Origin of the sequence: Rhizobium cerradonense (assembly GCF_030182455.1) — a bacterium.
Taxonomy (GTDB): domain Bacteria; phylum Pseudomonadota; class Alphaproteobacteria; order Rhizobiales; family Rhizobiaceae; genus Rhizobium.
Genome location: NZ_JAQJCK010000007.1, coordinates 170371 through 282441, shown reverse-complemented (window position 1 = coordinate 282441; position 112071 = coordinate 170371). Strand labels below are relative to the sequence as shown.

General features: G+C 60.7%; 112 protein-coding genes, 1 tRNA gene and 1 pseudogene (2 of these 114 cut by a window edge). 60 read left to right on the top strand and 54 right to left on the bottom strand.

The annotated features are described in order from the left end of the window. Together otsA and otsB are read right to left on the bottom strand one after the other, a co-directional pair. A protein-coding gene (gene otsA / locus PH547_RS18115; RefSeq protein ID WP_285168997.1) for an alpha,alpha-trehalose-phosphate synthase (UDP-forming) crosses the window boundary here: on the bottom strand, positions 1-423 show its start. 954 nt of this gene lie to the left of the window's left edge; only the first 423 of its 1377 coding nucleotides appear in the window; it begins with the start codon at positions 421-423; the stop codon falls past the left edge of the window. Between the two features lie 54 nt (positions 424-477). Then, entirely contained in the window at positions 478-1272 is a 795-nt protein-coding gene (gene otsB / locus PH547_RS18110; protein ID WP_285168996.1) for a trehalose-phosphatase, read from the bottom strand. A gap of 905 nt (positions 1273-2177) precedes the next feature. On the opposite strand from otsB, the gene PH547_RS18105 reads away from it, so the two are divergent. Further along, positions 2178-2996, top strand: a complete 819-nt coding sequence (locus PH547_RS18105) for a class II glutamine amidotransferase (RefSeq protein WP_285168995.1) — start codon at positions 2178-2180, stop codon at positions 2994-2996. Here PH547_RS18105 and coaBC read toward each other — a convergent pair. From coaBC to PH547_RS18090, 3 genes are all read right to left on the bottom strand, one after another. After that, entirely contained in the window at positions 2980-4194 is a 1215-nt protein-coding gene (gene coaBC / locus PH547_RS18100; RefSeq protein WP_285168994.1) for a bifunctional phosphopantothenoylcysteine decarboxylase/phosphopantothenate--cysteine ligase CoaBC, read from the bottom strand. The genes PH547_RS18105 and coaBC overlap by 17 nt on opposite strands. 75 nt (positions 4195-4269) lie before the next feature. Further along, a complete protein-coding gene (locus PH547_RS18095; protein ID WP_285168992.1) occupies positions 4270-5166 on the bottom strand; it encodes a LysR family transcriptional regulator in 897 nt (298 codons plus the stop codon). A 150-nt stretch (positions 5167-5316) separates the two neighbouring features. After that, positions 5317-6081 (bottom strand): SDR family oxidoreductase, encoded by a 765-nt coding sequence (locus PH547_RS18090; protein WP_285168991.1) that lies wholly within the window; start codon positions 6079-6081, stop codon positions 5317-5319. Positions 6082-6200: 119 nt separating this feature from the next. On the opposite strand from PH547_RS18090, the gene PH547_RS18085 reads away from it, so the two are divergent. Then, a complete protein-coding gene (locus PH547_RS18085) occupies positions 6201-7106 on the top strand; it encodes a LysR family transcriptional regulator (protein WP_285168990.1) in 906 nt (301 codons plus the stop codon). Here PH547_RS18085 and PH547_RS18080 read toward each other — a convergent pair whose 3' ends face one another. Beyond that, entirely contained in the window at positions 7107-7982 is an 876-nt protein-coding gene (locus PH547_RS18080) for a LysR family transcriptional regulator (protein WP_285168989.1), read from the bottom strand. It lies immediately after the preceding gene. A 96-nt stretch (positions 7983-8078) separates the two neighbouring features. On the opposite strand from PH547_RS18080, the gene PH547_RS18075 reads away from it, so the two are divergent. The 5 genes and pseudogenes from PH547_RS18075 to PH547_RS18055 all read left to right on the top strand — a co-directional run bounded on the left by PH547_RS18075 (position 8079) and on the right by PH547_RS18055 (position 11106). After that, a complete protein-coding gene (locus PH547_RS18075) occupies positions 8079-9362 on the top strand; it encodes an MFS transporter (protein WP_285168988.1) in 1284 nt (427 codons plus the stop codon). 22 nt (positions 9363-9384) lie between these two features. After that, entirely contained in the window at positions 9385-9771 is a 387-nt protein-coding gene (locus PH547_RS18070) for a VOC family protein (protein ID WP_104821782.1), read from the top strand. A gap of 118 nt (positions 9772-9889) precedes the next feature. Then, positions 9890-10231: an ArsR/SmtB family transcription factor gene (locus tag PH547_RS18065; protein ID WP_104821783.1), complete on the top strand. Its 342-nt coding sequence runs from the start codon at positions 9890-9892 to the stop codon at positions 10229-10231. After that, positions 10215-10697: an SRPBCC family protein gene (locus PH547_RS18060; protein ID WP_104821784.1), complete on the top strand. Its 483-nt coding sequence runs from the start codon at positions 10215-10217 to the stop codon at positions 10695-10697. Before PH547_RS18065 ends, PH547_RS18060 begins: the two co-directional genes overlap by 17 nt. A 5-nt stretch (positions 10698-10702) precedes the next feature. Further along, positions 10703-11106, top strand: a pseudogene (locus tag PH547_RS18055) (GFA family protein). Here the strand turns inward: PH547_RS18055 and PH547_RS18050 are convergent. The 11 genes from PH547_RS18050 to ubiE form a co-directional block, all read right to left on the bottom strand. Continuing rightward, a complete protein-coding gene (locus PH547_RS18050; protein WP_104821786.1) occupies positions 11103-11507 on the bottom strand; it encodes a type II toxin-antitoxin system VapC family toxin in 405 nt (134 codons plus the stop codon). The pseudogene PH547_RS18055 and the gene PH547_RS18050 sit on opposite strands and share 4 nt — an antisense overlap. Continuing rightward, positions 11504-11746, bottom strand: coding sequence for an antitoxin (locus tag PH547_RS18045; protein WP_285168987.1), 243 nt, complete (start codon positions 11744-11746; stop codon positions 11504-11506). The genes PH547_RS18050 and PH547_RS18045 overlap by 4 nt, the downstream gene beginning before the upstream one ends. Before the next feature lie 65 nt (positions 11747-11811). Further along, positions 11812-12486: a spermidine synthase gene (locus tag PH547_RS18040; protein WP_285168986.1), complete on the bottom strand. Its 675-nt coding sequence runs from the start codon at positions 12484-12486 to the stop codon at positions 11812-11814. Positions 12487-12611: 125 nt separating this feature from the next. After that, positions 12612-14273 (bottom strand): thiourocanate hydratase, encoded by a 1662-nt coding sequence (locus PH547_RS18035; RefSeq protein ID WP_285168985.1) that lies wholly within the window; start codon positions 14271-14273, stop codon positions 12612-12614. A 42-nt stretch (positions 14274-14315) separates the two neighbouring features. Beyond that, a complete protein-coding gene (locus PH547_RS18030) occupies positions 14316-14645 on the bottom strand; it encodes a TfoX/Sxy family protein (protein ID WP_285168984.1) in 330 nt (109 codons plus the stop codon). Positions 14646-14663: 18 nt separating this feature from the next. Continuing rightward, positions 14664-15764, bottom strand: coding sequence for a thiohydantoin desulfurase (locus PH547_RS18025; RefSeq protein ID WP_285168983.1), 1101 nt, complete (start codon positions 15762-15764; stop codon positions 14664-14666). A gap of 3 nt (positions 15765-15767) precedes the next feature. Next, positions 15768-17042: a Zn-dependent hydrolase gene (locus tag PH547_RS18020; RefSeq protein ID WP_483315550.1), complete on the bottom strand. Its 1275-nt coding sequence runs from the start codon at positions 17040-17042 to the stop codon at positions 15768-15770. Continuing rightward, complete coding sequence (locus PH547_RS18015; protein WP_285168982.1) at positions 17042-18424, bottom strand: dihydroorotase; 1383 nt, start codon at positions 18422-18424, stop codon at positions 17042-17044. Before PH547_RS18015 ends, PH547_RS18020 begins: the two co-directional genes overlap by 1 nt. A gap of 27 nt (positions 18425-18451) precedes the next feature. After that, positions 18452-20035, bottom strand: coding sequence for an aromatic amino acid lyase (locus PH547_RS18010; protein WP_104821794.1), 1584 nt, complete (start codon positions 20033-20035; stop codon positions 18452-18454). 189 nt (positions 20036-20224) lie between these two features. Then, positions 20225-21799 carry a 2-polyprenylphenol 6-hydroxylase gene (ubiB, locus tag PH547_RS18005; RefSeq protein ID WP_104821795.1) on the bottom strand — a complete coding sequence of 525 codons (1575 nt, stop codon included), beginning with the start codon at positions 21797-21799 and terminating at the stop codon, positions 20225-20227. 62 nt (positions 21800-21861) lie between these two features. Beyond that, the gene (ubiE, locus tag PH547_RS18000; RefSeq protein WP_283048788.1) at positions 21862-22638 is read right to left on the bottom strand and encodes a bifunctional demethylmenaquinone methyltransferase/2-methoxy-6-polyprenyl-1,4-benzoquinol methylase UbiE; all 777 of its coding nucleotides are present in this window, start codon (positions 22636-22638) and stop codon (positions 21862-21864) included. Positions 22639-22884: 246 nt separating this feature from the next. On the opposite strand from ubiE, the gene mutM reads away from it, so the two are divergent. From mutM to PH547_RS17975, 5 genes are all read left to right on the top strand, one after another. Further along, a complete protein-coding gene (mutM, locus tag PH547_RS17995; RefSeq protein ID WP_285168981.1) occupies positions 22885-23775 on the top strand; it encodes a bifunctional DNA-formamidopyrimidine glycosylase/DNA-(apurinic or apyrimidinic site) lyase in 891 nt (296 codons plus the stop codon). A gap of 16 nt (positions 23776-23791) precedes the next feature. Beyond that, positions 23792-24565: an enoyl-CoA hydratase gene (locus PH547_RS17990; protein WP_104821798.1), complete on the top strand. Its 774-nt coding sequence runs from the start codon at positions 23792-23794 to the stop codon at positions 24563-24565. 192 nt (positions 24566-24757) lie between these two features. Beyond that, the gene (gene rpsT, locus PH547_RS17985) at positions 24758-25033 is read left to right on the top strand and encodes a 30S ribosomal protein S20 (RefSeq protein WP_028750996.1); all 276 of its coding nucleotides are present in this window, start codon (positions 24758-24760) and stop codon (positions 25031-25033) included. Between the two features lie 880 nt (positions 25034-25913). Continuing rightward, on the top strand, positions 25914-27467 hold the full coding sequence (gene dnaA, locus PH547_RS17980; protein WP_104821799.1) for a chromosomal replication initiator protein DnaA: 1554 nt from the start codon (positions 25914-25916) through the stop codon (positions 27465-27467). 139 nt (positions 27468-27606) lie between these two features. After that, positions 27607-28689 carry a saccharopine dehydrogenase family protein gene (locus PH547_RS17975; protein WP_104821800.1) on the top strand — a complete coding sequence of 361 codons (1083 nt, stop codon included), beginning with the start codon at positions 27607-27609 and terminating at the stop codon, positions 28687-28689. 9 nt (positions 28690-28698) lie between these two features. Here the strand turns inward: PH547_RS17975 and gcvA are convergent, their stop codons facing one another. Further along, a complete protein-coding gene (gene gcvA / locus PH547_RS17970; RefSeq protein ID WP_285168980.1) occupies positions 28699-29595 on the bottom strand; it encodes a transcriptional regulator GcvA in 897 nt (298 codons plus the stop codon). Positions 29596-29751: 156 nt separating this feature from the next. On the opposite strand from gcvA, the gene PH547_RS17965 reads away from it, so the two are divergent. Continuing rightward, positions 29752-30675 (top strand): DMT family transporter, encoded by a 924-nt coding sequence (locus PH547_RS17965; RefSeq protein WP_285168979.1) that lies wholly within the window; start codon positions 29752-29754, stop codon positions 30673-30675. A 17-nt stretch (positions 30676-30692) separates the two neighbouring features. Here PH547_RS17965 and hemW read toward each other — a convergent pair whose 3' ends face one another. Genes hemW through rph form a run of 4 tightly spaced genes read right to left on the bottom strand, consistent with a single transcriptional unit; the run spans position 30693 to position 33711 of the window. After that, positions 30693-31871 carry a radical SAM family heme chaperone HemW gene (hemW, locus tag PH547_RS17960; protein WP_104821803.1) on the bottom strand — a complete coding sequence of 393 codons (1179 nt, stop codon included), beginning with the start codon at positions 31869-31871 and terminating at the stop codon, positions 30693-30695. A gap of 34 nt (positions 31872-31905) precedes the next feature. After that, on the bottom strand, positions 31906-32550 hold the full coding sequence (gene rdgB, locus PH547_RS17955; RefSeq protein ID WP_104824965.1) for an RdgB/HAM1 family non-canonical purine NTP pyrophosphatase: 645 nt from the start codon (positions 32548-32550) through the stop codon (positions 31906-31908). An 11-nt stretch (positions 32551-32561) separates the two neighbouring features. Next, on the bottom strand, positions 32562-32975 hold the full coding sequence (locus PH547_RS17950) for a VOC family protein (RefSeq protein ID WP_104821804.1): 414 nt from the start codon (positions 32973-32975) through the stop codon (positions 32562-32564). 19 nt (positions 32976-32994) lie between these two features. After that, on the bottom strand, positions 32995-33711 hold the full coding sequence (rph, locus tag PH547_RS17945; protein ID WP_104821805.1) for a ribonuclease PH: 717 nt from the start codon (positions 33709-33711) through the stop codon (positions 32995-32997). A 171-nt stretch (positions 33712-33882) separates the two neighbouring features. Here rph and hrcA point away from each other — a divergent pair, with 171 nt between their 5' ends. Continuing rightward, positions 33883-34971: a heat-inducible transcriptional repressor HrcA gene (hrcA, locus tag PH547_RS17940; RefSeq protein WP_104821806.1), complete on the top strand. Its 1089-nt coding sequence runs from the start codon at positions 33883-33885 to the stop codon at positions 34969-34971. Positions 34972-35018: 47 nt separating this feature from the next. Here hrcA and PH547_RS17935 read toward each other — a convergent pair whose 3' ends face one another. Further along, positions 35019-35453 carry a GFA family protein gene (locus tag PH547_RS17935; protein WP_104821807.1) on the bottom strand — a complete coding sequence of 145 codons (435 nt, stop codon included), beginning with the start codon at positions 35451-35453 and terminating at the stop codon, positions 35019-35021. Between the two features lie 221 nt (positions 35454-35674). Between PH547_RS17935 and grpE the strand changes: the two genes are divergently transcribed. Continuing rightward, on the top strand, positions 35675-36316 hold the full coding sequence (gene grpE, locus PH547_RS17930; RefSeq protein WP_104824966.1) for a nucleotide exchange factor GrpE: 642 nt from the start codon (positions 35675-35677) through the stop codon (positions 36314-36316). 85 nt (positions 36317-36401) lie between these two features. Here grpE and ptsN read toward each other — a convergent pair whose 3' ends face one another. The 6 genes from ptsN to lptC all read right to left on the bottom strand — a co-directional run bounded on the left by ptsN (position 36402) and on the right by lptC (position 41705). Continuing rightward, positions 36402-36866 (bottom strand): PTS IIA-like nitrogen regulatory protein PtsN, encoded by a 465-nt coding sequence (gene ptsN / locus PH547_RS17925; RefSeq protein ID WP_104821808.1) that lies wholly within the window; start codon positions 36864-36866, stop codon positions 36402-36404. 88 nt (positions 36867-36954) lie between these two features. Further along, positions 36955-37530, bottom strand: a complete 576-nt coding sequence (gene hpf, locus PH547_RS17920; protein ID WP_104821809.1) for a ribosome hibernation-promoting factor, HPF/YfiA family — start codon at positions 37528-37530, stop codon at positions 36955-36957. 249 nt (positions 37531-37779) lie between these two features. Further along, positions 37780-39339 carry an RNA polymerase factor sigma-54 gene (gene rpoN / locus PH547_RS17915; RefSeq protein WP_104821810.1) on the bottom strand — a complete coding sequence of 520 codons (1560 nt, stop codon included), beginning with the start codon at positions 39337-39339 and terminating at the stop codon, positions 37780-37782. Between the two features lie 194 nt (positions 39340-39533). Beyond that, positions 39534-40322 carry an LPS export ABC transporter ATP-binding protein gene (gene lptB / locus PH547_RS17910; protein WP_104821811.1) on the bottom strand — a complete coding sequence of 263 codons (789 nt, stop codon included), beginning with the start codon at positions 40320-40322 and terminating at the stop codon, positions 39534-39536. Positions 40323-40359: 37 nt separating this feature from the next. After that, positions 40360-41022, bottom strand: coding sequence for an LptA/OstA family protein (locus tag PH547_RS17905; RefSeq protein ID WP_104821812.1), 663 nt, complete (start codon positions 41020-41022; stop codon positions 40360-40362). Then, positions 41019-41705, bottom strand: a complete 687-nt coding sequence (lptC, locus tag PH547_RS17900) for an LPS export ABC transporter periplasmic protein LptC (protein WP_260303316.1) — start codon at positions 41703-41705, stop codon at positions 41019-41021. Before lptC ends, PH547_RS17905 begins: the two co-directional genes overlap by 4 nt. Before the next feature lie 329 nt (positions 41706-42034). On the opposite strand from lptC, the gene sppA reads away from it, so the two are divergent. From sppA to PH547_RS17885, 3 genes are all read left to right on the top strand, one after another. After that, positions 42035-42991 carry a signal peptide peptidase SppA gene (gene sppA, locus PH547_RS17895; RefSeq protein WP_104821814.1) on the top strand — a complete coding sequence of 319 codons (957 nt, stop codon included), beginning with the start codon at positions 42035-42037 and terminating at the stop codon, positions 42989-42991. A 27-nt stretch (positions 42992-43018) separates the two neighbouring features. Continuing rightward, positions 43019-43324 (top strand): integration host factor subunit beta, encoded by a 306-nt coding sequence (locus tag PH547_RS17890; RefSeq protein WP_004120746.1) that lies wholly within the window; start codon positions 43019-43021, stop codon positions 43322-43324. A 155-nt stretch (positions 43325-43479) separates the two neighbouring features. Beyond that, complete coding sequence (locus PH547_RS17885) at positions 43480-43812, top strand: LapA family protein (protein ID WP_104824967.1); 333 nt, start codon at positions 43480-43482, stop codon at positions 43810-43812. Here the strand turns inward: PH547_RS17885 and PH547_RS17880 are convergent. Together PH547_RS17880 and PH547_RS17875 are read right to left on the bottom strand one after the other, a co-directional pair. After that, complete coding sequence (locus PH547_RS17880; RefSeq protein WP_285168978.1) at positions 43804-44262, bottom strand: GNAT family N-acetyltransferase; 459 nt, start codon at positions 44260-44262, stop codon at positions 43804-43806. The genes PH547_RS17885 and PH547_RS17880 overlap by 9 nt on opposite strands. 34 nt (positions 44263-44296) lie before the next feature. Continuing rightward, positions 44297-44749, bottom strand: a complete 453-nt coding sequence (locus PH547_RS17875) for an SRPBCC family protein (RefSeq protein ID WP_104821816.1) — start codon at positions 44747-44749, stop codon at positions 44297-44299. Positions 44750-44864: 115 nt separating this feature from the next. Between PH547_RS17875 and PH547_RS17870 the strand changes: the two genes are divergently transcribed. The 5 genes from PH547_RS17870 (at position 44865) to olsB (ending at position 50846) form a co-directional block, all read left to right on the top strand. After that, positions 44865-46019, top strand: a complete 1155-nt coding sequence (locus tag PH547_RS17870; protein ID WP_199773559.1) for a class I SAM-dependent methyltransferase — start codon at positions 44865-44867, stop codon at positions 46017-46019. Continuing rightward, positions 46016-46876 carry a TrmH family RNA methyltransferase gene (locus PH547_RS17865; RefSeq protein WP_104821818.1) on the top strand — a complete coding sequence of 287 codons (861 nt, stop codon included), beginning with the start codon at positions 46016-46018 and terminating at the stop codon, positions 46874-46876. Before PH547_RS17870 ends, PH547_RS17865 begins: the two co-directional genes overlap by 4 nt. Then, positions 46873-47391 carry a signal peptidase II gene (gene lspA, locus PH547_RS17860; RefSeq protein ID WP_104821819.1) on the top strand — a complete coding sequence of 173 codons (519 nt, stop codon included), beginning with the start codon at positions 46873-46875 and terminating at the stop codon, positions 47389-47391. The genes PH547_RS17865 and lspA overlap by 4 nt, the downstream gene beginning before the upstream one ends. 55 nt (positions 47392-47446) lie before the next feature. Continuing rightward, complete coding sequence (locus PH547_RS17855; RefSeq protein ID WP_104821820.1) at positions 47447-49735, top strand: hybrid sensor histidine kinase/response regulator; 2289 nt, start codon at positions 47447-47449, stop codon at positions 49733-49735. A 232-nt stretch (positions 49736-49967) separates the two neighbouring features. After that, positions 49968-50846 (top strand): l-ornithine N(alpha)-acyltransferase, encoded by an 879-nt coding sequence (olsB, locus tag PH547_RS17850; RefSeq protein ID WP_104821821.1) that lies wholly within the window; start codon positions 49968-49970, stop codon positions 50844-50846. 36 nt (positions 50847-50882) lie between these two features. On the opposite strand, the gene PH547_RS17845 is transcribed toward olsB, so the two are convergent. Both PH547_RS17845 and PH547_RS17840 read right to left on the bottom strand, forming a co-directional pair. Continuing rightward, positions 50883-52292 carry an adenylate/guanylate cyclase domain-containing protein gene (locus PH547_RS17845; RefSeq protein ID WP_104821822.1) on the bottom strand — a complete coding sequence of 470 codons (1410 nt, stop codon included), beginning with the start codon at positions 52290-52292 and terminating at the stop codon, positions 50883-50885. A 77-nt stretch (positions 52293-52369) separates the two neighbouring features. After that, on the bottom strand, positions 52370-54658 hold the full coding sequence (locus tag PH547_RS17840) for an NADP-dependent malic enzyme (RefSeq protein WP_104821823.1): 2289 nt from the start codon (positions 54656-54658) through the stop codon (positions 52370-52372). Between the two features lie 197 nt (positions 54659-54855). On the opposite strand from PH547_RS17840, the gene mutS reads away from it, so the two are divergent. The 21 genes from mutS to trmB all read left to right on the top strand — a co-directional run bounded on the left by mutS (position 54856) and on the right by trmB (position 77540). Next, on the top strand, positions 54856-57513 hold the full coding sequence (mutS, locus tag PH547_RS17835; RefSeq protein WP_245463963.1) for a DNA mismatch repair protein MutS: 2658 nt from the start codon (positions 54856-54858) through the stop codon (positions 57511-57513). A gap of 22 nt (positions 57514-57535) precedes the next feature. After that, complete coding sequence (locus PH547_RS17830; RefSeq protein ID WP_104821825.1) at positions 57536-57829, top strand: hypothetical protein; 294 nt, start codon at positions 57536-57538, stop codon at positions 57827-57829. Positions 57830-57985: 156 nt separating this feature from the next. Next, complete coding sequence (locus tag PH547_RS17825; RefSeq protein WP_285168977.1) at positions 57986-60901, top strand: [protein-PII] uridylyltransferase; 2916 nt, start codon at positions 57986-57988, stop codon at positions 60899-60901. Continuing rightward, on the top strand, positions 60898-62484 hold the full coding sequence (murJ, locus tag PH547_RS17820; protein WP_285168976.1) for a murein biosynthesis integral membrane protein MurJ: 1587 nt from the start codon (positions 60898-60900) through the stop codon (positions 62482-62484). Before PH547_RS17825 ends, murJ begins: the two co-directional genes overlap by 4 nt. An 83-nt stretch (positions 62485-62567) precedes the next feature. After that, complete coding sequence (locus PH547_RS17815) at positions 62568-62960, top strand: VOC family protein (RefSeq protein WP_285168975.1); 393 nt, start codon at positions 62568-62570, stop codon at positions 62958-62960. 111 nt (positions 62961-63071) lie between these two features. Continuing rightward, positions 63072-64136 carry a tryptophan--tRNA ligase gene (gene trpS, locus PH547_RS17810; RefSeq protein WP_104821829.1) on the top strand — a complete coding sequence of 355 codons (1065 nt, stop codon included), beginning with the start codon at positions 63072-63074 and terminating at the stop codon, positions 64134-64136. A 72-nt stretch (positions 64137-64208) separates the two neighbouring features. Further along, positions 64209-65051, top strand: coding sequence for a PhzF family phenazine biosynthesis protein (locus tag PH547_RS17805; RefSeq protein WP_285168974.1), 843 nt, complete (start codon positions 64209-64211; stop codon positions 65049-65051). Between the two features lie 67 nt (positions 65052-65118). Next, positions 65119-65610, top strand: coding sequence for a universal stress protein (locus PH547_RS17800; protein ID WP_104821831.1), 492 nt, complete (start codon positions 65119-65121; stop codon positions 65608-65610). A 133-nt stretch (positions 65611-65743) separates the two neighbouring features. Then, positions 65744-66310, top strand: a complete 567-nt coding sequence (locus tag PH547_RS17795) for a NifU family protein (protein ID WP_283048840.1) — start codon at positions 65744-65746, stop codon at positions 66308-66310. 124 nt (positions 66311-66434) lie between these two features. After that, positions 66435-67091: a tRNA (adenosine(37)-N6)-threonylcarbamoyltransferase complex dimerization subunit type 1 TsaB gene (gene tsaB, locus PH547_RS17790; protein WP_285168973.1), complete on the top strand. Its 657-nt coding sequence runs from the start codon at positions 66435-66437 to the stop codon at positions 67089-67091. 2 nt (positions 67092-67093) lie between these two features. Then, a complete protein-coding gene (locus PH547_RS17785; protein ID WP_283048844.1) occupies positions 67094-67588 on the top strand; it encodes a GNAT family N-acetyltransferase in 495 nt (164 codons plus the stop codon). 38 nt (positions 67589-67626) lie between these two features. After that, positions 67627-68055, top strand: coding sequence for a Fur family transcriptional regulator (locus tag PH547_RS17780; protein ID WP_104821835.1), 429 nt, complete (start codon positions 67627-67629; stop codon positions 68053-68055). Between the two features lie 30 nt (positions 68056-68085). Then, complete coding sequence (gene olsA, locus PH547_RS17775; protein ID WP_283048846.1) at positions 68086-68883, top strand: lyso-ornithine lipid O-acyltransferase; 798 nt, start codon at positions 68086-68088, stop codon at positions 68881-68883. Positions 68884-68943: 60 nt separating this feature from the next. Then, on the top strand, positions 68944-70356 hold the full coding sequence (miaB, locus tag PH547_RS17770) for a tRNA (N6-isopentenyl adenosine(37)-C2)-methylthiotransferase MiaB (protein WP_285168972.1): 1413 nt from the start codon (positions 68944-68946) through the stop codon (positions 70354-70356). A gap of 29 nt (positions 70357-70385) precedes the next feature. Further along, the gene (locus PH547_RS17765) at positions 70386-71444 is read left to right on the top strand and encodes a PhoH family protein (RefSeq protein ID WP_104821838.1); all 1059 of its coding nucleotides are present in this window, start codon (positions 70386-70388) and stop codon (positions 71442-71444) included. Further along, positions 71444-71950: an rRNA maturation RNase YbeY gene (ybeY, locus tag PH547_RS17760; protein ID WP_285168971.1), complete on the top strand. Its 507-nt coding sequence runs from the start codon at positions 71444-71446 to the stop codon at positions 71948-71950. The genes PH547_RS17765 and ybeY overlap by 1 nt, the downstream gene beginning before the upstream one ends. A gap of 24 nt (positions 71951-71974) precedes the next feature. Then, on the top strand, positions 71975-73147 hold the full coding sequence (locus tag PH547_RS17755; protein ID WP_285168970.1) for a hemolysin family protein: 1173 nt from the start codon (positions 71975-71977) through the stop codon (positions 73145-73147). A 78-nt stretch (positions 73148-73225) separates the two neighbouring features. Next, entirely contained in the window at positions 73226-74827 is a 1602-nt protein-coding gene (gene lnt, locus PH547_RS17750; RefSeq protein WP_285168969.1) for an apolipoprotein N-acyltransferase, read from the top strand. Positions 74828-74980: 153 nt separating this feature from the next. Continuing rightward, positions 74981-75400 (top strand): helix-turn-helix domain-containing protein, encoded by a 420-nt coding sequence (locus PH547_RS17745; protein ID WP_104821842.1) that lies wholly within the window; start codon positions 74981-74983, stop codon positions 75398-75400. Between the two features lie 188 nt (positions 75401-75588). Continuing rightward, the gene (metK, locus tag PH547_RS17740; protein ID WP_104821843.1) at positions 75589-76842 is read left to right on the top strand and encodes a methionine adenosyltransferase; all 1254 of its coding nucleotides are present in this window, start codon (positions 75589-75591) and stop codon (positions 76840-76842) included. After that, a complete protein-coding gene (trmB, locus tag PH547_RS17735; RefSeq protein ID WP_285168968.1) occupies positions 76839-77540 on the top strand; it encodes a tRNA (guanine(46)-N(7))-methyltransferase TrmB in 702 nt (233 codons plus the stop codon). Before metK ends, trmB begins: the two co-directional genes overlap by 4 nt. Positions 77541-77782: 242 nt before the next feature. On the opposite strand, the gene PH547_RS17730 is transcribed toward trmB, so the two are convergent. Both PH547_RS17730 and PH547_RS17725 read right to left on the bottom strand, forming a co-directional pair. Beyond that, on the bottom strand, positions 77783-78040 hold the full coding sequence (locus tag PH547_RS17730; protein ID WP_104821845.1) for a BQ00720 family protein: 258 nt from the start codon (positions 78038-78040) through the stop codon (positions 77783-77785). A 45-nt stretch (positions 78041-78085) separates the two neighbouring features. Further along, the gene (locus PH547_RS17725; RefSeq protein WP_104821846.1) at positions 78086-78517 is read right to left on the bottom strand and encodes an Hsp20 family protein; all 432 of its coding nucleotides are present in this window, start codon (positions 78515-78517) and stop codon (positions 78086-78088) included. 228 nt (positions 78518-78745) lie between these two features. Between PH547_RS17725 and PH547_RS17720 the strand changes: the two genes are divergently transcribed. Beyond that, a complete protein-coding gene (locus PH547_RS17720; RefSeq protein ID WP_104821847.1) occupies positions 78746-79690 on the top strand; it encodes a nucleoside hydrolase in 945 nt (314 codons plus the stop codon). 71 nt (positions 79691-79761) lie between these two features. On the opposite strand, the gene PH547_RS17715 is transcribed toward PH547_RS17720, so the two are convergent. The 3 genes from PH547_RS17715 to PH547_RS17705 all read right to left on the bottom strand — a co-directional run bounded on the left by PH547_RS17715 (position 79762) and on the right by PH547_RS17705 (position 84490). Then, positions 79762-82110, bottom strand: a complete 2349-nt coding sequence (locus PH547_RS17715) for a methyl-accepting chemotaxis protein (protein ID WP_104821848.1) — start codon at positions 82108-82110, stop codon at positions 79762-79764. A 182-nt stretch (positions 82111-82292) separates the two neighbouring features. Continuing rightward, positions 82293-83192 carry a ribokinase gene (locus tag PH547_RS17710; RefSeq protein WP_104821849.1) on the bottom strand — a complete coding sequence of 300 codons (900 nt, stop codon included), beginning with the start codon at positions 83190-83192 and terminating at the stop codon, positions 82293-82295. Between the two features lie 101 nt (positions 83193-83293). Then, the gene (locus tag PH547_RS17705; protein ID WP_104821850.1) at positions 83294-84490 is read right to left on the bottom strand and encodes a DNA recombination protein RmuC; all 1197 of its coding nucleotides are present in this window, start codon (positions 84488-84490) and stop codon (positions 83294-83296) included. Positions 84491-84673: 183 nt separating this feature from the next. Here PH547_RS17705 and def point away from each other — a divergent pair, with 183 nt between their 5' ends. From def to PH547_RS17680, 5 genes are all read left to right on the top strand, one after another. After that, positions 84674-85189: a peptide deformylase gene (gene def / locus PH547_RS17700; protein WP_104821851.1), complete on the top strand. Its 516-nt coding sequence runs from the start codon at positions 84674-84676 to the stop codon at positions 85187-85189. Between the two features lie 76 nt (positions 85190-85265). Next, on the top strand, positions 85266-85544 hold the full coding sequence (locus PH547_RS17695) for a FitA-like ribbon-helix-helix domain-containing protein (RefSeq protein WP_260303320.1): 279 nt from the start codon (positions 85266-85268) through the stop codon (positions 85542-85544). Beyond that, positions 85541-85960, top strand: a complete 420-nt coding sequence (locus PH547_RS17690) for a type II toxin-antitoxin system VapC family toxin (protein ID WP_104821853.1) — start codon at positions 85541-85543, stop codon at positions 85958-85960. The genes PH547_RS17695 and PH547_RS17690 overlap by 4 nt, the downstream gene beginning before the upstream one ends. 78 nt (positions 85961-86038) lie before the next feature. Then, positions 86039-86986 (top strand): methionyl-tRNA formyltransferase, encoded by a 948-nt coding sequence (gene fmt, locus PH547_RS17685; RefSeq protein ID WP_104821854.1) that lies wholly within the window; start codon positions 86039-86041, stop codon positions 86984-86986. After that, the gene (locus tag PH547_RS17680) at positions 86986-87627 is read left to right on the top strand and encodes a tRNA pseudouridine synthase A (RefSeq protein WP_285168967.1); all 642 of its coding nucleotides are present in this window, start codon (positions 86986-86988) and stop codon (positions 87625-87627) included. The genes fmt and PH547_RS17680 overlap by 1 nt, the downstream gene beginning before the upstream one ends. 682 nt (positions 87628-88309) lie before the next feature. Here PH547_RS17680 and PH547_RS17675 read toward each other — a convergent pair. The 3 genes from PH547_RS17675 to dapD form a co-directional block, all read right to left on the bottom strand. Next, positions 88310-88909, bottom strand: a complete 600-nt coding sequence (locus PH547_RS17675) for a hypothetical protein (protein WP_104821856.1) — start codon at positions 88907-88909, stop codon at positions 88310-88312. Beyond that, positions 88896-90089 (bottom strand): succinyl-diaminopimelate desuccinylase, encoded by a 1194-nt coding sequence (gene dapE, locus PH547_RS17670; RefSeq protein ID WP_104821857.1) that lies wholly within the window; start codon positions 90087-90089, stop codon positions 88896-88898. Before dapE ends, PH547_RS17675 begins: the two co-directional genes overlap by 14 nt. A 158-nt stretch (positions 90090-90247) precedes the next feature. Then, positions 90248-91105: a 2,3,4,5-tetrahydropyridine-2,6-dicarboxylate N-succinyltransferase gene (dapD, locus tag PH547_RS17665; RefSeq protein WP_104821858.1), complete on the bottom strand. Its 858-nt coding sequence runs from the start codon at positions 91103-91105 to the stop codon at positions 90248-90250. Between the two features lie 210 nt (positions 91106-91315). Here dapD and PH547_RS17660 point away from each other — a divergent pair, with 210 nt between their 5' ends. Beyond that, a complete protein-coding gene (locus PH547_RS17660; protein WP_285168966.1) occupies positions 91316-92188 on the top strand; it encodes an LOG family protein in 873 nt (290 codons plus the stop codon). A gap of 117 nt (positions 92189-92305) precedes the next feature. Here PH547_RS17660 and PH547_RS17655 read toward each other — a convergent pair whose 3' ends face one another. Continuing rightward, positions 92306-92962, bottom strand: coding sequence for an EF-hand domain-containing protein (locus PH547_RS17655; RefSeq protein WP_285168965.1), 657 nt, complete (start codon positions 92960-92962; stop codon positions 92306-92308). A 113-nt stretch (positions 92963-93075) separates the two neighbouring features. Then, positions 93076-93780: a pyrimidine 5'-nucleotidase gene (locus PH547_RS17650; protein ID WP_283048876.1), complete on the bottom strand. Its 705-nt coding sequence runs from the start codon at positions 93778-93780 to the stop codon at positions 93076-93078. Positions 93781-93995: 215 nt separating this feature from the next. On the opposite strand from PH547_RS17650, the gene PH547_RS17645 reads away from it, so the two are divergent. Next, the gene (locus tag PH547_RS17645; protein ID WP_285168964.1) at positions 93996-94766 is read left to right on the top strand and encodes an isocitrate lyase/PEP mutase family protein; all 771 of its coding nucleotides are present in this window, start codon (positions 93996-93998) and stop codon (positions 94764-94766) included. Positions 94767-94877: 111 nt separating this feature from the next. Here the strand turns inward: PH547_RS17645 and argB are convergent, their stop codons facing one another. Further along, complete coding sequence (gene argB, locus PH547_RS17640) at positions 94878-95765, bottom strand: acetylglutamate kinase (protein ID WP_104821863.1); 888 nt, start codon at positions 95763-95765, stop codon at positions 94878-94880. A gap of 182 nt (positions 95766-95947) precedes the next feature. On the opposite strand from argB, the gene PH547_RS17635 reads away from it, so the two are divergent. The 3 genes from PH547_RS17635 (at position 95948) to PH547_RS17625 (ending at position 97860) form a co-directional block, all read left to right on the top strand. Continuing rightward, complete coding sequence (locus tag PH547_RS17635) at positions 95948-96487, top strand: sigma-70 family RNA polymerase sigma factor (protein WP_285168962.1); 540 nt, start codon at positions 95948-95950, stop codon at positions 96485-96487. Beyond that, positions 96484-97194, top strand: coding sequence for an anti-sigma factor (locus tag PH547_RS17630; protein ID WP_104821865.1), 711 nt, complete (start codon positions 96484-96486; stop codon positions 97192-97194). Before PH547_RS17635 ends, PH547_RS17630 begins: the two co-directional genes overlap by 4 nt. A gap of 111 nt (positions 97195-97305) precedes the next feature. Beyond that, positions 97306-97860: a fasciclin domain-containing protein gene (locus PH547_RS17625; protein ID WP_483315554.1), complete on the top strand. Its 555-nt coding sequence runs from the start codon at positions 97306-97308 to the stop codon at positions 97858-97860. A gap of 58 nt (positions 97861-97918) precedes the next feature. Here the strand turns inward: PH547_RS17625 and yihA are convergent, their stop codons facing one another. Both yihA and PH547_RS17615 read right to left on the bottom strand, forming a co-directional pair. Beyond that, positions 97919-98578, bottom strand: a complete 660-nt coding sequence (yihA, locus tag PH547_RS17620) for a ribosome biogenesis GTP-binding protein YihA/YsxC (RefSeq protein ID WP_285168960.1) — start codon at positions 98576-98578, stop codon at positions 97919-97921. A gap of 110 nt (positions 98579-98688) precedes the next feature. Next, on the bottom strand, positions 98689-99591 hold the full coding sequence (locus tag PH547_RS17615; protein ID WP_104821868.1) for a LysR family transcriptional regulator ArgP: 903 nt from the start codon (positions 99589-99591) through the stop codon (positions 98689-98691). Between the two features lie 98 nt (positions 99592-99689). Here PH547_RS17615 and PH547_RS17610 point away from each other — a divergent pair, with 98 nt between their 5' ends. Next, positions 99690-100298 (top strand): LysE/ArgO family amino acid transporter, encoded by a 609-nt coding sequence (locus PH547_RS17610; RefSeq protein WP_104821869.1) that lies wholly within the window; start codon positions 99690-99692, stop codon positions 100296-100298. A gap of 178 nt (positions 100299-100476) precedes the next feature. Here PH547_RS17610 and yidC read toward each other — a convergent pair whose 3' ends face one another. The 3 genes from yidC to rpmH are packed head-to-tail and all read right to left on the bottom strand — an operon-like array spanning position 100477 to position 102841. After that, on the bottom strand, positions 100477-102285 hold the full coding sequence (yidC, locus tag PH547_RS17605; RefSeq protein ID WP_285168959.1) for a membrane protein insertase YidC: 1809 nt from the start codon (positions 102283-102285) through the stop codon (positions 100477-100479). Continuing rightward, entirely contained in the window at positions 102285-102686 is a 402-nt protein-coding gene (gene rnpA, locus PH547_RS17600) for a ribonuclease P protein component (protein ID WP_104821871.1), read from the bottom strand. Before rnpA ends, yidC begins: the two co-directional genes overlap by 1 nt. A 20-nt stretch (positions 102687-102706) precedes the next feature. Continuing rightward, positions 102707-102841, bottom strand: coding sequence for a 50S ribosomal protein L34 (rpmH, locus tag PH547_RS17595; protein WP_041677194.1), 135 nt, complete (start codon positions 102839-102841; stop codon positions 102707-102709). A gap of 430 nt (positions 102842-103271) precedes the next feature. Here rpmH and PH547_RS17590 point away from each other — a divergent pair, with 430 nt between their 5' ends. The 3 genes from PH547_RS17590 to PH547_RS17580 all read left to right on the top strand — a co-directional run bounded on the left by PH547_RS17590 (position 103272) and on the right by PH547_RS17580 (position 107173). Next, positions 103272-105281, top strand: a complete 2010-nt coding sequence (locus PH547_RS17590) for a HAMP domain-containing methyl-accepting chemotaxis protein (protein WP_104821872.1) — start codon at positions 103272-103274, stop codon at positions 105279-105281. Positions 105282-105450: 169 nt separating this feature from the next. Further along, positions 105451-106971: a sensor histidine kinase gene (locus tag PH547_RS17585; protein ID WP_104821873.1), complete on the top strand. Its 1521-nt coding sequence runs from the start codon at positions 105451-105453 to the stop codon at positions 106969-106971. A 125-nt stretch (positions 106972-107096) separates the two neighbouring features. Beyond that, positions 107097-107173, top strand: a tRNA-Arg gene (locus PH547_RS17580). A 154-nt stretch (positions 107174-107327) separates the two neighbouring features. Here PH547_RS17580 and PH547_RS17575 read toward each other — a convergent pair. Continuing rightward, on the bottom strand, positions 107328-107768 hold the full coding sequence (locus PH547_RS17575; RefSeq protein ID WP_260303324.1) for a MarR family winged helix-turn-helix transcriptional regulator: 441 nt from the start codon (positions 107766-107768) through the stop codon (positions 107328-107330). A gap of 61 nt (positions 107769-107829) precedes the next feature. Here PH547_RS17575 and PH547_RS17570 point away from each other — a divergent pair, with 61 nt between their 5' ends. Beyond that, positions 107830-108273 (top strand): SgcJ/EcaC family oxidoreductase, encoded by a 444-nt coding sequence (locus PH547_RS17570; protein ID WP_285168958.1) that lies wholly within the window; start codon positions 107830-107832, stop codon positions 108271-108273. A gap of 105 nt (positions 108274-108378) precedes the next feature. Here PH547_RS17570 and PH547_RS17565 read toward each other — a convergent pair whose 3' ends face one another. From PH547_RS17565 to PH547_RS17550, 4 genes are all read right to left on the bottom strand, one after another. Continuing rightward, on the bottom strand, positions 108379-109281 hold the full coding sequence (locus PH547_RS17565) for a GNAT family N-acetyltransferase (protein ID WP_260303326.1): 903 nt from the start codon (positions 109279-109281) through the stop codon (positions 108379-108381). Between the two features lie 54 nt (positions 109282-109335). After that, positions 109336-110148, bottom strand: a complete 813-nt coding sequence (locus PH547_RS17560; protein ID WP_104821877.1) for a class I SAM-dependent methyltransferase — start codon at positions 110146-110148, stop codon at positions 109336-109338. A 193-nt stretch (positions 110149-110341) separates the two neighbouring features. Then, positions 110342-111298, bottom strand: coding sequence for a transcription factor (locus PH547_RS17555; RefSeq protein WP_104821878.1), 957 nt, complete (start codon positions 111296-111298; stop codon positions 110342-110344). A 323-nt stretch (positions 111299-111621) separates the two neighbouring features. Further along, on the bottom strand, positions 111622-112071 hold the 3' portion of the coding sequence (locus tag PH547_RS17550) for a hypothetical protein (RefSeq protein ID WP_104821879.1). 228 nt of this gene lie beyond the right edge of the window; the window shows 450 of its 678 coding nt (coding positions 229-678); its start codon lies off the right edge, out of view; the stop codon is at positions 111622-111624.

Below are 112071 nucleotides of genomic sequence, written 5' to 3'. Positions count from 1 at the left end.
CGCCAGCGGGATGAGGTGGTAGTCATGCACCCAGATGATATCGTCGGGCTCAACCAGCGGCGCCAGCCGATGGGCGAAGAAACGATTGACGCGGAAATAGCTGGCCATTTCCTTGCGGCCATATTCGGCCAGGTCCAGCCGGTAGTGGCAGATCGGCCAGAGCACGCGATTTGCGAAGCCTTGGTAATATTCCTCGACATCGGTCTGGGTGAGATCGGTCAGCGCGTAGGTGATATTGCCGTCTTCAGTCAGCACCAGCGGTTCGGGTTCGACATCGCCGCTCGATTTGCCCGACCAGCCCATCCACACGCCGCCGCGTTCGGCAAGGGCAGCCTGCAACGCCACGGCAAGCCCGCCGGCCGCCGCCGCACCTTGGTTGTCAGGGACGGAAACGCGGTTGGAAACAATGATGAGACGACTCACGGAATGCTCCTTTCGAGAGGGCCGCGGCGGTAGGCCGAAATGACCAAAAAATGATTATTTGGCTAGCGCTGCGAGTATCTCTCTTAAACGCGCGGGTGAGGGAATGGATGCGCGTGCAAGCGTCTTGCCGCTGGGCGGGCCGACGCGCACAGATTGACCGCCGAGGCGGTTGGCGACGGCGAACATGGTCTCGTCGGTAACGTCGTCACCGATCGCGAGGGGCCGCCGCCCGTTGAAGGGAGGCTCGTTGAGAAAGGCTTCGACAGCATGCCCTTTGCTCGCATGCGCGGGGCAAATTTCGACCACGAGCTTGCCGTGCTGCAGGATCCAGTCCGGGCCGGCTTCCTGCAGATAGCGCTGCATCGCTTCGGCGACGTCGGCTTGGCGCTCGGGTGCCAGCCGGTAGTGAACGGCAACCGCAGCCCCTTTGTCTTCGACGAGAACGCCGGGCCAGGCCGCGACCTCCCGCGTGATCATGCGCTTCATCTCCTGGAAGGCGGGCGGGATCAGCGCGCGCCGCAAGCGTCCTGCCGCATCGCGCCGTTCGGCGCCGTGCAGGCCGGCGACGGAGAAGTGGAAGGGAGTAAACAGAGGATCGACAAAGGCAACCCCGCGCCCGGTCACCAGCGCCAGCGCACCACCGAGCTGGCGGGAGAGCGTCTGAAGCACAAAGGGCAGGGACGGAGGTACGACTATCGCGTCCGGGGTCTCCGCGAGATCGAGCAGCGTTCCGTCTATGTCGAGGAACAGCGCCCATTCGTCAGGATACAATGAGAGTGCGGTGAGCGCCGGCTCATTCGACGGCGCGGGTTCGGCTTCACCCTGTTCGGGCTGTTCCTTGTAAGTCATGGAAGCTTAGCTATGGCGCGCTTTCCGTTCGGCAAGAGAAAAACGACCACACGAAAACGTTTATTCCGGGAAAGAGAGCCCGAAGCGCCGCGATATCGGCAACCGATAGATGCAAAAAAGGGCCGCGCAAAGCGACCCTTCCATGAGTTTTGGCCCGTAACTGGCCTGAAGCGAAGACGCTTCCGGAAGGCTTGATCAGAGCGAGGGCTGCCTCGCAACGCTCACAACCATTTCCATGCCTGATACGCGGACCGAAATCTCACTAGACATTGGATCACCTTCCTTTCGCTACGTTGACGATATGCCTAACGTAACTCAAATTTTGCTGAATTCAAGAGTGCAGAGGGCGAGACGCTTCACTCTTCGTGTCGCATTGAAACGCAAGGCTTCGTTCAACTTTTGCGTGAATTGATCGCGGCAGTTGGCAGCGAAAGCAGCGCCTGTCCCTGCCAGCGGGCAGGATCGGGGAAGATGGGCAACCTCGACCGTGGCGATCGGCCTCGCCGTCAACAAGGAGGTGAGCTATGTGGTTTCCACTTAGCATCACGTTTCGCATAAGAAAAACCCGGACTAGCTGGCAGCTTGAAGTCCGGGTAGCTTTTTAACAGCGAAATAAAGAGGGGTGGGCTGCAACCCGCCCCTCGCTCCAGGAATATAGGCCAAGCCGACATTTTCATCAAGCTACGCAGCGAGAGGCCAAAAAGCCGATTCGAAGCAGGCAGGTCACAAAAGAATAATGCTGCGACGCCGAAATGTGATCGGACGGCGTGTCAAGAATCTGTCACCTTCACCCATCAATCCTTGGTAAATTAAGAGTTTATTACCTATTCCGCACAAACAATCGTCCTTGATTTTGACATTCTCCCGCCGGACAGGAAGCAAGCGGGAATTGGAGCGAAAGACGCATGTGTCGCTGGGCAGCCTATCGTGGAGACCCCCTCTATCTGGAGGAGCTGGTGTCTTCGCCTGCCCACTCCCTCATCGAACAATCCCATTGCGCAACGCGCGCCAAGACGGCGACCAACGGCGACGGATTTGGCATTGCCTGGTATGGCGATCGGCCGGAGCCGGGCCGTTATCGCGACATCCTTCCGGCTTGGTCCGATTGCAATCTCAAGAGCTTGGCGCGGCAGATCCGTTCCCCGCTCTTTCTCGCCCACGTCCGCGCCGCAACCGGCGGCGGCACGCGGCGCGACAATTGCCATCCCTTCGTCTACGAGAACTGGTCTTTCCAGCACAACGGGCAGATTTCCAATTTTGACCGTTTGCGCCGGCCGATGGAAACGATGCTCGATGATCAGCTTTTCCACGCCCGCGGCGGCACGACCGATTCCGAACTCATGTTCCTGCTGGCGCTGCAATTCGGCCTTGCAACCAATCCGTTCGCCGCAATCGCGGAAACCATCGGTTTTGTCGAGGGCCTGTCGGTTCATCTGACCGGCTCGGCGCTGGTGCGCTTCACGGCCGCTTTTTCCGATGGCAAGTCGCTGCATGCGGTGCGCTACGCCACCGATCGCAAGGCGCCGACGCTTTACGCCTCGCCCGTCGGCATCGGTTATTGCCTCGTCTCCGAGCCGCTGAACGACGATATCGATGCCTGGACGGAAATTCCGGATGGCAGCGCCGTATTGATCGACGATATGGGCGTTCACATCACGCCCTTCCAGCCGGAAAAGCGCGCATCCTCCGCCGGACCGCAGACGCCCGTCACGATCCCTGCTTGAACTGTTCGGCAATCAAAGCTGCCAGACGCGCCGCCACTTCGTCCTTGTCGAGATCGGGCCATCGCTCCACGCCGTCATGGCGGATGAGTTTCACGCTGTTGCGCGTGCCGCCCATGATACCGGTTGCCGGCGAGACATCGTTGGCGACGATCATATCGGCACCCTTACGTTCCAGCTTCGCCCTGGCATTCGCCTCCACATCCTGCGTTTCGGCCGCAAAGCCGATGACGAGTTTCGGCCGCTGCGTGTGATGGCCGACGGTTTTCAGGATGTCGGGATTTTCCGTGAGCGCCAGCGTCGGAATGGATTCGCCCGGATGTTTCTTGATCTTCTGATCGGCGGCAGAGGCGACGCGCCAGTCGGCAACAGCCGCGACCATCACGGCGATATCGGCCGGAAGAGCTGAAAGCACTGCATCGCGCATTTCTTCCGCCCGCTCGACATGAACAACATGCATGCCCATCGGATCGGGGATCGAGACAGGCCCGGAAACGAGCGTGACGTCGGCCCCGAGGGCCGCGAGTGCTGCTGCGATGGCATGGCCTTGCCGGCCGGAGGACCGGTTGGCGATATAGCGTACGGGGTCGATCGGCTCATGCGTCGGACCCGACGTGACGACGGCCTTTCTGCCGGCGAGTGGCCTTGCACCGTCGTCCAGTCGCATTTCGGCGGCAGCGACGATCTCCAATGGCTCGGCCATGCGACCGGTGCCGGCCTCCTTGCCCTCGGCCATTTCCCCGGACATCGGGCCAACGAAACGGATGCCGTCGCCCCTCAATATCTCGACATTGCGCTTCGTCGCCGGATGCGCCCACATCTTCGGATTCATAGCAGGCGCTGCGAGCACCGGCCGATCGGTCGCGAGCAGTACGGTCGACGCAAGGTCGTCGGCCAAGCCATTGGCCATCTTGGCCAAGAGATCGGCCGTTGCCGGCGCAATGAGCACCAGATCGCAGTCGCGCGCCAGCCTGATATGGCCGACATCCTGCTCGTCCTGTCGGGAAAACAGGTCGGTGAAGACATGGTCTGCCGCCAGTGCGCCGACGGCAAGCGGCGTGATGAATTCCTGTGCCCCCGATGTCATGATCGGACGGACGGTGGCGCCGCGTTCGCGCAGTCGCCGGATGAGGTCGAGGCTCTTATAGGCCGCGATGCCCCCGGAAATGATGAGAAGGATGCGTTTTCCCGCGAGAACCATGGCCCGAACCCGTCGCCTGTTTTTATGCTCATGAACCTAAGCCTTTGGCGCACAATAGGCAATCGGCTCTGATGGTCAGCCGAGAATGTCGACACAGAAGTCGATGAAGGCACGCACCTTTGCCGGCACGTGATGGCGGGACGGGTAGAAGGCATAAAGCGGATAAAGCTCGTCCTTCCAGTCGGGGAAAAGGTCGACAAGCTCTCCGCGCTCCAGAAAATCCGCAATGCCAAGCGTGAAGACTTGGGCGATGCCGAGGCCCGCAAGACAGGTTCCCAACGTCGTCCCGGCGTCATTGACCAGGATGCGGCCGCGCGTCTCGACGGGGATGACCTTGCGCCCGCGCCGGAATTCCCATTCGAATGCGCGCCCGGTGCGCGGATCCTGATAATGGATACAGAGATGGTTCGCGACGTCGGCCGGCGTTTTCGGCCTGCCATAGCGCTCGATATAGGCGGGTGCTGCGACCGTGATCACGCGCGTTTCCAGAAGCAACCGGGCAATAAGCGAGGTCTGCGGCGGCTCGCCGAAGCGCAGGGCGACATCTATGCCGTCGGCTACGAGATCGCCGATCTCGTTGCGGGTCAAAATCTCGATCTGCAGCTCGGGATAGCGATCGAGGAAGGCGCCGAGGCGCGGCGCCAAGATGAGGCGAGAGAAATAGGGATCGACATTGATACGCAGGCGGCCACGCACGGATTGGGCGACGCCGGCCACCGTCGTGGCGGCCTCCTCGATGCCGCCGAGCAGCGGCACCATCTGCTCGTAGAAACGAGCCCCATCATCCGTCAGCCGCAGCGCTCGCGTCGTGCGGTCCAGCAGGCGCACGCCGATGCGCGCCTCCAGCCGCGAAACTGCCCGGCTGACCCCGGAGGGCGTGAGGCCAAGCACTTCCGCCGCCCGCACGAAGCTGCCGCCTTCCACTACGGCTGCCAGCACGCTGACGCCATTCAGTAATCGTCCGTCGAACATCGTTCCATCCATGATTTTCCGTCAGCAATCATGGAGGGGCGGTACATTTCAGTCAAAGTCTTTCGAATGCGGAAGGCCGCGGAGAAGCTCCGCAGCCTCGCTTCAGTCACCCCGGGGTTCGGATCTCGGCGAGTGCTCGTTCCGCCTCGATTACGTGCGCGTGATCGAGGCGCCGCCATCGACCAGCGATGCAGTACCGGTGACGAAGCTCGCATCGTCGGAGGCGAGGTAGAGGACCGAGCGGGCAAGCTCGTCGGGGCCAGCGACACGCTTCAGCGCATGCAGATTGGTGACGAAGCCCTGCTTGTCGGGGGTATCGTTCATCTCGCGATACATGTCCGTATCGACCGCGCCCGGCAGCACGGCATTGACGCGGACATTCCGCGAGCCGAATTCGGCAGCGAGTGCCTGGGTCAGACCGATCAGGCCGGACTTGCTGGCGGCATAGGCGGCAACGCCGGGGAAGGCAAAGCTGTAGCCCACAAAGGTCGACGTGAAGATCACCGAACCACCGCCATGCTTGACCATTTCACCGATCTGGTGCTTTGCCGCAAGGAACGAAGCGGTGAGGTTGATTGCCAATGTGTCGGCAAAGCCTGCCTCCGAAACCTCGGTGCTCGGGCCGGCTTCGCCCAGCGTACCGGCATTGTTGAAGGCGATGTCGAGTTTGCCGTAGCGCTCGACGGCGAGGGCGACCAGCGCCTTGTGATAATCTTCAGAACGCACATCGCCGGCGAGTGCGGCAGCTTCGCCGCCCGCGGCTTTGATTTCCCCGACAAGGCTTTCCAATTCCGGCTGGCGACGGGCGCCGACGATAACCTTGGCGCCTTCGGCAGCAAAGAGTTTCGCTGTAGCGCGCCCGATGCCCGAGCTTGCACCGGTGACGATTGCGACTTTTCCATTCAAGCGGTTCATTGTTCCATCTCCTGTGTGAGGACGTGTCTGTTGTTCCGTCCGATGCAAAGAGAATGGTGTTTTTCGATCGTTCGGATTAGTCTTTAAATCATGGAATTCGAATTCGGGATTGCCGAACGATGCTCAAGATTGAAGGAATCGCTGCTTTTGTGGCCATAGCCGAAGCGGGATCGATCAGCGAAGCGGCGCGCCGGCTGCGTCTATCGAAATCCGTCGTGAGCGAGCGGTTGGCGGAGATGGAGAAGACGCTCGGCGCCACGCTGCTGCATCGCACGACCCGCAAGCTGACGTTGACGGAAGACGGTGCCGCCTTCCTTGAGCGCGCCTCGCGGATCGTGCACGAGGTGCGGGAGGCAGCGGCCGATCTCGCCGAACGGCGTGGCACATTGGCGGGCCCCTTGCGCATCGCCGCCCCCGTCACCTTCGGCCGCATGCATCTCGGTCCGGCGCTCTATCCTTTCCTGGGCGATCACCCCGAAATCGAACTGACACTCGATCTCGACGACCGTCGTGTCGATGCCTCCTCGGACGGTTATGACGCCATCATCCGTCACGGGCCGATTGCCGATTCACGCCTCGTTGCCTGGAAACTCGCCCCCAGCCGCCGGCTTCTCGTGGCATCGCCGGACTATCTCGCCCGCAATGGCTCACCGACTTCGCTGGCGGACCTCGGCGATCACCGGGGGATTTTCTACACCAACCGCGGTGTGGCCGATTGGCGCTTCCAGGGGCCGGAGGGTCCAGTGGTCATCAGGGGCAAGCTGGCGCTCGGCATCAACAATGGCGACGTGTCTCGCGATGCGGCGATCGCCGGTCTCGGCATCGCGCTGCTGCCGACCTTCATCGCCGGCCCGGCGATCAAGCAGGGGCTGCTCGTCGAAATCGATGTTGGCTACAGGCCGGAGGGCGAATTCATCTTCATGGCACATCCGGAGGGGCGCAATCCCTCGGCAAAGCTGCGCGCCATCGCCGATCATCTGAAGAAGACATTCGGCAATCCGCCCTATTGGGATCCTATTGGATAGTCAGCCGATCAGGCTCATCAGATTGGCCGCAACCGGCGAGCGCTGCGCCTTGAGGATGGTGAGCCCAAGGCGCGCCACCAGTGGCGGCCCGTCGATCGGGCGATAGGCGACGCCGTCGAGCTTGATCTGCGCGATCGAGGCGGGAACGATGGAGACCCCGAGATTGGCGGCGACGAGATTGACGACGGAAGGGATCTGCGGCGCTTCCTGCGTCACCACCAGTTCGAAACCGGCATCGCGGCAGGCGGCGACGATATCGTCATAGAGGCTCAGTCCCACCATGCGCGGGAAGAGGATGAAGGGCTCGTTTGCCAGCGCGGCGACCTGCACGCGGTCCTTGCCTGCAAGAGGATGATGGGCAGGCAGCGCGATCACCATCGGCTCGTCGGCGAAGCGCTTGAGCCGGACGTCGTGCGGATCTTCCAGGCCGGGTCGAATGAAGGCGGCGTCGATTTCGCCGCGCATCAGCCGGTCCATCAGCGCATTGGTGTTCATCTCTGTCAGCGACAGGCGCACCGCCGGCCAGCGGTTGCGGAATTCGCGAATAGTGGCACTGACGATCGTGTTGAAGGCCGAGGATGCGGTGAAGCCGAGCGACAGGCGGCCGATCTCGCCGCGATTGGCGCGCTGGGCGGCGAGCTTTGCCTTTTCCGCTGCATCCACGGCGGCCTTCGCTTCGGCAAGGAAGGCCTCGCCTGCCGCCGTCAGTTCCGCCCCGTGCGGAACACGATGGAAGAGCGCTGCGCCCACCTCGTTTTCGAGATCGCGGATCTGTTGGCTGAGCGGCGGCTGTCCAATGCCGAGTTTGGCGGCTGCGCGGGTGAAATTCCCTTCCTCCGCCAGCGCCAGAAAATAGCGGATATGACGTAGCTCCATCGCTATCTCCAAAACATATTGAAATCGTCTGTTCCATATATTGGACTAATGAAGTCGGCCTGACTAGATTTGCGGGCAAGAAAGGTTGTGTGCCTCATGTCCCGCGCCGTGCAACAGCAAGAACTCACCGTCTTAGAAGCCTCCTCTCGCCCCGAATTGACGCTCGTCGAAACCGAGCCGAAGCTCGAGATTCGCCAATTCCTGACGCGGGGTACGCCCGCGTTCAAGCGAGCGACCATTGGGCTGTTCCTCTCCGGTTTTGCGACCTTTTCGCTGCTTTATTGCGTGCAGCCGCTGATGCCGATCTTTTCCGAGGATTTTGGCGTGACGCCGGCTGCGAGTTCGCTGTCGCTGTCTCTCTCGACCGGCTTCCTCGCCTTCGCGATCTTCTGCGCCGCCGCCGTTTCCGAAAATCTCGGCCGACGCAGCCTGATGTTCTTTTCGCTGCTGGGTGCCGCCCTGTGCACGATCGCCTGCGCAATTGCGCCGAACTGGCAGATGCTGTTGATCTTTCGCGCACTGGAAGGTTTCCTGCTCGGCGGCGTGCCTGCGGTCGCCATGACCTATCTGGCGGAAGAGATCGATCCGCGCGGCCTTGGCGGCGCCATGGGACTCTATATCGCCGGCAACGCCTTCGGCGGCATGGCCGGCCGTGTCGTGACGGGCACGATCGCCGAATTCTTCACCTGGCGTCCGGCGCTTGCCGCCGTCGGCGTGCTCGGGCTGATGGCTGCCACCGGTTTCCTGCTTTTGCTGCCGCCGTCGCGCAATTTCACGCCGCGCAAGGGGTTTGACATCGCTTTCCATGTCAGGGCCTGGGCGGGGCATTTCCGCAATCCGGCGTTGCCATTGCTCTTTGCCATTGGTTTCCTGGTCATGGGCTCCTTCGTTACGGTCTATAACTATGCCGGATTCCGGCTGGTGGCCGATCCCTATGATCTCAGCCAGACCGAACTTGGCCTGATCTTCACCGCCTATCTCTTTGGTATCGTCGCCTCCTGGGTGGCGGGTCTCCTTGGCGACCGCATCGGTCATTTCGTCGTGCTGCCCGCCGGCGTGTTGGTTGCCGCCCTTGGCGCGGCGATTACGCTCGCTACGCCGCTGCCCTTGGTCATTCTCGGCATCGTCTTGGTGACGATCGGGTTCTTCGTCACCCATTCTGTCGCGAGCGCACTGGTCGGGCGCTTGGCCCGCGGAGCCAAGGGCCATGCCTCGTCGCTCTATCTGCTGGCCTATTATCTCGGCTCCAGCATCGCCGGTTCCGTCGGCGGTTATTTCTGGCATGCTGACGGCTGGTCCGCTGTGGTTGCCTTCATCCTCGCCATGCTGGCCATCTGCCTTGTGGCCGCGTTCGGAGTGGCTAGGCTGGCGCACCGCTGAGCAATAGGATTGGAGGCTTGCGATGATCTGCATCGACCATCTCGATCATCTGGTGCTGACGGTCGCGAGCATCGAGGAAAGCTGTGCGTTCTACGCCCGTGTCCTCGGTATGGGCATCGAAACCTTCGGGGAGGGCCGCAAAGCACTGACCTTCGGTAATCAGAAGATCAACCTGCATCGCGCCGGGCATGAATTCGAGCCGAAGGCCGATCGGCCGACACCGGGCTCGGCCGATCTTTGCTTCATCAGCAAGACGCCGCTGGAGGACATCATCGCTCATCTGGGAGCCGAGGGTGTCGCGATCGAGGAAGGCCCCGTCCGCAGGACCGGCGCGACGGGCCCCATTCTCTCGGTCTATTTCCGCGATCCGGATAGCAACCTGATCGAAGTGTCCAATACGCTCTTTTGAGATCGTCGGCTGACGGATCTCCCTCCCCAGGCTGTCTCCAAACGCAGCCGCTTGACTTCCAGATTGTCGACCTATACTAAACCAATAAGTTAATTAACTTTCTGGTTTAATATTTCATATGGATACCTTGAGCATGACCCTGTCAGCCCTTGCCGATCCGACCCGCCGGGCGATCCTGGCGCGGCTGGCAACTGGCGAGGCGTCCGTCTCCGAGCTGGCTGAACCTTTCGATATGTCGCTGGTCGCCGTGTCCAAGCACCTGAAGGTGCTGGAGAAAGCCGGTCTGATCTCGAAGGGCAGGGAGGCGCAGTGGCGGCCCTGCCGGCTGGAGCCCAGGCCGCTCCGGCAGGTGGATGACTGGCTGGAGAGTTACAGGCAGTTCTGGAACGATAATCTCGATCGTCTGGAAGCCTACGCGGCGCTGTTGCAAAGGGGAGGCGTGGATGACCCCAGCCAATGACGGCGGCAGCGGACGCCCGCTGCGCGAGATCGTGCTGACCCGCGACATTGCCGCGCCACGAACCTTGCTGTTTCGCCTCTGGACGGAGCCGGAACATTTGATGCGCTGGTGGGGGCCGCAGAACATGACGGCGCCATCCGTTTCCGTCGATCTAAGGGAAGGAGGCGCCTGGCGGCACTGCATTCTGACGCCGGAGGGCAGGGAATATTGGAGCCATGGGCGCTATCTGGAGATTGTCCCGCCCGAGCGTCTCGTCTTCACCTTCGCCTGGGAAAATCAGGACGGCAAGCCCGGCCATCCGATGCAGGTTAGCGTGGAATTCCATGAGCTTGGCGAGAAGACGCGTCTCGTTTTCCGCAAGGCCGAGCTGCCTGACGACACCGAACTGAAGCTGCAGACCGGCGGCTGGGAACAGGCGCTCGACAAATATGTCGCCTATGCAGAAGCCACCTCAGGGGAAGGATGAGAGTGATGAAGAAGACCTACCATGGAAGCTGCCATTGCGGCGCCGTCAGCTACGAAGCGGATCTCGACTTGCAGGGCGGCACGTTCAAATGCAACTGCTCGATCTGCAAGAAGAAGCGCAATTGGCTGGCAGTTGCCACGCCCGCCGATTTCCGCCTGACCTCCGGCGAAGACAGTATCGGCGAATACCAGTTGGCCCACGCATCCTGCATCACCTGTTCTGCAAGACTTGCGGCATCAGCTCTTTCAACTGGGGTGAAAACCCGGCACTCGGCGGTAAGTTCTATGCCATCAGCATAAGCTGCCTGGACGATACCACCGACGCGGAACTCGCCTCGCTTCCCGTCGGCTATTTCGACGGCCGCGACGATCGCTTCGATCGCGCGCCGGAGGAAACGCGCTATCTTTAGCTACTCGGCAAGGACTCCCAGTCTTCGAAACGTAGCTTGTGAACGCGCTCAAATTCCCTGACGTTGCGCGTTATCAGGATCAGATCGCGGGCGACTGCCTGACCCGCGATCAAAACGTCATAGGCACCGATTGGCGTGCCGAGCGAAGCCAAGTTGGCACGAATTTCGCCCGCCACGCGGGCATCTTCCCTATCGAAATCCAGTGTCTCGAATTGCAAAGCATCGACACGCACAAGATTGTCTGCAACACGCTGCCCCTTATAGGCACCATAAAACAATTCGTGCGCGACGATGGCCGAGATGGCGAAATCCTGCGGCTTGTGTCTGCGAAGCTCGCTCACGAAGCCGGTATGCCCTTTCATCAGAGCGATGACAGCATTGCTATCGAGCAAATACTTCACTTGAAGATATCCAGTTCGGGGCGCTGCTGCTCGGCAGGCTGTTCGGTCGCCGCCTCTTCAAAATCGTGGTCGACCGGCCCTGTAACGGATTCCAGCCAATCCCAATCTTCGGCGATCGGCTCCAGAATGATTGCTTTTCCCTGCCGCCGGATGCGCACTTCTTCGCCGTCGAGACGAAATTCCTTTGGCAAACGTACGGCCTGCGAGCGGCCGGACCAGAAGATTTTTGCGGTGTCCATGCCATAGCTCCGTTGAGATATGACATTGATATATAGCAATTGGAGCGCGATTTCAATTCGAAGCGTTACGATCCCGTCTTCGTCGCCAGCCAGATGACATGCCGCGCGCCGTTCTTGCCATTGGCGCGCGTATTGACCACCTCGGCAGCGAAACCGCTGTCGTTGAGCCGTCTCGTGAAATCTCGGTCTGGTCCCGATGACCAGACCGCCAGTACGCCGCCCGGGCGCAATGCGTCGCGCGCCGCCTTTAGGCCTCTATAATCATAGAGACCGTCATTGGCTTCGGACGTGATGCCATCCGGGCCATTGTCGACGTCGAGCAGAATGGCGTCATAAGTTGCCTTGCTGGCTCGGATGAGCGGACGCACATCGCCCTCGTGAATGGTGACGCGCGGGTCGTCGAGGCAGCCGTCAAAGACCGTTGTCATCGGCCCGCGGGCCCAGGTCACGACAGCCGGAACCAGTTCCGCAACCGTGACCTTGCCGTCCGCACCGAGTTCGCCGAGCGCTGCGCGCAAGGTAAAGCCCATGCCGAGCCCGCCGATCAGTATGTGCGGCGCCTTCCGGCCCTTGATCTTCTCGCAGGAAAGCGTGGCGAGCGCACGCTCCGAGCCGCTCAAGCGGCTGTTCATCAGCTCGTTGGTGCCGAGCATGATGGAAAATTCCTGGCCGCGCTGCTTCAAGCGCAGCTCGCCGCCACCGGGGATTTTCGCAGTGTCGAGCAAGGTCCAGGGGATCACGGGCAACTCTCCAAAGCAATTCCAGGAAAAATGCGTAGCGGCTTTCCGCCCGGAATTGCGGTAAAATAGGTCGTTTCGAATTGCGCGGGACCATAGTCTCTTGAAGCTGGTAAGAACAGATGTGCTTATCCGAGACGGATATAGGGCACATCCTTTTTCGCAACTTCGTCCAGCGCTTCCTCATAGCCGGCATCGGCATAGCGCATGACGCCAAGTGCGGTGTCGTTGGTCAGCGCGTGGTCGAGCCGTTCGTCGGCGGCAGGCGTGCCGTCGGCAACCACGGTGACGCCGCAGCTCGTCATATAACCGGCATAGCCGCCGCCGCCGGAATGGACGACGACGAGATCAGCCATCGACGAGCAGAGCATCATGGCGTCGATCAGCGGCCAGTCGGCAATGGCGTCGGAGCCGTCCTTCATGCGCTCGGTCATGATGTTCGGATGCGCCATGGCGCCGGCATCGAGGTGGTCGCGCGAAAACGCGATCGGCCCCTTAAGCTCGCCGCTTGCCACAAGCTCGTTGACGCGGCGGGCAAGCGCTGTGCGCTCGCCATGCCCAAGCCATGCGATACGCGCCGGCAGCCCTTCGAAAGGCACATGCTGGCGGGCGAGGCGGATCCAGTTGGTGATGATCTTGTTGTCCGGGAACATTTCCAAGAGCAGATCGTCGATGCGGGCGATATCGCTTTCCTCGCCGGAAAGCGCCATCCAGCGGAACGGGCCGATGGCGCGGCAGAAGAGCGGCCGCAGATAGGCTTCGGTGAAGATCGGGATATCGAAGGCATTGGCGACGCCGCCTTCCTTCGCCTGAGTCCGGATCAGGTTGCCGTTGTCGAAGACTTCGGAGCCTTGTCTCTGGAAGTCCAGCATGGCCTTCACATGCTCGACGATCGAAGCGCGGCTCGCTGCCATGAGCTGGCCCTGGCCGTCGTCGCGCAAATCCTTGACTTGGTTCAGGCTCATACCCTTCGGAACATAGCCGTAGACGAGATCGTGGGCCGAAGTCTGGTCGGTGACGATGTCGGGCACGATGCCGCGCCGGGCAATCTCGGGATAAATCTCGGCCGCATTGCCAACAAGGCCGACGGAAAGCGCGCGCTTCTCCTTGACGGCGGCGTCGATCATCGCCAGCGCGGAATCGAGATCGGGCGCGATTTCCTGCAGATAACCGATGTCCTGGCGCTTCCTAGCACGCTCCGCATCGATATCGACGCAGAGGATCGCGGCACCCGCCATGCGGCCGGCGAGCGGCTGCGCGCCGCCCATGCCGCCGAGGCCGGCGGTCAAGACGAAGCGGCCGAAGAGGTCGCCGCCGAACCGGCGCTCGGCGATGCGCATGAAGATTTCATAGGTGCCCTGGATGACGCCCTGGCTGCCGATATATTGCCAGGCGCCGGCTGTCAGACCTCCCCAGCAGATCAAGCCCTTGCGCTGCAGCTCATAGAACACCTCGGCCTTCGCCCATTGCCCGACGATATTGCAGTTCGCCATGATGACGAGCGGCGCCTTGTCATGCGTGCGGATGAGGCCGATCGGCTTGCCGGACTGAATGAGCAGGGTCTGGTTCTCATCCATTTGGGTCAGCGCCTTCACGATGCCCTTGTGCGCCGCCCAGTTGCGGGCTGCCTTGCCGAGGGCTGCGTAGACGACGAGATTATCCGGATCTTCGCCGACCGAGAGCACGTTTTCCAGCAAACGCAGCAGGGCCTCCTGCCGCCAGCCTTTGGCACGCAGCTCCGGGCCGCCCGGTATAGGGAATTTCGGGTGACGTGGATTGGCTTTTGGCATGGATTTCCCTTCCCTATTTTCGTTGTTGTTTCGGCGGCCCGGCTATTTCGGCGGCAGGCCTTCGACGAAATTCAGCGCGGCTAGAAGCAGCCGCTTGCGCAGCATGTCGTTGCCATAGGCCTCCGGCCCGGCGCGCACCCATCCCTGCATTTCGCGGCTGCCTGACAGCATGGGTTTGATATCAGGCTGCTCCAGCGCCCAGGCATCGTTGCCCTTGCCGAGGCGGATCAGCATCCCGTCTTCACGGGCGCCGCAAAGCAGGTGACCGTTGAGCAGAAAGGCCCAGCCGCCGAACATCCCTTTTTCGCTGAGCCCGGGCCGTTGTCCGAGCTCCTCTTTCAGCAATTCTTCGAGACCGGCGTCACGCGCCATCTGCGCCTCCCGCGCTTTTCAACCCCTCTTGCCGGCCAGAGCGTATTTCGCGATCTCGATCCCCATGGCCTTTTCGACAGGGGGATAGACGGTCGGATCGAGCACGCTGGCGGACAGCGGAATGATATCCATTGGCACATGCAGGATAAAAACCTTCATGCCCTCGTGTAACTGGCCGACGCTCAAGGGTTCGCCTTCCGGCGATAGCGTCGTGATGACGGAGGGGAAGGTCGCTAGGCGCTTACCATTGGCATCCTCGACGGCCATGTATTCGTTCATCACATGCATGATGACGGCCTTGTCGCCGCTACCGACCGTGACCGTGCCGATGTCGAAGGCTTCCTTCGTATAGACGACATCCTTCTTGGTGATCGTGCCTTCGGCCAGGATATGTCCGCCGGTGGTCTTGCAAATGGCATCGATGACGGCGCTGCCGCTCTTCTTTTCTGCCTCGATGATCGCTTCGCCGAGCGAGAGCGCCATGGAGATGCCGCCAAGGGCCGCATGCGTGCGGACATAGGAGGCCCGCAGCGGATTGCGGCAGGAGGCGATGAAGCCGCCGGACTGGTCGGACGCCGCGCGCAGGATCGGCGAGATCTTCGCCGTCGCGCCCTTCACCACCAGCTCGATATAGCGGTTCTCGGCGCGATTGCCGCCGACGGCTGTCTGGATCATCTGCTCGGGCGAACCCGCCATGCCGATCGAGCCCATGTCGCCGGTCGGATGGGCGCGGATGTCGCCGACCGCGTCCACGACCGTCGTTCCGAGAATGGCCGAGGGCAGCCAGCCGTTCAGCGTCGAGGATTTGCCGTTTTGGCCGATGATCAGGCCGGAAAGCTTCTCGCCAAGCTCGTCCTGCAGGAGCTGCACGGCCTTGACGTAATCGATACCCTGCATTTCCCAGGGGGTCGTGGAGGCCGGCGCGCCGATGGCGGCGGCTGTGGCGATCCAGTCGTCGTCATCAAGTTCGTCGATCGAGACCAGCTCGGGCTTGCCGACATTGACGGCCGCATAGCCGAGCATGCGACCGTGATCGGCCCAGCCGCCGCCGCCGGCTGCATAAACCGAACCGCCCTTGACGGCCGCTTCCACATCCTTGGCAACGAGTACGCGTCCCATCGGCTACTCCCGGTTCTGTTTGAGGTTCTTGTCCATGTCGCGCACCGCTTCGAAAAGAACGGCGGCGCCCATGGCGATATCGTCATTCTCGGCCCATTCCTCGGCGCAATGGCTGCGGCCTTCCTTGCAGGGCACGAAGATCATGGCGGCTGGGGCGACCTTGGCGATCCAGGCCGTGTCGTGGCCGGCGCCAGACGCCATGCGGCGATGCTTTGCGCCGACTGTGTCGCAGGCGCGCTCGAGCGTTTCGAGCAGAGCGGGAGCACCCGGCGTTGGAAAATTGTCGGAGACGCGGACGGGTGGCTTGATCGTCACTCCGTAAGCCGTAGCTATCTCTTGAACGGCACCATCGATCCAAGCCAGGAACTCTTCCATGTCGCTGCGAATTTCGGCGCGGCCGTCGATCAGCAGCACCACCTTGGAAGGCACCACATTGGCGGCATTCGGCTCGATGCGGAATTCGCCGACGGTCGCGGCGAAATGGCCCGGCGTCTTTGCCTGCTCGACCGCGCGCTGGCGGATATCGAGCACGAGCTGCGAGGCGGCCACCAGCGCATCCGCGCGGCGATCCATCGGCGTCGTGCCGGCATGGTCGGCGCGGCCTTCCACGGTGATTTCGATGCGGGTGATGCCGGCGATCGCGGTGACGATGCCGATATCCTTGTTCTCGGCCTCCAGCACGGGACCCTGCTCGATATGCAGCTCCAGGAAACCGGCGAGATCCGGGCGCTTCTGTGCGAGCAGCACGGAGGGATCGCCACCGACTTCAGCAATGCCCTGAGAAAGCGTGCGGTTACCGCTGGTACGTGTGAGCCATGCCTCGGGGATCTGCCCAGTCATGCCACGGCTGCCGATGCAGGAGACGCCGAAGATGCTGACTTCCTCAGCCAGGAAATCGACAATCTCCAGATCATGATCGAGCTCGATATCGCGATCCTTCAACGAGTGCGCGACCTCGAGCGCGGCAATCGTACCCGCGATGCCGTCGAAACGGCCGCCATCGGGAACGGTATCGGAATGCGAGCCGACGAGGATCGTGCCGAGACCGGGCTTTGTGCCTGCGCGCCTGCCGATCAGGTTGCCGCCGGCATCGATGCGGGTTTCCAGCCCGGCGGCTTTCATCCGCGCCTCAATGTAAGCACGACCTTCCAGAAACAGCGGCGAGAAGGCGCGGCGCGTCCAAGGGTGATCGGGTTCGGTGATCCCTGCCAGCGCATCGATATCTTCGGCGATGCGGTCGGCGTTGACGGGCAGGTTGTGGCGTTTCGGTTGGTTCATCAGGCAGTCTCTCCGGCGATAATCTGGCGAGGAAGCGGGCGGACAAATCTGCCGCTGCCGGGCTCAGCCAGCACTTTGTTTCCATCGGCAATTTGCTTGCCTCTGAGATAGGTGGCGGATACCGTCCAAGGCAGACGGATGCCGTTATAGGGGCTCCAGCCGACGACATTGTTGCCGCTCGAAGCGGCGTCGTAGACGGTTTCGCGCGGTTCCAGCACGACGATGTCGGCATCCTTGCCGGGCGTCAGCGCGCCCTTGATATGGTCGAGACGGAAATGCCTGGCGGGATTTTCCGCCATCAGCTTCGCCGCCCAAGTGAGTGGCACGCCACGCTCCAACGCGCCCTTGACGAAAAGCGGCACCATGACTTCAAGGCCTGGAACGCCTGACGCATTCGCCAGCATATCCGGATTGGTCTTGCGGTTCTCCGACCAGCTCACATGGTCCGTCGAGACGAGCCAGACATTGCCTTCTGCCACCTTGCGCCACAAGGTTTCCACCTCGGCGCGTGGGCGGATCGGCGGATTGATCTTCGCCTTGCCGCCAAGGCGCTTCACGTCGTTTTCCTCGTCCAGCGTCAGATAGTGGATGCAACATTCTACCGTCGCCTCGAAGCCGTCGCGGCGGTAAGCGCGGGCAATATCGTAGCCGCGGCCGAGCGAGCAATGCACCACATGCGCCGGGCAGCCGGTGTGGGCGCCTGTCTCGAAGATCGTATGCATGGCGAGCAATTCAGTGATCGGCGGCCGTGACAGGCCGTGGGCGCGGTAATCGGTGATGCCGCTTGCCTTGATCTGCTCCATATAGGTCCGAACCGCTTCATCGTCCTCGTTATGCACGCCGGCCGTCACTCCCGTCGGTGCAATCGCTGCAAAGCAGGCGTCGAGCAGGGCGGGCGGAATGCGCGGGAAGCGCTTGGGGTCCGTGCCGAATGTCGAGAATTTGAAGGCGGCGACACCGGCCTCCACCATTTCGCGGATGCGTGCGGCACCTTCCTCCGGGTCGACCGTGCCGTAAAGCGCGAAGTCGACGCGGGCCTGCGGAGAGGCATAGTCGATCTTCTTCTTCACCGCCGTCGCCGAACAGACCAGATTGCCTTCATCATAGGGCATGTCGACGATGGTGGTGACGCCGCCAGCCGCGGCCGAGCGCGTCGACCAGATGAAATCCTCCTGATCCTTCTGGGAGAGCGAATGCACCTGCGCGTCGATCGCGCCGGGCAGGATCAGTGCTTTTCCGAGCAGATGCCTTTCACGCGCCGCGGGTGGGACGCCTATGCCGATCTCAGCGATCTTGCCGTCGCGCACGGCGACATAACCCTCTTCCACGATACGCTCGGGCAGAACCACGGTGCCTTGCAGAACGAGATCGAAGTCAGCCATATCCAGTCTCCCCGTTCACCGGTTTGTTCAGATCACGACGGTGTCGCGATAAAGCCTCTCTTCGACCCGCTCCAGCGAGCCAAGGGCAAAGAAGTCATCATAGGCGAGGATCGGCGCCTGGGCGATCATTTCGGACACGAAGGCCTCTGAACCCAATTCCTCTTCGATCGCTTCCACTTCAGCCGACAGCGGCCGGTCGACGACATAGAAGTCGGCATGTTTGCGTACGACGTCGTAAAGCATGCGGGCCACGCCTTCCGGCTTGTCGCCGAGAATGTCGATCGCCTGCGCCGAGAGCAGGGCTTCCAGTGCTGCAAGGCGCTTCAACGCCCGCATCTGCCGCTCAAAACGTTCGATGACCAGCGGCAGGAAAGCGGCTTCGTCCTCCATGCCGGCGGCAACCACCAGCGACTGCGCCGATACCGGATTGGACATGGACAGCACCCGCGAAAAGATCTCGCCGGCAAGCTTGATGATCGGGCCGAAGCCGGTAGCGATTTTGCCTTCCGGCACCAGATTGACCGGCAGGCCGCGCCGCTGGCCATTGCCGAGCAGGACGCAGCGGTTGAAGGCATTGCGCGCCGCATGCGCCATGCAGATGACCGCAGCTTCGAGCAGGATCGTTACATCAAGGGGCAAGGAACCACCCGACGTCATGACGCGACCGTCGACGATGACGGGATTGTCGTCAGAGCGGCCGGTCGCGGCTAGGATCTTGTGACCGGCGGACAGGAGATTTTCGATCACCGCGCCGAAGACCTGACCGATCATGCGCAGGCTCAAGGGGTCCTGCACATGCGTTGCGACGGGCCAAGGCCATTCTTCGGAGGCGTTGCAGAGCCAGGAGCCGATCAGCGCTTCGCGCGCCGTGCCGACATGGCGCACCGAATGCCAGGGATCACGCGAGGCACCAAGCGCGCCGGCCGCCATCATGCCGGTTGCGAGCAGCACGCGGATCGAGGAGGCGGCATTGCGGGTCGTCTCGGCCGCCGCCGCGAAACTGACGGCGTTGACGCTGAGCGAGGCCAGGCTGTCGCGCGGCAGCATTCTCACCGGCCTGATGCCGGCCGCGGCAAAGGCGTCGGCTGCCTGCATGCGCCGGCCGTGATAGACGGCTTCGCCGACCCCGGTCAGCACCGCGCCGATCTGGCCCATGAGGCCGATATCGGCGCAGCCGATCGAGCCGGTGCGCCGCACGACGGGAATGACATCCGCGTTCAGAAGCTGGAGATAGGCGTCGATCAGTTCCGGCGAGCAGCCAACCCGGCCGGTCAGCGCGGTATTGACCCGGATCGCCATGGCATTGCGCACGACGGACATGGAAAAAGGCGCGCCGGTGCCGAAATGATGGGCGCGCACGAGGCCGAGGTTGAAGGTGTCGAGGTCTTCCGGAGACCACTCCACATCCTTCATCGCTCCGACGCCGGTGGTCGAGCCATAAACGGGCATGCCTGACTCGATCGTGCTTTCGAGGACTTCGCGCGCCGCGCGCACGCGCACCAGGCCGCTTTCCGATGCCGTGGGCATCACGACGCCTGCGCCGATCCGCACCAGATCGCTGAAGCCCAAGGGCTGTCCGGTGAGTTCGATGCTGGCTTTCTGACGCTCCATCTCTGCTGTTCTCCTTTCCTGCAAGGCTATGCGAGCATCATCGATAATGGGATATCCCAAATGGCGAACACCTGTTGCGCCGTGCATACAAAAGCCCGCGCAAGACCTGCCGCAGCACCTTCAATGACCCATCACGACCGAAAGGGGGAGGCATCCATTTCTATGAAACGGCGTGGCCTTAGAAATAGGTCAGCTCAAATGCCATGCAATGTAAAGCAGCGTGAGCGCGATGATCCAGAGCGCCAGGCGCCCGTAACGGCTGTGCTTCGCTTCGGCCTTGCCGATCGCCTCCGCCGTCTGCGGGTCGAAGCGCAGACCGTTTTCGCTCATGGCGAGGAGTTCATGGTGGAATTTCTCGGTCTTGGCGGCGATTTCGGGGGCCGCTTCAGCGAGTTTCACGGCCGCTTTCAAACCGTCCTTCAAGTCGGTTACGATACGCTTGGGTCCGAGATTGGTACGGATCCAGTCACCGACAACCGGTTCCGAAGCCTTCCACATGTTGAAGCGCGGATTGAGCATGCGCGACACGCCCTCGACCACGACCATGGTCTTCTGCAGCATGACCAGTTCCGGCCGCGTCTCCATATCGAAAAGTTCAGTCACTTCGAAGAGCAGCGTCAGCAGTTTGCCCATGGAGATCGTTTCGGCCGGCTGGCCGTGGATCGGCTCGCCGATGGCGCGGATTGCCTGCGCAAAACTTTCGGTATTGTGATGCCCCGGCACGTAACCGGCCTCGAAATGCACCTCGGCGACGCGGATATAATCGCGCGTGATGAAGCCATAGAGGATTTCGGCAAGGAAGCGGCGCTCCTTTTTGCCGAGCCGTCCGACGATGCCCATGTCGACGGCAACGATCTGCCCCTGGGCGTCGACGAAGAGATTGCCGGGATGCATGTCGGCATGGAAGAAGCCGTCGCGCAGCGTATGCCGCAGGAAGGATTGGATCAGCGTGTCGGCGAGCAGATTGAGGTTGTGGCCGGCGGCCTTCAGCCCCTCGACATCGGACATCTTGACGCCGTCGATCCATTCCATAGTGATGACGTCGCGGCCGGTGCGTTCCCAATCGACCTTGGGGACGCGGAAGCCTGGATCCTTCTCGGTGTTTTCGGCGATCTCGGAAAGTGCCGCCGCCTCGAGCCGCAGATCCATCTCGACCTTGGTTGTCTGCTCCAGCGTTCGCGTCACTTCGACGGGCCTCAAGCGGCGGCTCGACGGCATAAAGCGTTCTTGCAGACCGGCTACAAGATACATCGCCTTGATGTCATTGACGAAACGCTGGCGCACGCCGGGCCGGACCACCTTGACGGCAACGCGCTTGCGGCCTTCCGCCGTCTGCACTTCCGCTGGATGTACCTGGGCAATCGACGCGGCGGCAATCGGTTCGTCAAAGCTTACATAGAGGTCATCGATCGGACGGCCGAGTGAACCCTCGATCGCGGCCCTTGCCGCCGCATTCGGGAAGAAAGCCATGCGGTCCTGCAATTGCGACAGGTCGTTGGCCATGTCGACGCCGACGACATCGGGGCGCGTCGCCAGGAACTGGCCGATCTTCACATAGGAAGGCCCGAGACGCTCGACGGCCTTGGCCAGGCGGTCGCTGCGCGCCTGGGTCTTGGCGCGTTTGCGGGCAAAAATGCTGACGAAGGATTTCGCGAGGCTGACGGAGGGCGGCAATCCCTCGGACGGCAGCGCGATGACCACGCCTTCGCGCACCATCACCCAGCCGACCCTGATGAGGCCGAAATATGCGTTGAAAGCACTCATCGGGTCTCAAGGTCTCGCTTGATGCTGGCCGAAACCCGCGTCACATTTTTCGGAACCATGCGTCAGAGCTTCCAGCCGGAGTGCAGGGCGGCGATGCCGCCGGTATAATTGGTAAAGCTCACGCGCGAAAAGCCGGCCTCGCGGATCATCGTCGCGAAATCCTGCTGGTTCGGAAATTTGCGGATTGATTCCACCAGGTACTGATAGGGTTCGGCATCGCCGGTGATCGCCTTGCCGAACTGCGGAATGGCGTTGAAGGACCAAGCATCGTAGACACGGTCGAGCAGCGGCAGGTCGACTTCGGAAAATTCCAGCACCAGCAGCCGGCCGCCCCGCTTCAGCACGCGATAGGCTTCCTTCAGCGCCACATCGATACGCGGCACGTTGCGGATGCCGAAGGCGATCGTATAGGCGTCGAAGGAATTGGCCTCGAATGGCAGTTCCTCGGCATTGGCCTCGACAAAGGTGAGATTATCGGTGAGCTTCTTCTTCGCAGCGCGTTCCGCGCCGACACCCAGCATCGAGCCGTTGATGTCGAGCACGGTCGCATGCGCCAGCCGGTTCGAGGCCTCGACGATACGGAAGGCGATGTCGCCCGTACCGCCGGCGACGTCGAGGACCTTGTAGCCAGCGTCCTTGCGCGGATTGAGCGCGGCGATCATCGCATCCTTCCAAGCCCGGTGCAGGCCCATGGACATGACGTCATTCATGATGTCGTAGCGCTTGGCGACCTTGTGGAACACGTCATTGACGAGACCCTGCTTCTCGCCATCGGCGACTTCGCGGAAGCCATAGGATGTTTCCATACCGCCATCGGCGGAGGTGCGGCTTTCTGCCATCAGCTCAACTCCGTTACACCACAGCACCGCGGGTCACATGTGACGCGCTAAGGTCGCTGTAACACTATAAATCTGCTGCATAATTTTATCCTTAAATCGATACCGACCTAAGGAATTATGCAGTAATCAGCGACGGACCATAGCGAAATTGCGTTTGCCACGCTATCTCATCAGCTAGGACACCAGCCGCAATGCCTTGGGCTATAGCTCAGATCATAAGCGGTTGAAACATAAAGATGGATAGCGATGCCGGAATTACCAGAGGTCGAAACCGTCAGGCGCGGGCTTGCTCCCTCCATGGAAGGCGCGCTGCTCGCTGAACTGGAGTTGCGCCGCAACGATCTGCGCTTTCCCTTTCCGGCCGAGTTTTCACGCCTTGCCTCCGGCCGCGGCATCACGTCGCTGTCGCGGCGCGCGAAATATCTGCTGATTGATCTCGACGACGGCATGACGATCGTATCGCATCTCGGCATGTCCGGTTCCTTTCGGGTCGAAAGCGATGCCGCCGCCGAGGCGCCCGGCACATTTCACCATCCGCGCTCCAAGGACGAGAAGCATGATCACGTCGTCTTCCATCTGAAGGGCGCCAACGGCAGCGCGCGCGTCATCTACAATGATCCCCGCCGCTTCGGCTTCATGGACATCGTCCGGCGTGCAGATCTCGCCAGCCATCCCTCCTTCCTCGATCTTGGCCCGGAGCCGACCGGCAATGAATTGAGCGCCGATTATCTGGCCGAACGCTTCTCGGGCAAGGCGCAGCCGCTGAAGAGCGCGCTGCTCGACCAGAAGAATATCGCCGGACTCGGCAATATATATGTGTGCGAGGCATTGTGGCGTTCGCATCTGTCGCCGCTGCGGGCCGCTGGGACATTGGTGAGCGAAGCCGGCATGCCGAAAGAGGAATTGCTTCGGCTGGTCGTCGCGATCCGCGAGGTCATCGCCGATGCCATAGCCGCCGGCGGCTCGTCATTGCGTGATCATATCCAGACGGATGGTTCGCTCGGTTATTTCCAGCATTCCTTTTCCGTCTACGACCGCGAGGCTGAGCCTTGCAGCACGCCCGGTTGCGGCGGTACGGTCGCCCGCATCGTCCAGGCGGGGCGCTCTTCTTTCTATTGCGCCTCCTGCCAGAGCTAATGTGAAGGAGAGACACATGGCCTATGAAACCTTGATCATCGAAACGCACGGGCCTGTCGGTCTCATCAGGCTCAATCGGCCGCAGGCGCTGAATGCGCTGAATTCGACGGTGCTCGCCGAACTGAAGCAGGCCTACGGCGCTTTTCACGCCGATGAGACGATCGGCGCAATCGTGCTGACGGGCTCGGAAAAGGCTTTTGCCGCCGGCGCCGATATCAAGGAAATGCAGCCGCTCGAATTCGCCGATGTCTATAAGGGCGATTTCATCAGCGGTTGGGACGAGATCGCCAAGGCGCGCAAGCCCGTCATCGCTGCCGTCGGCGGCTTTGCGCTCGGCGGCGGCTGCGAGCTCGCCATGATGTGCGACTTCATCATTGCCGCCGATACGGCAAAGTTCGGCCAGCCGGAGATCACGCTCGGCATCATCCCCGGCATGGGCGGCTCGCAGCGCCTGACGCGCGCCGTCGGCAAGGCGAAGGCGATGGATATGATCCTGACCGGCCGGATGATGGATGCGGCCGAAGCGGAGCGTTCGGGTCTGGTGTCCCGCGTCGTGCCGGCCGACAAGCTCCTCGATGAGGCGCTTGCCGCCGCCGCCAAGATCGCCTCGCTGTCGCGCCCCTCGGTGCTGATGGCCAAGGAGGCGGTCAACCGGGCGCTGGAGACGACGCTGGAAGAGGGCCTGCGCTTCGAGCGCCGGCTTTTCCATAGCCTGTTTGCCACGGAGGATCAGAAGGAAGGCATGGCGGCCTTCATCGAGAAGCGCAAACCTGTCTTCAAAAACAGGTGAGAACGAGATTCCGGAATTGCGCGGGTTCCGTGAGAATCCGCGTTGACGCCGCCGCTCATTCCGGTTATATGCCCGCCACAGTTTGGAAAGCCGATCTGGTTTTCCGCAATTGCTCCCGCATTGCTGGATGAAGTGGCCGCAGGGCCCGCGCTGCACTGACGGAGTTATGTTCGAATTCTAAGAGAGGCATACATGGCCAATACCAGCTCGGCGAAAAAAGCGACCCGCAAGATCGCCCGCCGCACCGAAGTCAACAAGGCTCGTCGCTCGCGCGTTCGCACTTTCGTCCGCCAGGTCGAAGAAGCCATCGCATCGGGTGATGCGGATCGTGCGAAGGAAGCCTTCCTCGTAGCGCAGCCGGAACTGGCTCGCGCTGCCACCAAGGGCGTCCTGCATGCCAACACCGCTTCCCGCAAGGTCTCGCGTCTTGCCAAGCGCGTGAAGGCACTTTCGGCTCCGACCGCGTAATTTTTCCTTAACGATTTAATCGTTAGACTTGAGCCCGGCCCTTGTGCCGGGCTTTTTGGATTCAGCCAAAATTGGCTCGTATCGTTAAAATGTAGCCGGCTGACCATGTCACTGAGGTGACAGAAAAAACCGTTTAAAAACAAGCGGTTATAGCAGGATGTCTTGACGTTGGGTGATCTGCATGACGGCCTGCGGGCTCCCGAGTGAGTCAAGGATTTTTTTATTTTTTTTGTTTTGAAAGCTGTGGGAATCGCGCTGAACGCGAATCTCCTTGATTCAAAAGCGATTCTTTTTTGACGGGGTTGTGACACTCAAAAACGGCCTCCAGAGTCAAGGACCGCCTCTTAATTTTGTGTAAAATTCATCGTTGATCTCCGCCTACGATCCTGCCTAAATGGCTTTCAACAAGGGGCGCGGAACATCATCTGAAACGGCTTCGGCGAACACTGCCAGTCATGGCAGCGGGGGTGGTTTTTGTTCCTTGTGACGGAGCGGTTCAGTTCCGTTTTTTCAAACAGTTGACGAGTTAAGGCCGTAAGCGGTAACGCCTGCGGAACGAGGACACTTGTCTGCTCTTTGCAGCCTAAGTCCCAAGCGTGGCTGTGGGGAGGGGAGAAAAATTGACAGCCGTTTGGCGCAGTCGGTCGGAGTACGAGGACCGAGCGACTGCTCCAGATGCAGATACCAAGACGAAGGCCGCTCGGGGAGCAGTTTTCGCCAGGGTGTTTTGCGTAAGGTCCGTTTGGCTGGACCCGGCTGATGAACCGGTATGCGGCGAAGCTCCGACAACGAGCGCGACCGCTATGCCATGGCGTAGACCTAAGGGCGGCGGTATCATCCAATTTCCGCCCTATAAAAAGAGACTGTGGAAGGCGGCATTATGCAAATGATTACGAGAACGACGGGTGCGTTGGAGAATGGGGACAATGCACAGCAGGCGTTCAGTGCGGTTTGCCTTGAAGCGGCGGGGGAAAAAGGAGACATGAAGCATAACGTATTGTTCGAGCGTGTCAGTGCACGCTTGAAGGCTCAGGTCGGTCCGGATGTTTATGCTAGCTGGTTTGCACGGCTGAAGCTGCACTCGGTATCGAAGAGCGTCGTACGGCTGACTGTTCCGACAACGTTTCTGAAGTCCTGGATCAACAATCGTTATCTCGATCTGATCACCAACCTGTTCCAGGCAGAAGATGCTGAAATCCTGAAGGTTGAGATTCTTGTGCGCACGGCGACCCGTCATGGTGCGAAGCCCTGTGCGGACGAACATGTCGCGGCTCCAGAGGCGGCTTCGGTGGCGCCGATCCGCCGCCCGGTTGCCCAGCCTGCCGGTCAGGTCGTTGCCCAGACGGTTAGTGCTGCAGCCGCCGCCCGCCCGGCGACCGTGGGCGCGCCGCTGTTCGGCTCGCCGCTCGATTCCCGCTTTACCTTCGATACCTTTGTCGAGGGCAGCTCGAACCGCGTCGGCCTTGCCGCCGCCAAGACGATTGCCGAAGCCGGCTCCGGCGCCGTGCGGTTCAATCCGCTCTTCGTCCACGCGACGGTCGGCCTCGGCAAGACCCACCTTTTGCAGGCGATCGCCAATGCCGCCGTGCAGAACCCGCGCGGGCTGCGTGTCGTCTATTTGACGGCGGAATATTTCATGTGGCGCTTCGCCACCGCCATCCGCGATAATGATGCGCTGACCCTGAAGGACTCGCTGCGCAACATCGATCTCCTGATCATCGACGACATGCAGTTCCTGCAGGGCAAGATGATCCAGCACGAGTTCTGCCATCTGCTCAATATGCTGCTCGACAGCGCCAAGCAGGTCGTCGTTGCCGCCGACCGCGCGCCTTGGGAGCTGGAATCGCTTGATCCGCGCGTGCGTTCGCGTCTGCAGGGCGGTGTCGCCATCGAGGTCGAGGCGCCGGACTACGAGATGCGTCTCGAAATCCTCAAGCGCCGCCTGGATGCCGCCCGTCAGGACGATCCGTCGCTGGAAATTCCGGCCGAACTTCTCTCGCATGTCGCCCGCAATGTGACGGCAAGCGGCCGTGAGCTGGAAGGCGCTTTCAACCAACTGATCTTCCGCCGTTCTTTCGAGCCGAATTTGACGGTCGAGCGCGTCGACGAGCTGTTGGCCCATCTGGTCGGCTCCGGCGAGCCGCGCCGGGTGCGCATCGAGGACATCCAGCGTATCGTGGCGCGTCACTACAATGTCTCTCGCCAGGAGCTGGTGTCCAATCGCCGCACCCGCGTCATCGTCAAGCCGCGCCAGATCGCCATGTATCTGTCGAAGACGCTGACGCCGCGCTCCTTCCCGGAGATCGGCCGCCGCTTTGGTGGTCGTGACCATACGACCGTGCTGCATGCGGTGCGCAAGATCGAGGAGCTGATTTCCGGTGACAGCAAGCTGTCGCATGAAATCGAGCTGTTGAAGCGTCTGATCAACGAATAATCGGCGATATTATTCGCATTTATCCACGGCCGGCTTCATTGCCGGCCGTTTTCATTTATGCGGCTTTTATTCTATAGATGTCTGAAATACGGAATCGGACACCGGCCGGAGGAGGCCGGAGCCGACTGGGAGGATGCCTATGAGTTTTAACAGGATTGCCGTTCTCGGCCTCGGTAAGGTCGGGCGGCTCGCCGCTACATTGCTGCATGAAAGCGGTTTTGCCGTCACCGGTATCGACGCGCGTTTGCCTGCCGAGGCACTGCCTTTCGCCTGCGAGGCGGGCAATGTCTCCGATCCGGCCTTGATCGGCAATCTCTTTTCCCGCGTCGATGCCGTGCTCTCCTGCCTGCCGTTTCACCTGAACGCCGAACTGGCGCGCCTAGCCCATGGCGCCGGCATTCATTACTTCGACCTGACCGAGGATGTGCCGACCACGAACGGCATCATTGCGCTTGCGGAGAGCGCGCGTGGCCTGATGGCGCCGCAATGCGGCTTGGCGCCCGGTTTCGTCGGCATCGTCGGCGCAAGCCTTGCCGACGTCTTTGATCGCTGCCGCTCGATCCGCATGCGTGTCGGTGCCTTGCCGCAGAATCCGACCGGACTGTTGGGTTATGCCTTCAACTGGTCGCCGGAAGGTGTGGTCAACGAATATCTGAATGATTGCGAAGTCATCGAGGGCGGGGTGCGCAAGCTGGTCTCGCCGATGGAATGGCACGAGACGCTCTATGTCAACGGCGTCAAGCTCGAAGCCTTCACCACCTCGGGCGGCCTCGGGACCATGTGCAGCACCATGCTCGGTCGGGTGGAAAATCTCGATTATAAAACAATGCGATATCCCGGCCATATGGAGCTGATGAACTTCTTCTTCCATGAGTTGCTGATGCGCGACCGCCGCCAGCTTGCCGGCGAGATCCTGACCGAGGCCAAGCCGCCGGTCGATGACGACGTCGTCTATGTCCATGTCTCGGCCGAAGGAACGATCAACGGCAATCTGCGCCGGCGGGAATTCGTGCGCGCCTATTATCCGATCGAAGTCGCCGGGGAGAGCCGCACCGCCATTTCCTGGACCACGTCGGCCTCCGTCGTCGCCGTTATCGAGCTGGTGCGCGCCGGCCGCCTGCCTTCGACAGGCTTCCTGCATCAGGAGCATATTCCGCTCGACACTTTCCTGGAAACGCGGACCGGCCGCCTGTTCAAGGGTGGCATCACCCATCACGGATGATGCGCGCGCCTATGCCGGCGCCGTCGTGTGCGGGACCTCGGTAAGCAGCCAAGCACGAAAGGAGGCGACGGCCGGCCGCTCCAGCGCGGTTGGCGGATAGACCAGATGGTAGGCTAGCGTGCTGGCAAGCCCCATCGGGAAGGGCGCGACAACAGAGCCCTCAGCCAATTCCCTTTCGATGAAAGAGCGCCGCATCAGCGCGACGCCGAGCCCCGCCTTCATGGCATGGTAGGCGCCGGTGCCGTCGGTGAAGATCGGCCCCCGCATAGCGTCAACCTTGGTTGCGCCCGCCGCCTGCAGCCAGAGCTGCCAATCGCGCCGATAGACATCATGGATCAGGGTCAGGGCGGCCAGCGCGTCGGCCGTGGGTGAGGGGCCGAGGGAGGCAGCGATCTCGGGCGTGCAGACCGGCACATATTCGTCATCGAGCAGCCGCTCGCTCGCCAGCCCTTCATAGCCGCCGAGCCCATGGCGGATGGCGATGTCGATGCCGTCGCGCTGGAAATCCATCATCCTATGTGAGGCGCTGATCCGTAGATCGATCTCGGGATGCGCCTGCTCGAAGCGCATCAGCCGCGGCACCAGCCAGTGTGTGGCAAAGCCGGCAGTGCAGGTGACGGTGAGCACCGTGTCCCGCGCCCGCATTGTCAGCGCCGCCGTCGCTTCTCGCACCAGGCGGAAGGCGGTGCGCAGCGTCGCGAAATAATCCGCACCGTCAGCCGTCAAGGTGAGGCCCCGCGCACGGCGGTCGAAAAGCCGCACACCGAGCGCGGTTTCGAGATCGCGTACCTGCAGGCTGACCGCACCGGGGGTCACATGCAGCTCCCTGGCTGCAATCGTCATGCTCAGATGCCGCGCCGAGGCTTCGAAGGCGCGCAGCGCCGAAAGGGAAGGCAATTGATCCATGACGATTGAGTTCAGCTAAACAATTTTGCGAAAAAGACTCGTTTGCAAGAGCCCTATAATCGCGAGATTATTCCATCAATATCGATGGTTGACAAGAAAGTGCATCCCCGCCGCCATCGAGCCAAACTAATAGACTGGAAAACAGGAGATATCGCCATGGCGCAGAAATCAATGGGCGCGGCGGAATGGGCCATGCTGTTCGGATTGTCGATCCTCTGGGGTGGCTCGTTTCTGTTCAACGGCATCCTGGTACACGAACTGCCGCTCTTCACCATCGTCGCTGCGCGCGTCGCCCTGGCGGCGATCGCCTTGCATGTCATCGTCCGGATGACCGGGCAGGTGATGCCGCACGACCGTCGGGCCTGGGCCGCCTTCTTCGGCATGGGCGTCCTCAACAATGCCATTCCCTTTCTGCTGATCGTCTGGGGCCAGACGCATATTGCCAGTGGCCTGGCCTCCATCCTCAATGCGACGACCCCGCTTTTCGCCGTCGTGGTGGCGCATTTTCTGACGACGGATGAGAAGATGACCGGCAATCGCCTGATCGGCGTTATCGTCGGTTTTGCCGGCGTGGCGCTGATGATCGGCCCGTCGGTGCTGAGCAGCCTCGGTTCGAACGTGCTGGCACAGCTCTCCGTGCTGGGCGCCGCCTTCTCCTATTCTCTCGCCGGCATTTTCGGCCGCCGCTTCCGCCGCATGGGGCTTGCTCCCATTATCCCCACCGCCGGGCAGGTGACGGCCTCCACGATCCTCCTGCTGCCGCTTGCCCTTCTCGTCGACCACCCCTGGACGCTCGGCATGCCTTCGGCGGAAACCTGGATGGCGCTGGCCGGCCTCGCGATCCTCTCGACCGCGATCGCCTATGTCCTGTTCTTCCGCATCCTGGCGACGGCAGGCGCCACCAACCTGATGCTGGTCACCTTCCTCATTCCCGTCAGCGCCATCCTGCTCGGTGCGCTGATCCTCGGCGAGCAATTGCAGCCGAAGCACTTTATCGGCATGGCGATGATCGCCGCCGGCCTTACGGCGATCGATGGACGGTTATTCGCTTTCACGAGGAAAAACGTGGCGGCGGAGTAGGAAAGACGATTACCGTCTCAGCACGCCAGATCCGCAACCACGGAATCGAGAATCAGCATGCCCGCCGGCGTGCAGCGCAGGCGGGAATTGCCGAGGCGTTCGATGAAGCCGTGCTCCAGCAAGAGCTGCTCGCGTTTCGCATCGGGCTCCCTGCCGGAGAGCTGCTGCCAGCGCACGAGGTCGATGCCTTCTTTCAGACGCAGGCCCATCAGCAGCAGCTCGTCGGCCTGTTCGTCGAAGCCGAGCATTTCCTGTTCGACCATGCCGTGGCCGTCGCGCTCGACCAGCTCCAGCCAGCTTTCCGGCTTCCGCTCGGTGGACGTTGCCAATTTCTTGGGGCCGTGGGACAGCCGGCCGTGGGCGCCGGGGCCGATGCCAGCATAGTCGCCATAACGCCAGTAGGTGAGATTGTGGCGGCTCTCCGCGCCGGGACGTGCGTGGTTGGAGACCTCATAGGCCGGCATGCCCTCGCGCTCGGTGATCTCCTGCGTCGCCTCGTAGAGCAGCGCCGATTGGTCGCCATCCGGCACGATCAATTTGCCCGCCTTGTGCAGCCCAAAAAAGGGCGTGCCTTCCTCGATGGTCAATTGATAGAGCGAGAGGTGATCGACGGCATAGGAGATCGCCTCCTTCAGCTCGCGCTCCCATTCCTCGACGGTCTGGTTCGGGCGGGCATAGATGAGGTCGAAGGACATGCGCGGGAAGATCTCGCGTGCCAGCTTGATCGCCTTCAACGCATCGGCGACGTCATGCAGTCGCCCTAAGAATTTCAGATCGCGATCGTTCAGCGCTTGCACGCCCATCGACACGCGGTTGACGCCGGCGGCGCGATAGCCGCGGAAACGCTCGGCTTCGACACTGGACGGATTGGCCTCCATGGTGATCTCGATCCCTGCAGGCATGTGCCAATATCTGGAAATGCCATCGAGAATCGTGGCAACCGTCTCCGGCTTCATCAGCGAAGGCGTGCCGCCGCCGAGGAAGACGCTGGTCACCGTCTTCGGGCCGCTGATCGCCCGCATCGACGCCATCTCCTTCAAGAAGGCGGCGGCGAAACGCTCCTGGTCGACCGGCTGGTGGCGGACATGGCTGTTGAAATCGCAATAGGGGCATTTAGCGGCGCAGAAGGGCCAATGCACATAAACGCCGAAACCGGGTTCGCCGGTATCGGGCAGCAACGGCGCCTCACGCGTCATATTTTGCGCTTCCAGGGTGTCCACGGGCTTGAGCTTACGCCTCCAGGCAGGTTTCAACAAAGATTTTGAAGGCACGGGCCCGATGCGAAAGGGCCTGGGGTTCACCTGGCTTCCAGCCATGCTTCTGTTCGGCGCTCATCTCGCCGAAGGTCACGTCGTAACCCTCGGGCTGGAACACCGGATCGTAGCCGAAGCCCTGCGTGCCGCGCGGCGGCCAGACGACACGGCCTTCGACTTCGCCGCGGAAGAGTTCGGTGTGCCCGTCCGGCCAGGCAAGGCACAGCACGCTAACGAAGCGCGCCGTACGGCTCTCCGGCGAAGCGGCACCGGCCTCTTCGAGCGCGCTCTCGACCTTCCGCATCGCCATGGCGAAATCGCGGGTACCATCCGGTGTTTCCGCCCAGTTGGCGGTATAGACGCCGGGATTGCCGTCAAGCGCATCGATGACCAGGCCGGAATCGTCCGATAGCGCCGGCAGACCGGAAGCTTGCGCCGAGGCCAGCGCCTTGATCGTCGCGTTTTCCTCGAAGGTCGTGCCCGTCTCGTCCGGCTCGATGAAATTGAGATCGGCGGCCGACTTGGCTGTAAAGCCGAACGGGCCGATCAAATCCTGGATTTCACGGATCTTGCCGGCATTGTGGCTGGCGACGACGATAGTCTTGGTATCGAGCTTGCGCATATCCTGTCCTGTCATAGCCCCCAGATGCGGGGTTCGGCGCATTCCAGGCTGTTGCCGGCCGGATCGCGGAAATAGATCGAGCGGCCGCCATTCGGCCAGTTAAAATCGGCTTCGATGGCGACGCCGGCAGCCTTCAGTTTCTGCGCCATCGCTTCGATATCGTTGCCGCTGACCCGGAAGCAGGCGTGGCCGTGGCCCTTCGTGCCATGCGGCGGCACCGGCAAGGAACTCGATTCCGGCGGCTTCACTGTCTCATGACTGTTGAAGATGAGCAGCACGCCCGGCCCGCAGCGATAAAAGACATGACGGTTGCCGCCGCGCGAAATCTTCTGCAGTCCGAGAACGCCGCCATAGAAGGCCTCGGCTGCATCGAGATCGTCCGCATAAAGAGCGGTTTCCAGAACGCCTTCCATCAACGGGTTCATCGGTTGACCGCCTCTTCGGTCAGGCTATCGCCTGCTTCTGCAGCTCCACCAGTTCGGCGATGCCGTTCTTGGCGAGATGCATCAGGGATGTGAATTCTTCTTCGCTGAAGGGCGTGCCTTCGGCCGTACCCTGGATCTCGACGATGCCGCCGGCGCCAGTCATGACGAAATTGGCATCGGTCTCGGCGGATGAATCCTCGAGGTAGTCGAGGTCGATCACCGGCTGGCCGGCAAAGATGCCGCAGGAAACCGCAGCGATATGATCCTTCAGGACACGGTCGGTCTTGATCATATTGCGGCTTTCCATCCACTTCAGGCAATCGTAGAGCGCGATCCAGGCACCGGTGATCGAGGCCGTGCGGGTGCCGCCATCGGCCTGGATGACGTCGCAGTCGATCGTGATCTGGCGCTCGCCAAGCGCCTGCAGGTCGACGATGGCGCGCAGCGACCGGCCGATCAGACGCTGGATCTCCTGCGTGCGGCCGCCCTGCTTGCCGGCAGCGGCTTCGCGCTTCATGCGTTCGCCCGTGGCGCGCGGCAGCATGCCGTATTCGGCCGTGATCCAGCCCTTGCCGCTGTTGCGCAGCCATGGCGGCGTCTTTTCTTCCAGGCTCGCCGTGCAGAGCACATGCGTGTCGCCGAATTTGACCAGGCACGAGCCTTCCGCATGCTTGGAAAAATTGCGCTCGAACGACACCTTGCGCATCTGGTCGGTTTTTCTGCCTGAAGGCCGCATTCTACTCTCCTGAACGTTATTGACCGCTTCTACGATCCACAGGCGGCTTTTGCAAAGGAAAAGCAGGCGCAAGGGCCTTGTTGTGATGGCCTTGACATTTTTCCCTTTTGCCATTGCTAACTGAATGATTATATTTTGACTAAGGCTCAACAGAACGGGTTTGACAGCGAAATGGGGTTCACGACATCGTCGGTTTCGGATGCCATTGCAGCGCTGGACGAACGCTCGAAGGAAATCTTCCGCCGTATCGTCGAAGGTTATCTTGAGAATGGCGAACCGCTCGGCTCGCGCAATCTTTCGCGCTTGCTGCCCATGTCCCTGTCGCCGGCCTCCGTGCGCAATGTCATGAGCGATCTGGAAGAGCTGGGGCTGATCTATTCGCCGCATATCAGCGCCGGTCGCCTGCCGACGCAGCTCGGCCTGCGCTTCTTCGTCGATGCCTTCATGCAGGTCGGCGATCTCTCCGCGGAAGACCGCGCTACCATCGAACGCCAAGTGCGCGGCAGCAATCGCGATCAGCCGATGGAATCGGTCATGACCGAGGCGAGCCGCATGCTTTCTGGTATTTCGCGCGGCGCCGGACTGGTGATCACCTCGAAGAGCGATCCGGTGCTGAAGCATGTCGAATTCATCCGCCTGGAGCCGACCAAGGCGCTCGCCGTGCTCGTCGGCGACCACGATCAGGTGGAGAACCGCATCATCGAATTGCCGGCCGGCGTTACGTCCTCGCAGCTCACGGAAGCGGCGAATTTCCTCAACGCCCACATGACCGGCCAGACTTTGCCGGAGCTGCGCCGTCAATTGCAGACGTTGAAGGAGAGTGTGCGCCAGGAACTCGATATTCTGTCGCACGAGCTCGTCGAACGCGGGATCGCCGTCTGGTCCGGCGACGGGGATGACGGCAAGCCGACGCAGCTCATCGTGCGCGGCCGCGCCAATCTCTTGGCCGAAGTGGGCGGGGCTGAAGATCTGGACCGGCTACGCCTGCTGTTCGACGATCTCGAAAAGAAGGACAGCCTGATCGAGATTCTGAATCTTGCCGAAAGCGGGCCGGGCGTGCGCATCTTCATCGGCTCGGAAAACAAGCTCTTCTCGCTCTCCGGCTCCTCGCTGATCGTCGCGCCCTATCGCGATGACGACGACCGCATCGTCGGCGCCGTCGGCGTCATCGGCCCGACACGGCTGAACTATGCCCGCATCGTGCCGATGGTGGACTATACCGCCCAATTGATTTCCAGGCTGTCGCGGCCAGGAATTTGACGAAAGCCTCTGGAGAGCGGGCGCCCATTCGAACGCGCAAAGAGCGTTTAATCGGGTAGCAGGGTTCCCGATCCGCCCATCTCCGCCGGCATGTCCTTCTGCTTCGGCAGGCCGTCCCTCAGGTGCAGCACGGTGTTTTCATAATTGACATGAAGCATCGGCTGAAAATCGAGGGTTGGAATGATGGCGGCGTAGACATCGGTCACGCCCCATAAAGGATGTTCGGTCAACAGATGCCCGCCGCAAATCTTGCACCATTTGCGCACGCTCTTTTCGCTTCGCTGGTAGCTGCCGATGTGGTCGGCGCCCTTGGTGACATGCACGGCTTCCGGCGGCCAGAGCGAAAAGGCGTTGACCGGCCCCGCCGACCACTCCCGGCAGGAGTCGCAATGGCAATAACCCATTGCCGCCGGCTCACCACTGACCGTGATTTCCACTGCGCCGCAGAAACATTTACCCGAATGGGACTTGCTGCTGGACATGGACGATACCTCATGTCGTGTTGAAACGGCCCAGACTATACCGGGAAAGGGTCTTCGATAGTAGAAGCCCCAACGGGGGAGGCTCTCTCACCCGATTGGTATCCGGGCAAATATGACCGGATTGCCGGGAAATGCCTGTTCTTCACGACAAAGCCTTGATTTTTTCCGGCCAAACCTCGATATCGGGCACATCAAAAAGACAAAGCAATTCGGAGACCGTCATGACCGACGAAACAACGAAAACCGGACCTGACGCCACGGCGACTGATAATCCCGCGGGCTTTGCGCAGGAGGCTGCGGAAGCCGCGGATGCGGCCCAGCCTTCGCAGCCGGATCCGGTCGAGCTGCTTAGGGCCGAAAATAGCGATCTGCGCGACCGCTATCTGCGCCTTGCCGCCGAGATGGACAATTTGCGCCGTCGCACCGAGCGTGACGTCAAGGACGCCAAGTCCTATTCCGTCGCCAGCTTCGCCCGCGACATGCTTGCCGTGTCGGATAATCTGCGCCGCACGCTGGAAGCCATTCCGGCGGAAGCCCTCGCCGAAGCCGATGCTGGCCTGAAGACGCTGATCGAAGGCGTGGAGATGACCGAGCGCTCTATGCTGTCGGCCTTGGAGCGCCACGGTGTCCGCCAGATCGAGCCGGTCGGCCAGAAGTTCGATCCCAACTTCCATCAGGCGATGTTCGAGGTGCCGAACACCGAAGTGCCGAACAATACGGTCGTTCAGGTGGTGCAGGCCGGCTTCGTCATCGGCGAGCGCGTTCTGCGCCCAGCTATGGTCGGCGTCGCCAAGGGCGGCCCGAAGGTTGCCGAGATTTCCGAGCCGGGCGCCAACAGCCCGTTCGATGAAAAAGACGCTTGATCTTTAAGTCGTCTGTAAAGAAGAAGAGCCGGATGACGAGGTCATCCGGCTCTTCTTTTTTCCGCGTTAAAATTCGAGTCGCTCCTCAGGCAGCGTTGGACGCCTGCTCCTCGTTGAGGAAGGCGTAGATCGCCGAGGCGGATTCGGTGGCGCGCAGCTTGGCGACGAGATCCTGGTCGCGCAGCACGCGGGCAATGCGCGACAGCGCTTTCAGATGGTCGGCGCCGGCACCCTCGGGGGCAAGCAGTAGGAAGACGAGGTCGACGGGCTGGTCGTCCAGCGCCTCAAAATCGACGGGCGCTTCCAGGCGCGCAAAAATACCGATGATGGATTTGATGCTGATGAGCTTGCCGTGCGGAATGGCGATGCCGTTGCCGACGCCGGTGGAGCCCAGACGCTCCCGCTGCAGCACGACGTCGAAAATCTCGCGCTCGGGCAGTCCGGTTATTTTGGAGGCTTTGGCTGCCAGCTCCTGAAGCAGTTGTTTTTTGGAATTTGCCCTCAAGGCGGGGATGATCGCATCTTGGTGCAGCAAATCTGCCAATGCCATTCTCTTTATCCTTCGTGTGGCAGAGATCCGATGACGGAGGAGCGGCGGCCGGCAGACACTGCGCGGGGCCGTCGCTCATCTTCTTTTCTCAGCCCTTGATATTGGCTGCGTCGATCCAGCCAATGTTGCCGTCCTGACGACGGTAAACGATATTCAGATGTTCCTTGCCGGGGCTGCGGAAAAGCAGCAACGGCTCGTCGGTCATGTCGAGCGCCATCACGGCGGTCGCGACGGACATGGTCTTCAGTTGTTTCGTGCTTTCGGCGACGATCGCCGGCGCGAAATCTGCAGGGATTTCATCCTCGTCGTCCGGAACACCGTCCATGACGGTATAGGCGACTTCGGCGAGGCCATTCGTGTGGTTGCCGGCCTGGTGATCCTTGAGCTTGCGTTTGTAGCGGCGCAGGCGCTTTTCGATGCGCTCGGATGCCGCGTCGAAGGCCAATTGCGGGTCCATCGCCTCTCCGGCGGCGTGCAGGACGACGCCACTGTCGAGATGAAGCTTGCAATCGGCTGCGAAGCGGGAACTGGATTTCTGTACCGTCACTTGGCCCGAATACCCCCCGTCGAAGTATTTCGTAACGGCCATACCGATCTGGTCTTCAATCCGTTGGCGGAAGGAGTCACCAATTTCCATATGTTTCCCGGAGACACGCACACTCATGGAGTTTCCCTTCTTGTAGCGGTTATTGGGCGCGCCAGTTTACGCCAAGCCTCAAGCTCATCCAAGCACTTCACGCAGTCAAAGACAAATTGCGTTTGTCAGGCGCCCTGGGGATGGTGGGGATAAGTTCATGGCAGTGATGTCCTGCAACGATTGCGGCGGGCTTCTAGCTCCGCCACATCGGAAAGTCAACTGAATCTTAAGGATCCGTTAGCGGATTCGCAGTCTGCGGTTGAACCTGGGCAATTGCTAGAAGCTGGCGACTTTTGCCAGTGCACGCTTCTCCCGGCGGCGCTGTACCGAGGAGGGGATGTTCATCGCCTCGCGGTATTTTGCAACCGTACGGCGAGCAAGCTCGATGCCGCCCTTCTTTAGCGTATCGACGATATCGTCATCGGAGAGCACCGCGTCCGGGCTCTCATGCGAGATCAGCAGACGGATCTTGTGACGCACGGCTTCGGCCGAATGGCTGTCGCCGCCCTCGACGGCACTGATCGAGACGGTGAAGAAATATTTTAGCTCGAACAGGCCGCGCGGCGTCAGCATGTATTTGTTCGAGGTCACGCGGCTGACGGTCGACTCATGCATCTTGATGGCATCCGCCACGGTCTTCAGATTGAGCGGCCGCAAATGGTCGACGCCGTGCACGAGGAAAGCATCCTGCTGCCGGACGATCTCGCTCGCGACCTTCATGATCGTCTTGGCACGCTGATCGAGGCTGCGCGTCAGCCAATTGGCATTCTGCAGGCATTCCGAAAGGAAGGCGTGATCCTGGCTCGTCTTGGAGACGGAGGCGAAATAGGACTGGCTGACCAGGACGCGCGGCAGCGTATCGGGATTGAGCTCCACCAGCCAGCTTCCGTCGGAGGCCGGGCGCACCACGATATCGGGCATGATGGCCTCGGATATGCCGGTCTCGAAGCCGCTGCCAGGTTTCGGGTTCAACTGGCGGATCTCTGCCATCATGTCGAGCAGATCTTCCTCATCGACGCCGCAGAGCCGTTTCAACGTCGCGAAATCGCGCCGGGCGAGAAGCTCGAGGTTCTGGATCAGCCGTTCCATGGCCGGATCGAAACGATCCTTCTGGCGAAGCTGGATCGCCAGGCATTCGCTGAGAGAACGGGCAAAGACGCCGGGAGGGTCGAGCAACTGCAATGTGCCGAGCACGCGCTCGACGTCCGCAACGGTGGCGCCGAGGCGCTCCGCTGCTTCGCTCAAATCGGCCTGCAGATAGCCGGCATCGTCGAGCTGATCGACGAGGTACTGCGCGATCAGCCGGTCGGCCATGCTGGGCAGGGAAAAGGGGATCTGTTCGTTCAGGTGGTCGCGCAGGGAAACTTGGCCGGCGACGAAATCGTCGAGATCGTAGCTTTCACCGGCTTCGCCGCCGGGCATCGACTTCCACTGGCTGAGCAGTTCCGGCGCATCCGCACGCTGCGGGCTGCCGTCGTCGGGAAAGACATTGCTGAAATTGGTATCGAGCTCGTCGCTCAGCCGGTCGGCATGGCCGGTATTTTCGCTCTCGTACCAGTCGCTGGCGAGATCGCCGCTGTTGCGCTCGAAACCGTCATCGCCCTGGCTTTCCTCCGCCGCGTCGAACCTGTCGTCCTTCGCCTCGCGATCACCGCTGCTGCCTATATCCTCGTCATTTGACGTAAATTCGAGCAGCGGATTCTTCTCGACTTCCTGGGCGATGAATTGGGTGAGTTCAAAATGCGTCATCTGCAGCAACTGGATGGATTGCATCAGTTGCGGTGTCATCACCAGGCTTTGGCTTTGGCGCAGGAAAAGATTGGCCGATAATGCCATGGCGGACGCGAGACTCCCCTTGATCTCTTCGGGAATCTGCGTTCTTCGCTCAAAAAAATCCGCAAAATTCCAACTGGCCCAAAAATTGCTTTTTTATTGGGTTTGGTCAAGCGGAACCGTGATGGGATGGTGAATTTCCGGAGCGCTACGCCCTGTGGTAAGGCATAGAAGCGCCCCGGTTCAACCTAAGCTGTTTAAAGGCTGAAATTGTCGCCGAGATAGAGTTTGCGCACTTCCGGATTGCTGACGATGTCATTGGCCCTGCCATGGGTCAGCACTTCGCCGGCATGGATGATATAGGCGCGATCGATCAGGCCGAGCGTCTCACGGACGTTGTGGTCGGTGATCAGCACGCCGATGCCGCGCGCCGTCAGGTGGTGCACGAGATTCTGAATGTCGGCGACCGAGATCGGGTCGACGCCGGCAAAGGGCTCGTCGAGCAGCATGAAGGTCGGGTCGGTTGCCAGTGCGCGGGCAATTTCCAGGCGCCGCCGCTCACCGCCGGAGAGGGCGATCGCCGGCACCGTGCGCAGATTGCGGATGTGGAATTCCTCCAGCAACTCGTCGATCTTGCGCTCCCGCTTCTTCTTGTCCTTTTCATGGACTTCGAGAACGGCGCGGATGTTTTCTTCCACCGTCAGGCCACGAAAGATCGAGGCTTCCTGCGGCAGATAGCCGACGCCCAGGCGAGCGCGACGATACATCGGCATCGAGGTGACATTGTTGCCATCGATCTCGATCGTGCCTTCATCGACCGGCACCAGGCCGGTGATCATGTAGAAGCATGTCGTCTTGCCGGCACCGTTCGGTCCAAGCAGGCCGACGGCCTCGCCGCGCCGCACGACCAGCGAGACGCCGTTGACGACGCGCCGCGTGCGGTAGGTTTTGGTGAGGCCGCGCGCGATCAGGGTGCCCTGATAACGCGCTTTGTCTCCGGCCGCCGTGCTGGATGCCGCAGTGCTCGATCCGGACGCGCCGGGCAAGGTGGGTGTGGTCGATATCGTCACGAGAAGACCGGGATCAGTTCTTTTTTTGCTGTTGCTGCTGCACTTGCTGCGATTTCGGATCGAGCTGAATCTGGACGCGACCCCCGCAGGCATCCAGTTGCGCTTCACCCGTGGCCATATGCACGGTGAGCTGACAGCCGGTGAACACGTTCGGCCCGTCGGTCAGCACGACCTTCTGGCCCTTGAGAATGGCAAGCTGGTTGGCCATGTCGAAAGAGCCGTCATCCGCCGTCGCCGTCTGCGTGCCGGACACGAGATAGACCTTGTCGGTGACCAGAATGTGGTCGATGTCGGCGTCGCCCGAGACCAGCGACTGGTTTTGCTGCTTGGCGGCGTTTGCGACCGGATTTTCCGTTGCCGGCTTGGCATTGGCGTCGGCAGGCTGCTTCTTCTTGTAGAAGACCGTCATCTTGCCGGCCTGCATCGTCGTGGTGCCCTGGACGACCTTGACGTTGCCGGTGAACACTGCCTGGCTTTCCGCGTCGTGGATTTCCAGCTTGTCGCTTTCGATCTGGATCGGCTGATCCTTGGAAAGCTTCAGGCCGGGCATGTTGCTTGTCGTTGCCTGGGCGCCGACTTCCGTCGCCGCAAAAATCGCAAGTGCGCTGAAGGCGCAGAAGAGGCCGGCCTTGCGCAGGCCAGAGTTGAAAAGAGAATGACGCCAATCGTTTGTCATGAACCGCCCGGCTGTTGGTCGCTAGCTGAATTATGGAGTGTGGCTGGTTCGATATGCATCTGAACCTGCCCGTCGAATACGATTACGCTCCCCTTATCCGTCATCTTGAGCGACTGTGCAACAACCGACATGCCTCCTCTGTAGATTGCAACCTGGTCCTGGCTGGAGAGGTCACCCTTCTTCACGTCGAGGAAAGCTGTTTTGAATTCGGCGCGCAAACCGTTGTCCATCAGAATGGTAAAGGGTGCGGTGAGCTGCAGCGTGTCGGCCTGGCGGTCGAAATCCGCGCTTTGAGCCGTCACATGCGCGATCACCTGGTTGTTGACCGGCATGGAGGCCTTGATGGTCTTGAGGGTGATCATATTGGGATTCTTAATGTCCTGCAGCGCCTTCTCGGCGAGCATGGAGTAGTTGATACCGTCCTTGTTGCGGCCGGCAATGGCAGGGCGCTCCATCACGACCTTGCCATCTTCGATCCTCGCGCCTTCGATCTGAATACTCTCCGGCAGATATGCGCGCACGACCGAAACCGCGATGAAGATCAGCGAGACGATGAACGCAGCCAAGGGAAGCAGGATTTTCAGTCTTCTCACGCGCGCGGAATGAAAGATCGCGTCCTTATACGCGTTTCTTTCTAGCTCGGAGCCGATCGCCTGGCCGGAGGTCTCGATAGTATTGAGCATGCAACAGGTCCGTCTTCTCTGATCCGGAAAAACACGTTCGAGTCATGCACAGACTGTGCCAACAAGCCTGGCAGATCGTTTCGCATTATTGCATTGGCTTGCCAATATGGATTTTTTTCTGCAACAAGCAATTTTAGCAAAAAAATATAATACGCAGCGGTTTCGTCCGATCGGTCATCGCCCTATCTGACGAAACGCCGCATGGAAAGCCTGGAGCACAATCTCGAAAATCGAGATGGATTTTCGCGAAGGATTATGCCCGTTTCATGGTGTTGGTCTATCCGGTTCGTTGTGTATCCAATTTATGACAAGGGGAGAGATAAGGCGTCATGGACAGTTCTGCAATCGCAGATCGGCGGCAATTGCGCCGCAAGCTCGGCTTCTGGCGCGTCGTCGCCGTCCTTCTCCTGGTGGCGCTCGGCTTTGCGCTTTATAGTTTCGCTGCGGGCGATTTGCCCGCCATACGCGGGCCGCAGATCGCCCGGGTCAAGATTTCCGGGCTTATCCAGGATGACACCGAGCTTTTGGAGCGGCTGAAGAAGATCCAGGACAGTGATCAGGTCAAGGCGCTGATCGTCTCGATTTCTTCGACCGGCGGCACGACCTATGGCGGCGAACGCATCTTCAAGGCCATTCGTGCCGTTGCCGCGAAGAAGCCTGTGGTTTCCGATATCCGCACCGTTGCGGCGTCTGCAGGCTATATGATCGCCACGGCGGGTGATGATATTGTCGCCGGCGACACCTCGATCACCGGTTCGATCGGCGTCATCTTTCAGTATCCGCAGGCGAAAGACCTGCTCGACAAGCTCGGCCTTTCGCTGGACGAGATCAAGTCGGCGCCGCTGAAGGCCGAGCCGTCGCCATTCCATCCGGCGAGCGAAGAGGCCAAGGCTATGATCCGCAGCATGGTCATGGACAGCTATGGCTGGTTCGTCGATCTCGTCGCCGACCGCCGCAAATTGCCGCGCGAGGACGTGTTGAAGCTTGCGGACGGCAGCATCTTCACCGGCCGGCAGGCATTGCAGAACAAGCTGGTCGACACCCTCGGCGGCGAGGACGAAATCCGCGCCTATCTCGACACGCGCAAGGTCAAAAAGGACTTGCCGATCATCGATTGGAAGGCACAGGACAAAACCTCATCCTTCTTTTGGCCGAGCGCCGCTTCCTGGTTGCTAAATCGTCTCGGTTATGATGATTTTGTGAAGGGAGAGGATCTCCAGAAAATTATGACAGAGAAGTTGTTTCTTGACGGCCTGCTTTCTGTTTGGCAGGGTGCAGCCAATTGATAAATCAATGATTTAAGGGGGCCAACCGTGATCAAGTCGGAATTGGTGCAGATTGTTGCGGCACGTAACCCACATCTTTACCACCGGGACGTCGAAAATATCGTCAATGCTGTCCTCGACGAGATCACCGATGCGCTCGCTGCGGGAAACCGCGTTGAGCTTCGCGGCTTCGGCGCTTTCTCCGTCAAGAACCGGCCCTCGCGCTCCGGTCGTAACCCGCGCACGGGCGATACGGTGTTCGTCGAGGAAAAATGGGTTCCCTTTTTCAAGACGGGTAAGGAGCTACGCGAGCGCCTGAATCCTGGCGCCGGTGACGAAGAAGACGACAATTAATCGTCGTTTTGACCAGTACTCTTCGCGAATGTTCCTGGTGGACATGATTGTGCCGTGCCGGGTGGCACTTGAACTCGGCCCGGTCTTTCTTATTCTGCGGCTATAGGCGATAGGAGTGCATGGCACGGATGCGCCTGGACAAAGGAGCGTTCGCAATGGCCAAGAAGATCATCAACCTGCTGATATTGCTGCCGCTCGGCATCATCCTCATCATCTTCTGCGTCGCCAACCGGCAGTCCGTCACGCTTGCGCTCAATCCGTTCAGGCCTGAGGATCAGGTGCTGTCGCTGAGCGCGCCGCTGTTCGTGCTGCTGTTTGTGGCCCTGATTATCGGCATGTTGGTCGGCGCGGCTGTCACCTGGTTCAATCAGGGCAAACACCGCAAGCTTGCCCGGAGTCAGTCGCGCGAAGCCGTGCGCTGGCAGGCGGAAGCCGACAAGCACCGCAACCGCGCCGAACAGATCGCCGGCCAACTTCCGTCAAAGTGACTGGTCGCCACCGAACTGCATATCCTTGTAATCACCCTCCGGCGATGAGCCGTCGCCAATGATCGCAAAACCAAGGCCGCGATAAAAGGCGATGGCGCGCGTGTTTTTCACCAGGCATTTCAGCCGGTAGTGCCGCTTCGGCCATTCCGGCAGGGCGGCAAGCAGCGCCTTGCCGGCGCCCCGGCCCTGGAATGCGGGCAGGATGTAGAGCATATGGATAAAATCATCCGGTTCCCATACCGCCATGAAGCCGGCGATGGTGCCGTTCCGATCCTCGCAGACGAAGACGCGCTCACCTTTCGTGTGAATGGCGAAGTCCTCGCTATGGAATTTGCCGGGGTCGACCCAGAGAAACGTCATGCGACGGACGCGCAGATAGATATCGGCGAGAATGTCCGTATCCCGCTCGCGTGCCGGCCGGATGGTCCAAAGATCTGATTTTGACGTCATGAGCAGTCTATGGCGGGTCGGATGACGATCGCAATCAGGCGCTGGCCTGGCCGTTGAGGGCCGCCGTGAAATCGGCGAAGAATTGCTGCGCCAGTTTCTTCGCACTGGAATCGACCAGCCGCGAGCCGAGCTGGGCGATCTTGCCGCCGACCTGGGCCTTGGCCTCATAATGCAGGATCGTCTCGCCGCTTTCCTCCTTCAGAGTGACATCGGCCCCACCCTTGGCAAAGCCGGCAATGCCGCCCTTTCCTTCGCCGAAGATCGTATAGCTCTCCGGCGCATTGATGTTGGAGAGCGTCACTTCACCGTTGAACGTGGCGGAGACCGGGCCGATCTTCAATTTCACCGTTGCCGTCAGTTCTGTCGGCGAAATCTTCTCCAGGCTTTGGCAGCCGGGAATGCACTGCTTGAGAATATCGGGGTCGTTCAGCGCGGCCCACACGACGTCCCGCGGCGCGGCAATCCGTTCTTCACCGGTCATATCCATGCGCAACCCTCCCGATCTGGCATTTCATCCGGGGATAATCGCAGATCGGAAAGCGCTTTGCCAAGTGGCGGCCAGATGCTATTTGCACGCACATATCAATTTTGAGACAAGCATGGTGAAACAGAAGGAACGCCGGCCCGGTTCGAAAGCCGCGGGCGGCCCCGGCGCAAAGCCCCAAAGGGATGCCAGGCGCGACGCGCCCCTCAAGACCGGCAAGCCACCGGCAAAGCCCGCACGCGATAACGGCCCGCGGTCTGCTCCGGCCGCGCGCGACAGCGGTGAGCGAGTGTCGGAATCCCGCGGCGCGGCGCCTGTCGCGGTCGCGTCCGAACGCCCGTTGATCGTGCGAAACGGTGAGCGTCCCGTGGAGCGCGTGCCCGTTATCCTTGAATCGCTGGGCGCCGGGGATTTCCACCTGATCGACAGCGGCAACGGGCTGAAGCTCGAGCAATACGGTCCCTATCGCATCGTCCGGCCGGAGGCGCAGGCACTGTGGCAGCCGTCGCTTGCCGCCCATCTCTGGGACAATGCCGATGCGATCTTCACTGGCGACACTGATGAGGACGGCATGGGTCGCTGGCGGTTTCCGCGCGAAGCGCTCGGCGAGACCTGGCCGCTGCAATTGCTCGGCATCGATTTTCTCGGCCGCTTCACCGCCTTTCGCCATGTCGGCGTCTTCCCGGAGCAGATCGTGCACTGGGCCTGGATGAAGGAGCAGGTCGAAGCCGCAAAGCGGCCGCTGAAGGTGCTGAACCTCTTCGGCTATACCGGTGTCGCCTCCCTGGTCGCCGCCGCTGCCGGCGCGGAAGTCACCCATGTCGACGCCTCGAAGAAGGCGATCGGCTGGGCGCGGGAAAACCAGGCGCTCGGCCGCATGGAAAAGCTGCCGATCCGCTGGATCTGCGAAGACGCCATGAAATTCATCCTGCGCGAGGAACGGCGCGGCAATAAATACGACATCATCCTGACGGACCCGCCGAAATTCGGCCGCGGCCCGAATGGCGAGGTCTGGCATCTCTTCGAACACCTGCCGTCGATGCTCGATATTTGCCGCGAGATTCTGTCGCCCAAGGCGCTTGGCCTAGTGCTGACTGCCTATTCCATCCGCGCCAGCTTCTATTCGATCCATGAGCTGATGCGCGAAACCATGCGGGGCGCCGGTGGCGTCGTCGAATCCGGCGAACTGGTGATCCGCGAGGCAGGCCTCGACGGCAAGACGCCGGGCCGGGCACTCTCCACATCTCTCTTCAGCCGCTGGGTGCCCAAATGAACCATGATTTCCGCAATGACGGCCCTCGCAAGGTCGGACATGTCAAGGAGGTCACCTCCCTTGCCAATCCGATCATCAAGGATATCAAGGCGCTGACCAATAAGAAGTCCCGCGAGGAGAGCGGCGCTTTCCTGGCGGAAGGCTTGAAGCTGGTCATTGATGCCCTGGAGCTCGGCTGGACCATTCGCACGCTGGTCTATGCCAAGGCAGCCAAGGGCAAGCCGCTGGTCGAGCAGGTGGCCGCCAAGACCGTCGCGGCCGGCGGGCTGGTGCTCGAAGTCAGCGAAAAGGTTATCGCCTCCATCACCCGCCGCGACAATCCGCAGATGGTGGTCGGCATATTCGATCAGCGCTGGCGGCAGCTTCGTGACGTCAAGCCGAAAGCCGGCGATACCTGGGTGGCGCTCGATCGCGTGCGTGACCCCGGCAATCTCGGCACCATCATCCGCACCTCGGATGCAGCCGGCGCCTCTGGCGTCATCCTCGTTGGCGAGACGACGGACCCGTTTTCGCTGGAAACGGTCAGGGCAACCATGGGCTCGGTCTTCGCCGTTCCCGTCGTCAAGGCGACGCCGGAGGAGTTTCTGGCCTGGAAGAAGACGGCGGGTGTTTCCGTCGTCGCCACCCATCTGGCCGGCGCCGTCGACTACCGCACGATCGACTACAAGAAGAAGCCCGTCGTGCTGCTGATGGGCAACGAACAGTCCGGCTTGCCGGATGCCTTGGCGAAGGAGGCCGATGCGCTTGCCCGCATCCCCCAGGCCGGCCGCGCCGATAGCCTCAACCTGGCAGTGGCGACGGCGGTGATGCTGTTCGAAGCCCGCCGCCATCTTCTGACCCTCAGCGAGACGCGATGACTGACAGCGAGATAAACGAACAGGCGCCCGTAAAACCCGCACTGTTTTCCCGGCCCATGCCGATCCTGATTTTCATTGTGGCCGCTGTCATCCTCGACCAGGCCGTCAAGCTCATGGTCGACAACTGGCTGCCTTTGCAGGAGATGGTGCCGGTCATTCCGATGCTGGCGCTCTATCGCACCTATAATCTTGGGGTCGCCTTCTCGATGCTATCGGGCATGGACGGCTGGTTCATCGTCGGCATGCGCCTCGTCATCGTCGTTTTCGTGCTCTGGCTCTGGCGACGGACGCCCAATCATCGCTGGCTTGCCCATCTCGGCTTCGCGTTGATCATAGCCGGTGCGCTCGGCAACCTGATCGACCGGTTCCTCTATGGTCATGTGATCGACTATATTCTCTTCCATACGGAAACATGGTCGTTTGCCGTCTTCAATCTCGCCGACAGTTTCATCACTGTCGGGGCCGGTTGCGTCATTCTGGACGAGCTGCTTCTGCCGAAAAAGGCAAAAGCTTAAAATTCTAGCGAATCCCTGAAGGCATCGGGAACAGTGCTCATGTTAGTAAGGCCACATGAGCACTCTGGCAAATCTGCAGGAAAAGCTTGTCGCCGCCACCACCGACGACCACGACGCGCCGCGCGAACGGCCGGTGGGCGGCACGCCGCTCATGGCCACCGGTCCCATCGAGATTTCGCCGGCTAACAGACCGGATACGTCGCCGTCCGATTTTTCCCTATGGCTGCACCGCCATTGGTTGAACGGTGGCGGTTTGATCGCCGGCGTGGCGCTCATGTCGGTCGGCTATGCAGGTGGACCGCTGGCGCTTGCCGGTTTGCTGGGACTGATAGCGCTGGCGATCGTCGGCGCTGGTGTCTTGCACAGGCGACATGCTGCCCGTAAGGTCATAGCGGATATGCTGGCGCTCAGCGAACACGAGCATGACCGTCTCTGGGAGAGCAACGAAAGCACCAGTCTGCTCGCCACCATCCACGATGCGCTTGGCGATATCACTGTGACACGCGACATCGAACGCCGCATCGTCCATGCCAACGCCACCTTCCGTAACCTGACCGGCAAGTCGAACCCGGAGGGTTTGACGCTGGAGGAGGCGGGTCTTGTCTTCCGGGTTGCGACGGATTCCCAGCGCCAGGATGCGGAGATTTCCACGCCGGAAGGCCCGCGCATCTTCGCATGGCACGATGTCATGTTCCGCGACCCCGCCACCGGACAGTTGAGAATCCAGAGCGTCGCCCGCGACGTCACCGAGGAACGGCAGGCAGCGCGCCTTCGCGAGGAGGCAAGGCTGAAGGCGGAATACAACAGCGCCGCCAAATCACGGCTGCTCGCCACCGTCAGCCACGAGATCCGCACGCCCCTGTCGGGAATTCTCGGCATGAACCATCTGCTTGCCCAGACGCCGCTCACCCTGGAGCAAGCCAATTACCTGACCGGCATCCGCCAATCCGGCAATGCCCTGGTGCAGCTCGTCGAAGACCTGCTGGATTTCTCGACGATCGAAGTCGGCCGCTTCCAGCTCCGGCCACGCGCCGAACATCTGCGGCCGCTGCTGGAAGGCGTTGTCGAGATGCTCGCCCATCGGGCCCATGAAAAAGGCATCGAGATCGCCGCGACCGTCGCGGCGGATGTTCCCGAAACCATGGAGTTCGATCCTGCCCGGCTGCGCCAGGTGTTGTTCAATGTCATCGGCAACGCCGTGAAGTTCACGCAGACCGGTGGCGTGCTGATCCGCGCCGGCCTCGATGGTGACGACCTGGTGATATCGGTCAGGGATAGCGGCCCGGGAATGACCGAGGAGGAGCAGGCACGCATCTTCGGCGAGTTCGAACAGGCGGGCAATGTGTTGGACAGAAGCGCCGGCACAGGCCTGGGGCTGGCGATCTCCGCCCGCATCCTGCGCGAGTTCGGCGGCACGTTGAACGTTTCCAGCGCGCGGGGCGAGGGCAGCGAATTCACGGTCCGTTTTCCGATTTCAGTCGTCGCTGCGGAGAACGAGCCGGCTAGGCGCAGCGAACTGCTCAAAGGTTCCCGTGTCTTGTTGCTGGCCCCGGAAGGCGCGGCAAGCACCGCGATTGCCGGCACCATCCGCACGCTCGGCGGCCACTGCCGCGTGATCGGTCCCGATGATGTGAAAAACCTGGCGCAGTCTGCGCCTCACGACGCCGGCATGTCGCTGACGGATATCATTGTCGATCATCGCATGGCGCCCTGGTATTTCCGCGAAGGGACTGAGCTTGCTGCGCTCGGTCTCAGAAAGATCTTTCTGGTCAATCCGGAAGAGCGCAACACGCATCCGCTCGATCTCTTCGATGCCTGGCTCATTCGGCCGCTGCGCGAACAATCGCTGATCGATGTGCTGAGCGGCCGCATGCGCGGCATGGAAAAGCGCGATGTGCTGAGTAGCCCGCCCCAGATCAGTCTCGTGACGCCGGAGGCGGCAGATGCCGCCCTCAACGTTCTCTTGGGCGAGGACGATCCCGTCAATGCCATGCTGGTGCGCGCCATGCTCGCCAAAGCCGGCCATAGGGTTCGTCTCGTCGAGGATTTCGATAATTTGCTCGCCCGCGCCGAAAACAGCGAGAACCGCCCTGATGTCGTCGTCACCGACCTCACCATGCCAGGCGGCGAGGGCGCGGCTATGCTCGCGCAACTGAGGGCGCTGGAGCGCCGATACGGCCTTTCGCCGCTGCCTGTGATCGTGCTGACCGCCGACAGCCGCGACGCCATCCGTCGCCAGGCCCTGCTTTCCGGGGCCGATGCCGTCATCGTCAAGCCGGTCGATCCCGATCGCTTGATCGCCGAGGTGCAAGGCCTGTCGAAACAGGCTTTCGGACGCGCCTAGATTGAAAACATGTCCCCGAATCGCGATTCGGCCTTATCCGCCCACGCGATGACGAACTGAGCCAAAAGCCGCTTCGCATCTTTTAAGAGCATCCCCTGGGATACAAGGGCTTTGTCCAAATTCGATGGTGGAAACAGGCACGGTTCTTGCTTTTCGCAACGCACCATGTCACTTTCCTGTCGCACGAATTTGCTTTATGGCGCCTATATTAACCCGTAGAGGGGGAGTCGCCATGTCCATCGAAATTTTGAATCGCGAAGCTCAGGGCGAAATGGTTCAGTCTTCAAAGGCAACGGTTGCGCCGGTTGCCAGCGATGTGCTCGGACGCATCGGAAATCTAGAAACGCGCCTTGCTCGCACGGCGCGGGAAATCGATGCCGCGCAAGCGGTGCGCTATCGCGTCTTCGTTGAGGAGATGAATGCGCAACTCCCGGCCGATGCCATGCGTCGGCAGCGCGATATCGATAGCTGGGATTCGATCTGCGACCATCTGCTGGTTCTCGACCGCTCGCTGGAAGGTGATTCGGAAGACCAGATCGTCGGCACCTATCGCCTGCTGCGTCAGGACGTGGCGATGGCGAATGGCGGTTTCTATTCCTCTTCGGAATTCGATATCGACGCTCTGCTTGCTCGCCATCCAGAAAAGCGCTTCATGGAACTCGGCCGTTCCTGTGTACTGCCGGAATATCGCACCAAGCGCACGGTCGAACTGCTGTGGCAGGGCAATTGGGCCTATTCTCTGAAACACGGCATGAACGCCATGTTCGGCTGCGCCTCCTTCCCCGGCATCCGTCCGGAGCAGCATGCGCTGGCTCTCTCTTTCCTCTACCACAATGTCATTGCCAAGGATGAATGGGCCGTCAGCGCGCTGCCGTCGCTTGCCCGCACCATGGACCTGATGCCGGTCGAAGCGGTCAATTCCAAGAAGGCGCTGATGGCGCTGCCGCCGCTGATCAAGGGTTACTTGCGTCTCGGTGCCATGGTCGGTTCCACCGCCGTCGTCGATCATGCCTTCAACACGACGGACGTGTTGATCGTCTTGCCGATCGCCAGCATTTCGGACCGCTACGTCAACTATTACGGCGCCGACGCCGGTCGCTTCGCGAGCTGATCGGCGCAAGCCGGGCTGGGCGGGCAACGGCCATCCTCAGGGAATCGCAAAAATATCAATCTCATCCGTAATGCCGCGGAGCGAGACGTGGTGGGTCTGCGGCTTCAAACCATGGGTCGTCAGCAATTCGCTGGCGCGGGGGTTGTCGAGTACGGAGCCGGTGGCGAATATTTCGTGCGAATTGGCGAGATGCTGGACGCGGGAAGCGATGTTGACCGTCTGCCCGAAATAGTCCTGACGCTCGTTCAAGCTGACCGCGATGCACGGCCCTTCGTGGATGCCGATCTTTAAAAGAAGATCGTCGTTGCCGCGCTCCTTGTTGAGGCTGACCATTGCTTCGCGCATCCGCATTGCCGCCGCGAGTGCCCGGTCGGGAGTTGGAAACGTCGCCATGACGGCATCGCCGATGGTTTTGACCACCGCACCGGCCTCTGCACCAACGATCTCATGCAGAATGCTGAAATGGGTCCTCACCAGATCGAAAGCGGCAAGGTCGCCGACCCTCTCATACAGGGCCGTCGAGCCGCGCAAATCGGTGAACAGAAAAGTGAGGCTGGTGATCTTCAGCCGCTGGTCCACGTCGATCGTGTCCGTGCGGTGGATGTCGCGGAAGGTTTGGTTCGAGAGCAGTCGCTTCGCGGTCAGAAATGGACGCCGCTGACCCAGCAGGCCGTGAAGCACGTCATTGGCCACGCAGATTGATGGCAGCGTGCGGACCTCTGTGTGGTTTTCCATCAAAATGCGCAGAGGGCCGGGTCGTAAGGTAATGGGTTCGCTGTGCCGGTGCATGCGATCGAACACGAGCGTGAGGGTCTGCCGCTCCTTCGATGGTTCGCCTTTCACATCGACGAATTGAGCCGCATGCGTAACCGGCTCGAAGATGATGACGTACTCCGCCGGCAACTGAAGCGACACGACGGCTTTTTCTCCGGCAGGCAGTTCCAGCGCCTCCAGAACGAATTGGTCGACCTTCGCTTCGTAACCCTTGTCGGGAAGATCTACGCCGGAACCCCAATAAATCTGCCGAAAATATTCGAAGGGCGGCAATTCGTGCGGATTGTGAGCCTCGATGTGGCGGACGCGCGGGCTGACGGTGAAGGTGACTTCGACCATCTCGTCGAGGGTCGGCTCATAGCCGGCAGCGCAAAGCGCGCAGCTATAGGTGTCGCTCTGAACGGTTTTCAGCGAGGTATTGGCATCCAGCACTCCGCCGCAGCCGGGGCAAAGAACATTCCAGGAGATCTCGAAGAGGCCGAGGCGAGACGCATGCAGGAAGGCGTTGATGGTCTGCTCTTCATCGAAGCCGTGCTCGGCTGCGAAGGCAAGCGCGTTCACCCGGTTGAGCTTGCGATCGGGCGCGTCACGGACGAGCTGCTCAATAGCGTCGACAATATCTGGCCGCGCTGAATGGCGCAGCACTTCGAAAAGGGACTGGGCTTCACTCATTTCCCTATTTTACACCGAATTGACCCGGCGGCCATTGCCTTTCTCCGACCGCCGGCTCCACTATTCAGCGTAGTTGATTACGATCCTGCCCCATAAGCGGCAATCGCCGCCATGTTGACGATGTCGGAATCCTTTGCCCCCATCGAGGTGATCTGCACCGGCTTGTCGAGGCCGACGAGCAGCGGGCCGATGACGGTGGAACCGCCGAGTTCCTGCAGCATCTTCGTCGAGATCGAGGCCGAGTGGAAGGCGGGCATGACAAGCACGTTGGCGGGACCGGAGAGACGCGAGAAAGGATACTGGGTCTCGATGATCTTGCGGTTCAGCGCCACATCGGCGGCCATTTCGCCGTCGAATTCAAAATTGACATAGCGCTTGTCAAGAATGTTCACCGCCTCGCGCACCCGTTCGGAGCGTTCGCCCGAGGGATGGCCGAAGGTGGAGTAGGCGAGCATGGCGACACGCGGTTCATAACCCATGCGCCGGGCGAAGCCGGCGGCTTCCTCGGCGATATCAGCCAGTTCTTCCGCAGTCGGCATATCATGCACGGCGGTGTCGGCAACGATGACGGTGCGGCCGCGGGCAAGCACCAGCGATGCGCCGATGACCCTGTGCCCCGGTTTGGCGTCGATGCAGCGGCGCACATCGTCGAGCGCGGTCGAATAATTGCGCGTCACCCCCGTCACCATGCCGTCGGCATCGCCGAGCGCCACCATGCAGGCGGCGAAATGGTTACGGTCGTTGTGGATCAGGCGCGTCACATCGCGGTGCAGGTAGCCTTTGCGCTGCAGCCGGGCATAGAGATAGTCGATATAGGCCTCAACACGCTTGGAAATGCGGGCGTTGACGATCTCCAGGCCTGGCCGGTTGAGGTCGATCCCGGCGCGGTCGGCGGTTGCGTGGAGAAGGTCCTCGCGGCCGAGCAGGATGGCGGTGCCGAGCCCCTGGTTGGCATAGGACAAGGCGGCGCGCATGACCTGCTCTTCCTCAGCTTCGGCGAAGACGATCCGCTTTGGATGCCGGCGTACGCGCTCGTAGAGCTGTGCAAGCGTCGAGGCGATCGGGTCGCGCCGCGCCGAAAGTTCGCGGGCATAAGCGGCCATGTCCGGCATCGCGCGGCGGGCGACGCCGCTTTCGATCGCGGCTTGCGCGACGGCAACCGGGATCGCCGAGATCAGGCGCGGATCGAAGGGCACAGGGATGATGTATTGCGCCCCGAAACGCGGCCGCGCGCCCTGATAGGCGGCGACGACATCGTCCGGCACGTCTTCGCGCGCCAGGCTGGCGAGCGCCCTGACGGCGGCGATCTTCATTTCATCGTTGATCGTCGAAGCCCGCACATCGAGCGCGCCGCGGAAGATATAGGGGAAGCCGAGAACGTTGTTGACCTGGTTGGGATAGTCGGAGCGTCCGGTCGCCATGATGGCGTCGTCGCGGATGCGGGCGACTTCCTCCGGCGTGATTTCCGGATCGGGATTGGCCATGGCGAAGATGATCGGCTTGTCGGCCATGGAGCGGATCATCTCGGCGGAAAAGGCACCCTTCTGCGACAGGCCGAAAACCACATCGGCGCCCTTCATCGCATCTTCCAGCGTGCGGCTGTCGGTTTTCACCGCATGTGCCGATTTCCACTGGTTCATGCCCTCGCTGCGGCCCTGGTAGATCACGCCCTTCGTGTCACAGAGCACGATGTTGTCCGGATTGAAGCCCATCGCCTTGATCAGCTCGACGCAGGCGATCGCCGCCGCACCGGCGCCGTTGCAGACGAGCTTGGTGGTCTTGAGGTCGCGGCCGGTCAATTCCAGCGCATTAATCAGGCCGGCGGCGGCGATGATGGCGGTGCCGTGCTGGTCGTCGTGGAAGACGGGAATGTCCATCAGCTCGCGCAAGCGCTGCTCGATGATGAAACAGTCGGGCGCCTTGATATCCTCGAGGTTGATGCCGCCGAAGGAGGGGCCGAGGTAGCGGACGCAGTTGATGAACTCGTCGACATTTTCGGTGTCGATTTCGAGATCGATCGAATCGACATCGGCAAAGCGTTTGAAGAGAACGGACTTGCCTTCCATCACCGGCTTGGAGGCCAGCGCTCCGAGATTGCCGAGGCCGAGAATGGCCGTGCCGTTGGAGATGACTGCCACCATATTGCCGCGAGACGTGTAGTCGTAAGCCGTGCCGGGATCGGCGGCGATTGCCTTTACCGGAACGGCGACGCCGGGCGAATAGGCGAGCGAAAGATCGCGCTGCGTTGCCATAGGCTTGGTCGGGTTGATTTCGAGCTTGCCGGGGCGGCCCTGCTTGTGGAAGTCGAGCGCTTCCTGATCGGTAATCCCCGTTCCCGAACGCGACGTGCTGTTGGTGTCAGGCATGTATCCTCCAAACCTCCTGTGGGCGACCGGTCCCTCTTGCCCGATAGCTGTTGTCTTCTATAGCGGCGCGCGGATAGGGTGGCACCTCATTTTTTGGGAAAAACTGCACCTCCGTGAACGAACGAATAATTGCCAGCATCGACGCTTTCTCGACCGCCGAGCTTGCCTCGGAGGAAAGCCGCGCTTCGGCGACGCCGATGATGGAGCAATATATCGAGATCAAGGCGAACAATCCCGGTTCGCTGCTGTTCTATCGCATGGGCGATTTCTACGAGCTGTTTTTCGAAGACGCTGTCGATGCATCGCGCGCGCTCGGCATCACGCTCACCAAGCGCGGCCAGCATATGGGTCAGGATATTCCGATGTGCGGCGTGCCGGTGCATGCCGCCGACGACTATCTGCAGAAGCTGATTTCGCTGGGTTTCCGCGTCGCCGTCTGCGAACAGGTGGAAGACCCGGCGGAGGCGAAGAAGCGCGGCGGCAAGTCGGTTGTCCGGCGCGATGTCGTTCGCCTTGTGACGCCAGGCACCATCACAGAAGAAAAGCTGCTGTCGCCCTCGGAATCCAACTATCTGATGGCGCTCGCCCGCATTCGCGGCGGCTCGGAGCCGCAACTGGCGCTCGCCTGGATCGATATTTCCACCGGTGTTTTCCGTCTGGCGGAAACCGAAGCCTCGCGGCTGCTCGCCGATATCCTGCGCATCGATCCGCGCGAGCTGATCCTGCCGGATACGATATTCCACGATCCCGAGCTGAAGCCGGTCTTCGACGTGCTCGGCCGCACGGCGGTGCCGCAGCCGGCGGTCCTCTTCGACAGTGCCAGTGCCGAAGGGCGTATCACGCGGTATTTCGAAGTCTCGACACTCGATGGCTTCGGTTCGTTCACCCGCGCCGAGCTTGCCGCCGCTGCTGCCGCCATTGCCTATGTCGAGAAGACGCAGATCTCCGAGCGGCCGCCACTTGGGCTGCCGGAGCGCGAAAGCGGCGCGTCGACATTGTTCATCGATCCCGCCACCCGCGCCAATCTCGAACTGGTGCGTACGCTTTCCGGCGACCGCAACGGCTCGCTTTTGCGGGCGATCGACCGGACCGTGACTGGCGGCGGTGCGCGTCTACTTGCCGAGCGGCTGATGTCGCCGCTGACCGATCCGGCGCGCATCAATGAACGACTGGATTCGATCGGCTTCCTTTCTGAAGAGCCTTCGCTCTGCAGCGATCTCAGGATAGCGCTGAAACACGTGCCGGACATGCCGCGCGCATTGTCGCGCCTGGCGCTCGACCGCGGCGGCCCGCGCGATCTCTGGGCGATCCGCCAGGGCCTCGCTGCGGCGGCCGGCGTTGCCGATCTGCTAGTGGCTGCGTTGCTTCCCGAGGAGCTGGGAACAGCACTTGCCGGGCTCCGCGCCTTGCCCGCCGATCTCGAAGTGCTACTTGCCGGCATGCTCGCCGATGAATTGCCGCTCTTGAAACGCGACGGCGGGTTCCTGCGGGAAGGGGCGAATGCCGAGCTGGATGAGGTCCGGGCGCTGCGCGACCAGTCGCGCCGGGTCATTGCCGGATTGCAACTGCAATATGCCGAGGAAACCGGCATCAAATCGCTGAAGATCAAGCACAACAACGTGCTCGGATACTTCATCGAGGTCACGGCCGGCAATGCCGGGCCGATGACCGACAGCGGCGAAGCTAAGGCGCGCTTCATCCATCGCCAGACCATGGCCAACGCCATGCGCTTCACTACGACCGAGCTTGCCGATCTCGAAAGCCGCATCGCCAATGCCGCCGACAAGGCGCTTGCGATCGAGCTGGCGGCCTTCGACCGTATGGTCGCAGCCGTCGTCGCCGAGGCGGAGGCGATCAAAGCCGGTGCCCGCGCGCTATCGGTAATCGATGTCGCGACCGGGCTGGCATTGCTTGCCGAGGAACAGGGCTATTGCCGGCCGCTGGTCGACGACAGCCGGATGTTTGCGATCGGCGGCGGCCGCCATCCCGTGGTCGAACAGGCATTGCGCCGCCAGGCGAGTGGCCCCTTCGTCGCCAATAATTGCGATCTGTCGCCGACGGCGGATGGCAAGGATGGCGCGATCTGGCTGCTGACCGGCCCGAACATGGGCGGTAAATCGACCTTCCTGCGCCAGAACGCGCTGATTGCCGTCCTTGCGCAGATGGGGTCGTTTGTGCCTGCCGCCTCCGCCCATATCGGCATTGTCGACCGGCTGTTCTCGCGCGTCGGCGCTTCGGACGATCTGGCGCGTGGCCGCTCCACCTTCATGGTCGAGATGGTCGAAACGGCCGCGATCCTCAACCAGGCGACCGCCCGGTCGCTCGTCATCCTCGATGAAATCGGCCGCGGCACCGCGACGTTCGACGGTCTCTCCATCGCCTGGGCGGCGGTCGAGCACCTGCACGAAGCGAACAGATGCCGCGGTCTCTTCGCCACCCATTTTCACGAGCTGACGGTGTTGTCGGAAAAGCTCGGCCGATTGTCGAATGCCACGATGCGCGTCAAGGAGTGGGATGGCGACGTGATTTTCCTGCACGAGGTCGGGCCGGGCGCTGCCGATCGCTCCTATGGCATTCAAGTGGCGCGGCTCGCCGGCCTGCCGGCTTCGGTGGTGGCGCGCGCCCGCGACGTTTTGACGCGCCTGGAAGATGCCGACCGTAAGAACCCTGCGAGCCAGTTGATCGACGACCTGCCACTCTTCCAGGTCGCCGTCCGCCGCGAGGAAGTGGCTGGCCGGCGAGGACCGTCCAAGGTAGAAGAAGCGCTGAAGGCGCTCGATCTTGACGATCTGACGCCGCGCGCCGCGCTCGACGCGCTTTACGAACTGAAAAAGACCCTGAACAAGGCCGGCTGAGGCGATTTCAAAGGATAACCCGATGCATATCGAACATCTTCTCGCCGAGGTCCGCATTCTGGCCGAGCGTTTTTCTCCGATCGCCGCCCGCGGCAAGATCTGCGGCGAGGGCGACGCGCCGGACTGCGAATCCGACCGGGGGCTTCTCAACATAGCCCTGTCCTGCAGCCGGATTTCCGACATCAGCTCAAGGATCGCCAAGGCGGGCTATTGGGAGTGCGAACGGGAAATGTTGACGCAGATCGGCGCCCAATCGCGAAATATATTATATAGCATCAACGAACTCAGACGATCGCTTGAGATGCCGCAGCCCTAAAACTGCCGATTTCTGCATCGACAGCCGTCACTCTTCGTCAACTTTGGCCCGATAGAACTCCCGAAGCCGCTCATTCGGGAAATTTGGTCTAGGCTGAATATGAGGATTCGGGCGTAGAATGCCTGTGTCAATCGCCGGGCAAAGAGGCTATAGCGCATGCAGACGAAAAGACAGGCGCGCCGCCAATGGGCCGCGGTCAACGAACAGGATCCCGGTCGGCCGAGCATGGTAATGCATGACATCGATTTTCCCGTCATTCTCGACGTCTCCGCGCTGAGGGCGGAATGCGAGACCCTCGCCAAGCGCCATGAGGACAAGAAGGACGAGCGCGCCGCCCTTCTCGCCCTGTTGAAAAAGGCCAGCCTGGAAGGCCGCGAAAAGGTGCGCCTCCTGCTTTCGGAGGATGGCAGCGGGCTCAATTGCGCGCACCGCATTTCCTGGCTGCAGGATCAGATCATCACCGTTCTCTACGACTTCACGGTCAGCCACGTCCATCCGAAGCAGAAAGGCAGCTTCGCGATCACGGCTGTCGGCGGCTATGGCCGCGATACGCTGGCGCCCGGCTCGGACATCGACCTGCTCTTCCTTTTCCAGCCGAAGCCCGAGGACGAGACGCACAAGGCGGTCGAATTCATTCTCTATATGCTGTGGGACATGGGCTTTAAGGTCGGCCACGCCACCCGCACCGTCGAAGAATGCATGCGCCAGGCAAAATCCGACATGACGGTGCGCACCGCCATTCTCGAAACGCGCTATATCTGCGGCAGCGAACCCCTGGCGCGCGAACTGGAAACGCGTTTCGACAAGGAAATCGTCACCAACACCGGGCCTGAATTCATTGCTGCCAAGCTTGCCGAGCGCGACGAGCGTCATCGCAAGGCCGGTGATACCCGCTATCTGGTCGAGCCCAACGTCAAGGAAGGCAAGGGCGGTCTCCGCGACCTGCATACGCTGTTCTGGATTTCGAAATATTACTATCACGTCCGCGATCCGGCCGATCTTGTGAAGCTTGCCGTGCTCTCGAAGCAGGAATACCGCCTTTTCCAGAAGGCTGAGGATTTCCTCTGGGCCGTGCGCTGCCATATGCACTTCCTGACCGGCAAGGCGGAGGAGCGGCTCTCCTTCGACATCCAGCGCGAGATTGCCGAAGCGCTTGGCTATCATGCCCGTCCCGGTCTTTCCGCAGTCGAACGCTTCATGAAGCACTACTTCCTCGTCGCCAAGGATGTCGGCGATCTCACTCGCATCCTCTGCGCAGCGCTGGAGGAGCAGCAGGCCAAGGCGACGCCGGGCCTGACCGGCGTCATCAGCCGCTTTGCCCATCGCTCGCGCAAGATCCCCGGTTCGCTCGAGTTCGTCGAGGATCGCGGCCGCATCGCGCTGGCCAATCCCGATGTTTTCAAGCGCGATCCGGTGAGCCTGATCCGGCTGTTCTTCGTTGCCGATATCCATGGACTGGAGTTTCATCCTGACGCGCTGAAGCGCGTCACCCGTTCGCTGGGCCTGATCGACAACGACCTGCGCGAAAACGAAGAGGCCAATCGCCTGTTCCTGGCGATCCTGACCTCCAAGCGCGATCCGGCGCTGATTCTGCGCCGCATGAACGAGGCCGGCGTGCTCGGCCGCTTCATCCCGGAATTCGGCAAGATCGTTTCGATGATGCAGTTCAACATGTATCACCACTATACGGTGGACGAGCATCTGATCCGCGCCGTCGAGGTGCTGTCGGAGATCGATAAGGGCAATGCGGAAGATATCCATCCGCTGACCAACAAGCTGATACGCACCATCGAGGACCGCGATGCGGTTTATGTCGCCGTTCTCCTGCACGACATCGCCAAGGGCCGCGAGGAAGACCACTCCGAGGCCGGCGCCAAGGTGGCGCGGAAGCTTTGCCCGCGTTTCGGCCTGACGCCGAAGCAGACGGAGCTGGTGGTCTGGCTGATCGCCGAGCACCTGACCATGTCGATGGTCGCCCAGACTCGCGACCTGACCGACCGCAAGACCATCATCGATTTTGCCGACCGGGTGCAGTCGCTCGACCGGCTGAAGATGCTGCTGATCTTGACCGTGTGCGACATCCGCGCCGTTGGTCCCGGCGTATGGAACGGCTGGAAGGGCCAGCTTCTGCGTACGCTCTACTACGAGACCGAACTGCTGCTCGCCGGCGGTTTCTCGGAAGTATCGCGAAAGGAGCGGGCGGAAGACGCCGCCAAAGCGCTCGAAAAGGCGCTGGAGGACTGGAGCCAGAAGGACCGCAAGGCCTACGTCAAACTGCACTACCAGCCCTACCTTCTCTCCGTGCCGCTGGAAGATCAGATCCGCCATACGCAGTTCATTCGCCAGACCGACAAATCCGGCCAAGTCCTGGCGACCATGGTGCGCACCGACAGTTTCCATGCCATCACCGAAATCACCGTGCTCTCGCCGGACCATCCGCGCCTTCTGACGGTGATCGCCGGCGCCTGCGCTGCCGCGGGCGCCAATATTGCCGATGCGCAGATTTTCACGACGTCTGATGGTCGCGCGCTCGACACCATCCATGTCAGCCGCGAATTCCCCGACGACGCGGACGAGTTGCGGCGCGCCGGTACCATCGGCAAGATGATCGAGGACGTGCTCGCCGGCCGGAAGCGCCTGCCGGAAGTGATCGCCACCCGCACCAAAAACCGCCGAAAGAACAAGGCTTTCGTCATCCCGCCATCGGTGACGATCTCCAACAGCCTGTCGAACAAATTCACCGTCATCGAAGTGGAATGCCTCGACCGCACCGGCCTCCTGTCAGAAATCACCGCGGTTCTCTCGGACCTGTCACTCGACATCCAGTCGGCGCGCATCACCACCTTCGGCGAAAAGGTCATCGATACCTTCTACGTGACCGATCTCGTCGGACAGAAAATCTCCAACGAAAACAAACGAGCCAACATCACAGCGCGTCTGAAGGCGGTGATGGCCGGCGAAGAGGACGAGGTCCGCGAGCGCATGCCGTCCGGTATCATCGCGCCCGCTGCCACGCGTTCGTCCGCTGTTGAAAAGCTCGATCCTGAAAAGAAAGCCGGTTCAGCCGCATGAGCCTCGTCAAGAAATTCATCACCGTCGGCGGCGCGACGCTTGGCAGCCGCATCTTCGGCTTCGCCCGCGAAACGCTGATGGCCGCCGCTCTCGGCACGGGGCCGATGGCTGACGTGTTTTACGCCGCCTTCCGCTTTCCGAACCTGTTTCGTCGCCTTTTCGCCGAGGGTGCCTTCAACGCCGCCTTCGTGCCGCTCTTCGCCAAGGAGATCGAGGCGAACGGCATCGAGGGAGCCAAGCGTTTTTCCGAGGAAGTCTTCGGCGTCCTGTTTTCGGTGCTGCTGCTGATCACCATCGTCATGGAACTGTCCATGCCGCTCCTGGTGCGTTGGGTCATCGCGCCTGGTTTCGCCGACGATGCCGAGAAATTCGACCTGACGGTCCGGTTGGCCGCCGTGATGTTTCCCTATCTCATGTCGATGTCGCTGACGGCGATGATGAGCGGCATGCTGAATTCGCTGCATCGTTTCTTCGCCGCCGCCGTGGCTCCAATCTTCCTCAACCTGGTGATGATCAGCGCGCTGTTCTATTCGATCTATTTCGGCGCCGATCCGCTGGCTACCGCCTGGTACCTGTCCTGGTCGGTGCTGGTGGCAGGCGTGCTGCAGCTGGGTGTCGTCTATATCGGCGTGCGCCATGCCGGCATCAATATCGGCCTGCGCTTTCCGCGCTTCACGCCCAATGTCAAGCGGCTCCTGCTTCTTGCCATCCCGGCGGCCATCACCGGCGGCGTCACCCAGATCAACCTGGTGATCGGGCAGGCGATCGCCTCGGGCAAGGAAGGCGCGATCGCCGCCCTGCAATATGCAGACCGCATCTACCAGCTGCCGCTCGGCGTCGTCGGCGTTGCCGTCGGAATCGTGCTTCTGCCGGAACTGGCCCGTTCGCTGAAGTCAGGCCACCTTAAGGAAGCCGCCAATATCCAGAACCGCTCGATCGAATTCGTGCTGTTCCTGACCCTGCCGGCCGCTGTCGCACTCTGGCTTCTCTCCGACGATATCATCCGCGTGCTTTACGAGCGCGGCGCCTTTAACCCGAACAATACGACGCTGGTCGGCTCCATCCTCGCCATCTTCGGCCTGGGCCTGCCGGCTTTCGTGCTGATCAAGGCGCTGCAGCCGGGCTTTTACGCCCGCGAAGATACGAAATCGCCGATGCGCTACACGGCGGTCGCCGTCTTCGTCAATTCGGCGTTGTCCATCCTGCTTTTCCCGGTGCTGGCCGAACGCGGCATTGCGCTCGCCGAGGCGGTTGCCGGATGGCTGAACGCTGTGCAGCTCTTCGTCACGCTCTATCGCCGCGGACATCTCGCCTGGGAATGGTCGCTGGCGCGCCGCGCCGTCATGCTGCTCGTCTCTTCCGCCGTCATGGGCGGCGTCATCGTATATTTGTCTCATCGCTGGGAGCCGCTTCTGGGGTCCAGCTCGACGCTGCTCACCAAGATCGGCGTCCTGGGCTTGCTCATATTGATTGCGATGGTGGTGTATTTCGTTGTCGCCTTCCTGATCGGCGGCGTGGATTTGGGCATGGTGCGCCGCAATTTGAAGCGCAAGCCGGCGGAGCCGTTTCGGACGCGGAGGTAGTGAACGGGGAGTATCAAACTCCTTTGCCCGACCCCTTCCCGCAAGCGGGCGAGGGGACGATTTTGCCAGATACGGAGCTTCCCATGCCCCAATCCCTCTTCCTCGTCACCCTCGTTGTTGACGACTACGATCGCGCCAAGGCCTTCTATTGCGATGCGCTCGGCTTCGATTGCCTGCAGGACGAGGTGCAGCCGGAGGGCAAGCGCTGGGTCGTCGTCAAGCCAAAAGGCGGAGAGGGCGCCGCACTGCTACTGGCCCAGGCCACCGACGAAACGCAGCGTGCCGCAGTCGGCAACCAGACCGGCGGCCGCGTCGGCTTCTTCCTCAAGACAGATGATTTCGTTCGTGATCATGCCGCGATGAAGGAAAAGGGCGTGCGCTTTCTGGAGGAGCCGCGCCGCGAGGTCTATGGCACGGTGGCGGTCTTTGCCGATCCCTATGGCAACACCTGGGATCTGATCCAGCATTCTTCCTGAGACTCTGCCAGATATCCTCTTGATCCCCGCCTTTCTGCCGTGCATAAGCCGCTCGAAACCAAGGGTCGAGCGCCGCTCGCCCGGGCCCTCCACAAGCCTTTTGAGGACGACATGACCGAATTCAAGCCGCTCGTATTCTCCGGCGTCCAGCCGACCGGCAATCTCCATCTCGGCAACTATCTCGGCGCAATCCGCAAGTTCGTGGCCCTACAGGCCAACAACGACTGCATCTACTGCGTCGTCGACATGCATGCGTTGACGGCCCAACTCGTGCATGAGGACATGCCGGGCCAGATCCGTTCGATCACCGCCGCCTTCCTTGCCGCCGGCATCGACCCGGAAAAGCATATCGTCTTCAACCAGTCCGCCGTGCCGCAGCATGCCGAGCTTGCCTGGATCTTCAACTGCGTCGCCCGCATCGGCTGGATGAACCGCATGACGCAGTTCAAGGACAAGGCCGGCAAGGACCGCGAGCAGGCCTCCCTCGGCCTCTATGCCTATCCGAGCCTGATGGCGGCCGACATTCTCGTCTACCGCGCGACGCACGTGCCGGTCGGCGACGACCAGAAGCAGCATCTGGAACTGACCCGCGACATCGCCATGAAGTTCAATCTGGACTACATGGAGCATATCCGCCGCTCAGGCTACGGCATTGACATCACTGTCGGTGACGAACCGGTGCATGCCTATTTCCCGATGGTCGAGCCGCTGATCGATGGCCCGGCGCCGCGCGTCATGTCGCTGCGCGACGGCACGAAGAAGATGTCGAAATCGGATGCGTCCGACCTGTCGCGCATTAATCTTCTCGATGACGAAGAAAATATCTCGAAGAAGATCCGCAAGGCCAAGACTGATCCGGATGGCTTGCCGAGCGAGATCGCAGGCCTTGCCGGCCGGCCGGAAGCCGACAATCTTGTCGGTATCTATGCAGCGCTTGCCGATCGGTCGAAGGCGGACATTCTTTCGGAATTCGGCGGCCAGCAGTTCTCCGTCTTCAAGCCGGCGCTGGTCGATCTTGCCGTGCACGTGCTCTCGCCGATCACCGGCGAAATGCGCCGCCTGATGGCCGATCCCGGCCATATCGATGCCATCCTGCGCGACGGCGGCAACCGTGCGAGAGCCCGCGCCGAAGTGACGATGAAGCAGGTCCGCGACATCATCGGCTTTATCTACTGAGCCTTTTGGTCTCTTATCGGTTGGCGCGCGGCCGCTGCGGCGCGCCAAGGCTAGCGAACGGATGGGCCGACCTTGACTATCTTGCGGATTGCCTCCTTTTCGGAAGACGGAGCCGGCGGCAATCCCGCCGGTGTGTTGATTGCCGATGTCCTGCCCGATGCCGCTGAGATGCAGCGCATCGCGGCCGACGTCGGTTTCTCCGAGACCGCTTTCGCCTGCCCGGAAGGGCAGGGCTGGAGGGTGCGTTATTTCTCTCCAGAATCGGAAGTTCCATTCTGCGGTCACGCGACGATCGCCCTTGGAGCGGCCCTTGCGTTGCGGGAGGGCGACGGGATTTTTGCGCTCGCGCTCAATCAGGCCAATATCACTGTCGAGGGGCACCGAAATGGTGGCGTCCTCACGGCGGCCCTGCAATCGCCGCCCACGCGAAGCAAGGCGCCAACGCCTGAATTGCTGTCGGAGGTGCTGGCATTGTTCGGATATTCGACCGACGATCTGGACCCGGCCATTCCACCCGCGCTTATTCATGGCGGTGCCGATCACTTCATGCTGGCCCTGAAATCCCGCGGGGCGCTTGCCGCAATGACCTACGATCTCGATGCGGGGCGCACTTTGATGATCCGCGAAGGTTGGATCACGATCCTGCTCGCCTACGCCGAAACGCCGCAACTCTTCCATACCCGCAATGCCTTCGCGTCGGGCGGGGTCTATGAAGACCCTGCGACCGGCGCTGCAACCGCAGCCCTCGCTGGATATCTGCGCGACATTGCCTGGCCGCATGGCGGGGCCATCGACATCATCCAGGGTGAGGATATGGGAATGCGTTCTCGCCTGCGTGCCGATATCCCGGCCGCAGTTGGAAGCTCCATCCGAGTATCAGGCGAAGCAAGGCTTATGGACCAAAAAGCCAGCTAAGCGGCAACCGTCACCGGGTTCAAAACGGGGCTTGCCATGGCACGGATTTCGATGTCAGACTTGGCCCATGGTATCAAAACGTCTCTCACGGCTCGAAGGTCACCGCCGCAAGTTCATGGCGGTCATCGACGGCACCCCTGAATGCCAGCGTGCCGTCCATTACGCCGGCCGGCGCGCCAAGAATTCCAACGGCGGCCTTGTGCTCCTCTTTGTGATCCCCGAAGGCGATTTCCAGCAGTGGCTGGGCGTCGAGGAGATCATGCGGGCCGAAGCGCGCGAGGAGGCCGAGGCGGCAACGGCCAAGGCGGCGCAGATCGTGCGTGAAAATATCGGCATCGATCCGGAGATCGTCATTCGCGAAGGGGCGGCCGCCGAGCAGATCAATGCGGTGATCGAGGAAGACCGGGACATCGCGTTGCTCGTTCTCGCCGCTGGTTCGGCCAAGGAAGGGCCGGGACCGCTGGTGTCTTCGATCGCCGGGCGTGCCGCGGCCTTTCCGATCCCCGTGACGGTGCTGCCCGATACGCTGACGAACGAGGAAATCGACGCGCTGAGCTAAGTTTTTGGGCCTAATTCTTGAGAATCAGTCTCTTGAATAGCGCGGCCAAAAAGCCTATTTTCTTTTGAAATATTCTAAAGTCGGACACGACAGACGTGGTACGGGGCTTCGGTCTCGCCGCATGGAGATCAAGATGTTCATTCAGACCGAAGCGACGCCGAACCCCGCAACTCTGAAGTTCCTGCCGGGCAAGGTGGTGATGGAAAGCGGCACGGCCGAATTCCGCAACGCCGAAGAAGCGGAAGCCTCGCCGCTCGCTGCCCGCATCTTCGATGTACCTGGCGTTAGCGGCGTCTATTTCGGCTACGACTTCATCTCCGTCTCCAAGGAGAACCAGGAATGGCAGCATCTGAAGCCCGCCATCCTCGGTTCGATCATGGAGCATTTCATGTCCGGCAAGCCGGTCATGGGCGAAAGCTCGGTTCTTTCCGAAGCACAGGACGCCGGCGGTGAGTTCTTCGATGAAGGCGACGAATCAATCGTGCTGACCATCAAGGAATTGCTCGAGACCCGCGTTCGTCCGGCTGTTGCCCAGGATGGCGGCGATATCACCTTCCGCGGCTTTCGTGACGGCAAGGTCTACCTCAACATGAAGGGATCCTGCTCCGGTTGCCCGTCGTCTACCGCGACGTTGAAGCATGGCATACAGAATCTGCTGCGCCATTTCGTCCCGGAAGTGCAGGAAGTCGAAGCCGTCTAAGCATGGTCCCCAAACATGCGCAGCGGTTTTTGGATAAGATTGTGCAAAAACAGATTTTGGAGTGCAGTGACGGTTTGAAGCTAATTCACTGCGCTTCAAGTTTGGCCTTTTCGGAAAAATTGTGATGATCGTACTGGCGCTCGACACGGCAGGTGTGGATTGCGCTGCCGCTGTGTATGATAGCGGCAGTGATTCTGTGATTGGGGAGGTCACGGAAACGATCGGGCGAGGGCATGCCGAACATTTGATGGATGTTGTCGACCGGGCGCTGGCTGAAGCCGATATAGCGCTCGCGGCAGTGGAGCGTGTGGTCGTGACCGTCGGTCCCGGCTCATTCACCGGCATCCGCATCGGCGTTGCAGCCGCCCGCGGTTTCGCGCTTTCCCTGAACATTCCAGCCGTTGGCGTCACGACCCTCGAGGTCATGGCCGCCGCCGCTCGGGAAACGAATCCGGGTAAATCGGTTCTGGCCGCAATCGACGCCAAGCGCGAGGAGATCTATCTCCAGTCCTTCGATGCCGATGGCCATCCGCTGGATGAGGCGCGCGCCGTGACGATCGATGAAGCGCGTGCGATATCAGATGCTTTCGACGGCGTCGTCACCGGCTCGGCTGTTGCCCGGCTCAGCGACTCTCCGCCGGCGGCGCGGCCGGATGCCTTTCCGATTGCCACCGTCGCCCGGCTAGGCGCTGTCAAACCTGTCAGCGAAAAGCCGAAGCCGCTTTATCTTCGCGGACCCGACGCCAGACCGCAGGCAGGGTACGCAGTCGCCAGGGTATAATCATGCTGGAATCCTATCTCACCCTGAAAGCCGAATACGAGATCGTTCCGATGCAGCTGCAGGATTGTGCCGAGGTGGCGGCGCTGCATGGCGAACGTTTTTCGCGGGTTTGGGACGATAGCGAGTTTCAAAATCTCCTGTCGCAGGACACGACCTTCGGCTTTGTCGCGCGCCAGACCAACGCCATCCTGAAAAAGCCGCTTCCGGGCTTCGTTCTGGCGCGCCAGGCGGCGGGTGAAGCGGAAATCCTGACAGTTGCCGTCAACGCCAAACTTGGCCGCTCCGGCCTTGGCTGGCGGCTGATGCAGGCGGCGTTGCGCGAGGCGCGCAACCGCGGCGGCGAAACCATGTTCCTGGAGGTCGATGGCGGCAATCAGCCGGCGCTCGGTCTCTACCGCAAGCTCGGTTTCGAAACGGTCGGCGAACGCAAGGCCTATTATGTCGACGAAAACGGCGCGAAATCGACGGCGCTTGTCATGCGCCGTGTTCTTCGCTAGTCCGTTGTCCTAGACGAATAGACCGAAGACCGTATTCAATGACCGATCCCGTAAAATCCCTTGAGGAGCTTTGCGCCGAGCGCGGCATGCGCATGACGGAGCAACGGCGGGTCATTGCGCGCATCATCGAGAGTTCGGAAGATCATCCCGATGTCGAAGAGCTGCACCGCCGCTCCGTGAAGGTGGATGCGAAGATCTCGATTTCGACGGTTTATCGCACCGTAAAGCTTTTCGAGGATGCTGGCATCATCGAGCGCCATGACTTCCGTGACGGGCGTTCGCGTTACGAGACCGTGCCGGAAGAGCATCACGATCACCTGATCGACCTGAAGAGCGGCGAAGTGATCGAATTCCACTCGCCGGAGATCGAGGCGCTGCAGGAGCGCATTGCCCGCGAACACGGTTTCAAGCTCGTCGACCATCGGCTGGAGCTCTACGGTATTCCGCTGAACAAGGACGAACGCTGAAGTGGCGGCGGTCGTGCGGGAGCGGATGATTTGATAACCTGGCTGCGCGTCGGCTGTGCCGTCTTCGTCATCTGCGTTGTCAGCCTCGTCCTGCTGCCGCTGCAGATTCTTTGCCTGCGCTTCGACTGGAAGCTCAGACGCTATCTGCCGCGCTACTGGCATCGCATCATTTGCCATTGCCTTGGCGTCCGCATCCACATTGTCGGAGAGCTTGAGCGTCGCCGGCCGCTGATGCTGGCTGCGAACCACGCTTCCTGGCTCGATATTCTGGTGCTTTCCGCAGTTGCCGACGTCGCCTTCATCGCAAAATCGGAAGTGCGGGACTGGCCGATCTTCGGACTCTTCGCCCAATGGCAGAAGAGCGTGTTCATCGAACGCGAGCAGAAGCGCAAGACCGGCGACCAAGTGAGCGAGATCGCCGAGCGCATGGCCGATGGCGAGATCATGGTGCTGTTTCCGGAAGGCACGACCTCGGACGGCAACCGTCTGCTCGAGGTCAAATCCTCGTTGTTCGGCGCAGCCGCCGCCGCTTTGCCGAAGACGCCGGATGCCGTCGTTCACGTCCAGCCGGTCGCGGTTGCCTATACCCGGGTTCATGGCGTCGCCATGGGCCGTTATTATCGCCCTATCGCGGCTTGGCCTGGTGACATCGAGCTGGTGCCGCATCTGAAGGGCATCTTTGCCTGCGGGGCCATCGATGTCGATGTCTGCTTCGGCGAGGCGGTGGATTATCGTGCCGACACCAACCGCAAGGAGGTCAGCGCCACCGTGGCGCGGCGCATCCGCACCATGCTGGCGAGCCGGCTGCTCGGCCGCGAGATTGCCTGATATTCCGGCGATTTTAACTTTTTCATTTTCTCAGGAAGCAAAAGCCACTACATAGCGGCCATGACCAAGGACAGTGCACTTCTCTACGCCCCGCAGCCCAATGTTTTAGAGATTGGGATGCGCGATGGCTCCAACAGCCGTAAGGTTTTCATCAAGACCTACGGCTGCCAGATGAATGTCTACGACTCGACACGGATGAGCGATGCGCTCGCCCGCGATGGCTATGAGACGACTGAGGACATGGAAGAAGCCGATCTCGTCCTGCTGAACACTTGCCACATCCGCGAAAAGGCGGCTGAAAAGGTTTATTCGGCACTCGGGCGCCTGCGCGAGATGAAGAAGCGCAAGGCCGCCGATGGCCGCGACATGATGATCGGCGTCACCGGCTGCGTTGCCCAGGCCGAGGGCGAGGAAATCCTCCGCCGCGCGCCCGCTGTCGACGTCGTCATCGGCCCGCAGACCTATCATCGCCTGCCGGACGCGCTGCGCCGCGCCAAGGAAGGCGAGCGCGTGGTCGATACGGAATATGCGATCGAAGACAAGTTCGAACATCTGCCGATCGCCGAGAGCACCAAAATTCGCGCCCGAGGTGTCACCGCCTTTCTGACCGTGCAGGAGGGCTGCGATAAGTTCTGCACCTTCTGCGTCGTTCCCTATACGCGCGGCTCCGAAGTCTCCCGTCCGGTCGCTCAGATCGTCGAGGAAGCGCAAAAACTTGTGGATGGCGGAGTGCGCGAAATCACGCTGCTTGGCCAGAATGTCAATGCCTGGCACGGAACCGGGCCGAAGGGTGAAGCCTGGAGCCTTGGCGACTTGCTCTACCGGCTGGCTGAAATCCCGGGCCTTGCCCGGCTGCGCTATACCACCAGCCATCCGCGCGACATGGACGACCGGTTGATTGCGGCCCATCGCGATTTGCGCACCTTGATGCCCTATCTCCATCTGCCGGTTCAATCCGGTTCCGACCGCATCCTCAAAGCGATGAATCGGCGGCACACGGCGGCGGAATATCTCGCTTTGATCGAAAAAATCCGTGCGGCACGGCCGGATATCGCCCTTTCGGGTGATTTCATTGTCGGTTTCCCGGGGGAGACAGAGCAGGATTTTGCGGATACACTTCGTCTTGTGGAGGAGGTGAACTATGCGCAAGCCTTCTCGTTTAAATATTCGACGCGCCCTGGAACGCCGGGTGCGGAATTGAAGGGCCAAGTGCCGGAAGAGATCAAGGCGGAACGACTGGAACGATTGCAGGCGCTGCTTTTGAAGCAGCAGCACGCTTTCGCTGATGCCTGCGTCGGCAAGGTGGTCGATATTCTGCTGGAAAAGCCGGGCCGCATGCCGGGTCAGTTGATCGGCCGATCTCCTTGGCTGCAATCTGTGAATGTTGATGCAAAAGCATCGCAAATCGGTGACATTATCAATGTACGAATCACCGGAACCAGCACGAACAGCCTTTTTGCTGAGTTGCTTTAGGTTCCGGACAGGCAAAGGAGCCGGACCGCTTGAACGGACAGGAATTGGTTTCTTCTTCATCGCGCCAGCCACGCACCGCGAGCGACGCCAATCACTTCATCCTGACGTTCGAGAACAATCGGTTCGCCAGCGAACTTTTCGGACAGTTCGATCAGAATTTGAAGCTGCTCGAAGAGCGTCTGGGCATCGACGCACGCGCACGCGGCAATTCCGTCATCATCACGGGTGATGTGCTGGCCACCAACCAGGCGCGCCGCACGCTCGATTATCTCTATGACAAGCTGCAGAAAGGTGGGAATGTGGAGCGCTCCGACGTGGAAGGAGCAATCCGCATGGCGGTTGCCGCCGATGACCAACTGACGCTGCCGACGATGGAGAAAAAAGCCAAGCTGACGATGGCGCAGATTTCGACGCGCAAGAAGACGATCATCGCGCGCACGCCGACGCAGGACGCCTATATCAGGGCGATGGACCGTTCCGAGATGGTTTTCGGCGTCGGTCCGGCCGGTACGGGCAAGACCTATCTCGCCGTTGCCCACGCCGCTCAGCTTTTGGAGCGCGGCGCGGTCGAGAAGATCATCCTGTCGCGCCCGGCCGTCGAAGCCGGCGAGCGTCTTGGCTTCCTGCCCGGCGATATGAAGGAGAAGGTCGACCCCTATCTCCGCCCGCTCTATGATGCGCTCTACGACATGATGCCGGGCGACAAGGTCGAACGTGCCATCACCGCCGGCGTCATCGAAATCGCTCCGCTCGCCTTCATGCGCGGTCGCACGCTTGCCAACGCCGCCGTCATCCTCGACGAGGCGCAGAATACCACCTCGATGCAGATGAAGATGTTCCTGACGCGTCTCGGTGAGAATTCGCGCATGATCATCACCGGCGACCCCAGCCAGATCGACCTGCCGCGCGGTGTCAAATCCGGCCTGGTGGAGGCCTTGCAGCTCCTGAACGACGTCGAAGGTATAACCATCGTGCGCTTCAAGGACACAGACGTCGTCCGTCATCCCTTGGTGGCGCGCATCGTCAGGGCTTACGACTCGAACTACCTCGCCCCCGTCGCTGGTGGTGAGGCCGATCCGCAGATCTGATGGCCGATCTCGATATACAGATCAGCGTCGAAGAGGGCGGCTGGCCCTCGGAAGAGGCATTGCAGGCCCTGGCCGAGCGCGTGTTGGGCGCGGCTGCGGCCTATCTCGAAAAATACGAGAAGCAGCCTTTTCCGAAAATGGCGCCGGAATTGTCGCTGGTCTTCACCGACGATGCCTCGATCCGGGAGATCAATGCGGAATGGCGCGAGCAGGACAAGGCGACCAATGTCCTGTCGTTCCCCGCTTTTCCGCTGGCGCCGGGCGGCAGACCCGGCCCGATGCTCGGCGATATCATCATCGCCAAAGAGACGGTGGAGCGCGAGGCGATCGAGCTGGAAAAGAGTTTTGATGATCATCTGACCCATTTGATGGTGCATGGTTTCTTGCATCTCTTCGGCTACGACCATATGAATAATAGCGAAGCCGAAATAATGGAGGGGCTGGAGACTCGCATTTTGGCGGAGCTTGGCCTATCTGATCCCTATGCGGGGCAGGACCCCATTTGACTGAACCCTGTCTGATCAGGAACAATGAGCGACTTTACGACAAGACCGGCCCCCGAGGCCAAAGACGGAGCCGAAACAGCCTCCTCCGATGAGGCGGGCAGTAGTAGCGGCAAACGATCACACTCATCCTTCTGGGCCCGCGCTGCGCGCATTTTGCGCCCAGCTCAAGGCTCTGCACGTCTGCGCGAGGATCTCGCCGACGCGCTGATGACCAACGCCACCGATGACGACGCTTTCTCGCCGGACGAGCGGGCAATGCTGCACAACATCCTCCGTTTCCGCGAGGTGCGTGTCGAGGACGTCATGGTGCCGCGCGCCGATATCGAGGCGGTTGACCAGAATATCACCATCGGCGAGCTGATGATCCTGTTCGAGGAGAGTGGTCGCTCGCGCATGCCGGTCTATGCCGAAACGCTCGATGATCCGCGCGGCATGGTGCATATCCGCGACCTCCTGTCTTATGTCGCCAAGCAGGCGCGCAACAAGCGCCGCGGCAGCAATGGCAAGGCGGCGGCAGCGGCATCTGCATCGACTGCGAGCCCGGCTGAGAAGCCTCCGCGCTCGGCCAAGCCGAATTTCGACCTTTCGCGCGTCGACCTGCAGAAGACGCTCGCCGAAGCCGGCATCATCCGAAAAATCCTGTTCGTGCCGCCCTCCATGCTGGCGTCGGATCTTCTCCGCCGCATGCAGGTCAACCGCACGCAGATGGCCCTCGTCATCGATGAATATGGCGGCACCGACGGCCTCGCCTCGCATGAGGACATCGTCGAAATGGTCGTCGGCGATATCGACGACGAACATGACGACGAGGAAGTCATGTTCAAGCGTGTCTCCGAAGACGTCTTCGTCGCCGATGCCCGCGTCGAGCTGGAAGAGATTGCGGCCGCCATCGGCACCGATTTCGACATCAGCGAGCAGGTGGACGAGGTGGATACGCTCGGCGGCCTGATCTTCTCGGCGCTCGGCAGGATCCCGGTGCGCGGCGAGCTCGTCCAGGCGCTGCCAGGCTTCGAATTCCATATCCTCGATGCCGATCCGCGCCGCATCAAACGGGTGCGCATCACGCGTAAGCGTCATGCCGTGCGCCGCCGTCCGGCCAAGGCCGAGGGGGAAGGTGGCGTACTCGAGCGCGATTTGCCGTCGCCGGATACGCTTCCGGACGAACCTTCGGCAGAACGGAACACGGCCAGCCAATAAATGGCGCTTCAGCAGGACAAACCGCTGCTTTTTTGAAAGACTGCGGCCAATGATTCGCAGTTTGGACGGAGCGCGCGCATGGAACGGCTTTCGGGCAAGGTTATCCTCGTCTGGGGTTTCAAGCGCGCATTTCTCGCCATCGTCGCCGGAGCCATCGGCGTCCTCGCCTTGCCGCCCTTCGGCTTCTTCGCGGCGATGTTCGTCTCTTTCACGCTGCTTGTCTGGCTGCTGGATGGCGCTGCCGCCGGTCCCGATAGCGGCTTCCTTGGGCGCCTCTGGCCGGCCTTTGCCATCGGCTGGCTGTTCGGCTTCGGTTATTTCGTCGCCGGTCTCTGGTGGCTCGGCCATGCGCTTCTGATCGATGCCGATGCGTTCGCCTGGGCGCTGCCGCTGGCGATCCTCGGTCTGCCGGCGTTTCTCGCGATTTTCTATGGCGTGGCGGCGGCGCTGGCCCGGCTGCTCTGGTCGGACGGCATGGGGCGCATTGCCGCGCTCGCCTTCGCCTTTGGCCTGCTGGAATGGCTGCGCAGCTTCCTTTTCACCGGCTTCCCCTGGAATGCCATTGGCTATGGCGCCATGCCCATCCCGCTGATGATGCAATCGGCGCATGTGATCGGCGTGCTTGGCGTCACCGTGCTTGCGGTCTTCGTTTTCGCGTCCCCGGCACTGCTTGGAACGCGCCAGGGGCGGGTGCCGGGGATCGGGCTCGCCGTGCTCATCGCCGCCGCGCATTTCGGTTACGGCTATTATGCGCTCAGTCTGCCGGCACCGCCGGCGAGCGGCGACAAGACGGCCCCGGTGGTGCGCATCGTCCAGCCCGCGATCGACCAGGAAGCCAAGATGGACACTGATGCCGATCGCGCCGCGATCTTCGACAAACATCTGTCGCTCTCGGTGCAGCCGCCCATCAATGGCGGCAAACGGCCCGACATCATCGTCTGGCCGGAGACCGCTGTCCCCTTTATTTTGACGGATAATCAGGACGCGCTGACCCGCATTGCCGATCAGCTCGACGATGACCAGATCCTGATCACCGGCGCCGTTCGCGTCGAGGACATGGGTCCCGGTCTCGAGCCGCGCTATTACAACTCCATCTATGTGATCGACGGCCGCGGCCAGATTATCGGTGCCTCCGACAAGACCCATCTTGTGCCGTTCGGCGAGTACGTGCCCTTCGAAAACATCCTCGGGTATCTCGGAATTCAGAATGTCATCGAGTTGCCGGGAGGCTTTTCAGCGGCCGCCAGCCGGCAGTTGCTGACGCTGCCAAGCGGCGTCAAACTTTATCCGCTGATCTGTTACGAGATCATTTTCCCGAACGAAATGACACCGGACATCCGGCAGGCCAACGCCATTCTGAACGTTACGAATGATGCCTGGTTCGGCGACACGCCAGGCCCCTATCAGCATTTCCTGCAGGCGCGGGTAAGGGCTGTCGAACAGGGTTTGCCGCTGATTCGCAGCGCCAATACGGGTGTTTCGGCCTATGTCGACGCTCACGGACGTTTGATTTCCGGAATCGACTTTAATGAGCAAGGATTTGTCGACGCCACTTTGAGTAGCGCAACCGTGTCGCCTATCGACGATAGGATACGAAATGCATACTTCTGGTTGGCAATCGGGGTAGTCGGTATAATCGCTGTGATTTCACGCATGGGTTTTATTTCAAGGGCGAATTGACCAAAAAACCCTAAAATTGCATAGTGGTTGTTGTCTGCCTTTTGAACGTAAACTAGAAGCCGGGTGGGGCGTCGGCTGCAACGTAGCGTTATAGGGGTGGTTAAGGGCACCGGATGGCAGGACCTGAATTCAACCTATGTTAGGGCAATTATGATGATTGAGAACAAAAAGAAGCCGAACCCCATCGACATCCATGTCGGTAGCCGCATCCGCCTCCGCCGTACCATGCTGGGCATGAGCCAGGAGAAGCTCGGCGAGAGCCTCGGAATCACTTTCCAGCAAATTCAGAAGTATGAGAAAGGCACCAACCGCGTTGGCGCCAGCCGTCTTCAGAATATTTCCAGCATTCTTAACGTTCCGGTTTCCTTCTTCTTCGAGGACGCGCCGGGTGAGCATGCGGCAACCGCCGGCGGCATGGCCGAGGCTTCCAGTTCCAATTATGTGGTCGATTTTCTCTCTTCCTCGGAAGGGCTGCAGCTCAACCGCGCCTTCGTGAAAATTTCCGATGGCAAGGTCCGCCGCAAGGTGGTCGAGCTCGTCAAGGCCCTCGCAGCCGAGGCCGACGCCGAATAAGCGTTTTTAAGCAGCGCTGCAGTGGCAAAGTCGCAAGGCGGTCATTTTGGCCGCCTTTTCCATGTTTATGGCAAAATTTTATCACTTTCGCCGGGATATAAAGATATATTTATGTCCTTCTGTGGCTTGTTTTTCGCGCTCGAGACGAATATCAAAAGCGGAGATTTGTTCTTTGAGGGGAATCCCATATGCGCGCGAATTATCTGTTTACCAGCGAGTCTGTTGCCGAAGGTCACCCGGATAAAGTCTGTGACCGCATCTCCGACGAAATCGTCGATCTGGTCTACCGCGAAGCGGCAAAGACCGGCGTCAACCCCTGGGGCGTGCGCATTGCCTGCGAGACCCTTGCCACCACCAACCGCGTCGTCATCGCCGGCGAAGTTCGTCTGCCGCCGAGCCTGATGAAGAAGGACAAGGATGGCAACGACGTCATCAATCCCTCGAAGTTCAAGGCCGCTGCCCGCCGCGCCATCAAGGATATCGGTTACGAACAGGACGGCTTCCATTGGAAGAAGGCGCGCATCGACGTTCTCCTGCACTCGCAGTCCGCCGACATCGCCCAGGGCGTCGACAACGCCGCCGACCAGCAGGGCGATGAAGGTGCCGGCGACCAGGGCATCATGTTCGGCTATGCCTGCCGCGAAACGCCGGACCTCATGCCGGCGCCGATCTACTATTCGCACAAGATCCTGCAGCTCCTCGCTGCCGCCCGCAAGAAGGGCGACGGCGAAGTCGCCAAGCTCGGCCCGGACGCCAAGAGCCAGGTGACCGTCCGCTACGTCGACGGCAAGCCGACCGAAGTGACCTCGATCGTTCTTTCCACCCAGCATCTCGATGATAGCTGGGATTCGGCGAAGGTTCGCGCCGTCGTCGAACCCTATATCCGCGAAGCTCTCGGCGAGCTGAAGATCGCGGCCGACTGCAACTGGTACATCAATCCCACCGGCAAGTTCGTCATCGGCGGTCCGGATGGTGATGCCGGCCTGACAGGCCGCAAGATCATCGTCGATACCTACGGCGGTGCTGCACCGCACGGCGGCGGCGCCTTCTCCGGCAAGGACACGACCAAGGTCGACCGTTCCGCTGCCTACGCTGCGCGCTACCTCGCAAAGAACGTCGTAGCCGCCGCTCTTGCCGACCGCTGCACGATCCAGCTCTCCTACGCCATCGGCGTTGCTCAGCCGCTGTCGATCTATGTCGACCTGCACGGCACCGGCAAGGGCGTCAGCGAAGACCAGATCGAAGCGGCGATCCGCAAGAACATGGACCTTTCGCCGACCGGCATCCGCCGCCATCTCGACCTTAACAAGCCGATTTACGCGAAGACCTCGGCTTACGGCCATTTCGGCCGCAAAGCAGGCCGCGACGGCTCGTTCTCCTGGGAGCGCACGGACCTCGTCAAGGCCCTGAAGGAAGCTGTGAAGACCCGGGAAGCTGCATGATCGATACCGAGCGCCGGTCGCGGGCGACGGAAGCATTCTTCGGCCGGCGCAAGGGAAAGCCTTTGCGCGGCCAGCAGGCCGAAAGGCTGGAAGCGCTGCTGCCGCAATATATCGTCGATCTCTCTGCACTGGCGCCGCAGCCGCTGAATGATCTGTTCCCGGTGCAGACCGAGCGTCTGCGCCTGGAAATCGGCTTCGGCGGCGGCGAACACCTGATCCACCGGGCGCTGGAATCTCCGGCGACCGGCTTTATCGGCGTCGAGCCCTTCGTCAATTCCATGCAGAAGCTGCTTGCCCGCGTCGACGAAACCGGCGCGCGCAACATCCGCGTCTATAATGACGACGCCACGCAACTGCTGGATTGGCTGCCGGAGGGCTGCCTCGACCAGATCGATCTGCTCTATCCCGATCCCTGGCCGAAGAAAAAACACTGGAAGCGCCGCTTCGTCTCGCAGGTCAATCTCGATCGCTTTCACCGCGTCCTGAAGCCCGGCGCCATCTTCTGCTTCGCCTCCGACATCGACACCTATGTCAACTGGACGCTGCAGCACTGCGCCGCCCATGGCGGCTTTGAATGGATGGCAAACAATGCCAGCGACTGGCTGACGCCCTATGAAGGCTGGCCCAGCACGCGCTATGAGGCAAAAGCCCGGCGCGAGGGACGGTCTTCGGCCTATCTGACGTTCAAGAGAGTTTAAGCGGCAATCCCGCCTCTCGCAATTTCGCGGCGCGAAATCGCTCAAATCCTCCTTTCTACCCGTTAGGGTGAAGAAGCTATTGCCATGTGCATGTCAGCCAGTTTGGAAGGTGGAGTTACAGCTTCTCCTCCGCGGGAGAAGGACGAGCGTCAGCGCCGGTTGAGAGGGGCATTACACCGGGATAGGAATGCTCTGACGCAATCGCGGTCGCAGCGCCTCGATCAACTAATGGCACGGAGCCCTCAATGAAGGCTGACCGTCTTCAGCTCGTCCTCAGCCGCCTTATAGAAGGTGCTGGACCGGTTGTCGGTCAGAAGAATCGGAGTGCCATCGGCGCCGAAAAGCGCCCAGAGGTCGACATTCGGATCGATGTCCGGCGCCTCGGGAAAGCAACGGGACACTTCGTCCGAATGGATCTTTCTGACATAGGCAACCTCACCCGCACCAATATTGGCGAGTTCGGATTGAGTCAGGCGCGCAGTGGCTTCTCTCAAAAGCATGTTCGTACCTCCAGCATGAGGGACCAGCGGCAATCTGCCGTTGTCTTACTGTGATACCGAAATGTTAATTTTCTTTACCATCCGGTCCGGTTCCGGCCGAATGAGATCGACGGAAAGCAGGCCGTTCTTCAAGACGGCGCCGAGCACCTGCATGCCGTCTGCCAAAACGAAGACGCGCTGGAACTGACGGGCCGCAATGCCGCGATAGAGATAATCGCGCTCCTCATGCTCCACCTGCCGCCCACGGATCAAAAGCTGGTTTTCTTCCGTGGTGATATCGAGCTCGTCTTCCGAGAAGCCGGCAACCGCAAGCGTAATGCGCAGGCGCTCAGGCTCGCCCGAGAGGCGGTCGGCCCGCATGCGTTCGATATTGTAAGGGGGATAACCATCGCTGACCTTGGAAATCCGCTCCAGCGTCTTTTCCATGGTGTCGAAGCCCAGAAGCAGAGGGCTGGCAAAGGGAGTGGTCCGGCTCATGTCTCAAGTCCTTGGTGTCAAGCGACCTTTCCGGACCTGATCTTTCAGCACCCGGTTACGTGTAATATGGGAGCAGGGGCGGGGGAGTGCAAGGAGGCGCGGCCTTCGCATTTGCGAGATTACTTCCGGTATCGCAATGCCAATGGCCACGCCGGCATCCGGCTGCTTGACAAAGCTTAAACGGGCTCGCATCAAGACTGCCAAGCCGCACCGGAGGAAAGCCCAGAGATGACCGAGCCCAGAAAAATTATCATCGATACCGATCCCGGCCAGGACGACGCCGCCGCGATTTTGCTCGCCTTCGGAAGTCGTGAGGAAATCGACGTACTCGGCATCACCACGGTCGCCGGCAATGTGCCCCTGAGTTTGACGAGCCGCAATGCCCGTATCGTCTGCGAGCTCTGCAACCGCCGCGACGTGAAGGTTTTTGCCGGCGCCGATGCGCCGCTCAAGCGCAAGCTGGTCACCGCCGAACATGTCCACGGCAAGACCGGCCTTGACGGCCCTGACCTGCCGGAGCCGACCATGGAGCTTCAGCCCGGTCATGCCGTCGACTTCATCATCGACACCCTGCGCAACGAGCCGGCCGGCGCGGTCACGCTCTGCACGCTTGGCCCACTCACCAATATCGCGCTCGCCTTCCAGAAGGCGCCCGACATCATCGCGCGCGTCCGCGAGCTGGTGATGATGGGCGGCGGCTTCTTCGAAGGCGGCAACATCACGCCGGCGGCTGAATTCAACATCTATGTCGACCCGGAAGCGGCCGATGTCGTCTTCCGCTCCGGCGTACCTGTCGTCATGATGCCGCTCGACGTGACCCACCAGCTTCTGACCCGCAAGGATCGTGTGGCTGCTATCGCCGCCGTTGGCACTGCTCCGGCCAAGGCAATGGTCGAGATGCTGGAATTCTTCGAGCGTTTCGATATCGAAAAATATGGCTCTGACGGCGGTCCGTTGCACGACCCCACCGTCATCGCTTATCTGCTGAAGCCGGAGCTTTTCAAAGGCCGCGATTGCAATGTCGAGATCGAAGTGACATCGGAGCTGACCGTCGGTATGACCGTTGTCGACTGGTGGCATGTCACTGACCGTAAGCGCAACGCCAAGGTCATGCGCCATGTCGATGCAGACGGCTTCTTTGCGCTGCTGACCGAGCGCTTTGCACGCATCTGACTTTGCTGCCGCAGGAATAGGAAAAGGCCGCCGGATCGCTCCGGCGGCCTTTTATGGTTTCATTAGTCGGCTCAGAATTCTTCCCATTCACCCTGCGCCAGCGCATTTGCGCCTTGGGTCTGCGGACGCGCCTTGCGCGCTGGAGCGGCGGCCGGGGTAACACTGCGGGCAGGGGCTGGGGCCGGCGTGCGCATCTGCTGAGCGGCAGCGCGCAGTGCGGAGGCATTATCCTGGCCGCCATGCGATACGCGGAAGCGGGCGACGAGCGTTTTCAACGTCTGGGCCTCGTCGTTCAGCGTCACGCTGGCGGCGGTGGTTTCTTCCACCATCGCGGCATTCTGCTGCGTCACCTGGTCCATCTGGTTCATGGCCGAGTTGATTTCCTTCAGCCCGATCGCCTGTTCGCTGGCAGAAGCCGAGATCTGGCGGATGAGGCCGTTGATCTCCATCACTTGCTCGGCGATCTTGTGTAGCGCATTGCCCGTGCGGCCGACGAGATCGACGCCTTCCTTGACCTGGCCGGCCGAGGTGTTGATCAGGGTCTTGATCTCTTTTGCGGCATTGGCCGAACGCTGCGCCAGCTCGCGCACTTCCTGCGCCACGACTGCAAAGCCCTTGCCGGCTTCGCCGGCACGCGCTGCTTCGACACCGGCATTCAGAGCGAGAAGGTTGGTCTGGAACGCGATCTCGTCGATCACGCCGATGATGCGCGAAACTTCCTGCGAGGACTGCTCGATGCCATGCATGGAGGAGATCGCCTTCTGCACGATCTCGCCGGAGCGTCCGGCATCCTCGGATGCCGCGTTGACGCTGCTGGCAGCCGTGCGGGCATTTTCGGCGCTGGAATTGACCTGAGCCGTAAGCTGGTTGAGCGCTGCAGCGGTTTCTTCCAGGCTTGCCGCCTGCTGCTCGGTGCGGCGGGCAAGGTCCGAGGCGCTGTTGCTGATCTCGCCCGTGCCGCTGCCGATATTACCGACGCTGAGGTTCATCGTGTGCACCGTCTCTTCCAGGCTGGCGAGTGCGGCATTGAAGTCCTGCTTCAACTGGGCGTATTCGCCGGGGAATTCCTCGGCGATGCGGTGGCCGAGATTGCCCTTGGAAAGCTCGGCCAGGCTCTGGCCGAGAATGGTGACGATGCGCCGCTGCAGCGCCACGGTTTCGCTTCGCTCCGCTTCCGAGCGATAACGTTCGCCTTCGGCGGCACGGCGCTGGTCGTTGGCCTCGGCCTCCAGCCGCTTGGTATCGGCAAGGGCGAAGCGGAAGCCTTCGAGCGCCTTGGCGACCGAGCCGATCTCGTCGGCACGGTTCTGGCCCTCGACGGGTTCGGCATAGTTGCCGGCGCTGAGATCGTTGACGCTGGCGACCAGTCCGCCGAGCGGCTTCTGTACGAAGGCGCGCACGGCGGCGTAGAGCGCCAGCATGACAGCAACCAGCACGAGGACGCCGCCGATGATCATCATATAGGTCTGGTCGCGCACGGGCGCGGCAATCGCACTGTGCGGCACATCGACGAGGACGACCCAGGTGGCATTGAGGCCGGGCACGGCGAACGGATAGACCACACGGTCGAATTCTTCTCCGCCGTTATCGCTAAGGTTTTTCACCAAGCCCGTCGCCGACGAGGTCAATGCCGCCTTGATGGCATCGGCGCCCTCGCCGCTATAGTCCTTCATCAGGAGGTCCTTGTTCGGCGCCACCAGCCACTTGTTGTCCTGGGAGAGCAGGAGGACGCGGCCGGAACCGAAGGGATGGAGGTTCTGCAGTTTGACGGAAAGTGAAGCGAGCGAGATATCGACGCCCGAGACGCCGATCATCTTGCCGCCGGACATCACCGGATAGGCGATCGAGCTCATGGTCGTCGGAACTTCGGTGCCTTCAGCCAAGTATGGCGGAGTGATGGCGCCCTTGCCGCTGTCGGCGGCGAGCTTCCACCATGCGGCGGTGTAGTCGTTGTCGAAGGTGGAGAACTGGATGCCGCCGTCCTTCGTCTTCGACCAATAGGGTGTGAACACGCCCTTGTCGTTGACGCCTTCGTCCTTGTTGTTGGCGAGTTCAGTTGTCTTGCCGTCGAATGTGCCGAGCTTTTCGCAGAACCAACTGCCGAAGGCGAAGGCGTTCTGCTCGACATTGGCCTTGAGGATATTGATAATGCCCTTGCGATCGAAGGTGTGGCCCTCGTGGCCGCGGCCGATGATGGCGGCCATGGAGCGGGCGGCGCTGGCGAGTTCGCCGACATTGGCGGCAATTTCATTGGAGATGGATTTGGCCTCGCTATTGGCCTGATCCATGGTGAGCATTTCCACGCGATCGCGCGTCTGGGAAATCAGCAGGAAGTTGGAGACGAACAGGACAAGCGCAATCGCTACCCCAGTGACCAGGATGAGCTTGGCCGCGAGCGACTTCATATGAAAGATGGACATCATTTCCTCGAGAGAACGATGCGCCGGATGCACATTATCCGGAGCAAGGTCGGCGCAGGGTGGCCCTATCATGGGGCCGCCGTGAGCGCCCGCCGCGGGGGAGCAAACCCAAGGCAGGCAGGAGGAGAATGATTGTGAAGCGCAAAAATTTAATTAATTTGTGCGGCTAGGAATGGTGGGTCTCAAAGACGCGCGGCGACGTCGCCTGCAACCGGAATCGATGGCTGCGCGCCCGGCTTCAGGCAGGCGAGCGAACCGGCGACCGCGGCCCGGCGCAGAGCCGCATGAAAATCCAGGCCCTGGTCGAGGCTGGCGGCAAAATAGCCGCAGAAGGTGTCGCCGGCGCCGACGGTATCGACCGGCTCGATGACGAGACCCTTGGCACGCGAGAGTTCGCCATCGCGGATGGCAATGACGCCGTCGCCGCCGAGCGTGACGATCAGCGTCTGACCCGTTTCGCCATGCAGACGGATTAGTGCCGCCTCGCGATCGCTGGCCGACATATTGTCCTGGCCTGCCAGCCTTTCGAATTCCGTCTCGTTGGCGATGACGATGTCGGCAAGACGTCCGAGCCGTGCCGCATCGGGAATGAGGGGGGCGAGATTGAGAACGGTGCGGATGCCCTTGGCCTTTGCCGCCGCGAGCGCGGTCTCAACGGCGGCGACCGGGATTTCGAATTGCAGCATCAGCGTATCGCTCGGGCTCAGCGTATCGACCACTGCGGTCGCCTGTTCGGCTGTTATCGTGCCGTTGGCGCCGGGCACGACGGCGATCATGTTCTCGCCATCGCCGCCAACGAGGATCAGGGCAGTGCCGGTCGGCTCGGAAACGTGGTTGACGGTGGAAAGATCGGTGCCGGCGGCGTTAAGCAGGGCAAGCGCAGGCTCGGCGAAACCATCATTGCCGACAGCGCCGGTCAAACGCACCGTCGAGCCGGCACGCCGCGCTGCCAAGGCCTGATTGGCGCCCTTGCCGCCGGCAGCGGTGGAAAAGCCGTTGCCCGCCACGGTCTCGCCCGGCTTCGGCAGACGGTCGGTGGTGGCGATGAGGTCCATATTGATGGAGCCGAAAATGGTGATCATGGGATGTTCCGCCCTGCTTGTTGATGTCGCATGATCCATTCAGAACCGATTTATAGGTTTGAGGATCATGCATTGATTTGGCGCGACACTGCCCGAAGCGATCAGTCCTCGTCAACCACCCTGAGCTTGAGTTGGCCGGTGCGGTTGTCGATCGGTTTCGGCCGGTCGTCGGTGGTCGCCTTCGTCGGCTCGCCGGCGGCCTCGAATTCCAGCGCTTCTATCCTCTCGCCGCGGCGTGCCAGCTTGTCGGCGGAGGTGACGATCATGTCGACATCCTTCTGCGCCATGGCGAAATGCCCCTGCAGCTTGCGTACCCGCTCGTCGAGGCGGGAAAGATCGTTCATCAGATGCGCCACTTCGCCCTGGATCATATGTGCCTGCTCGCGCATGCGCTGGTCCTTCAACACCGCCTGGATGACCTGGATCGACAGCATCAGCAGCGACGGCGAGACGATGACAATGCGCGAACGCTGCGCCTTCTGCACGATCGCTTCGAAATTCTCGTGGATTTCCGCAAAGATCGATTCGGAGGGAACGAAGAGGAAGGCCGTATCCTGCGTCTCTCCCTGAATGAGGTATTTTTCGGCGATATCGCGAATATGCACTTCGAGGTCCCGGCGGAATTGCTGCGCGGCGATCTTGCCCTGCTCGGGGCCTGTCGCCGCCGCGTTGCGGATGGCGTTCCAGGCCTCCAGCGGAAATTTGGCATCGATGACCAGCGGCGGCGAGCCGTTCGGCATGCGCACGGTGCAGTCCGGCCGCGATCCGTTGGAGAGCGTCGGCTGGAAGGCATAGGCGCCCATCGGCAATCCGTCGGCGATGATCGTCTCCATGCGGGCCTGGCCGAAGGCGCCGCGCGTCTGCTTGTTGGAAAGGATTGCCTGGAGGCCGACGACATCCTTTGCCAGCGACTGAATATTGTTCTGCGCAGCGTCGATGACGGCGAGCCGCTCCTGCAGGCGGCGCAGGTTCTCGTGCGTAGAGCGCGTCTGCTCGCCGATCGTCGCCGTCACCCGCTGCGACATGCCGTCGAGCCGTTGATTGATGGCATGGTTGAACTCCGCCTGCCGCGAACCGAACACTTCGGCCATGGTGGCGAGCCGTCCCTGCATTTCCGCCTGCGCCCGGAGAAGCGCCGCCATATTGTGCTCGGCATCCTCGGCCCGCAGCATATCCTCCTCACCCCGCCGCCCATTATTGTTGAGGACAAGGACGACAACGGCGATCAGCAGCAGGATGACAAGGCCGGTCAGAACAGGAACTGCCGGAATCTCTTGGCCGAAGAGCATAAAGGACATGATATCGGATACTCGTGGAACTCGTGCCTGCACCATAACAAAACTTTGGAGAATATCCAGATCAAAACGTGAACAAAATTTAGGGAGTTATGATCGACCTGAAGTCGCAAGCGTTGAAAAAACACCCTCCAACCGCCATCTAAATAATTCCATCGCACTGCAAGATGCGTTATGGGAAACTTCATGACGATCAAGCCACTCATCATTTTGCCCGATCCGTTGCTCCGCCAGGCCTCCGCGCCCATCGAGCGCGTCGATACCGAAGTCCAACGCCTTGCCGACGATATGCTGGCGACCATGTACGATGCGCCAGGCATCGGCCTTGCGGCCATCCAGATCGGCGTTGCCCGCCGCATGCTGGTGATCGACGTGTCGCGCGAAGGCGAGGACAAGCAACCGCTGGTCTTCATCAATCCCGAAATCGTCGCCTCTTCGGATGAGCGCTCGGTTTATGAGGAAGGCTGCCTCTCCATTCCGGATTATTATGCCGAAGTCGAGCGTCCGGCCCGCGTTACCGTCAAGCATCTCGACCGCGACGGCAAGGAACAGATCGTCGAGGCCGACGGCCTCCTCGCCACCTGTCTTCAGCACGAGATCGACCACCTGAACGGCGTGCTATTCATCGACTACATCTCGCGCCTGAAGCGCGACATGGTCATCAAAAAGTTCACCAAGGCGGCGAAGGCAAAGGCGCTCTGAAGGGAAGGTTGAAAAACCATCCGGGCAGGCCTATGATATCAGTGATATCAAATGGAGGTGCTGAATGAGCGACCTTTTGATTCGCGATATTCCGGATGCCATGAAGCATGATCTCGCAGAGCGGGCAAAACAGACTGGCCGCAGTCTCTCCGACGAGGCAAAGGAGCTTTTGCGGGCGGCGTTAGTGGCGGAGGATGCTAACGCCGGTCGCAGCGGATTGTCTGCGTGGGATGTTTTGCGTCCCATTTTCTATACCGAAGATGCTGCTGCTGCCGAAGAATATGGGCGCATCATGAAAGAGATCGAAGCGGAACGGAAAAAGGATTTCGGCCGACCAGTTGAGGATTTCGAGTGATCCTGCTCGATACGAATATCCTCTCCGAATTGACGAAGCCTGTGACCGACCGCAATGTCGAAGCATGGTTTCAGATGCAACCCATCATGAATCTCTATCTCTGTGATATTGTGGTGATGGAGCTGTCTTATGGGGCGGAACGCTTCTTACTTCGAACGGGATCGTACCGCTACATTCAAATGTTCAACGAGCAACTCGTTTCTTTTCGCGGCAGGATCCTGCGTTTCGATCATCAATCGGCCATCGAAACCGGTCGCATTCGAGCGGGGCGTGAAAGGACCGGCCATCAGATCTCCGTCCAGGACGCCATGATCGCTGCCATCTGCCTAGCACAAGGCGCGACGCTGGCGACGCGGAACACAAAAGACTTCGAGGGGCTTGATCTTAAGCTCGTAAACCCGTTTGAAGGCGGTTAGGGCCTGATCGCCAAAAAATCGCAAAGCGGTTTTTGGCCAAGATCATGCCAAACGAGAGAATTCAGCCGGACGGATCGCATGTCGCTCAGCATCATCTTTATGGGAACGCCCGAATTTTCCGTGCCGACTTTGCGGTTGCTGGTCGATGCGGGACACCGGATTTGCGCTGTTTATACGCAGCCGCCAAGGCCCGGCGGGCGGCGTGGGCTCGATCTCCAGAAGTCGCCGGTGCACCAGGCGGCGGAGCTGCTCGGCCTGCCGGTTTTCACGCCCGTCAATTTCAAGGAGCCCGAAGAGCGCCAGCGTTTTCGCGAGCTCGATGCCCATGTCGCCGTGGTGGTCGCCTATGGCCTGCTGCTGCCGGAGGCAATCCTCTCGGGTACGCAGTTCGGCTGCTATAACGGCCATGCTTCGCTGCTGCCGCGCTGGCGAGGTGCTGCGCCCATCCAGCGGGCGATCATGGCCGGCGACAAGAAGACCGGCATGATGGTGATGAAGATGGACAAGGGCCTCGATACCGGTCCGGTCGCACTCACGCGGGAAGTGGAGATCGGCGACACGATGACGGCGGGCGAGTTGCACGACAAGCTGATGATGGTTGGCGCCAAGGCGATGGTCGAGGCGATGAACAAGCTGGAGCATGATGAACTGCCGCTGACCGCGCAGGCTGCCGAGGGCGTCCTCTACGCCGCCAAGATCGATAAAAGCGAGACACGCATCGATTTCAGCAAGCCGGCTGCGGATGTTCACAACCATATTCGCGGCCTCTCGCCCTTTCCCGGCGCCTGGTTCGAGGCCGAGATCGCCAGCCGGCCAGAACGGATCAAGGTTCTCGGCTCCGAACTTGCCGAAGGCGAGGGCGCGGCCGGCGAAGTGCTGACCGACGGTCTGGTCATCGCCTGCGGTTCCGGCGCCGTCCGGCTGACGAAATTGCAGAAGGCGGGCGGCAAGCCGCTGGCTGCGGCCGATTTCCTGCGCGGCACGCCGATTGTGCCGGGCACGATGTTGGCGGCGGGACCAGCCTGATGCCTCGTTACCGCATGACCGTCGAATATGACGGCATCCCTTATGTCGGCTGGCAGCGCCAGGACAACGGTCCTTCCGTGCAGGGCGCGATCGAGGGCGCCATCTTGTCTCTGACTGGCGAAAAGGTCTCCATTCGCGGCGCGGGACGCACCGATTCCGGCGTGCACGCGGCCATCCGCCGCCACTATCTCTATCGCATCATCACCCGCCGTGCGCCCTTGGCATTGGAAGCCGGGCGTGCCTGGTGGGTGCCGAAGGATATGGATCATGAGGTCATGCATGCGGCGGCCCAGACGCTGGTCGGCCGGCATGATTTCACCACCTTCCGTTCGGCCCATTGCCAGGCCAATAGTCCGGTGCGCACGCTCGACCGGCTGGATGTGACCCGCAATGGCGAGCTCATCGAAATCCGCGCCACGGCGCAGAGTTTCCTGCACAATCAGATCCGCTCGTTCGCCGGCACGCTGAAGCTTGCAGGCGAGGGAAAGTGGACTGTGGACGACGTGCGCGCTGCGCTGGATGCGCGAGACCGCAAGGCATGCGGCCCCGTCGCTCCGCCGGATGGGCTCTATTTCATGCAGGTGGATTATCGCGACGGCGTTGGGCCCGTGGACGCCGATGACGAACAGGACGATTCCTAGCCTCCGTTGGATGGCTCGGGATGCCTGTCAGCGACGACACTATCCTTCGACAACATTTCTGCGTCGATTCCACCCTCTCCTCAGCCCCGAGAGCGGCATCCAGCCCATCGGGCGGCGGCCGCCTCCGTCAATTGACACACTCAGCGTCTGAGCTGCGCCACCGAAATTGAACATGAGCGCGCCATTGCCACGAATTGCGTCCACATCAAGTGTGGCCGCACACATCGCGGTCTGGCCAAGCGCCATGCCAATATTTGGGAGGGACTCGACTTGAGTAGCAGACTGTGGGGGGAGCAGGTTATCGCGGCACTGAGATCCTCAGGTGCAACAGAGCGTCACCTGTTCATGTCCTCAACCACCCAGCGGAAAAATAAAATAATCAAAGCTGCAAATAATAGTAATTGCATCATCTTTGGCAGATCAAGCATATCATAGCTCTCTAATTTATCGCTGCATCATGCAGACGAGCTATAATAAACCGGAATGCGTCAATGACCATCTACTATGGGGATACATTAAGATTGCGGTTAATATATGGTTTATATTGAATGTATTCAGCGCAACTGAAAATATCGAGACATGACCCGTGAATATATTGCCGCGACTACATCGCCCGGCAGTGATGGCACGTGACGACGTATGACGGCTTTCGTCCGCCACTTTGTCAGAGGTGTCTAACCACTCAACCCGGCGGATAGATGCCGAGGAAGCGCTGGAGAAAATCCGTCAGCAGCATGGTCGGGATCAGCAGTATCAGCGTCAGTGCGCCGACGAAAAGCGGATGCGCACCGCAGATCATTCGGAGGATACGCGCCAGCGAGAAGACGATCGCCATCATCAAGGCCAGCCACAGGATGGCCGCCAGCCCATTGGAACCGGGTACGAAGGCGAGCAGCGCGATCAGCAGGGAATTGAGATAGGAAGTCGGCAAGCCGAGCCAGTTGACCACCACGACGATAGGCGCGAATTTGTCGCCGAAACGAAAGATCATCAGTAGCACGCCGGCCAGTATCAGCGGCGCCAGCCAGCTTGCTGCCTCGACCAGCGCCAGGCGAAAGAAGAAGGCCATGCCGGTCGAGGTTTCCGGCGGCATGGCGGTGAGATAGGCCTGCTGCCACCAGAGCCATGAAATGCCGATCGGCGGCAGGCTCCAGAGGATCGCCCAGAAGGATCGCAGCATGCCGCGGTCTGATATGTCGAGATATTGGAAGCCGCGGGCGTCCATCCGAATCAAAAGCCACAGGCCCGCCAGATAGTATTGGACTTCCCTAAAGGTCGGCATTCGCAAACCAGCGCTGGATGAAGGTCTCGTAGATCTCGGTCAGGGTTTCGAGATCCGATAGCGCCACCCGCTCATCGACCATGTGCATGGTCTGGCCGACAAGACCGAATTCCACGACAGGGCAATAATCCTTGATGTAGCGTGCATCCGAGGTGCCGCCGGTGGTGGAAAGCTTCGGTGTGCGTCCGGTGACATTTTCAATTGCCGACGATAGCGAAGCGATCAGGGCATTGTTGCGCGTCAGGAAAACCTGGCTTGGACGTTCGGACCAGACAATGTCATATTTAGTCGGCTCACGACCTGGCCGCAGCGTTTGGTCTGCTGCGGCGGCATCGAGGCGGGCAAGGATTTCCGCCTTCAGCGTCTCGACGCTCCATGTGTCGTTGAAACGGATATTGAAAACAGCCGTCGCCTTGGCGGGGATGACGTTGGTTGCGGCGTTGCCGACGTCGATCGTCGTCACTTCGAGGTTCGACGGCTGGAAATTGTCGGTGCCGGCGTCGAAGGGCGGATGGAGCAGCGCTTCGGTCAGTTTGACGATGCTGCGCACCGGATTGTCGGCCAGGTGCGGATAAGCGGCATGGCCCTGCACGCCATGAACCGTGATGAAACCGGATATCGAACCGCGGCGGCCGATCTTGATCATGTCGCCGAGCTGGTCGGGATTGGTCGGCTCGCCGACCAGCGAGGCGTCCCATTGCTCGCCCCGCTCGGCGGCCCATTGCAACAGCTTGACCGTACCGTTGATGGCCGGGCCTTCTTCGTCACCGGTGATCAGGAAGGAAATGGAGCCGGTAGGGGCACCATGTTTCTCGATATGGCGGGCGACTGCGGCGGCGAAACAGGCAATGCCACCCTTCATATCGACGGCGCCGCGGCCGAAAAGCTCATCACCAGCGATTTCGGCAGCAAAGGGCGGATGGCTCCAGGATGCGGCATCGCCGACTGGCACGACATCCGTATGGCCGGCAAACATTAGATGCGGACCCTCTGTGCCGAGGCGGGCATAAAGGTTTTCGATATCGGGCGTTCCCGGCTCGCTCGCCGTCATGCGCTCGACTTTGAAGCCCAGCGGCAGCAGCATATCGGCAAGCGCGGTCAGTGCGCCGCCTTCGGCGGGTGTGACAGACGCACAGCGAATGAGGGTCTGCAGATTGGTGACGGGATTGGTAACGGTCATCGGAGGCAACTTATCCGGCGAGAAATGGCAAAGCGATGGCAAAGGATCGGCGATGAGTCGAAAATCTTTGCCACGATTGCAGCAATCGCACAGGCATGCGCACCCGGCAAGCATAAGGGAAGCGCGATGTGACAACCGCGCTTCCAAAAAATTGTAAATCAGTCGCGCAGCAGCTCGTTGATGCCAGTCTTCGAGCGGGTCTTTTCGTCGACGCGCTTGACGATGACGGCGCAGTAGAGGCTGGGAGCGGGCTGGCCGTTCGCCATCGTGTTGCCGCTCGGCAGCGCGCCGGCGACGACGACGGAGTAGGGCGGCACTTCGCCATAGGTGATTTCGCCGGTGGCGCGATCGACGATCTTCGTGGACTTGCCGATGAAGACGCCCATGCCGAGCACGGAACCTTCGCGGACGATGCAGCCTTCGACGACTTCCGAGCGGGCGCCGATGAAGCAGTTGTCCTCAATGATCGTCGGGCCGGCCTGCATCGGCTCCAGCACGCCGCCGATGCCGACACCGCCCGAGAGATGTACATGCTTACCGATCTGGGCGCAGGAACCGACGGTCGCCCAGGTGTCGACCATGGTACCTTCGCCGACATAGGCGCCGAGATTGACGAAGGAAGGCATCAGGATGGCGTTCGGGGCGATATAGGCCGAGCGGCGGACGACGGCGTTCGGCACGGCGCGGAAGCCGGCCTCGCGGAAGCGGTTCTCACCCCAGCCTTCGAACTTCGACGGCACCTTGTCCCACCAGGTCGAGCCACCGGGGCCGCCGTCGACGATCTGCATGTCATTCAGGCGGAAGGAGAGCAGCACCGCTTTCTTGAGCCACTGATTGACCGTCCAATTGCCGTCGGAGCCACGTTCGGCGACGCGGACCTTGCCGCTATCGAGTAGATTGAGCGCCGTCTCGACGGCGTCGCGAACTTCGCCGCGCGTCGACGCGTTCACGTTATCGCGATTTTCGAAGGCAGCCTCGAGGGTCTTTTCGAGAGAAACGAGATCGGTAGCGCTCATGGGAATTCCTTAAAACGTCGGTGCCTATCGTAATTTCCGGAAATGGTCCGGAAGCAGTTGACTGGTCCTATAGCATGGGTCTCGAAAATGGAATGTCTTTTCCGCGCCGATTGAGCTTGGATTCAAGGCATTGTAGGGCATATGCAAGAGCTTGGTCTTCCTGTCAGTTGTTGGAACGCCAGTCATGATCGATTTGAAAGGCATCAGTAGATGAGCAAGGGGAAGAACGGCAGGCTGAGACGCAAGGATGGGGTATGGGACCCTCTGAAGTCGAGCTCGGCCGACAAGAAGCGCGCCGAATCCGTGCCGAAGACGCCGCAATCCATGTCGCCGTCCTATCGGCTCGCCTATGCCGACGACGATTTCCTCTGCCGCGAGGAACTGCGGCCGATCCGGCTGCAGCTCGAACTGTTGAAGACCGAGATGTATCTCACCGAACGTGGCATCAATTCGACGGTGGTCATGTTCGGCGGCGCGCGTATTCCAGCGCCCGGCACCAGCGCCTGGGCGGCGCGCAACGACGTACAGCGTGCCAATCTCGAGGCGGCATCCGTTTACTACGAGGAAGCCCGCAAATTCGCCCGGCTCTGCGCGCGCTACTCCGCCGGCTTCGACTTCCATGAATATGTCGTGGTCACCGGCGGCGGCCCCGGCGTCATGGAGGCTGGCAATCGCGGTGCATCGGAAGAGGGTGCGCCCTCCATCGGCCTCAACATCGTGCTGCCGCACGAGCAGGCGCCGAATGTCTACGTGACGCCGGAACTCAGCTTCAATTTCCACTATTTCGCGATCCGCAAGATGCACTTCATGGTGCGCGCCAAGGCGATCGCGGTGTTCCCGGGCGGTTTCGGCACGCTGGACGAGCTCTTCGAATGCCTGACACTCATCCAGACCGGCCGCATGGAACGCCTGCCGCTGATCCTGTTCGGTGAAAAGTTCTGGCGCGAAATCATCAATTTCGATGCGCTCGCCGAATTCGGCACCATCGCGCCTGACGATGTCAAGCTGATCAGCTTCGTCGACACCGCCGACGAAGCCTGGAAGATCGTCGCGGACTTCTACGAGCACGATAACGGACACTGAAACGAAAGGCCCGCCGTCGCGTCTGCGAGGCGGGCCTTTTCAGCATGGGAGGATGGCCTGGAATGATCCCGAAAACTATGAAGCGGTTTTCGGATAGGATCGTGCCCAACCGAACATTCAGAGCAGGGGACGGTTCGGCATGTCGTCCAGCGAGATCACGCCGTCATGGTTGCGGTCCATGCGGTCGAAGAGCTTGTTGGCGGCGTCTTCGGCCTCCTGCTTGCTGATCTGGCCGTTTTCATCCGTATCGACGCGTTGGAACAACAGGGTCGTGCGCATTAGAGCAGCTTCGTGCATGAAGCGGCCGCGCGGGTGGTGACCGTGATGCTTGCCCGCATCCTGGTTGTCGCCGCTCGGAGCCTGATCCGCTTGAGCCTGGTCGCCCTTGCCTTGATCCCCCTTGGCCTGATCGGCTTGAGCTTGATCCTCGGCGCCCTTGGCGCGTTCGGCCTTCCACTCCTTGATGCGCTCCTTGCGATAGGCGCGCAGTTCGCCGGGGGTGATCTCGCCGTCCTTATTCGTGTCGATCTGGTCAAAGATCTTGTCGACGCCGGCCTTGACCTCGTCCTTGGAAATCTTCATGTCGCCGTTGGTATCGAACTGCTTGAGCATGCGCACATAGACGACTTCCGGCGAAAAGCCCGGGCGATGCCAGCGACCGCCGGGGCCGCCCATGCCGTCATGGGCCTGCGGAGCGGCAAAACTTGCCTGGACGGCGGCGCCGACCAGAAGAGTTGCGGAAAGTCCTGCCAGAAGAAGTTTTTTCCCGTTCATCGTTTTTCCTTTCGTACTGAAGAATGGTCAAACGATACGGCTGAAGGCAAAAAACGACCAATTAAACATCGGTAAGGCGGATGAAACTTTCGTAACCCGATCCTAAAAAACCATTAAACGAGGGTCTTGAGAAAAGCGGTCAGATCGTCGGTCACATAGTCGATATGATCGTCCTCGCCGCTCGTCTTCTCCCACCATTCGACCACTGTGCCTTCGAGATTCTGCGGCACGAGCAGCACGGTCTTCATGCCGAGCGCTTTCGGCACGGTAAGATTGCGCGGCAGGTCCTCGAACATGGCAGCGCGCTTCGTGTCCACCCGATTGAGGCTCATGAACTTGTCGTAGGTGCTGCCTGCCGGCTTCGGCACGTAGTCGGCCGCGACGATGTCGAAAATATCGTCGAAGTTATCGAGGATGCCGAGCGCGCCGGCGGTCGCCTGCGCATGCTTGACGCTGCCGTTGGTGAAAATGAATTTGCGGCCCGGCAGCGCCTTGATGGCGGCGGCGAGCTCCGGCTGGGGCATCAGCGCCGAATAATCGATCGCATGCGCCTTCTCCAGGAAATCATTGGGGTCAATGCGATGATGGATCATCAGCCCCTGCAATGTCGTGCCATGCTCGAGGTAATATTGCTTCTGCAGCTTCCGCGCCTCGTCCCGCTCCATCTGCAGCAGCGTGGAAACATAGGCCGTCATGTTCTTGTCGATCTGCGAGAAGAGATCGACATGATGCGGATAGAGCGTGTTGTCGAGATCGAATACCCAGTCGCGGATATCCGAGAAATCGGCGGGTTGAGGCAGCGTTCTTGTTTGGGTCATGGCGGCCTTATGGCATGTGCTATTGCCTGAGGAAAAGGAAAATATGCCGCGTATATGAGAAACATCGCAGACATTGTCGGCTATCCTAATGCAGGCTATGGTTTTGCCGATTGATTTTTAGGGTTCTGCGCTATTTGCCGGCTAGAGAGGAGTCTGTGCCTCTTCGATTACCAAGGACAAATGCGCCCGGTGAGGTTTTTCAGGAGGGGGATAGTATGAGTCAGGTGGAAAAGGCGGCAGAGTTCGCCAGGCTGCATCGGAAGGGCGATCCGCTGATCCTCTTCAATATCTGGGATGCCGGCTCGGCCAAGGTAGTCACCGAAGCAGGCGCCAAAGCGCTGGCAACGGGAAGTTGGTCGGTCGCCGCGGCCAATGGTTTCGGCGATGGCGAGGCAATACCGCTGTCGCTGCTGGCAGTCATTACCCGTCTGATTTCGGTCACGAGTCCCCTGCCGGTCTCCGTCGATTTCGAAGGCGGCTATGCCATAGAGCCGGATGCCGTCGCCGCGAATGTCGAAAAGATCATGGATCATGGCGCAATCGGCATCAATTTCGAGGATCAAGTGGTCGGCGGCCGCGGCGTTCATCCGATTGAGATGCAGGTGGCCCGCATCCGCGCCATCCGGGAGATGGCCGACCGGCGGGAAATGCCGCTGTTCATCAACGCCCGCACCGATCTTTTCCTGCAGGAAAGCGATACGGCCCATCACCAGATTCTGCTGGAGGAAGCTTACCGCCGCGCCGACGCTTTTGCCGAGGCCGGCGCCAGCGGCTTTTTCACGCCGGGGCTCGTCGACGCGGAATTCATCGAAGCCGTCTGCGATCGCTCACCTCTGCCGGTCAACATCATGGTGCGTCCGACAACGCCCGATAACATCACCATGGGCAGGCTCGGCGTCAGCCGCATCAGCTACGGCCCCGCGCCCTATAGGGCCGTGATGGGAATGCTGAAGAGCGAGGCCGAGGCGCTCTATCAGCAGACCTGATCATCCTGGCTTTTTCTGCGCAAACACGCGCTCCACTGATTTCGGTTGAACGCGCAGTTGCCGACAATGAGAAAACCACGCCCTTCCCAACTTGGGAGGGCGTGTTTTTCCTTAAGGGACAATCAGCGTGCCGGCGCCGCGTTCGGTGAAGATCTCGAGCAGCACGGAATGGGCAGTCTTGCCGTTGAGGATGACGACGCCCTGGACACCTGCCTTGATCGCGTCGATGCAGGTCTCGACCTTCGGGATCATGCCGCCGGAAATCGTGCCGTCGGCGATCAGCGCATGCGCCTGGGCGACGGAGAGTTCCTTGATCAATTGGCCTTGCTTGTCGAGCACGCCCGGAACGTCGGTGAGAAAGAGCAGGCGGGTGGCGCTGAGCGCGCCGGCGATGGCGCCGGCGAAGGTATCGGCATTGATATTGTAGGTGGCGCCGTCGCGGCCGGGAGCGACCGGCGCGATCACCGGAATCATTTCCGACTTTGCCAAGAGGTCGAGCAGCGTGCGGTCGACTTCGACCACTTCGCCGACGAAGCCGAGATCAAGCACGCGCTCGATATTGGAATCCGGATCCTTGATGGTCTTATGCGCCTTCTCGGCGAAGACCATGTTGCCGTCCTTGCCGCAAAGGCCGATCGCCCATTCGCCGGTCTGGTTGATCAGCGCGACGATTTCCTTGTTGATCGAGCCGGCCAGCACCATTTCGACGATCTCGACGGTCTTGGCGTCGGTCACGCGCAGGCCGCCTTCGAATTTCGATTCGATGCCCATCTTCGTCAGCATGGAGCCGATCTGCGGACCGCCGCCATGGACGACGATCGGGTTGACGCCTGACTGTTTCAGAAGCGCGATATCGGCCGCAAACGCCTTGCCGAGCTCCGCATTGCCCATGGCATGACCACCGTATTTCACCACGATGGTCTTGTTTTCATAACGCTGCATGTAGGGCAGGGCCTGAGCGAGCAGGCTGGCTTGAAGTTCGCTTTGGGATTCGGACATGGGGCACCCCGTAAAATTGATCGCGGCCTTTTATCTCAAGTTTTTGACAGAGGGAATAATGGTGACAGGATTAGTTTTTCCTGCGTCATATCGCGCCCCGCCCTTTATCATCCTTTGAGTGAGCTTGCCGCCCGATGCTTTTCCCCTAAGATATCTTGAATAAGCCGCGATCGGGGGATCGGATGGCGAGTGAGGAGATAGAGGCGCTCATCGGCCGGGTCGCGATGCGCGACCAGAAAGCCTTTGTCGCGCTCTATAAGAAGACGAGTCCGAAACTCTATGCCGTGTGTCTGCGTATCCTCGGCAATAGAACGGACGCCGAGGAGATTTTGCAGGAAGTTTATGTGAAAATCTGGCAGCGGGCGGAGCGCTTTATCGCCTCGGAAGGGCCGGCGATCCCGTGGCTGACCACGATTGCGCGCAATCAATCGATCGATGCTATCCGTGCCCGAAAACCTGTCGCAGACGAAATTGATACGGCCTATGATCTTGCTGATACCGAACCTGGACCCGAAGAGCAGGCAATGGTGAAGGGAGAGGGAAGGCGGATTGACAGGTGCATGGAAGAGTTGGAAGCTGATCGGGCGCGGGCTGTTCGCAGCGCCTATGTGGATGGCCTGAGCTACCAGGAACTTGCCGAGCAATATGCGGTGCCTTTGAATACCATGCGCACCTGGCTGCGCCGAAGCCTGATTAGACTGAGAGAGTGCATGGACAGATGAGTACGCCCGATCAAAGCAAGGGAGGTCGCTCCCGAGATGAAGTCCTGGCCGGAGAATATGTGCTCGGCGTGCTGTCATTGGAGGATCGGCAGAAGGTGGAGCGGCGCATGCGCAGCGATCGGCAGTTCGCCGCCATCGTCAGCCGCTGGGAGCAGAATCTTTCGGGATTCAACGACGATTACGACATGGTCCCGCCGGCCGCCTCCGTCTTTCCCAAGATCGAAAGGCGCATTTTTGGAGAAGCCGCTTTCGGCGCCAATCTCTGGAATTCTTTGTTGCTCTGGCGGTCCGTCGCCTTCGGTTCCTTGTTTCTCGCAGCCGGCGTTCTGGTTTTCACCGTCACGAACAACGTCTCAAAGCCGCAGCCGGGCAGGCAGCTCACCGCATCTCTTACCGGACAGAACAGCCCCATCAATTTGCTGGCGGATTATGACGTCACAAGCGGACGACTGAAGGTGACACCGGTCGCCGCCGGCCAGCCTCAGGAAAAATCATTGGAACTCTGGCTGATCCGCGGCAGCGAGCCGGCCGAGGCGCTCGGCGTCCTGCCGCAGACCGGCGAGGGCGAGATCGTCCTGCCGCAGGAGATCCACGGTAAGCTGACGGAAGGCGCGATCATCGCCGTCAGCGTCGAGCCCTTTGGTGGTTCGCCAACGGGCAAGCCCACGGGCGATGTCATCGCCTCCGGCACGATCCATCTGCCCTGAAGGCATCTTTCTTCCGAAAAAAGAATCGCGGCTGAAACTCTTCCTTCGGCGCCTCCGTACCTTGCTCTGACCCCATGTGATCGGGGCAAAAGAGGAAGAGGACAAGCCATGATGAAGACCGCAATCCGCATCGCCGCAGTGGCCGTAACACTTTCGGCCACGACCGGCCTCGCCTATGCGAAGAACCCGACCGTCGGTGGCGCGCCGATGTTCGCCAGCAAGAACATCATCGAAAATGCCGTCAACTCGAAGGACCACACGACGCTGGTCGCCGCCGTCAAGGCCGCCGGCCTTGTCGATACGCTGGAAGGCAAAGGCCCCTTCACCGTCTTCGCGCCCACCAATGAAGCCTTCAAGAAGCTGCCGCCCGGCACCGTCGAGACGCTGTTGAAGCCGGAGAACAAGGCGAAGCTGACGAAGATCCTGACCTGTCACGTCGTTGCTGGCGATGACATGGCGGCCGCCATCAAGAAGATGTCGATGGGCAATGGCGGCGAATATGATCTGAAAACGGTCGGCGGCTGCACGATCAAGGCCACGGAAATGGGCGGCAAGCTGACGTTGACCGACGAGGCCGGCGGCACCGCTCACATCACCATTGCCGACGTCAAGCAGTCGAACGGTGTGATCCATGTCGTCGACAAGGTGTTATTGCCGAAAATGTAACGACCATCGGCAGCATGGCCGCCACTTTTCTAACGTCGAGGGTGGCGGCCTCTTATTGTCAGACGGCAATGCCGACCGTCAGGCCGATCGCCTCACGCAGCTCCTGCAGGCCCTCGGCCTTCTCCGACGAGGTGGCGAGGATGCCGGGATAGGCGGCGGGGCGCTTGCGGATCTTTTCGGCCGTATCGGCGACCAGCTTCGGCAGGCCCGCAGCCTTGATCTTGTCGGTTTTGGTCAAGACGATCTGATAGGAAACCGCAGCCTTGTCGAGCAGCGACAGAACCTCTTCGTCATTTTTCTTGATGCCGTGGCGGCTGTCGATCAGCACATAAACGCGCTTCAGCGTCGACCTTCCGCGCAGATAGTCGAAAACCAGTTTCGTCCAGGCATCCACCTGCTCCTTCGGCGCTTCGGCATAGCCGTAGCCGGGCATGTCCACCAAGGCCATCGGCGGCAGGTCAGTTCCTTCGCCGGAAAAACCGTCGGGAACGAAATAGTTGAGTTCCTGCGTGCGGCCCGGCGTATTCGAGGTGCGTGCCAGACCCTTCTGGCCGACCAGCGCATTGATCAGCGACGACTTGCCGACATTCGAACGCCCGGCGAAAGCCACTTCCAGCGGCCCCTCCGGCGGCAGGAATTTCATCGCCGGCACGCCGCGGATGAAGATCCATGGGCGCCCGAAAAGCGGCTTGTCGTCTTTTATCGTCTGATCTGCCATGCGCTCGCGGTCTTCCGGTTCAACTGGCTGACTGGCTTCGGGGTTTTGGCTGGGAAAGTCAAGTTTTGATCGTCAACTCTTCGTTGGCGGCTGGCTGTCCAAAGCAATCGTCAGGACGGAATAAGCGATCTTTTTGCAACATCGATAACGGTTTGGGTAAGCAGGGCAAGCCGGTCTGCGGCGAGACGGCTAATCTGCCAGTAGAGGGTCACATCCAGAGGCGTGTCCGGCACCAGTTCGACCAGCCGCCCAGCCCGAACATGGTCTTCAATGAGATGAACCGGGTTCATTCCCCATCCCATCCCCAGCAGGCTGGCTTCGACGAAGCCTTGTGTAGAGGGCAACCAGTGTGTTGGCACGTTACTGTGGACTCCGAACACACGTTGGAGCCAATCGATTTGGAGGCGATCCTTCTGACTGAAGATCAATGAAGGCGCGACGGCTATGGCCTCCGGTGTCACGCCATGGGGAAAATACCGTCGAACAAAGTCGGGGCTTGCTGTGGCATGGTAGCGCATAGCACCCAAGGAATAGCGGCGGCACCCGGAAATCGGTTGTTCCATGCTGGTGACGGCAGCAATGACCCTTCCGCGCTGAAGCCAGTCCGCGGTGTAATCCTGATCATCAACCGAGATATTGAGAAGATAATCCGACGTGTTGGCGAAGCGCGCCGTCGCTTCCAGAAACCAGGTTCCAAGACTATCGGCGTTCGTCGCGACCTGAAGCGTGACCCGCTGCTGAGGTTTTCCACGCTCGCTGAGAGAGGGGAGATGTTCGAGCAATTCGCTTTCCAGAATGCCGACGTTTTCCATGTGCCGGCAAAGCCAGTCGCCCTGTTCCGTGGCGATACAAGGCGTCCCCCTGATGACGAGCGCAGTGCCGACCCGTTCTTCGAGTTGCTTGATCCGCTGAGAAATGGCCGACGGCGAAACGTTCAGTACCGCAGCCGCTTTTTCGAAGCTGCCGGTTTGAACAACGGCGGAGAGAACGCGAAGAGCCGGGTAGTCTATCATGGATAAGCTACGCTTAATCAGTGTAAGGAGGTTTAAGTATCCTAAATCGGCGATCGGGTCTATGGAGCCGCGAGGCTTTTGAGGCGGGCAATATCGGCATGGATTTCTCGACATATTTTACCGGAATGACGATGGGGCTAAGTCTCATCGTCGCCATTGGCGCGCAGAATGCGTTCATCCTTCGCCAAGGTTTGCGCCACGAGTACGTCTTCGCGGTCTGCCTTGCCTGCGCACTGTCGGACGCTGTCCTCATCGTGATCGGGGTCACGAGTTTAAAGCAGGTCGTCGACGTGCTGCCATGGCTCGATCCCCTCATGCGCTACGGCGGGACCGCGTTCTTGGTCTGGTATGGGGCGAAAAGCCTGTTATCCGCGCTGCGATCCACCGGCGCTCTGTCGGTGGCGAAGAGCAATTCGGCGAGCTTCGGTAAGACCATGGCCATGTGCCTTGCACTGACTTGGCTCAATCCTCACGTTTACCTCGACACCGTTGTGCTTCTCGGAACGATCGCGACGCGCTTTCCAGGTCATCAGGCGGAGTTTGCCGCAGGGGCCACGACAGGGTCGTTCCTGTTCTTCTTTTCACTGGGATACGGCGCGACCCGACTGAAGCCCATCTTTTCGCGGCCGGCATCATGGCGCATTCTCGAGGCAATCATTGCCTGCGTCATGTGGCTGATCGCTTTCAAACTTCTCGGCGGGATGTGAAGTTCGCCGGGATGGCGGACGAGAAGAGCGCCATCTTGTATGACGTGCATCGGCTTTTTACTGCATAAACTGCCCCAGCGCGGCGCTTTCTCGTACGCTTTCGCCCTCTCGGCGATCGCAGTTGACGGCACTTGCCACCCAATAACGAAAAAGCCCCGCCGGAGCGGGGCTTGTATCGTCATTTCGAGGGCGCCGGTTTTCGTTTGAACAGGCCCTTCAGATTGTCGAAGAGTTCCACTTTCACGCCATGGCGCTTCATGATGATCGACTGCTGGATGACCGAGAGCGTGTTGTTCCAGGCCCAGTAGATCACGAGGCCGGCCGGGAAGCTCGACAGCATGAACATGAATACCAGCGGCATCCAGTTGAAGATCATCGCCTGCGTCGGGTCGGGCGGCGTCGGGTTCATGCGCATCTGCAGGAACATGGTAACGCCCATGATCAGCGGCCAGACGCCGAGATGCAGGATAGTCGGAGCGGCGAACGGCAGCAGGCCGAACAGGTTGACGATCGAGGTCGGATCGGGAGCGGAAAGATCCTGGATCCAGCCAAAGAACGGCGCGTGGCGCATCTCGATGGTGATGTAGATCACCTTGTACAGCGAGAAGAAGATCGGGATCTGCAAGAGCACGGGCCAGCAGCCCGCGATCGGGTTGATCTTCTCTTCCTTGTAGAGCTGCATCGTTGCCTGCTGCAGCCCCATGCGATCGTCGCCGAACTTGGCCTTCAGCTCTTCCATCTTCGGCTGCATGCGCTTCATGTTCGCCATCGAGGCATATTGCTTGCTGGCGAGCGGGAAGAACAGCGCCTTGACGACGATGGTCGTGCAGAGGATCGCGACACCGAAATTGCCGAAGAAGTGGAAGAAGAAATCCATCAACTTGAACATCGGCTTGGTGATGAAATAGAACCAGCCCCAGTCGATCAGGCGGTCGAAACGCGGGATCGAATAGCTCGTCTCGTAGCGGTCGATGACGGGCACTTCCTTGGCGCCGGCGAAGACCAGGCTCTTCAGTTCCTGCGACTGGCCAGGAGCGATGGTGATGGCATCCTGCTTATAGTCGGCCTGGTAGCGCGGCTGACCGTCGGTGAAATGCGAGAAGTGAGCATCGTAGGCGGTCGACTGCGGCGGCACGATCGTTGCGGCCCAGTACTTGTCCGTGATGCCGAGCCAGCCGCCGGTCGCCTTCGCAGGATTGACGGCTTCCTTTTCAGCGGCGGTATATTTGGTCTCGATCAGCCCGTCATCGCCGATGACGCCGATGAAGCCTTCATGCAGGACATAGGCCGTCGGCGTGGTCGGCTTGTTGTAGCGGGTCACGCGGCCATAGCTCGACAGCGACACCGGCGCCTGACCGGCATTGGCGACCTTGTCGGTGATCGTGAACATGTAATGATCGTCGACCGAAATGGTGCGGGTAAAGGTGATGCCCTTGTCGTTGGTGTAGGAGAGCGTCACCGGCGTCTTCTCAGTCAGCTTGTCGCCGCCGGAAAGGGTCCAGATCGTCGAGGGGCCTGGAACGGCGCCGGTCGCGTCGCTGCCGATATAGCCGAGCTCGGTGAAATAGCCGTCCTTGGTGTCGGCCGGGCTGAACAGCGTGATGATCGGGCTGCTCTTGTCGACCGTCTCGTGATAGGTCTTGAGCTGCAGATCGTCGAGGCGTGCACCTTCCAGATTGATGGAACCGGCAAGCGCGGCGGTGTCGATGGCGACGCGCGAGGACGACGTTTTGGCAACCGATTGATCGCGGTTGAGGGTCGTCGGTGCGGTCTGGTCGTTCGCGGGCAACGAGCCGTTCACGGGGGTGCCTGCGGCCGGGGCCTGCGTCTGCGTCGACTGAGCCTGCTGCGTCTGCTGCTGCAGCTTGGCGGCCTGCTCGGCCTGGCGCTGCGCGTCGAGACGCGGGTTCATGTAGAAAAACTGCCAGGCGAGAACAATCAGCACAGACAGGGCAATTGCTATGAAGTAATTGCGGTTGTTTTCCATCATACTTTCCTGGAGCGGTCCGTTTCCGGCCGCCGGTGTTTCGGCCTGGTTTCGATGCGGCTGACGAGTTCGCTCGCCAGTTTCTCGAAAGGTGCGGTCAGCACATCGCGCCGCGCGACAACCACATAGTCGTGTCCGGGCTGCATTGCAAACCCCGCATGAAGCCGCACGGCTTCTTTCAGCCTGCGCCGCATGCGGTTGCGTTCGACCGCGTTGCCATGTTTTTTGGTGACGGTAAAACCAACGCGAGGTTCGGCGTCGGTGAGCTTGCGGTCCAGCACTTCAATGAGGAAGAGGCTTCCCCTGCGTTTTTCGCCTTCACGGACTACAAGAAACTGCGGCCGGCTTTTCAGCCGCCCGACAGTCTTTTTGGGTCGTTCATTCGTCAATTCGCCCGCCATCTTATCGGGCATTCCGGCCCTTAGGCCGAAAGACGCTTGCGACCGCGGTTACGGCGAGCGGAGAGAACCGCGCGGCCGCCCTTGGTAGCCATGCGCGCACGGAAACCGTGACGACGCTTGCGGACAAGCTTGGATGGTTGATAGGTACGCTTCATTTATTTAAACACCGCGGAGTGCGGCCCTTCTTGAGCTTTGCTTTAAAAGCAAGGAGCGTTGTTGATTATGGCGAACGGGCTTGGCCTGCAAAGGCAGGCTCCATGACCGGACGTGCGCGGGCTTATAAGGATCAAGGCCCCGGAAGTCAATTATACCGGCGCAGATTCTCAGAATCCGGCTTCTCTCGTCAAAAGATACTTTGCTCAACCAGTGCGTGAGCGCGATGAAAGTCGCAGGCAACCGGATTAACTAATAAGTTTCCAATATTAAACGTGGTTGTTGCTAGGAGTTTGCTAGCTCATTGAAAGTGTTTCGAAATTTATATTAAAGATATCGCAAGACAACATTAATGATTTTAGTCGATATCTAGAGATATGTCGGGAAAAGCCCTGGCTTTTTGGGGGTCTTCCGCTTCTAGGGAGCATATCGTTGAAGATTCGTGGTAAAATCAATCTGCTCGTATCCGTGATGGCTGGTGCCGCGCTTTTGATCGGCGCAACCGCTCTTTATGCGGTCGATCAATATGACGGGCAGCTCGATGCCTATGAGCTTGCGTCAAGCCGCGCCTATATGGGCGAGCGCCTGAACCGCTACGTCACCGCGGTCGTGATGGAATCGCGCGGCATCTATGCTTCCAGTACCACCAAGGATGCCAAGAACTTCGCCGACGGATTGATGAAAGATCTTGACGAGATCGACAAGGTGATTGCCGCCTGGTCGCCGTTGGTCCCCGAAGAGCAGAAAGCCGAATTCACCAAATTGCAGGATCGCGCGAAGGAATTCCGCACATTTAGAACCGAGACCGCTCGGCTCGGTGTAGCGGAAAGTCCGGAGGCCGCCAACAAACAGGGCAACAACGACGCCAACCGCGCCAATCGCAAGGCATTCCAGGCTGAGATCGATGCGGTCGTTCAGACCGACAAGGCAGCGCTTGATGTTGTCGATGACGAGGTCACGGCTTTCCGCCAGACGGTCATGTGGGCCGTGCTCGGCATGATGGTGGCGGGGATCGGCGCCGGCGCCGGCCTCGGCATGTACATTGGCACCGCGCATCTCAGCCGGCCGATCCGCAAGGTGACCGAGACCATCAAGCAAGTGGCTGACGGCAATTTCGATATCGAGGTTCCTTTTGCCGGACGCGCCGACGAAATCGGCGAGATGGCCGCCGCCGTCGACGTATTCAAGCAGAACGGCAATGCCGTGCGCCGCATGAATGCCGAGGAGACCGCGATGCGCGCCAAGAGCGACGACCTGCAGTCCAGCATGTCGCTCGTCGTTTCCGCTGCCGCGGCCGGCGATTTCAGCCGCCGCATCGAAAAGGATTATGGCGACGTCAACCTCAATCGTTTTGCCGGCAACATCAACGAACTTCTGACGAGTGTCGACACCGGTGTCGGCGAGGTCCGCCGCGTCCTTGCGAGCCTTGCCGAAGGCGATCTGACCCAGACGATGCGAGGCGAGTTCCACGGTGCCTTCGCCGAGCTGCAGCAGAACGTCAACAGTACCTTTGCGACCCTTAAGAGCACCATGCGCGAAGTGCGCGAGACGACCGGCTCCATCAACACCAATACCAACGAACTGCGCAGCGCCAGCGACGATCTCTCCAAGCGCACCGAACAGCAGGCCGCTGCCCTGGAAGAGACCTCGGCGGCGCTCGACCAGATCACCGCCGTTGTGCAAAGCTCGACCGAGCGGGCACAGGAGGCGAGCGTCATGGTGACGGAAGCCAAGGAGAACGCCGCTCATTCCGGCATGGTGGTTCGCAACGCCGTCGAGGCCATGGGCCGCATCGAACAAGCATCCGGCGAGATCAGCCAGATCATCGGCGTCATCGACGAGATCGCCTTCCAGACCAATCTGCTGGCGTTGAATGCCGGCGTTGAGGCTGCCCGTGCCGGTGAAGCCGGTAAGGGCTTCGCCGTCGTCGCCCAGGAAGTGCGGGAATTGGCGCAGCGCTCCGCCACCGCCGCCAAGGATATCAAGGCGCTGATCAGCAAGTCGGGCGATCAGGTGCAAGTGGGCGTCAAGCTGGTGCAGGCAACGGGCGAGGCGCTGGCGGCGATTGAGGCGCGGGTCTTGAAGATCAACGATCATATCCATTCGATCGCAACGGCCGCCCGCGAACAATCGACTGGCCTGACGGAAGTGAATAAAGCCGTCAATCAGATGGACGAAGTGACGCAGCGCAACGCTGCCATGGTCGAGGAAACCTCCGCAGCTACCCATCGCCTCTCGGCCGAGGCCGATGGTCTCGTCAGCCTCGTTGCCCGCTTCAAGGTCGACACGGGCGCTACCTCCGCTCCGGTGGCTGCGCGCACCGAAACGCATCGTCCCGTCGCATCGCCGGCACGCCGAATGCTCGGCAAGGTCGCTGGCGCCTTTGCGGGCGGTGCCGCTACGGCAGCAGCACCGGCAGCGCAGGGCTGGGAGGAATTCTGATCCGGCCCGGGTTCTGACGGAAGGGCGCGGCGACGCGCCTTTCCTGTCTTTTGACATCACCAATCCGCCGTGCTGCCATAGAGGCGATTGGAAAAACTGTCACAATCTCCTATTATCTGCTTCGATATGTCGTCATCAGATCGCTTTGAAACAAAGCGGGACAGCCGAAATGGATAGTGAGCAAGACAGCAACGTCGGCGAAGGCAGCAAGGCCGAGGCTCGGGGTCACTCGCGTTTCTACCGCCCCACTGGCATTTTCGGCGGCCTTTCCGGCAAGCTCCTGATGCTCACGGTCGTTTTCATCCTGCTTGCCGAAGTGCTGATCTTTGTTCCCTCCGTCGCCAACATGCGCTTGCGCTGGCTGGAGGACCGGCTGAACACGGCCGCCGCCGCCGCCATTGTCATCGATGGCTTGCAACCGGTCGAACTGCCCCGCGCGCTTCAGAAGGAAACGCTGATGGCGACGGGTACGCGTGCCATCGTGTTGCGCAAGGACGGCACCTCGCGGCTGTTGGCGACCGCCGAGATGCCGGCTTCCGTCGACGAGCAATATGATTTGAGCGACGTCTCGCTGCCGACAGCGATGCGCGATGCGCTGGACACGCTGCTGTTCGGCGGCAACCGCATCATCCGCGTCTTCGGTCCGGTTGGCGGCGACACCGGCACCGGCATCGAAGTGGTGCTGAAGGACACAAGGCTGCGCAGCGCCATGCTTGCCTATTCCGGCAGTGTCCTTTTCGTCTCGATCCTGATTTCGCTGTTCACCGCGACCCTGATCTTCTTTGCCATCAATCGCATGATGATCCGCCCAATCCGGCGCCTGACCGACAGCATGCAAACCTATTCGGATGATCCAGAAGACCCCGCCCGCGTGTTGGTGCCGGACGGTGGACGCGACGAATTGGCCGTGGCCGGCCGCCATCTCGCCTCCATGCAGTCGCAGTTGCAGAAGACGCTGAAGCAGCAGAAGAACCTCGCCGCTCTCGGTCTCGCCGTGTCGAAGATCAATCACGACATGCGCAACATCCTGTCGGCCGCGCAACTGATGTCCGACCGCCTGGTCGATGTCGACGACCCGATGGTCAAGCGCTTTGCGCCAAAGCTGCTGCGCACTATCGACCGCGCCGTCGGCTATACGACCGAGGTGCTGTCCTTCGGCCAGACCTCCGAATCCGCCCCGCGCCGCCGCCGCGTGCATCTGCTCGAACTCATCGACGAGGTGCGCGATATCTTGGCAATCGACCCTGATAGCGGCATCGAATTCGTCGTGCAGATGAGCCCGGATCTGGAGGTCGATGCCGACAGCGAGCAACTGTTCCGCATCATCCACAATCTCTGCCGCAACGCCCATCAGGCCCTGGTCGCCTTTGCCGAGACCGCGCCCGACAGCATCCGACGAATCACGGTGTCTGCGCGTCGCATTGGCAGCGTCGTCAGCATCACCGTCGACGATACCGGCCCGGGCATGCCGCAGAAGGCGCGGGAAAACCTCTTCACTGCCTTCCGCGGCTCCGCCCGCTCCGGCGGCACCGGTTTGGGGCTGGCGATCGCCCGCGAACTGGTGCTTGCCCATGGCGGTACCATCGCGCTGGTGGAAAAACCCGCCGCCGGCACCCAATTCCGCATCGAAATTCCCGACCGCCCGGTTTCGCTCGACGACTACCGCAGCCGCAGCTTTCACGAAAACTGAGCGTTTTCAGCCTCTTCGCGATACTCGTAGCGAAAATCGCAATCTTTTTCACAAATCCACTTGCATTCCCCGGAAGGACGCTTTAGAGAACCGCCCACGCCAACGGTTCCTTCCGTTTCGGCCACGCACCCGTAGCTCAGCTGGATAGAGCACCAGACTACGAATCTGGGGGTCAGGAGTTCGAATCTCTTCGGGTGCGCCATTTTCTCCATCATTCCGGAACAGCCGGGCATCAATCTCGATCGAGATGATTTTAAGCCCGATCGGCCCAAAATCAGCCTGATCTCGATCACGTAGTTGGAGCGGGACTCCGCCGAAAACCGCCCACACTTTCCGGCATCCCTTGCTGCTTTGCCTCAACGCATCCTCGGCTGCATGTCATCCTTTGCCGCGATGGTCCGCAGGGCGGTGCGCAATATCTGATAGGCTTGCTCTCCCAAAAGCTCACGATATCGTCGTTCGTTCCCGTCGTTAAATTCGTGAACGATCTGCATCACCTGTCGCGCCTTCGGACCGGCGGTGACGAGCTTAGCGCGCCTGTCCGTAGGGTCGGGCGCCCGCTCGACATAGCCAAGGCGTTCCAGATCATCAATCAGTTCGCCCATCGCGGCCTTGCCCATACCTGCCCTCTCGGCAAGCAGACTGGCTCGGGTTCCTTCTTCATCAATATTGGCAAAGATTGCGCCATGCTTCGGCCGAATGGCTGGATGGCCGCGCTTGTGCAGCGTCTCGGTGAGCGCGTGTGCGGAGGCCTGATAGGCATAGAGCAGAAGTGACTGCGTGTAAGGCGTTACCATATTTCCAATTAATTCCGGTTGCCATATAGTATGGAAGCCATATTAAGATAGGGGACTTGAGATGTCACTGTATCCTGACGTTGGACAAGCCGCGCAACAGATCGTTGATGCGTTCGTCGCCGCATGGAATAGCCACGATGCCAGGGCCTTTTCCGCGATATTTGCGCAAGATGCTGATTTCACGAACGTATTTGGAATGAAGGCAAGAGGCCGGTCATCGATCGAGCAGTTTCACAGGCCCATATTCGAGACGATGTTCAAGGATAGTCAGCTCGAAGCAACCGAAACGCAAATTCGTCCTATCCGGCCCGATGTTGTCGCGCTCGACATTCACTGGAGCATGACGGGCGCGCGTGATCCGAGAGGGAATGAATGGCCAGAGCGCCACGGGCTGATCAACATGGTGATCGTGCGCGAACAAGACGTCTGGTCAATTGCTGTCATGCACAACATGGACTTGCCCGCGGACGGCAAAGCGGAAGCTCAGCGTAAGCTGCAGAGTTGACGCGCTCTTCACAGCCAAGATGTGGGCTACGTGCGGCGAGCCACGATGATGGTGGCGAGCTGCCCGCCAGCAATCGAATCCGTTGCGCTGCCGGCAGATGTCGGATCACATAAAGCCAGGATTTCGCGGCAGATACTGCGTCCAGTCTCCATAGCCGGGCGAAGCCATCAACAGCATCGGAAAGGTGATCCGCATGCCTTGCTTGACCGCAAGGCTCAAGGCGCTGTCGCATGTGCCTGGAAGGAACGCCGATATATTCTCAGCGGAACCATCTGCCGCCAGCTTCAACGCAGTCGCAAAGGCATCATGAAGAAAGTCGGGCCGCGTGACCGCGAGCGGCCCGATGTGCCCATTGGAGGCAATATAGCTGTAGCCGACAGGATCGCTGCCGGCGCAGAGCAAAACCCCCGTAGTCGCCGGGTCGTCGAGCAAGTAGCGGTGGTGTTTCTCCCGCGAGACGCCTATGGCACGCGAATCGATCTCGACAAGGTCTTCCATGGTCGCGGTGCTGTTGTCGATCGCGATGGCACGCAATGGCGGTTCCGGCAGCGTCTGCCTCACCCGTTCGCGTGCCACACTGAAAAAGTAAATCGGCATCTTGGGAAAGAGGCCGTGCCGCATGTAGAGGCCCTGCGAGACACGATTGAAGGTGAAAGTAATCAGCGCCTTGTCAGTCGCCCCCGATTTCCGGGCATGCTCCATGGTTCGTTCCAATAGTTCATTTCCGATGCCTTGGCCTTGTCGGGCGGGATCGACGAACAGTTGGGCGAGGAACCAGACATTGCCGCAAACCCAACTCCAGGCAAAGCCGAGAATTTCCCCGCCATCTTCTGCGACCCACAGGCCATCAGGGTCATCCTTGAGCGAAAATATCTGAAAGCTGGGAGGACTTGCTGCCGCCATCGGGCCGAAGCCGTGCCGAACGGTAAGATCATTGATGCTGGCAACCACCAGAGCATCGGTCGCTGGCAAATCCTCCGCCCGAGCAGGTCTGTAAACAAGCGACATCGGATAACTCCGGCAAAGGTTTACGGGAGAATGCGAGCCGCAACGCAGCCCAAATCACAATTTCCTCGCCGAAAACATAATGGACTGCATAGGCATGCGCCGCTGGCTATTGCCGAAGCTGCGGCGAAGTTCCTGCAGGATCGCCTCGAAGACCTGTTCGGGTTCGGCGCCCTGGCGCGAGCGGATCTGTTCGGCAGCGGGATTGCCATAGACGAGGCCGCGGGCGAAGGCAGCGGTATCGGCGATTTCCTTTTCCACTCTTATGACGGAAATCGTGATGTCGGAGAAACCGGCGTTGATGAGCGATTCCTTGATCGGGTCGATTTGCGCACAGGAAAACGGCACGGTGTAAAACTGTGGCGGATCGGCGGGGAAAAAGCGCCCGAGGACCCCGTGGGCGATGACGGAGTAGGGATTATAGTCCATCCGGTCCCAGACGTTGAGCAGATAGGTGCCGCCGGAGGAAAGAACACGATGCGCTTCGCGGTGGGCCTTGTCCTTGTCGGGAAAAAACATCAGGCCGAATTGGCATACGACCGCGTCAAAGCTGTCGTCTGCAAAGGGGAGCTGCGTGGCGTCGGCGGTCTGGAAGTCTACCTGGTCGGCAGCGCCGAATTTGGTGCGGGCGATGTCCAGCATCGGCGCATTGAAATCAGTCGCGGTCAGGGACACGCCGGCGGGCAAGGCATCGCGCAGGCAGCGTGTGACGATCCCGGTGCCTGCGGCGATCTCAAGAACCCGCTGTGGATTGCAGGCGGCGGTGCGTCGCGCGGTATCGGCCGCATAATCGGTAAAGATAACCGGCCCAAGGCCGGTATCGTAGTGCTGCGGAATATCGCCGACGAAACGGGCCGTATCTTCGCTCATGGGGCACCTCACAAAGCCGTTGAGGAATAAAGATGCGCTTCAGCATACTGCGATTGTGCCCGCTTAACCATGAACGGATGAAGTCGGCGGCGGCGACCTCATCCCGCATTCAATTCCCCTTCGTCATACCCCATCGGAAATGAATGGCTGGGAAGCGCCGAAAACTGTTCGGCGCTCCCCAGCCCCTCCACCTTTACTTCAGAACGATGCGCAGCGGCGCGGTCAGCTTCTTGAAGCCGGAGCGCAGCATGTCGTGCTTGGTCTTAGGGTTCTTGTCGGAAAACATTCCGATGATCGAGGTCTTCAATTTGTCGCGCCATTGGGACTTGCCGGGCGATGTCGGCTTCAGGCCGCAGCGCCGTAGGAGATAGTTCATCTGGTAGACGGCCGCTTGCCTGTCGCAATCGCGCACGCAGAAATGAATGCCGAGAGCGATCGAATAGATATCACCGTTCTTGAAAGCATGCGGCGCTTTCGAGGGGTGGTGGACGCCGGTGCCCTGGTTCAAGGCATAGACCGTCGCCTTGCTTTGTTTCTCGATGGTATATTTGGCGGCGTTGAGATCGCCGATGTAGTATTTTTCGATTTCGTTGTCGGGCAAGACGGAACGGTCGTTTGCGTCCCATATGTTGGCGGTTCGGTTGCCGTGAATCTGGAACAGAAACGTTGCTTCATGGTCGATGTGATAGGGTGTTACAGCCTCAGGCGAGGCCAGGAAGATGTAGGCGTCTTCCCAGGTGACTTCCTCCCGCGAGCAACCCGTGTCGGCGAGGATTTCCGTCATGAGCTGATCAAGCAACGCCCGATATTCGGGATCGCGCTGAACGCTGTAGAGCAGCACCCACGAACCTGATTCCGCCAGATTCGAGATCGCTTCGTTGACGCTCTCCACTTTGTCGTGCAGCGGCACGGCCCAGCCGGCATCCACCGGTGCTCCGCCCGCCTGCCAGCGCACACTTCTCGTGCTCGTATCGGCAAGCAACGATTTCGCAAGTTCAGCAAGGCGCGGAAGCGAGAACAACCGATGACCGACCAAGTTGTGGCTGAATTGAAATGACCTTTTATTGAAATCATCTCTGAAAGCGTTCGGTTTCACCTCGATATTGCGGGTATCGAGGGAAGCGGGCTTCGTCACGACGGCTGTAGGCATGATCGGAATCCTTCGGGATGACAGAGGTCTCGGAAATCTCACAAAACTGTGATTGTCCTTCACATTTTTGTCATCTAGTCCAATAGGCGACGGATATCCTTCGATTGGATCACCTCATTCCCAATCGGGTGTAGGCCATGCGCTGACACAATCATTTCGATTTTTCTAAAGAATATCAGGCGGATGATCGGGGAGGGGAATAGTTCTGTGGCGTGGCTAAGGTAGGCTTGTCCTTACCCGGTCCTCGGTGCCCCCGCCGCTGATGGCCGGCGGCATGGTCACCCCATGCGCCTTGGATCACGCCGCCCCTGCCTCAAGGACGCTTAGGCGCTCGTCTCTTCGGACGCGGATACTTCCGAGTTCGACGCACTCGTGTCCGAAGCGGCTGATGCCGACGGCCAGGTGATGTAGTAGTACTGCGATCCGACCTGGCCGAAATAGGCCTCGTTGCCGGTGGTCTTGTCGACGAAACTGCCGTCGGCGTTCTTCACGAAGGTTGCGTCGGAGCCGCGCTCAAGATGAGCCTTCAGGAAGTCGTTCCAATCGGTGGTGGGGATCGTGTCGGCAGTCTTGCTGGTCGTGCCCTGCTCGCTATCGGCATCGACATCCCACGCCTGGATCGAAACGCCTTTCGTCGGATCGGAAACCGTCAGCGTGCCGTTGTCGAGGGCGTCGAGCATGGCCTGAGCCTGGCCTCCCTTGCCTTCGTTTTTGACGGCGTCCTGCAGGTTTTGTTTCAGAATATCCATGAACGAGCTGCTGGTCATGTCCGG

What these genes read in the sequence shown, in the direction of transcription:
- rnpA (WP_104821871.1), bottom strand. Translation starts at nt 102,686, where the DNA reads ATGGCGGGCGAATTGACGAATGAACGACCCAAAAAGACTGTCGGGCGG.
- miaB (WP_285168972.1), top strand. Translation starts at nt 68,944, where the DNA reads ATGACCAAGGACAGTGCACTTCTCTACGCCCCGCAGCCCAATGTTTTA.
- PH547_RS18075 (WP_285168988.1), top strand. Translation starts at nt 8,079, where the DNA reads ATGTCCCGCGCCGTGCAACAGCAAGAACTCACCGTCTTAGAAGCCTCC.
- PH547_RS18030 (WP_285168984.1), bottom strand. Translation starts at nt 14,645, where the DNA reads ATGGCGCGTGACGCCGGTCTCGAAGAATTGCTGAAAGAGGAGCTCGGA.
- hpf (WP_104821809.1), bottom strand. Translation starts at nt 37,530, where the DNA reads ATGAGTGTGCGTGTCTCCGGGAAACATATGGAAATTGGTGACTCCTTC.
- murJ (WP_285168976.1), top strand. Translation starts at nt 60,898, where the DNA reads ATGAGCCTCGTCAAGAAATTCATCACCGTCGGCGGCGCGACGCTTGGC.
- PH547_RS17885 (WP_104824967.1), top strand. Translation starts at nt 43,480, where the DNA reads ATGGCCAAGAAGATCATCAACCTGCTGATATTGCTGCCGCTCGGCATC.
- PH547_RS17965 (WP_285168979.1), top strand. Translation starts at nt 29,752, where the DNA reads ATGGCGCAGAAATCAATGGGCGCGGCGGAATGGGCCATGCTGTTCGGA.
- PH547_RS17630 (WP_104821865.1), top strand. Translation starts at nt 96,484, where the DNA reads ATGAGTACGCCCGATCAAAGCAAGGGAGGTCGCTCCCGAGATGAAGTC.
- PH547_RS17555 (WP_104821878.1), bottom strand. Translation starts at nt 111,298, where the DNA reads ATGCCTACAGCCGTCGTGACGAAGCCCGCTTCCCTCGATACCCGCAAT.
- PH547_RS18020 (WP_483315550.1), bottom strand. Translation starts at nt 17,042, where the DNA reads ATGAACCAACCGAAACGCCACAACCTGCCCGTCAACGCCGACCGCATC.
- gcvA (WP_285168980.1), bottom strand. Translation starts at nt 29,595, where the DNA reads ATGGATCAATTGCCTTCCCTTTCGGCGCTGCGCGCCTTCGAAGCCTCG.
- PH547_RS17855 (WP_104821820.1), top strand. Translation starts at nt 47,447, where the DNA reads ATGAGCACTCTGGCAAATCTGCAGGAAAAGCTTGTCGCCGCCACCACC.
- PH547_RS18045 (WP_285168987.1), bottom strand. Translation starts at nt 11,746, where the DNA reads ATGGACACCGCAAAAATCTTCTGGTCCGGCCGCTCGCAGGCCGTACGT.
- olsB (WP_104821821.1), top strand. Translation starts at nt 49,968, where the DNA reads ATGTCCATCGAAATTTTGAATCGCGAAGCTCAGGGCGAAATGGTTCAG.
- PH547_RS17660 (WP_285168966.1), top strand. Translation starts at nt 91,316, where the DNA reads ATGAGCAAGGGGAAGAACGGCAGGCTGAGACGCAAGGATGGGGTATGG.
- fmt (WP_104821854.1), top strand. Translation starts at nt 86,039, where the DNA reads ATGTCGCTCAGCATCATCTTTATGGGAACGCCCGAATTTTCCGTGCCG.
- PH547_RS17725 (WP_104821846.1), bottom strand. Translation starts at nt 78,517, where the DNA reads ATGAGCCGGACCACTCCCTTTGCCAGCCCTCTGCTTCTGGGCTTCGAC.
- PH547_RS18010 (WP_104821794.1), bottom strand. Translation starts at nt 20,035, where the DNA reads ATGGAGCGTCAGAAAGCCAGCATCGAACTCACCGGACAGCCCTTGGGC.
- rdgB (WP_104824965.1), bottom strand. Translation starts at nt 32,550, where the DNA reads ATGCGCAAGCTCGATACCAAGACTATCGTCGTCGCCAGCCACAATGCC.
- PH547_RS17830 (WP_104821825.1), top strand. Translation starts at nt 57,536, where the DNA reads ATGCATATCGAACATCTTCTCGCCGAGGTCCGCATTCTGGCCGAGCGT.
- rpsT (WP_028750996.1), top strand. Translation starts at nt 24,758, where the DNA reads ATGGCCAATACCAGCTCGGCGAAAAAAGCGACCCGCAAGATCGCCCGC.
- hemW (WP_104821803.1), bottom strand. Translation starts at nt 31,871, where the DNA reads ATGACGCGTGAGGCGCCGTTGCTGCCCGATACCGGCGAACCCGGTTTC.
- PH547_RS17845 (WP_104821822.1), bottom strand. Translation starts at nt 52,292, where the DNA reads ATGAGTGAAGCCCAGTCCCTTTTCGAAGTGCTGCGCCATTCAGCGCGG.
- yihA (WP_285168960.1), bottom strand. Translation starts at nt 98,578, where the DNA reads ATGGCAGATCAGACGATAAAAGACGACAAGCCGCTTTTCGGGCGCCCA.
- hrcA (WP_104821806.1), top strand. Translation starts at nt 33,883, where the DNA reads ATGGGGTTCACGACATCGTCGGTTTCGGATGCCATTGCAGCGCTGGAC.
- mutS (WP_245463963.1), top strand. Translation starts at nt 54,856, where the DNA reads ATGATGGAGCAATATATCGAGATCAAGGCGAACAATCCCGGTTCGCTG.
- PH547_RS17610 (WP_104821869.1), top strand. Translation starts at nt 99,690, where the DNA reads ATGGATTTCTCGACATATTTTACCGGAATGACGATGGGGCTAAGTCTC.
- PH547_RS18080 (WP_285168989.1), bottom strand. Translation starts at nt 7,982, where the DNA reads ATGGAGCTACGTCATATCCGCTATTTTCTGGCGCTGGCGGAGGAAGGG.
- PH547_RS17710 (WP_104821849.1), bottom strand. Translation starts at nt 83,192, where the DNA reads ATGATCACCATTTTCGGCTCCATCAATATGGACCTCATCGCCACCACC.
- PH547_RS17905 (WP_104821812.1), bottom strand. Translation starts at nt 41,022, where the DNA reads ATGACAAACGATTGGCGTCATTCTCTTTTCAACTCTGGCCTGCGCAAG.
- tsaB (WP_285168973.1), top strand. Translation starts at nt 66,435, where the DNA reads ATGATCGTACTGGCGCTCGACACGGCAGGTGTGGATTGCGCTGCCGCT.
- PH547_RS17615 (WP_104821868.1), bottom strand. Translation starts at nt 99,591, where the DNA reads ATGATAGACTACCCGGCTCTTCGCGTTCTCTCCGCCGTTGTTCAAACC.
- ptsN (WP_104821808.1), bottom strand. Translation starts at nt 36,866, where the DNA reads ATGGCATTGGCAGATTTGCTGCACCAAGATGCGATCATCCCCGCCTTG.
- lnt (WP_285168969.1), top strand. Translation starts at nt 73,226, where the DNA reads ATGGAACGGCTTTCGGGCAAGGTTATCCTCGTCTGGGGTTTCAAGCGC.
- PH547_RS17570 (WP_285168958.1), top strand. Translation starts at nt 107,830, where the DNA reads ATGTCACTGTATCCTGACGTTGGACAAGCCGCGCAACAGATCGTTGAT.
- lptC (WP_260303316.1), bottom strand. Translation starts at nt 41,705, where the DNA reads ATGCTCAATACTATCGAGACCTCCGGCCAGGCGATCGGCTCCGAGCTA.
- PH547_RS18060 (WP_104821784.1), top strand. Translation starts at nt 10,215, where the DNA reads ATGACCCCAGCCAATGACGGCGGCAGCGGACGCCCGCTGCGCGAGATC.
- argB (WP_104821863.1), bottom strand. Translation starts at nt 95,765, where the DNA reads ATGTCCGAATCCCAAAGCGAACTTCAAGCCAGCCTGCTCGCTCAGGCC.
- rph (WP_104821805.1), bottom strand. Translation starts at nt 33,711, where the DNA reads ATGCGGCCTTCAGGCAGAAAAACCGACCAGATGCGCAAGGTGTCGTTC.
- rpoN (WP_104821810.1), bottom strand. Translation starts at nt 39,339, where the DNA reads ATGGCATTATCGGCCAATCTTTTCCTGCGCCAAAGCCAAAGCCTGGTG.
- PH547_RS17560 (WP_104821877.1), bottom strand. Translation starts at nt 110,148, where the DNA reads ATGAGCGAAGATACGGCCCGTTTCGTCGGCGATATTCCGCAGCACTAC.
- PH547_RS18105 (WP_285168995.1), top strand. Translation starts at nt 2,178, where the DNA reads ATGTGTCGCTGGGCAGCCTATCGTGGAGACCCCCTCTATCTGGAGGAG.
- PH547_RS18065 (WP_104821783.1), top strand. Translation starts at nt 9,890, where the DNA reads ATGGATACCTTGAGCATGACCCTGTCAGCCCTTGCCGATCCGACCCGC.
- PH547_RS17715 (WP_104821848.1), bottom strand. Translation starts at nt 82,110, where the DNA reads ATGTCCATCTTTCATATGAAGTCGCTCGCGGCCAAGCTCATCCTGGTC.
- trmB (WP_285168968.1), top strand. Translation starts at nt 76,839, where the DNA reads ATGATCGATACCGAGCGCCGGTCGCGGGCGACGGAAGCATTCTTCGGC.
- PH547_RS17625 (WP_483315554.1), top strand. Translation starts at nt 97,306, where the DNA reads ATGAAGACCGCAATCCGCATCGCCGCAGTGGCCGTAACACTTTCGGCC.
- PH547_RS17565 (WP_260303326.1), bottom strand. Translation starts at nt 109,281, where the DNA reads ATGTCGCTTGTTTACAGACCTGCTCGGGCGGAGGATTTGCCAGCGACC.
- dapE (WP_104821857.1), bottom strand. Translation starts at nt 90,089, where the DNA reads ATGACCGTTACCAATCCCGTCACCAATCTGCAGACCCTCATTCGCTGT.
- PH547_RS17720 (WP_104821847.1), top strand. Translation starts at nt 78,746, where the DNA reads ATGACCGAGCCCAGAAAAATTATCATCGATACCGATCCCGGCCAGGAC.
- PH547_RS17585 (WP_104821873.1), top strand. Translation starts at nt 105,451, where the DNA reads ATGGATAGTGAGCAAGACAGCAACGTCGGCGAAGGCAGCAAGGCCGAG.
- PH547_RS18035 (WP_285168985.1), bottom strand. Translation starts at nt 14,273, where the DNA reads ATGCCAAAAGCCAATCCACGTCACCCGAAATTCCCTATACCGGGCGGC.
- PH547_RS18070 (WP_104821782.1), top strand. Translation starts at nt 9,385, where the DNA reads ATGATCTGCATCGACCATCTCGATCATCTGGTGCTGACGGTCGCGAGC.
- grpE (WP_104824966.1), top strand. Translation starts at nt 35,675, where the DNA reads ATGACCGACGAAACAACGAAAACCGGACCTGACGCCACGGCGACTGAT.
- PH547_RS17755 (WP_285168970.1), top strand. Translation starts at nt 71,975, where the DNA reads ATGAGCGACTTTACGACAAGACCGGCCCCCGAGGCCAAAGACGGAGCC.
- PH547_RS18025 (WP_285168983.1), bottom strand. Translation starts at nt 15,764, where the DNA reads ATGGGACGCGTACTCGTTGCCAAGGATGTGGAAGCGGCCGTCAAGGGC.
- PH547_RS17745 (WP_104821842.1), top strand. Translation starts at nt 74,981, where the DNA reads ATGATTGAGAACAAAAAGAAGCCGAACCCCATCGACATCCATGTCGGT.
- PH547_RS17785 (WP_283048844.1), top strand. Translation starts at nt 67,094, where the DNA reads ATGCTGGAATCCTATCTCACCCTGAAAGCCGAATACGAGATCGTTCCG.
- coaBC (WP_285168994.1), bottom strand. Translation starts at nt 4,194, where the DNA reads ATGGTTCTCGCGGGAAAACGCATCCTTCTCATCATTTCCGGGGGCATC.
- PH547_RS17840 (WP_104821823.1), bottom strand. Translation starts at nt 54,658, where the DNA reads ATGCCTGACACCAACAGCACGTCGCGTTCGGGAACGGGGATTACCGAT.
- rpmH (WP_041677194.1), bottom strand. Translation starts at nt 102,841, where the DNA reads ATGAAGCGTACCTATCAACCATCCAAGCTTGTCCGCAAGCGTCGTCAC.
- PH547_RS17635 (WP_285168962.1), top strand. Translation starts at nt 95,948, where the DNA reads ATGGCGAGTGAGGAGATAGAGGCGCTCATCGGCCGGGTCGCGATGCGC.
- dnaA (WP_104821799.1), top strand. Translation starts at nt 25,914, where the DNA reads ATGCAAATGATTACGAGAACGACGGGTGCGTTGGAGAATGGGGACAAT.
- PH547_RS17705 (WP_104821850.1), bottom strand. Translation starts at nt 84,490, where the DNA reads ATGTCCTTTATGCTCTTCGGCCAAGAGATTCCGGCAGTTCCTGTTCTG.
- PH547_RS17975 (WP_104821800.1), top strand. Translation starts at nt 27,607, where the DNA reads ATGAGTTTTAACAGGATTGCCGTTCTCGGCCTCGGTAAGGTCGGGCGG.
- def (WP_104821851.1), top strand. Translation starts at nt 84,674, where the DNA reads ATGACGATCAAGCCACTCATCATTTTGCCCGATCCGTTGCTCCGCCAG.
- PH547_RS17645 (WP_285168964.1), top strand. Translation starts at nt 93,996, where the DNA reads ATGAGTCAGGTGGAAAAGGCGGCAGAGTTCGCCAGGCTGCATCGGAAG.
- PH547_RS17780 (WP_104821835.1), top strand. Translation starts at nt 67,627, where the DNA reads ATGACCGATCCCGTAAAATCCCTTGAGGAGCTTTGCGCCGAGCGCGGC.
- PH547_RS17675 (WP_104821856.1), bottom strand. Translation starts at nt 88,909, where the DNA reads ATGCCGACCTTTAGGGAAGTCCAATACTATCTGGCGGGCCTGTGGCTT.
- PH547_RS18085 (WP_285168990.1), top strand. Translation starts at nt 6,201, where the DNA reads ATGCTCAAGATTGAAGGAATCGCTGCTTTTGTGGCCATAGCCGAAGCG.
- PH547_RS17650 (WP_283048876.1), bottom strand. Translation starts at nt 93,780, where the DNA reads ATGACCCAAACAAGAACGCTGCCTCAACCCGCCGATTTCTCGGATATC.
- PH547_RS17575 (WP_260303324.1), bottom strand. Translation starts at nt 107,768, where the DNA reads ATGGTAACGCCTTACACGCAGTCACTTCTGCTCTATGCCTATCAGGCC.
- yidC (WP_285168959.1), bottom strand. Translation starts at nt 102,285, where the DNA reads ATGGAAAACAACCGCAATTACTTCATAGCAATTGCCCTGTCTGTGCTG.
- PH547_RS17680 (WP_285168967.1), top strand. Translation starts at nt 86,986, where the DNA reads ATGCCTCGTTACCGCATGACCGTCGAATATGACGGCATCCCTTATGTC.
- PH547_RS17950 (WP_104821804.1), bottom strand. Translation starts at nt 32,975, where the DNA reads ATGAACCCGTTGATGGAAGGCGTTCTGGAAACCGCTCTTTATGCGGAC.
- PH547_RS17880 (WP_285168978.1), bottom strand. Translation starts at nt 44,262, where the DNA reads ATGACGTCAAAATCAGATCTTTGGACCATCCGGCCGGCACGCGAGCGG.
- PH547_RS17825 (WP_285168977.1), top strand. Translation starts at nt 57,986, where the DNA reads ATGCAGACGAAAAGACAGGCGCGCCGCCAATGGGCCGCGGTCAACGAA.
- PH547_RS18095 (WP_285168992.1), bottom strand. Translation starts at nt 5,166, where the DNA reads ATGTTCGACGGACGATTACTGAATGGCGTCAGCGTGCTGGCAGCCGTA.
- sppA (WP_104821814.1), top strand. Translation starts at nt 42,035, where the DNA reads ATGGACAGTTCTGCAATCGCAGATCGGCGGCAATTGCGCCGCAAGCTC.
- PH547_RS18090 (WP_285168991.1), bottom strand. Translation starts at nt 6,081, where the DNA reads ATGAACCGCTTGAATGGAAAAGTCGCAATCGTCACCGGTGCAAGCTCG.
- lspA (WP_104821819.1), top strand. Translation starts at nt 46,873, where the DNA reads ATGACTGACAGCGAGATAAACGAACAGGCGCCCGTAAAACCCGCACTG.
- ybeY (WP_285168971.1), top strand. Translation starts at nt 71,444, where the DNA reads ATGGCCGATCTCGATATACAGATCAGCGTCGAAGAGGGCGGCTGGCCC.
- dapD (WP_104821858.1), bottom strand. Translation starts at nt 91,105, where the DNA reads ATGAGCGCTACCGATCTCGTTTCTCTCGAAAAGACCCTCGAGGCTGCC.
- ubiB (WP_104821795.1), bottom strand. Translation starts at nt 21,799, where the DNA reads ATGAGTGCTTTCAACGCATATTTCGGCCTCATCAGGGTCGGCTGGGTG.
- ubiE (WP_283048788.1), bottom strand. Translation starts at nt 22,638, where the DNA reads ATGGCAGAAAGCCGCACCTCCGCCGATGGCGGTATGGAAACATCCTAT.
- PH547_RS17935 (WP_104821807.1), bottom strand. Translation starts at nt 35,453, where the DNA reads ATGTCCAGCAGCAAGTCCCATTCGGGTAAATGTTTCTGCGGCGCAGTG.
- PH547_RS17655 (WP_285168965.1), bottom strand. Translation starts at nt 92,962, where the DNA reads ATGAACGGGAAAAAACTTCTTCTGGCAGGACTTTCCGCAACTCTTCTG.
- PH547_RS17730 (WP_104821845.1), bottom strand. Translation starts at nt 78,040, where the DNA reads ATGCTTTTGAGAGAAGCCACTGCGCGCCTGACTCAATCCGAACTCGCC.
- PH547_RS18015 (WP_285168982.1), bottom strand. Translation starts at nt 18,424, where the DNA reads ATGGCTGACTTCGATCTCGTTCTGCAAGGCACCGTGGTTCTGCCCGAG.
- PH547_RS17865 (WP_104821818.1), top strand. Translation starts at nt 46,016, where the DNA reads ATGAACCATGATTTCCGCAATGACGGCCCTCGCAAGGTCGGACATGTC.
- PH547_RS17800 (WP_104821831.1), top strand. Translation starts at nt 65,119, where the DNA reads ATGGTATCAAAACGTCTCTCACGGCTCGAAGGTCACCGCCGCAAGTTC.
- mutM (WP_285168981.1), top strand. Translation starts at nt 22,885, where the DNA reads ATGCCGGAATTACCAGAGGTCGAAACCGTCAGGCGCGGGCTTGCTCCC.
- otsB (WP_285168996.1), bottom strand. Translation starts at nt 1,272, where the DNA reads ATGACTTACAAGGAACAGCCCGAACAGGGTGAAGCCGAACCCGCGCCG.
- trpS (WP_104821829.1), top strand. Translation starts at nt 63,072, where the DNA reads ATGACCGAATTCAAGCCGCTCGTATTCTCCGGCGTCCAGCCGACCGGC.
- PH547_RS17795 (WP_283048840.1), top strand. Translation starts at nt 65,744, where the DNA reads ATGTTCATTCAGACCGAAGCGACGCCGAACCCCGCAACTCTGAAGTTC.
- PH547_RS17815 (WP_285168975.1), top strand. Translation starts at nt 62,568, where the DNA reads ATGCCCCAATCCCTCTTCCTCGTCACCCTCGTTGTTGACGACTACGAT.
- metK (WP_104821843.1), top strand. Translation starts at nt 75,589, where the DNA reads ATGCGCGCGAATTATCTGTTTACCAGCGAGTCTGTTGCCGAAGGTCAC.
- PH547_RS17875 (WP_104821816.1), bottom strand. Translation starts at nt 44,749, where the DNA reads ATGGATATGACCGGTGAAGAACGGATTGCCGCGCCGCGGGACGTCGTG.
- PH547_RS17990 (WP_104821798.1), top strand. Translation starts at nt 23,792, where the DNA reads ATGGCCTATGAAACCTTGATCATCGAAACGCACGGGCCTGTCGGTCTC.